General features: G+C 40.7%; 105 protein-coding genes (2 of these 105 only partly in view). 49 read left to right on the plus strand and 56 right to left on the minus strand.

Going from position 1 to position 115,343, the window contains the following annotated elements:
• The 6 genes from J3455_RS01255 to J3455_RS01280 form a co-directional block, all read right to left on the minus strand.
• On the minus strand, positions 1-3 hold the beginning of the coding sequence (locus J3455_RS01255; protein ID WP_205987947.1) for a DUF805 domain-containing protein. Its footprint begins 414 nt before the window's first position; the window shows 3 of its 417 coding nt (coding positions 1-3); its start codon is at positions 1-3; its stop codon lies beyond the left edge, outside the window.
• Between the two features lie 189 nt (positions 4-192).
• The gene (locus tag J3455_RS01260) at positions 193-720 is read right to left on the minus strand and encodes a DUF4240 domain-containing protein (RefSeq protein ID WP_054563820.1); all 528 of its coding nucleotides are present in this window, start codon (positions 718-720) and stop codon (positions 193-195) included.
• The gene (locus J3455_RS01265) at positions 717-911 is read right to left on the minus strand and encodes a YwbE family protein (protein WP_130052523.1); all 195 of its coding nucleotides are present in this window, start codon (positions 909-911) and stop codon (positions 717-719) included. The genes J3455_RS01260 and J3455_RS01265 overlap by 4 nt, the downstream gene beginning before the upstream one ends.
• Positions 912-970: 59 nt before the next feature.
• Complete coding sequence (locus tag J3455_RS01270; RefSeq protein ID WP_349560824.1) at positions 971-1,417, minus strand: hypothetical protein; 447 nt, start codon at positions 1,415-1,417, stop codon at positions 971-973.
• Between the two features lie 2 nt (positions 1,418-1,419).
• Positions 1,420-1,692: a hypothetical protein gene (locus J3455_RS01275; RefSeq protein ID WP_130052527.1), complete on the minus strand. Its 273-nt coding sequence runs from the start codon at positions 1,690-1,692 to the stop codon at positions 1,420-1,422.
• Positions 1,685-1,891 carry a hypothetical protein gene (locus J3455_RS01280; RefSeq protein ID WP_130052529.1) on the minus strand — a complete coding sequence of 69 codons (207 nt, stop codon included), beginning with the start codon at positions 1,889-1,891 and terminating at the stop codon, positions 1,685-1,687. The genes J3455_RS01275 and J3455_RS01280 overlap by 8 nt, the downstream gene beginning before the upstream one ends.
• 88 nt (positions 1,892-1,979) lie before the next feature.
• Here J3455_RS01280 and J3455_RS01285 point away from each other — a divergent pair, with 88 nt between their 5' ends.
• The gene (locus J3455_RS01285; RefSeq protein WP_175580486.1) at positions 1,980-2,786 is read left to right on the plus strand and encodes an ion transporter; all 807 of its coding nucleotides are present in this window, start codon (positions 1,980-1,982) and stop codon (positions 2,784-2,786) included.
• A 54-nt stretch (positions 2,787-2,840) separates the two neighbouring features.
• Here J3455_RS01285 and J3455_RS01290 read toward each other — a convergent pair whose 3' ends face one another.
• From J3455_RS01290 to J3455_RS01385, 20 genes are all read right to left on the minus strand, one after another.
• Positions 2,841-3,221, minus strand: a complete 381-nt coding sequence (locus J3455_RS01290; RefSeq protein ID WP_130052532.1) for a VOC family protein — start codon at positions 3,219-3,221, stop codon at positions 2,841-2,843.
• A 399-nt stretch (positions 3,222-3,620) separates the two neighbouring features.
• Positions 3,621-4,304, minus strand: a complete 684-nt coding sequence (locus J3455_RS01295) for a hypothetical protein (RefSeq protein WP_256853840.1) — start codon at positions 4,302-4,304, stop codon at positions 3,621-3,623.
• A 327-nt stretch (positions 4,305-4,631) separates the two neighbouring features.
• Positions 4,632-5,066, minus strand: a complete 435-nt coding sequence (locus tag J3455_RS01300) for a GNAT family N-acetyltransferase (protein ID WP_256853841.1) — start codon at positions 5,064-5,066, stop codon at positions 4,632-4,634.
• A 2-nt stretch (positions 5,067-5,068) separates the two neighbouring features.
• Positions 5,069-6,601: an EAL domain-containing protein gene (locus J3455_RS01305; protein WP_349560826.1), complete on the minus strand. Its 1,533-nt coding sequence runs from the start codon at positions 6,599-6,601 to the stop codon at positions 5,069-5,071.
• Between the two features lie 105 nt (positions 6,602-6,706).
• Positions 6,707-8,665, minus strand: coding sequence for a methyl-accepting chemotaxis protein (locus J3455_RS01310; RefSeq protein WP_349560828.1), 1,959 nt, complete (start codon positions 8,663-8,665; stop codon positions 6,707-6,709).
• 283 nt (positions 8,666-8,948) lie between these two features.
• The gene (locus tag J3455_RS01315) at positions 8,949-9,560 is read right to left on the minus strand and encodes an FMN-binding negative transcriptional regulator (RefSeq protein WP_167658887.1); all 612 of its coding nucleotides are present in this window, start codon (positions 9,558-9,560) and stop codon (positions 8,949-8,951) included.
• Between the two features lie 61 nt (positions 9,561-9,621).
• A complete protein-coding gene (asd, locus tag J3455_RS01320; RefSeq protein ID WP_130052545.1) occupies positions 9,622-10,764 on the minus strand; it encodes an aspartate-semialdehyde dehydrogenase in 1,143 nt (380 codons plus the stop codon).
• A gap of 378 nt (positions 10,765-11,142) precedes the next feature.
• Positions 11,143-12,054, minus strand: coding sequence for a lipid kinase YegS (gene yegS, locus J3455_RS01325; RefSeq protein ID WP_349560830.1), 912 nt, complete (start codon positions 12,052-12,054; stop codon positions 11,143-11,145).
• Between the two features lie 398 nt (positions 12,055-12,452).
• Positions 12,453-15,143, minus strand: coding sequence for a TonB-dependent receptor domain-containing protein (locus tag J3455_RS01330; RefSeq protein ID WP_130052549.1), 2,691 nt, complete (start codon positions 15,141-15,143; stop codon positions 12,453-12,455).
• A 65-nt stretch (positions 15,144-15,208) separates the two neighbouring features.
• Positions 15,209-19,309, minus strand: coding sequence for a beta-helix domain-containing protein (locus tag J3455_RS01335; RefSeq protein WP_349560831.1), 4,101 nt, complete (start codon positions 19,307-19,309; stop codon positions 15,209-15,211).
• A 290-nt stretch (positions 19,310-19,599) separates the two neighbouring features.
• Positions 19,600-20,907 (minus strand): tetratricopeptide repeat protein, encoded by a 1,308-nt coding sequence (locus J3455_RS01340; protein ID WP_130052553.1) that lies wholly within the window; start codon positions 20,905-20,907, stop codon positions 19,600-19,602.
• A gap of 17 nt (positions 20,908-20,924) precedes the next feature.
• Complete coding sequence (locus J3455_RS01345) at positions 20,925-21,530, minus strand: energy transducer TonB (RefSeq protein ID WP_054552071.1); 606 nt, start codon at positions 21,528-21,530, stop codon at positions 20,925-20,927.
• A gap of 12 nt (positions 21,531-21,542) precedes the next feature.
• Entirely contained in the window at positions 21,543-21,956 is a 414-nt protein-coding gene (locus J3455_RS01350; protein WP_063707380.1) for an ExbD/TolR family protein, read from the minus strand.
• A 45-nt stretch (positions 21,957-22,001) separates the two neighbouring features.
• Positions 22,002-22,529: a MotA/TolQ/ExbB proton channel family protein gene (locus J3455_RS01355; RefSeq protein WP_054552070.1), complete on the minus strand. Its 528-nt coding sequence runs from the start codon at positions 22,527-22,529 to the stop codon at positions 22,002-22,004.
• A gap of 3 nt (positions 22,530-22,532) precedes the next feature.
• The gene (locus J3455_RS01360; protein WP_167658883.1) at positions 22,533-23,900 is read right to left on the minus strand and encodes a MotA/TolQ/ExbB proton channel family protein; all 1,368 of its coding nucleotides are present in this window, start codon (positions 23,898-23,900) and stop codon (positions 22,533-22,535) included.
• 10 nt (positions 23,901-23,910) lie between these two features.
• Entirely contained in the window at positions 23,911-24,663 is a 753-nt protein-coding gene (locus J3455_RS01365; RefSeq protein WP_130052557.1) for a DUF3450 domain-containing protein, read from the minus strand.
• A 177-nt stretch (positions 24,664-24,840) separates the two neighbouring features.
• Positions 24,841-25,446 (minus strand): DsbA family protein, encoded by a 606-nt coding sequence (locus J3455_RS01370; protein WP_349560833.1) that lies wholly within the window; start codon positions 25,444-25,446, stop codon positions 24,841-24,843.
• Positions 25,447-26,526, minus strand: coding sequence for a diguanylate cyclase (locus J3455_RS01375; RefSeq protein ID WP_294090051.1), 1,080 nt, complete (start codon positions 26,524-26,526; stop codon positions 25,447-25,449). It lies immediately after the preceding gene.
• 18 nt (positions 26,527-26,544) lie between these two features.
• Positions 26,545-28,434, minus strand: coding sequence for a methyl-accepting chemotaxis protein (locus J3455_RS01380; RefSeq protein ID WP_130052559.1), 1,890 nt, complete (start codon positions 28,432-28,434; stop codon positions 26,545-26,547).
• A gap of 349 nt (positions 28,435-28,783) precedes the next feature.
• Positions 28,784-30,055 (minus strand): sugar MFS transporter, encoded by a 1,272-nt coding sequence (locus J3455_RS01385; RefSeq protein ID WP_167658881.1) that lies wholly within the window; start codon positions 30,053-30,055, stop codon positions 28,784-28,786.
• A 137-nt stretch (positions 30,056-30,192) separates the two neighbouring features.
• Here J3455_RS01385 and J3455_RS01390 point away from each other — a divergent pair, with 137 nt between their 5' ends.
• The 3 genes from J3455_RS01390 to J3455_RS01400 all read left to right on the plus strand — a co-directional run bounded on the left by J3455_RS01390 (position 30,193) and on the right by J3455_RS01400 (position 34,200).
• Complete coding sequence (locus J3455_RS01390; protein WP_349560834.1) at positions 30,193-31,410, plus strand: AGE family epimerase/isomerase; 1,218 nt, start codon at positions 30,193-30,195, stop codon at positions 31,408-31,410.
• Positions 31,410-32,363, plus strand: coding sequence for a carbohydrate kinase family protein (locus J3455_RS01395; protein ID WP_349560836.1), 954 nt, complete (start codon positions 31,410-31,412; stop codon positions 32,361-32,363). The genes J3455_RS01390 and J3455_RS01395 overlap by 1 nt, the downstream gene beginning before the upstream one ends.
• Positions 32,364-32,463: 100 nt before the next feature.
• Positions 32,464-34,200 (plus strand): hypothetical protein, encoded by a 1,737-nt coding sequence (locus J3455_RS01400; RefSeq protein WP_349560837.1) that lies wholly within the window; start codon positions 32,464-32,466, stop codon positions 34,198-34,200.
• Positions 34,201-34,226: 26 nt separating this feature from the next.
• On the opposite strand, the gene J3455_RS01405 is transcribed toward J3455_RS01400, so the two are convergent.
• The 3 genes from J3455_RS01405 to J3455_RS01415 form a co-directional block, all read right to left on the minus strand.
• The gene (locus tag J3455_RS01405) at positions 34,227-34,751 is read right to left on the minus strand and encodes an RNA methyltransferase (protein WP_256853854.1); all 525 of its coding nucleotides are present in this window, start codon (positions 34,749-34,751) and stop codon (positions 34,227-34,229) included.
• Positions 34,751-35,248, minus strand: coding sequence for a YcgN family cysteine cluster protein (locus J3455_RS01410; RefSeq protein ID WP_054552059.1), 498 nt, complete (start codon positions 35,246-35,248; stop codon positions 34,751-34,753). Before J3455_RS01410 ends, J3455_RS01405 begins: the two co-directional genes overlap by 1 nt.
• A 70-nt stretch (positions 35,249-35,318) precedes the next feature.
• Positions 35,319-37,142: a DUF885 domain-containing protein gene (locus tag J3455_RS01415; RefSeq protein WP_256853855.1), complete on the minus strand. Its 1,824-nt coding sequence runs from the start codon at positions 37,140-37,142 to the stop codon at positions 35,319-35,321.
• 147 nt (positions 37,143-37,289) lie between these two features.
• On the opposite strand from J3455_RS01415, the gene J3455_RS01420 reads away from it, so the two are divergent.
• A complete protein-coding gene (locus J3455_RS01420) occupies positions 37,290-38,558 on the plus strand; it encodes a Xaa-Pro dipeptidase (RefSeq protein ID WP_349560838.1) in 1,269 nt (422 codons plus the stop codon).
• 196 nt (positions 38,559-38,754) lie between these two features.
• Entirely contained in the window at positions 38,755-41,166 is a 2,412-nt protein-coding gene (locus J3455_RS01425) for a TonB-dependent receptor (protein WP_349560840.1), read from the plus strand.
• Positions 41,167-41,375: 209 nt separating this feature from the next.
• Here the strand turns inward: J3455_RS01425 and J3455_RS01430 are convergent, their stop codons facing one another.
• The 5 genes from J3455_RS01430 to adhP all read right to left on the minus strand — a co-directional run bounded on the left by J3455_RS01430 (position 41,376) and on the right by adhP (position 45,847).
• Positions 41,376-41,789, minus strand: a complete 414-nt coding sequence (locus J3455_RS01430; RefSeq protein ID WP_348709037.1) for a hypothetical protein — start codon at positions 41,787-41,789, stop codon at positions 41,376-41,378.
• A gap of 122 nt (positions 41,790-41,911) precedes the next feature.
• On the minus strand, positions 41,912-42,133 hold the full coding sequence (locus tag J3455_RS01435) for a hypothetical protein (RefSeq protein WP_349560841.1): 222 nt from the start codon (positions 42,131-42,133) through the stop codon (positions 41,912-41,914).
• A gap of 119 nt (positions 42,134-42,252) precedes the next feature.
• Positions 42,253-42,993 carry an abortive infection system antitoxin AbiGi family protein gene (locus J3455_RS01440; protein WP_349560842.1) on the minus strand — a complete coding sequence of 247 codons (741 nt, stop codon included), beginning with the start codon at positions 42,991-42,993 and terminating at the stop codon, positions 42,253-42,255.
• 524 nt (positions 42,994-43,517) lie between these two features.
• Positions 43,518-44,465, minus strand: a complete 948-nt coding sequence (locus J3455_RS01445; RefSeq protein WP_349560843.1) for an HNH endonuclease — start codon at positions 44,463-44,465, stop codon at positions 43,518-43,520.
• A 371-nt stretch (positions 44,466-44,836) separates the two neighbouring features.
• A complete protein-coding gene (adhP, locus tag J3455_RS01450) occupies positions 44,837-45,847 on the minus strand; it encodes an alcohol dehydrogenase AdhP (RefSeq protein WP_209327998.1) in 1,011 nt (336 codons plus the stop codon).
• 250 nt (positions 45,848-46,097) lie between these two features.
• Between adhP and J3455_RS01455 the strand changes: the two genes are divergently transcribed.
• Together J3455_RS01455 and J3455_RS01460 are read left to right on the plus strand one after the other, a co-directional pair.
• Positions 46,098-46,655, plus strand: coding sequence for a GbsR/MarR family transcriptional regulator (locus tag J3455_RS01455; RefSeq protein ID WP_055021667.1), 558 nt, complete (start codon positions 46,098-46,100; stop codon positions 46,653-46,655).
• A 370-nt stretch (positions 46,656-47,025) separates the two neighbouring features.
• On the plus strand, positions 47,026-47,439 hold the full coding sequence (locus tag J3455_RS01460; protein WP_349560845.1) for a hypothetical protein: 414 nt from the start codon (positions 47,026-47,028) through the stop codon (positions 47,437-47,439).
• A 123-nt stretch (positions 47,440-47,562) separates the two neighbouring features.
• Here the strand turns inward: J3455_RS01460 and J3455_RS01465 are convergent, their stop codons facing one another.
• Both J3455_RS01465 and J3455_RS01470 read right to left on the minus strand, forming a co-directional pair.
• Positions 47,563-48,588 (minus strand): lytic murein transglycosylase, encoded by a 1,026-nt coding sequence (locus J3455_RS01465; RefSeq protein ID WP_130052573.1) that lies wholly within the window; start codon positions 48,586-48,588, stop codon positions 47,563-47,565.
• The gene (locus J3455_RS01470; protein ID WP_349560846.1) at positions 48,581-48,862 is read right to left on the minus strand and encodes a YcgL domain-containing protein; all 282 of its coding nucleotides are present in this window, start codon (positions 48,860-48,862) and stop codon (positions 48,581-48,583) included. The genes J3455_RS01465 and J3455_RS01470 overlap by 8 nt, the downstream gene beginning before the upstream one ends.
• 156 nt (positions 48,863-49,018) lie before the next feature.
• On the opposite strand from J3455_RS01470, the gene minC reads away from it, so the two are divergent.
• Genes minC through minE form a run of 3 tightly spaced genes read left to right on the plus strand, consistent with a single transcriptional unit; the run spans position 49,019 to position 50,803 of the window.
• Entirely contained in the window at positions 49,019-49,723 is a 705-nt protein-coding gene (minC, locus tag J3455_RS01475; RefSeq protein WP_130052575.1) for a septum site-determining protein MinC, read from the plus strand.
• Between the two features lie 5 nt (positions 49,724-49,728).
• The gene (minD, locus tag J3455_RS01480) at positions 49,729-50,538 is read left to right on the plus strand and encodes a septum site-determining protein MinD (RefSeq protein ID WP_130052576.1); all 810 of its coding nucleotides are present in this window, start codon (positions 49,729-49,731) and stop codon (positions 50,536-50,538) included.
• A gap of 1 nt (position 50,539) precedes the next feature.
• Positions 50,540-50,803 carry a cell division topological specificity factor MinE gene (minE, locus tag J3455_RS01485; protein WP_054552047.1) on the plus strand — a complete coding sequence of 88 codons (264 nt, stop codon included), beginning with the start codon at positions 50,540-50,542 and terminating at the stop codon, positions 50,801-50,803.
• Positions 50,804-50,840: 37 nt separating this feature from the next.
• On the opposite strand, the gene J3455_RS01490 is transcribed toward minE, so the two are convergent.
• Together J3455_RS01490 and J3455_RS01495 are read right to left on the minus strand one after the other, a co-directional pair.
• Positions 50,841-51,257, minus strand: coding sequence for a GNAT family N-acetyltransferase (locus J3455_RS01490; RefSeq protein WP_239977573.1), 417 nt, complete (start codon positions 51,255-51,257; stop codon positions 50,841-50,843).
• A gap of 73 nt (positions 51,258-51,330) precedes the next feature.
• Positions 51,331-54,120, minus strand: a complete 2,790-nt coding sequence (locus tag J3455_RS01495; protein WP_349560847.1) for a TonB-dependent receptor — start codon at positions 54,118-54,120, stop codon at positions 51,331-51,333.
• Between the two features lie 553 nt (positions 54,121-54,673).
• On the opposite strand from J3455_RS01495, the gene J3455_RS01500 reads away from it, so the two are divergent.
• Complete coding sequence (locus tag J3455_RS01500) at positions 54,674-55,402, plus strand: copper homeostasis protein CutC (protein WP_349560848.1); 729 nt, start codon at positions 54,674-54,676, stop codon at positions 55,400-55,402.
• 2 nt (positions 55,403-55,404) lie between these two features.
• Positions 55,405-56,274 (plus strand): glucosamine kinase nucleotide-binding domain-containing protein, encoded by an 870-nt coding sequence (locus tag J3455_RS01505; protein ID WP_348709138.1) that lies wholly within the window; start codon positions 55,405-55,407, stop codon positions 56,272-56,274.
• On the opposite strand, the gene J3455_RS01510 is transcribed toward J3455_RS01505, so the two are convergent.
• Complete coding sequence (locus tag J3455_RS01510; RefSeq protein WP_062568064.1) at positions 56,271-56,996, minus strand: AraC family transcriptional regulator; 726 nt, start codon at positions 56,994-56,996, stop codon at positions 56,271-56,273. The two genes, J3455_RS01505 and J3455_RS01510, sit on opposite strands and share 4 nt — an antisense overlap.
• A 162-nt stretch (positions 56,997-57,158) precedes the next feature.
• Between J3455_RS01510 and J3455_RS01515 the strand changes: the two genes are divergently transcribed.
• The 7 genes from J3455_RS01515 to J3455_RS01545 all read left to right on the plus strand — a co-directional run bounded on the left by J3455_RS01515 (position 57,159) and on the right by J3455_RS01545 (position 64,688).
• Entirely contained in the window at positions 57,159-58,319 is a 1,161-nt protein-coding gene (locus J3455_RS01515) for a Gfo/Idh/MocA family protein (RefSeq protein WP_256853866.1), read from the plus strand.
• A 6-nt stretch (positions 58,320-58,325) separates the two neighbouring features.
• A complete protein-coding gene (locus J3455_RS01520) occupies positions 58,326-59,378 on the plus strand; it encodes a sugar phosphate isomerase/epimerase family protein (RefSeq protein ID WP_349560850.1) in 1,053 nt (350 codons plus the stop codon).
• 34 nt (positions 59,379-59,412) lie between these two features.
• Positions 59,413-60,633, plus strand: coding sequence for an MFS transporter (locus J3455_RS01525; protein WP_130052583.1), 1,221 nt, complete (start codon positions 59,413-59,415; stop codon positions 60,631-60,633).
• A gap of 24 nt (positions 60,634-60,657) precedes the next feature.
• Complete coding sequence (locus J3455_RS01530) at positions 60,658-61,350, plus strand: 3-keto-disaccharide hydrolase (protein WP_349560851.1); 693 nt, start codon at positions 60,658-60,660, stop codon at positions 61,348-61,350.
• A gap of 1 nt (position 61,351) precedes the next feature.
• The gene (locus J3455_RS01535) at positions 61,352-63,031 is read left to right on the plus strand and encodes a GMC family oxidoreductase (protein ID WP_130052585.1); all 1,680 of its coding nucleotides are present in this window, start codon (positions 61,352-61,354) and stop codon (positions 63,029-63,031) included.
• 2 nt (positions 63,032-63,033) lie between these two features.
• The gene (locus J3455_RS01540) at positions 63,034-63,789 is read left to right on the plus strand and encodes a gluconate 2-dehydrogenase subunit 3 family protein (RefSeq protein ID WP_349560852.1); all 756 of its coding nucleotides are present in this window, start codon (positions 63,034-63,036) and stop codon (positions 63,787-63,789) included.
• Positions 63,790-63,857: 68 nt separating this feature from the next.
• On the plus strand, positions 63,858-64,688 hold the full coding sequence (locus J3455_RS01545; RefSeq protein WP_349560853.1) for a sugar phosphate isomerase/epimerase family protein: 831 nt from the start codon (positions 63,858-63,860) through the stop codon (positions 64,686-64,688).
• Between the two features lie 104 nt (positions 64,689-64,792).
• Here the strand turns inward: J3455_RS01545 and J3455_RS01550 are convergent, their stop codons facing one another.
• The 4 genes from J3455_RS01550 to J3455_RS01565 form a co-directional block, all read right to left on the minus strand.
• The gene (locus tag J3455_RS01550; RefSeq protein ID WP_349560854.1) at positions 64,793-65,113 is read right to left on the minus strand and encodes a DUF2834 domain-containing protein; all 321 of its coding nucleotides are present in this window, start codon (positions 65,111-65,113) and stop codon (positions 64,793-64,795) included.
• 109 nt (positions 65,114-65,222) lie between these two features.
• Complete coding sequence (locus J3455_RS01555) at positions 65,223-65,609, minus strand: hypothetical protein (protein WP_349560855.1); 387 nt, start codon at positions 65,607-65,609, stop codon at positions 65,223-65,225.
• Positions 65,610-66,163: 554 nt separating this feature from the next.
• Positions 66,164-66,550: a YybH family protein gene (locus J3455_RS01560; protein WP_175580347.1), complete on the minus strand. Its 387-nt coding sequence runs from the start codon at positions 66,548-66,550 to the stop codon at positions 66,164-66,166.
• 282 nt (positions 66,551-66,832) lie between these two features.
• Positions 66,833-67,342 (minus strand): helix-turn-helix transcriptional regulator, encoded by a 510-nt coding sequence (locus J3455_RS01565; RefSeq protein ID WP_130052591.1) that lies wholly within the window; start codon positions 67,340-67,342, stop codon positions 66,833-66,835.
• 200 nt (positions 67,343-67,542) lie between these two features.
• On the opposite strand from J3455_RS01565, the gene J3455_RS01570 reads away from it, so the two are divergent.
• From J3455_RS01570 to J3455_RS01590, 5 genes are all read left to right on the plus strand, one after another.
• Positions 67,543-68,529, plus strand: a complete 987-nt coding sequence (locus J3455_RS01570; RefSeq protein WP_349560856.1) for a hypothetical protein — start codon at positions 67,543-67,545, stop codon at positions 68,527-68,529.
• A gap of 3 nt (positions 68,530-68,532) precedes the next feature.
• Complete coding sequence (locus J3455_RS01575) at positions 68,533-71,601, plus strand: efflux RND transporter permease subunit (protein WP_349560857.1); 3,069 nt, start codon at positions 68,533-68,535, stop codon at positions 71,599-71,601.
• Positions 71,594-71,899, plus strand: a complete 306-nt coding sequence (locus J3455_RS01580; protein WP_055022338.1) for a DUF3240 family protein — start codon at positions 71,594-71,596, stop codon at positions 71,897-71,899. The genes J3455_RS01575 and J3455_RS01580 overlap by 8 nt, the downstream gene beginning before the upstream one ends.
• A gap of 31 nt (positions 71,900-71,930) precedes the next feature.
• Entirely contained in the window at positions 71,931-72,653 is a 723-nt protein-coding gene (locus tag J3455_RS01585; RefSeq protein ID WP_349560858.1) for a cytochrome b/b6 domain-containing protein, read from the plus strand.
• A 403-nt stretch (positions 72,654-73,056) separates the two neighbouring features.
• On the plus strand, positions 73,057-73,503 hold the full coding sequence (locus tag J3455_RS01590) for a hypothetical protein (RefSeq protein WP_349560859.1): 447 nt from the start codon (positions 73,057-73,059) through the stop codon (positions 73,501-73,503).
• 34 nt (positions 73,504-73,537) lie between these two features.
• Here J3455_RS01590 and rnd read toward each other — a convergent pair whose 3' ends face one another.
• The 3 genes from rnd to J3455_RS01605 form a co-directional block, all read right to left on the minus strand.
• Positions 73,538-74,668, minus strand: coding sequence for a ribonuclease D (gene rnd, locus J3455_RS01595; protein ID WP_167657563.1), 1,131 nt, complete (start codon positions 74,666-74,668; stop codon positions 73,538-73,540).
• Positions 74,669-74,716: 48 nt separating this feature from the next.
• On the minus strand, positions 74,717-76,378 hold the full coding sequence (fadD, locus tag J3455_RS01600; protein WP_349560860.1) for a long-chain-fatty-acid--CoA ligase FadD: 1,662 nt from the start codon (positions 76,376-76,378) through the stop codon (positions 74,717-74,719).
• Positions 76,379-76,495: 117 nt separating this feature from the next.
• Entirely contained in the window at positions 76,496-77,347 is an 852-nt protein-coding gene (locus J3455_RS01605) for an alpha/beta fold hydrolase (RefSeq protein WP_130052598.1), read from the minus strand.
• 110 nt (positions 77,348-77,457) lie between these two features.
• On the opposite strand from J3455_RS01605, the gene J3455_RS01610 reads away from it, so the two are divergent.
• Positions 77,458-78,747: an alkaline phosphatase gene (locus tag J3455_RS01610; protein ID WP_256853874.1), complete on the plus strand. Its 1,290-nt coding sequence runs from the start codon at positions 77,458-77,460 to the stop codon at positions 78,745-78,747.
• Between the two features lie 86 nt (positions 78,748-78,833).
• Here the strand turns inward: J3455_RS01610 and J3455_RS01615 are convergent, their stop codons facing one another.
• The 5 genes from J3455_RS01615 to J3455_RS01635 form a co-directional block, all read right to left on the minus strand.
• Positions 78,834-79,157: a hypothetical protein gene (locus J3455_RS01615; protein WP_062565644.1), complete on the minus strand. Its 324-nt coding sequence runs from the start codon at positions 79,155-79,157 to the stop codon at positions 78,834-78,836.
• 76 nt (positions 79,158-79,233) lie between these two features.
• Positions 79,234-79,926 carry a tRNA (adenosine(37)-N6)-threonylcarbamoyltransferase complex dimerization subunit type 1 TsaB gene (tsaB, locus tag J3455_RS01620; RefSeq protein ID WP_130052599.1) on the minus strand — a complete coding sequence of 231 codons (693 nt, stop codon included), beginning with the start codon at positions 79,924-79,926 and terminating at the stop codon, positions 79,234-79,236.
• A gap of 10 nt (positions 79,927-79,936) precedes the next feature.
• Positions 79,937-81,853, minus strand: coding sequence for a DNA repair helicase YoaA (gene yoaA, locus J3455_RS01625; RefSeq protein ID WP_130052600.1), 1,917 nt, complete (start codon positions 81,851-81,853; stop codon positions 79,937-79,939).
• A 104-nt stretch (positions 81,854-81,957) separates the two neighbouring features.
• Positions 81,958-83,820, minus strand: coding sequence for a M28 family metallopeptidase (locus tag J3455_RS01630; RefSeq protein WP_349560862.1), 1,863 nt, complete (start codon positions 83,818-83,820; stop codon positions 81,958-81,960).
• A gap of 54 nt (positions 83,821-83,874) precedes the next feature.
• Entirely contained in the window at positions 83,875-86,070 is a 2,196-nt protein-coding gene (locus J3455_RS01635; protein ID WP_294089894.1) for a M4 family metallopeptidase, read from the minus strand.
• 379 nt (positions 86,071-86,449) lie between these two features.
• Between J3455_RS01635 and J3455_RS01640 the strand changes: the two genes are divergently transcribed.
• Positions 86,450-87,529 carry a mechanosensitive ion channel family protein gene (locus J3455_RS01640; RefSeq protein WP_205987949.1) on the plus strand — a complete coding sequence of 360 codons (1,080 nt, stop codon included), beginning with the start codon at positions 86,450-86,452 and terminating at the stop codon, positions 87,527-87,529.
• Positions 87,530-87,754: 225 nt separating this feature from the next.
• Complete coding sequence (locus J3455_RS01645; protein WP_130052603.1) at positions 87,755-89,038, plus strand: cation:proton antiporter; 1,284 nt, start codon at positions 87,755-87,757, stop codon at positions 89,036-89,038.
• A 27-nt stretch (positions 89,039-89,065) separates the two neighbouring features.
• Here J3455_RS01645 and J3455_RS01650 read toward each other — a convergent pair whose 3' ends face one another.
• Complete coding sequence (locus J3455_RS01650) at positions 89,066-90,031, minus strand: sensor domain-containing diguanylate cyclase (protein ID WP_297330157.1); 966 nt, start codon at positions 90,029-90,031, stop codon at positions 89,066-89,068.
• 90 nt (positions 90,032-90,121) lie between these two features.
• Entirely contained in the window at positions 90,122-90,355 is a 234-nt protein-coding gene (locus tag J3455_RS01655) for a hypothetical protein (protein WP_349560863.1), read from the minus strand.
• Positions 90,356-90,711: 356 nt separating this feature from the next.
• Here J3455_RS01655 and hisG point away from each other — a divergent pair, with 356 nt between their 5' ends.
• Genes hisG through hisIE form a run of 8 tightly spaced genes read left to right on the plus strand, consistent with a single transcriptional unit; the run spans position 90,712 to position 97,779 of the window.
• Complete coding sequence (hisG, locus tag J3455_RS01660; protein WP_130052606.1) at positions 90,712-91,611, plus strand: ATP phosphoribosyltransferase; 900 nt, start codon at positions 90,712-90,714, stop codon at positions 91,609-91,611.
• A gap of 6 nt (positions 91,612-91,617) precedes the next feature.
• A complete protein-coding gene (hisD, locus tag J3455_RS01665) occupies positions 91,618-92,919 on the plus strand; it encodes a histidinol dehydrogenase (protein WP_167657556.1) in 1,302 nt (433 codons plus the stop codon).
• Positions 92,909-94,006 (plus strand): histidinol-phosphate transaminase, encoded by a 1,098-nt coding sequence (hisC, locus tag J3455_RS01670; RefSeq protein WP_256853883.1) that lies wholly within the window; start codon positions 92,909-92,911, stop codon positions 94,004-94,006. The genes hisD and hisC overlap by 11 nt, the downstream gene beginning before the upstream one ends.
• Positions 94,003-95,064 (plus strand): bifunctional histidinol-phosphatase/imidazoleglycerol-phosphate dehydratase HisB, encoded by a 1,062-nt coding sequence (gene hisB / locus J3455_RS01675; RefSeq protein WP_294089870.1) that lies wholly within the window; start codon positions 94,003-94,005, stop codon positions 95,062-95,064. Before hisC ends, hisB begins: the two co-directional genes overlap by 4 nt.
• Positions 95,061-95,651 (plus strand): imidazole glycerol phosphate synthase subunit HisH, encoded by a 591-nt coding sequence (gene hisH, locus J3455_RS01680; protein ID WP_130052610.1) that lies wholly within the window; start codon positions 95,061-95,063, stop codon positions 95,649-95,651. Before hisB ends, hisH begins: the two co-directional genes overlap by 4 nt.
• Positions 95,652-95,678: 27 nt before the next feature.
• Complete coding sequence (locus tag J3455_RS01685; protein WP_167657554.1) at positions 95,679-96,413, plus strand: 1-(5-phosphoribosyl)-5-[(5-phosphoribosylamino)methylideneamino] imidazole-4-carboxamide isomerase; 735 nt, start codon at positions 95,679-95,681, stop codon at positions 96,411-96,413.
• A complete protein-coding gene (hisF, locus tag J3455_RS01690) occupies positions 96,395-97,174 on the plus strand; it encodes an imidazole glycerol phosphate synthase subunit HisF (protein WP_167657553.1) in 780 nt (259 codons plus the stop codon). The genes J3455_RS01685 and hisF overlap by 19 nt, the downstream gene beginning before the upstream one ends.
• Positions 97,165-97,779, plus strand: coding sequence for a bifunctional phosphoribosyl-AMP cyclohydrolase/phosphoribosyl-ATP diphosphatase HisIE (gene hisIE, locus J3455_RS01695; RefSeq protein ID WP_130052642.1), 615 nt, complete (start codon positions 97,165-97,167; stop codon positions 97,777-97,779). The genes hisF and hisIE overlap by 10 nt, the downstream gene beginning before the upstream one ends.
• Before the next feature lie 43 nt (positions 97,780-97,822).
• Here the strand turns inward: hisIE and J3455_RS01700 are convergent, their stop codons facing one another.
• Positions 97,823-99,202, minus strand: a complete 1,380-nt coding sequence (locus tag J3455_RS01700; RefSeq protein WP_349560864.1) for a serine hydrolase domain-containing protein — start codon at positions 99,200-99,202, stop codon at positions 97,823-97,825.
• 211 nt (positions 99,203-99,413) lie between these two features.
• On the opposite strand from J3455_RS01700, the gene J3455_RS01705 reads away from it, so the two are divergent.
• The 4 genes from J3455_RS01705 to J3455_RS01720 all read left to right on the plus strand — a co-directional run bounded on the left by J3455_RS01705 (position 99,414) and on the right by J3455_RS01720 (position 101,901).
• A complete protein-coding gene (locus J3455_RS01705) occupies positions 99,414-100,151 on the plus strand; it encodes a DUF4097 family beta strand repeat-containing protein (protein ID WP_349560866.1) in 738 nt (245 codons plus the stop codon).
• Between the two features lie 151 nt (positions 100,152-100,302).
• Positions 100,303-100,815 (plus strand): hypothetical protein, encoded by a 513-nt coding sequence (locus J3455_RS01710; protein ID WP_256853886.1) that lies wholly within the window; start codon positions 100,303-100,305, stop codon positions 100,813-100,815.
• A 41-nt stretch (positions 100,816-100,856) separates the two neighbouring features.
• Complete coding sequence (locus J3455_RS01715; RefSeq protein WP_167657549.1) at positions 100,857-101,042, plus strand: DUF1289 domain-containing protein; 186 nt, start codon at positions 100,857-100,859, stop codon at positions 101,040-101,042.
• A gap of 64 nt (positions 101,043-101,106) precedes the next feature.
• Positions 101,107-101,901: a glycosyltransferase family 25 protein gene (locus tag J3455_RS01720; RefSeq protein WP_256853887.1), complete on the plus strand. Its 795-nt coding sequence runs from the start codon at positions 101,107-101,109 to the stop codon at positions 101,899-101,901.
• A gap of 4 nt (positions 101,902-101,905) precedes the next feature.
• Here J3455_RS01720 and J3455_RS01725 read toward each other — a convergent pair whose 3' ends face one another.
• The gene (locus tag J3455_RS01725) at positions 101,906-103,687 is read right to left on the minus strand and encodes a M61 family metallopeptidase (RefSeq protein WP_349560867.1); all 1,782 of its coding nucleotides are present in this window, start codon (positions 103,685-103,687) and stop codon (positions 101,906-101,908) included.
• 203 nt (positions 103,688-103,890) lie between these two features.
• On the opposite strand from J3455_RS01725, the gene J3455_RS01730 reads away from it, so the two are divergent.
• The 9 genes from J3455_RS01730 to ilvN all read left to right on the plus strand — a co-directional run bounded on the left by J3455_RS01730 (position 103,891) and on the right by ilvN (position 115,169).
• The gene (locus tag J3455_RS01730) at positions 103,891-105,426 is read left to right on the plus strand and encodes a GGDEF domain-containing protein (RefSeq protein ID WP_349560869.1); all 1,536 of its coding nucleotides are present in this window, start codon (positions 103,891-103,893) and stop codon (positions 105,424-105,426) included.
• Positions 105,427-105,497: 71 nt separating this feature from the next.
• Entirely contained in the window at positions 105,498-106,841 is a 1,344-nt protein-coding gene (ppnN, locus tag J3455_RS01735) for a nucleotide 5'-monophosphate nucleosidase PpnN (RefSeq protein WP_130052651.1), read from the plus strand.
• Positions 106,842-106,852: 11 nt separating this feature from the next.
• On the plus strand, positions 106,853-107,626 hold the full coding sequence (gene xni / locus J3455_RS01740) for a flap endonuclease Xni (protein WP_130052652.1): 774 nt from the start codon (positions 106,853-106,855) through the stop codon (positions 107,624-107,626).
• Positions 107,627-107,697: 71 nt separating this feature from the next.
• Positions 107,698-108,081 (plus strand): DUF3192 domain-containing protein, encoded by a 384-nt coding sequence (locus tag J3455_RS01745; protein WP_054563904.1) that lies wholly within the window; start codon positions 107,698-107,700, stop codon positions 108,079-108,081.
• A gap of 18 nt (positions 108,082-108,099) precedes the next feature.
• On the plus strand, positions 108,100-109,785 hold the full coding sequence (locus J3455_RS01750) for a hypothetical protein (RefSeq protein ID WP_349560871.1): 1,686 nt from the start codon (positions 108,100-108,102) through the stop codon (positions 109,783-109,785).
• Positions 109,786-110,000: 215 nt separating this feature from the next.
• Positions 110,001-111,008 (plus strand): isocitrate dehydrogenase, encoded by a 1,008-nt coding sequence (locus tag J3455_RS01755; protein ID WP_130052654.1) that lies wholly within the window; start codon positions 110,001-110,003, stop codon positions 111,006-111,008.
• 212 nt (positions 111,009-111,220) lie between these two features.
• The gene (locus J3455_RS01760; RefSeq protein WP_167657544.1) at positions 111,221-112,195 is read left to right on the plus strand and encodes a transposase; all 975 of its coding nucleotides are present in this window, start codon (positions 111,221-111,223) and stop codon (positions 112,193-112,195) included.
• A gap of 752 nt (positions 112,196-112,947) precedes the next feature.
• The gene (locus J3455_RS01765; RefSeq protein ID WP_130052655.1) at positions 112,948-114,672 is read left to right on the plus strand and encodes an acetolactate synthase 3 large subunit; all 1,725 of its coding nucleotides are present in this window, start codon (positions 112,948-112,950) and stop codon (positions 114,670-114,672) included.
• Complete coding sequence (ilvN, locus tag J3455_RS01770) at positions 114,672-115,169, plus strand: acetolactate synthase small subunit (RefSeq protein WP_130052656.1); 498 nt, start codon at positions 114,672-114,674, stop codon at positions 115,167-115,169. Before J3455_RS01765 ends, ilvN begins: the two co-directional genes overlap by 1 nt.
• Positions 115,170-115,251: 82 nt before the next feature.
• Here ilvN and J3455_RS01775 read toward each other — a convergent pair whose 3' ends face one another.
• Positions 115,252-115,343 carry the 3' end of an HU family DNA-binding protein gene (locus J3455_RS01775; protein WP_036972004.1) on the minus strand. Its footprint extends 184 nt past the window's final position, so 92 of the gene's 276 nt are visible here — the last part of the coding sequence; its start codon lies off the right edge, out of view — the gene reads right to left on this strand; the stop codon is at positions 115,252-115,254.

Here is a 115,343-nt window from a genome sequence, read left to right on the forward strand (position 1 = left end):
CACTGTCATTTCCTTTGATATGTGTTGTAGCAAACCGATTTAATCTAGTCTGCTGATTTATATTGTAAATAGTGCTGAATTCAGCATTAATAAGATAACACAAAGTGAATGGATTTGGGTACTAAGAAATTACTTAAAAGCCATAGACAAGTAAGTATAAAGACATAAAAAAGCACCCTTAGGTGCTTTTATTTAACTCGGTTGTTGCCAATACTTGGCGTATAAATTTGGGTAGGTTTGTTTTAAAAACTTTGCTTTATCTTTAAAACGTTTACCTTTTGGTTGCTCAAGGCCTGATGGCACAAAGGGTAATTCGTCATCATTACGCTCTTCGTACAACATACCGGCAATCAAGTCGTACTCATCTAAATATGGGTAAGGTTGTTCGTTTAAATGATAAACTGGCGTACACTCAGCAATTGAGTCTGGGTTTTCAAGCGCCTTTAAAAAAGCCTGTTCACCACGTGAAATAAGCCAACATAAAAACTCAGAAAAGCCATAATCATCGTTACAACCGGCCATTACATAAGCTGCACCAAATAAGTCCCAGGTATAGGCTTTACGCATACGTAGGTTAAACTGCTTATCAAATTCCATCAGCTGTTCGTCAGATAAATCAGTCAGTTTTGCTTTTAATGCATTACAAACAGACTCAGGCTCGGCAGTTTTATCTTCGGCGGTCACGAGTTGCCAAAATTCACTTTCGCTTAAAACACTCATGATAAAATCTCTTTCACGCGCCCTACTTGACCATCATCAAGTTGAACTTTAATACCATGCGGGTGATTCGGTGACTTAGTTAAAATACGTGACACTATACCTTGAGTTAACTGACCAGTTCGTTGATCTTGTTTTAATACAATGTTGACTTCGCAGCCAATTGAAATTTGTGAACGCGTAGGCACTGCCATTGCTATATCTCTTTCAATAATTTTTGCCGATTATAGCCATTTGCAGCTGGCTTACCAAATTAAACCTGTTTGATTGGGCTGTTTTTAAGCAGCTCCTTTGGCAATATTTCATTTAAACGTTCAGTAATGGCTTGAGCTTTGCCTTTAATTTGAAAATCGAAGCCTTGGCCGTTGCCATCTAAAATGACAGCTAAATAGTTATCAGCAACTTTCAATTGTGTAATACGGCTCAACTCAAGAGTCTCTACTTGCTCGCCATAATTCACCTGCTTAACCGTGAGGCTTGTGTCTGTTGCTGTGAGTGTTTTACTAAGGGCTGTTTTGGCTACAAACTTTTCTGTATAGCGATAGGCCTGTGCCAAAAAACCGATAGCAAATATAAAACCAGTAAAACTTGAAATAGGTAATGAGTCTGATTGCAAGCTGTACACACCAATAATACAAAACAACACAGCAAGAGCTAGGTTTAACCTAACCATCTGTTTAGGGGTTAAATTTAAATTCATTTTTATTCCTTTAAAAACGCAATTGCTTTTGGATTGATCGCTAAATCTATTGCACTCAATTCTTTGATAATTAGACTGCTAATTAACTGGGTTTGCTCAGCTGTAATCGGCAGCTCTTTACAGTAACAACTTACTCTCAGCGATTGGGGTAGTTTTTTTAGATCAGCAGTATGAGTTAACCATGAAAATTCGTGTACTTGTTCTTTTGCTTGTTCGCACGCTTGCGTTAACGCAACTCGAATAGCCTTATCTTGGCGCTTTTCAGTTTTAGTCATGTTCTGCTTGTTGTTTTTTAAATTCTTCGTAGCCATCTTGCTGGCGCTTTACACACTCATGGTACTCTTTATCTGCCATATGATTGCATTCACTTAAACGCGCCGATTGAATTTCATGATAACGGGCGTCTGAGCTACAAGCTGACAAAAGCACTACAACAGTCGCGATGATGGCCAATTTTAAAGCATTAAAAAACATTAAATTTCCTTTATGTAGTTATACATTGGTGCTGTTTTTTCCTGTATATTGCGTGGGTTTAAATATTATTACCAAAGGGTTCTATATGATGTTGTCGCAGTTACAAGAGCTGTTTCAGCGTATCGATAAAAGTAAAATTTTTCAATCATTTGTTATCGCTGTCATTGTTATTTCAGCACTAACAGTGGGTGCACATACCTATTCATTACATCCTACAGCTGAGCTTGCTTTACATTGGATGGACGTAGGTATCACGGTATTCTTTTTAGTTGAACTAGTGATCCGCTTTATCGCAAGCCGTGGCTTTAAAGATTTTTTCAGCAAAGGTTGGAATATTTTTGATTTCATAATCGTGGTCGGTAGCCTTTATCCTGCAGCTGGATCAACAATTTTTATCGCTCGATTACTGCGTATTTTCCGCGTGCTGCGACTAGTATCTATGATCCCAGAGCTTAGACTGCTGGTTAACTCGCTTTTAAAAGCTATTCCGCAAATGGGCTATATTGCCCTACTTATGTTTGTGATTTTTTATATTTATGCCGCCATGGGTAGCATGCTGTTTGCTGATATAAACCCTGTATTATGGGGCGATGTATCAATTTCTATGCTCACCCTATTTAGGATTGCAACGTTCGAGGATTGGACTGATGTCATGTATGAGACCATGGCTGTGTATGAACTCAGCTGGATTTTCTACCTAACGTTTATCTTCTTAACTGCCTTTATATTTTTAAACATGATGGTGGGTGCAATTTTAGAAGTCATGTCTGAAGAGCATCGCAACGCTCGAGAAGAGCAAACATCTGATGCCGACATGCCTGCAACCAAAGGACAAATTGCTCAGCTACAAGCTGAAATGGCCGAACTAAAACAATTACTGAAAGAAAAGCAGTAACATTTTAAGAGGTTAGTTTTTAGATATTAGGCGCTAGGACCTAGCGCCTTTAATTTATCCTCTTTTTTCTACTTTCCATGGTGGGTTTAAGCGGTTCTCTCCGGCCCAATACAATTTAATTTTATTACCTGATGGGTCTTTTAAAATTGCTTCTTTCCATAAATAACGCTGGGCGGTTGGTGGCTGTTCAAAGTTAATGCCTTTTTCAACAAGGCTTGCGTAGAGCTCATCGAGCTGCTCATGTTCAAAATAAATGACCGCATGATTATTATAATTATCGGTTTCTAATGACAGCGAAAATGTGGCATCACCATCTGGGCATTGAAAGCGTGCGTAATGCGGGGTATCTACAATCTGAATCATTCCCAGTGTTAAGTAAAAAGCCACCGCTTCATCCATATCTTTTACAGGTAACGTCACCTGATTGAGCTTCATTTTCAATTCCAATGTAATTCAATATTCGTTATGTCAGCATATCGCGAACAGCAAATTAAGCAAATTAAGCAAATTAAGCAAATTAAGCAAATTAAGCAAATTAAGCAAATTAAGCAAATTAAGCAAAAGATAAGTTACAAGTTTCAAGGGGAAAGTTAGCAAGCTACAAGATGAAAGTTGCAGGAGGCGTTTTAACGCCGAACAAGTAGCATCGATTTTACATCGCGTCCTAGAGCCTGAATCCTAGCGCCTATTGTTTTCAATCGTAGGCGCGAAACTTGTTTCGCGCGTTTGTTTATAAGAGGCGTTTCAAAGCCAAACATTTATGGTTCACGGCAAAAGCCGTTCCTACATGAAAATGTTCAAGGTTTTGTCGCCATAAATAGCGACTTATAAAGACTAGCCATTGGTAAAAACTAATTGAGATGGGTTGTCTGTTTGAATAAACAAGACTCTTGTCACTGTTGAACCTGATTCATCTTTTGATGTGTTTGTGAAAAGGTAGTTTTCATCAAAAGTACTCAACTTATCAAGATCAAAATCAGAGTTAGCCTCATGGTGAAATGACATAGCACAGACTTTACCTCTACAAGCAAAGTCTTCAGCATAAACGTCGTTTGTGCGAATTTGACTCAACATCTCGAGCAGCTTAACTTCTCTTACTATTGAATTATCGGTTTCTTCTGCACCTCGTACATTATTCAAAAAGTCATGAAATTCAGGAATTGTGATTGTGCCAAATACGCTTTGCTGTTTAATTTGCCCATTATCAGTGATGAATGAATTGGTAACAGATTCTGATGATGAAAAATGTCTATCAGCTAAATTCGTTTGTTGACCTTGCTCTTCACTCACCTTATTACCTTCAAGCTCTGAACTGGCTAATTGTTTAACTTGAATAGTGCTTTGATGTATATCTTTGTTATTTGCCGAGATCACTTCTTTATTAGAATCACTATTAACTTGACTCTCTATTACGGTAGCCGTCACCTCACTATTGTTGCTCGATGAAGTAACCAAATAAGTTATTAGCGAACTGATAGCAATCAAAATTAAAACTGTGAATCCATTTAGTTTAACCATTACTAAAATCCTTTTATTTTTAAACCTTAATCCCCTGAAAATACAATAGATTATTTTGTATGACAAGTAATGATTTTTTAGTTTGTAAGATACGAGAGTAAAGTTTGTAGGAGGCGTTTCAACGCCGAACAAGTAGCAGCGATTTTACATCGCGTCCTAGAGCCTAAATCCTAGAGCCCAATATTTTAAATCGTAGGCGTGAAACTTGTTTCGCGCGTTGTAGGTCGTGCTTTAGCGCGTTAAAAGAGAAGTTAGCAAGCCACAAGGATAAAGTTTGTAGGAGGTATTTTAACGCCGAACATTTATGGTTCATGGCAAAATCCGTTCCTACGGGAGTTTCATGTGCAATATTGGAAATGGTTTGCCCATATCATCTAAAGGTGAGCGTGAGATAACTTTAAACCCCATATGTTGATAAAACCCAACTGCAAGTGGGTTTTGCTCATTGACATCAACTTTGCTTGCATCTAATTGTTCGACTGCATAGTTAAGTAGTGCTTTGCCAATCCCCTCACCTCTGGCAGCATCTAAAATGAACAACATTTCAATTTTGCTATCGTGAACACCAACAAAACCTAAAATTGCTTTCTGTTCATCCTTTATGCACTTCAAAGTAACATTTGGAAAAGCCTGCTCAATGATAATGGGCTTAAAAAAGGCTATGTCGTCTTCTGTTATAAAATCATGTGTCGCTCGAACTGAGTTTTCCCATACACTAAGTAGTTCTGGGAAATCTTCAGTGTTCACACTTTCTATTTTCATTGTCATCCTTGCTGGCCATCCAGTGCTTTATTTAGCTCGGTTAATGGTAAAGACTTATAAAAATACCAACCTTGAATTTGATGATTAGGATTAAAAGCTTTTATGAAGTTATATTCTTCAAACACCTCAACCCCTTCAAAAATGACCAAGCGATTAAGATTTGTAACCAGAGACATAATGGCTAATACCATATCCTGTTTAAATTCATCCGTTATTGATTGTGTTAATATTTTATCAATTTTAATGATGTCGAAGTTAATTTCAGTGAGCCACACAAGGTTAGATACTCCTGTTCCAAAATCATCAAGGGCAATAATAAAGCCATAGTGCTTTGCCCGTGTTGCAAAGTTAGATAACTCTTCAAGTGGCAAACCTATTCGCTCTGTAATTTCTATTTTTACTTGCTGCGGCTTTATTTTATAACCCATACAAAGTTCGTATAGGTTATCTAAATACTCTGAAGTTTTAATTTCGTACGCATTAACATTAATCGCAACTGTGAACTCGGGATCCCTATGTAAAATAGCTGAAAGCTCTGCAAATGCTCTTTTAACTAAGTCATATGCTAAGGTTGAGTACAAGCCTAACTGTTCTGCGATACTTAAGAAAAGTTCAGGTGATACATTTCCATGAACGGCGTCTTTCCATCTAACTAGGCTCTCCACACCAATTATTTTATTATTTTTTAGCTCAATTATTGGTTGGTACTCTAAATATAATTCACCGTTTTTTATAGCTTTACGCAACCTAAACTCGATTGAAGAGTTCTTATCAAAATATGAAATAACAGAATAAGCAATTAAAAAACTTATTAACCCGATTAAACATATAAGTGATGACGAGATAAAAATTGGTAAATAAAGTAGGCCTGGACGATTATTTAGCGTCTCTACGCAGTATTCGAATTTTGAACTGCAAATTTTTAATTCCTGAGAATTTAATAACGTATCCTTTTTGAACTGATACTCAGATTTGTAGTTATGGAAAGTATGGCTCTCATTTTTTGAAATAATTTTATAAGAAAACCCTTTTTCAAGATGGTCAAAACTCTTAAATGGTTCATTAATTGTGAAAGCAATCACGTTGTCTTTTTTTGTTATATCGTATCTAGCTGGAACTGGGAAAATATTCCCTACCTTCGAAGCGAATTGATACCCCGAGGAAGAACTATAAAACTCTCTTGCAAATAAAATTGGAGTTTCAAATTGTCCCCAGTTTGCTGAACAACCGACCTTACCATCAAAAATTAGACCTAAGTCATGAGTGTATTCATATTTTGAAAGAATTATACGTAATGTGTTGATGGAATCAGAGTCACATCTATTAGGAGATAGCGTTGCGACTTCTTGGATAGAAGCCACTATATCATTCGATATATTTTCTGCTTTAGTTAATAGAGATTCAGCAAACTGCTTTTGATGATTTACTTGAAGGTAGCTTATGAGGAGGTGGAGACTCAGCGTAAAAAATAGCATGATAAAAACTATATAAATAGTTTGTTTGTTATTGTTTAGCTGAAATATTTTTCCCTGCATGTTCTACTTTAGGTTTGATAATACCAACATAAAAACTAACCTTTAATCTCTATTTAATCAACAAAAAAGGGACAAGGTTAGTATCCAAGCATAATTTTAACTACTCTAAACTTTAAACTTACCTACTAAATCAGTAAGCGTGTTCGATAATAAGTTTAGTTTCTCTCCGTTGCCTCTTGCACTTTCAGCAATTTCGCTGACATCATCCGCCGCGTTTTTAATCTCTACCACATTACGATTAATGTCTTCAGCTACATGCTGTTGCTCTTCAGCTGCTGTCGCGATTTGTGTATTCAAATCGCTAATATTAACAATTGACGCGGTTATTTCACTAAATTGTTGCTGTGCTGAATGGGCTAACTCAACTGTTTTATTTGTGCGGTTTAAGCTGGTTGTCATTTCTTTTGACACTTGATCAGACATCTTTCGTAAGGAGTCTAATTGGCTTGCAATTTCTTCTGTTGATTCAGATGTTCTTTGTGATAATGCACGAACCTCATCTGCAACAACCGCAAAGCCTCGGCCATGGTCGCCCGCCCTCGCCGCTTCAATTGCCGCATTTAATGCTAATAAATTGGTTTGTTCTGCAATCCCTCTTATTACGCTCAATATCGACATGATGTTTTCACTTTCAGCATCAAGTTGGTTTATATCTTGAGTTGCTTTGGTGATCACTTCAGACAAAGATACAACGCTATCAACAGTCTGAGAAATAACACTTTGTCCAAGCTCTGAGGCTTGTTGAGTTTGCGATGCAAGCTCAGCTGCATTTGCACAACTGGCAGAGACCTCATTAGCAGTCGCTGCCATTTCATTAATCGCTGTGGCCGCCATTTCAAGAGCTTGTTGTTGCTGCGATGTTGAGCCTGACAGTTGTGCGGCCTGTGATGATGTTTGTGCGGAGGTATCACTCACATTTTGAGCGCAATCATTAATTTGCGTAACTAAATCCGATATCAGGTTCAAAAATAAATTAAAGCTGTTTACTAATTTGGCCGTTTCATCACGTGTTTTAATAACCAAACGTTTCGTTAAATCACCACCACCTTGCGATATTTCTGTCAGGCCATCACTTACTTCAACAATAGGTGCTGAAATTAATTTAGAAATGTAGCTAGCAACTAGAATGAATACAGCAATCAGAATTGCACTGATGACTAAAATAGTAATCGTCATTGCATTTGCGGCACTCATCACTTCAGATTTTTCAACTAAGCCTATAAATTTCCAGCCTAGTTTTTGTGAGGTATAAATATTCGCTAAGTAATCTTTACCATTAATGTCTATTTCAAATTGACCATGATTATTCTCAGCGAGCTGCTTGTATTTTCCGTTATTGACTTGTGCTAGCTGCTTAAACCTGTAATCAGCATTTTTAACGTCAACGAGTACATTGCCACTGTCTTCAATCAGCATTAAATAGCCAGTTTCACCAAGTTTAATGTTCGCAATAATATCGGTAAGCCCCTGCAAGGATACATCCATGCCTTGCACACCAATAAACTCGCCCTCTTCTTTAATTGCCTTAACAGTAGAAACAATTACCATGTCATCTACTGCCCAATAATAGGCATTGGTTCTTACTGTTTTACCATTTGCAGCTTTACCTGTTTCGTACCATGGCCTAACTCTTGGGTCATAATTTGCTGTTACTTCACCCTCTGGCCATTGAATATAACCACCTTGTTCATTACCCATGTAGATATAAGCAAGTCCCGGGTGCGTTACGCCAAAGTGATCAAACAAACTAAAAGCGTTTTTTTCGGTGCTACTGCCACTTAAATGATCAAGCATCTCTGCACTAGGTGATTGCATATGGGTTTTAACGCCTTGCTTGGCGTCTAAGATAGCGGTATGAGAAGCAAGGTAATCGACATTTTTCTCAATTTCTGCAAAAAACATACTGATACCATTATCGACTTGTCTGGCTTCTCTTTCACTAAGCTCGGCAAAATTGTCGAGAGCTTGCTGTCTTGTTTGTGTAATTACAAGCGCAGCAATGATGATCAGCGGCAGCGCGATGGCTGATGCAAAAGCGAGCTTTAATTTTTTTGAGATATTCATAGCATACTTCCAACTAGGTACTTAAGAAAATATAGTGAGGCCTTGGAAGTTCAGCAAATAAATAAGTGTTTATTTTTATGGGGCAAAATAGATTGGGCTAATAAAATCAATGTGCAGTTTATGGCTATTTTTATTGTCTATACCCAAAACTTACCTTCATATATATGTCATTTAGTTGACAGGAACATGGAATGTACTAACTTTAGCCTTAGTAATTAACATGCTTTTAACAAAACCATGCTAGGTACTTTCCAACCAATTGGCAGCATTTGCTGGATGCAAATTAGCTGCCTATTCCTACTTCGTGTTTTAGCATATAGCTAAGTAAAGCCTGACAATCAGGGTGTTTATCGGCCTTTAACCCAGCTACAACACCTTGCTGATCCGCCGCCGATTTATGCTGGCCTAACTTTTCTTTTGCCTGAATTGAGTCAAGTTCAATTTTAATGCCTACAATTCCCCGCAGTAACTTTGCTTGATAATCATCTGGTAGCAAACTGGTATCGTTTAAAATACTTGGCTCGTATTGCCTAATTAGCTCATCTAGGCAAGCTAAGGTGTTTTCATCATCAAGATATGCAACCTTACCCTTGGCATGAACCACAGCATAATTCCATGTCGATACAGCAGGCTTTTCTGCATACCATGTCGGAGATATATAACTATGAGGCCCATTAAAAACCACTAATACCCGAGTATTTTGCAAGCTTTTACCATGACCATTTGCCCGTGAAACATGACCATATAAGGTCCCAAACTCGCCCTCATCGGGTTTATAAACTAATGGTAAATGAGTTGCCTCAAACTCACTATCAACCATTAATGCAAAGCTGTAGGTTTTAATAAACTGCGACACTCTTTCGGGTGTCATTTTCCATTTACTAGGCGTGTGCATTACTTTCCTTTAGTGCTAAAAAAGGCCAGCAAGCTGCTAGCCTTAATGTTGAGTTGTGTGATTAATGTTGACCATCAACAATAATGCGTAACATGCGGCGAAGTGGCTCTGCAGCACCCCATAACAGTTGATCACCAACCGTAAACGCGCTGATATATTCAGGGCCCATCGCTAATTTACGAATACGACCAACAGGAATAGACAGTGTGCCAGTTACTTTTACAGGTGTTAAGTCTGTAGCAGAAATGTCACGGTCATTAGGGATCACTTTTACCCACTCATTGTGAGAAGCAAGAATTTCTTCAATTTTCTCAACGCTAATGTCTTTGCGAAGCTTAATTGTCATTGCTTGTGAGTGACAACGCATTGCACCAATGCGAACACATAAGCCATCAACAGGGATAGGTTGTTCGCTGCTGCCTAAAATTTTGTTCGCTTCAACTTGCGCTTTCCACTCTTCTTTACTTTGACCACTTGGCATTGGTACATCAATCCAAGGAATGAGGCTACCTGCTAAAGGCACACCAAACTGGTCTTGCGGTAAATCGCTTGAGGCAATTTTTTCGGTGACTAATTTGTCAATTTCAAGAATAGCAGCGTTAGGATCAGCAAGCTTATCAGCAACGGTTTCGTGAATTGCACCCATTTGTGCAATTAATTCTTTCATGTTGCGAGCACCTGCACCAGAAGCCGCTTGATATGTCATTGGGCTAACCCATTCAATCAAGTCTTGCTCAAATAAACCGCCAAGTGCTAATAACATAAGTGATACGGTACAGTTACCGCCAACATAAGTTTTAACGCCTTGTTCTAGGCCCGCTGTGATAACATCTTTATTTACCGGGTCAAGCACAATAATACTATCGTCACTCATGCGCAGTGCCGATGCAGCATCAATCCAGTAACCTTGCCAACCTGATTCGCGTAATTGCGGGTAAACGGCTTTGGTATAATCACCGCCTTGGCAAGTGACAATAATATCCATCTTTGCAAGCTCAGAAATATCATTGGCATCTAAAAGCGGTTTAGCTGGGCCAGCAAGATCAGGACCTAATTGACCGGTTTGAGAGGTGGTGAAAAAAGTCGTGTCGATATTAGAAAAATCATTTTCTTGCTGCATACGTTCTAATAACACAGAGCCAACCATGCCCCGCCAACCGACTAATCCTACTTTTTTCATTGTTTGTTCCACTGTTTGATTCATTCAAATTACCTAAACTGTTAAAAATTAAAGTCCATTGCGTGAGAATTTAATTTTTACAGAAGTAATCTAGCATTGCGGCCCAAGCAAAACCAGCGCAAACCGAGTAACATCAAAATTTTTCATCATCGTTTATTAGGGCGTGCTAACCTTTGTGGATTGAAATTTGTTCACTCTAGGGGCGATTTAATCGCGGCGCGAGATTTGTAACCTAGTGGGCTAAGTAAAAATCGAGCAACAAAGAGTTAATCGCCCCTAGGAAGAACCCGAAGGGCACCGCGTGTTTGGCATTGATGCTGCGTTATCGCCTATTTATGTGGAACAACCACACTACACAGGCTCTGCCTTGCCTAAATACCAAACACACTGCTGCAAAATCAATCATAAAAGGTCAGCACGCCCTAGCATCGGACAAGCGTCTGGCAATACCAAGTTCAGCGCCCCTGCATGTACTTTAAAACTTTGTTGTTTTGATGTTATTGGCTCGCCATCTAAGTTTATAGGCATTTCTGTTTGTGTTTGCCATTCAAGCCAAGGCACTTGAAAGCGTTTTACCCACTTTTGTGATGAATTAGGGTAGTTGCTTAGCTCTTCGATAACCGCCGGCACATCTGAAATTGCAAATGATGTAAACGCCACTAAATCAACCAAGCCATCATTTATGTATGCATGTGGCGCAAGTAGCTGACCACCACCCGCTTGGCGACCATTACACACGGCAGCAGCAATAATATCGCCCGAAGCACGCTCACCATCAGGCAGTGTTAACTCGCCACTGTAAGGTACAAAACTAAGCGCTTGTACAAGCCCTGCCAATGTATATGCGCCACCTCCTAGTATGTTCTTAAGTGCAGGCGGTGTTGTAGCGGTAATTTTAGCCCCAAAACCAGCACTGGCTACGTTCACAAAGTAACGCTCATCAACCTCTACCGTATCAATTGCATGCGGCTGACCATTGGCGGCAAGTTTAAGTGCTGGCAAGTACCCGTGAGGAATGTGGGCGGCTGTGGCAAAGTCATTCGCCGTGCCCATAGGTAAAATAGCAAGCTCTAAACGCTGTGATTTTTCTAACTTCATTAATGCATTAACTGCTTCATTAACGGTGCCATCGCCACCAGCCACAACAACACGTTTTACGCCTTCTGCTACGGCTTCATTAATAAAGCGTTCAATGTCACCTCCTTCATAGGTAACACGCACCGTAAGAGGCTCAATGGTTCGAAATTTACCGATGGCGTCACGAAGCTGCTCATCTGCCGCTTTTTTGCCATTTATAATTAACCGTAAGTCCATTTTAAATCCCTGTTTAAACACTTATAACTACCATAACACGCAATGGTTTAATATACCCAAACTACCTCAAGATGCGAGTTTCAGTTGGAATTAAAAGCGATTTAGGCAAGGCATTGATTGCAAGTAATAGTGGTTCTATTGTTAAAATCAATAACGCAGTATAAATCGCTTTTAAACCAACCCTTTGGGCGCTTCACAGGCACTTACTCTCATCGTTGTTACTTCTTAAAAGGGACTGCTTGCAAAGTAACGCCTTGATATTAAGCACCTGTGAAACGCTGAATTCTGCATCTTGAGGTGGTTTGGGTATAGACAATACAGAAACAAAAAAGCCCTGCTATTGCAGGGCTAAATCAACGTTAGGATTTATTATTGTATCCTTCCTTGGGGGAGTTTCATTAAAACTCGTAGCTGAAGCCTAAGCTAAACTTAGTGCCTTCTTCTTTCTTCCAAAGTGATAAACCTTCTTGTTCAATTTCTTTATCTTGACCAAGGATGTTTTCAATTTTGAACTTAACTTTTGTATTGAAGTTCGGGAAGTAAGAATAAACTAAATCAAGCGAATGGAATGGCTTCTCTTCTGCATCTTCGTTACCGCGAGTACCCGGTACAATAATACGCGGACCAAACACGTTATAAACAAGTGATGTTGAATGGAAACCATCAGCTGAGTCATAACCCATCTGCAAGTTTGCTACCCACTCAGAGTGACCCACTAAACGGCGCTCATCGTTAGTAACAATGTTAGACACTGTATCTGCATCAAGTGCATCTTTTAATTGCTGCTCAAACAACGAATCAACACCGTCAGAATCATCAATGCCTAGTTTCACACTTGAATCAGATAGCGTAACGTTACCCGACAAAAATACACTCGACCAGTCAGCACTGATAAAGCTAAAATCAGTTAAGAAATCAACCTCAATACCGGTTAACTCACCTGATTCAGCATTAGCAGTTAATAACTGTGGTGCCGCACCACCAACACCCGCAAGCTCTACCATTTCAATAGGGTTAGTAATGTCTTTGTAGAACAATGCAACTGATAGGTTATTACCTGATGCCATATACCATTCAAAACGGAAATCAGCATTTTTAAGTTTTGAACTTTGTAATGTCGGTGAACCACGAACAAGGAATTCCGTTAACGGGTCAACGAAGAAAGTAGAGCTAACATCACGCATATCTGGACGAATCGTTGTCTCGCTTAAATTTAAACGAAATTGCATTTCTTCATCCATGATATAAGTCACAGCTAAAGATGGATAAAAGTCATCTTCTTTGATAGCTACTTCAGCTAACTCATCAGTTGTCGCATCAAACAAATTACTATGCGCCTTAAATGGCACTGATACTTGCGCAAAATCTTCCCAACGAACACCACCAGTAATACGCCAAGTGTTGTCGATGAAGTAGTCAGCCATAAAGTAATAAGCATCTAGCTTATGTGCCGCACTGTATTTATCACCGTCAGTTGTTCTGTCGTCGAAAATACCTGAACCCGTTGAACTTGCATAGAAAGCATCATTATTGATGTTATCGTAAGCGAAAATTTCATCTAAGCGTGAGCCAAATGAATAATCATCTGAAATACCACGGTGTGTAATACCGAATGTCGTATTATTTGCGTTACGTGTTTTCTCAGAGAAGTCGCCACCCACTTTTAGCTCAAGCTCATAGCCTTCACCATAAAATGGCATACCCATGTTCCAACCCCAGGTATCAACTTCGTCATGAAGAACTTGGAATTCACGTGTCACGTTAGTTGCAGAAACGTCCTGTAATTGCTCAGATACAAACGCCCCATCGTCATAGTTACGTTGGAAAACAGCATCTACACCACCTGGTGCATCACGGTTTGCACGGCTTGTACCGGCATACCAATCAACAAACAAGTTGTTAAAATCAATAAAGTTGTGGGTGCCTTTTAATTGGCTAGAGAACATTTCACGCTCTTCATACACGACATCAACACGGCGAAGATCACGAACACCTTCTTCCGTTTCGTTGGCATCATAGAAATTACGATTACGAACACGGTCACGCATGTCATGCAGGGCAATATTAGTCAGTTCAATTTTATGGTTTGAATTAAACTCATAACCAATATTGAATGTCCCACTCCAACGCACATTTTGTTCAGTCGATGTACCATCGTAATACTGAGCAAAACACTTGTCTTCACACCCTAAGCTGCCAAGGTTGGTGCCACTTTTCTCTTGCGCTACTTCCCACTCATTTTCATAAGAAACAGCAGCAAGTACACCAAATGTGCCCATTTCACTTTCAAAGCGATCGCCTAGTGAAACTGAAAAGCTCATTTCAGGATCAACGTCTTTTTCAGTTGCTGAAATATTCCAGTCAAGAGCCGACATCAATGCTTGGCGCTCAGCCAATGTTGTATTGATATCACCCTCAAGGCCAGCACCATAAAAGGCATCGATGAACTCACTTGGTAACGCGCGAGTTCCATCGTCACGTCCCATCCAGTCATCATCACCACCTTCATAGAAGTAGCCTGTATCACTGTTATTGGTGTTATAAGAAGTACCAATATCGACTTTAAATAAAAAATCAGTCGGAATTGATTTGGTTCTAATATTTACGTTACCACCACCAAAATGCGCTGGCATATCGGGTGAAAACGATTTTTGAACACTAAGACTTTCAATAATATCTGATGGAAATAAGTCAAGCGGTACAACTGAGCGAGTTGGATCAGGGCTTGGTACATACATGCTATTAAGCTGAGTACTCGAATATCGCTCACCTAAACCACGAACATAAATGAACTTGCCATCAACAAGTGTCAAACCTGTTACACGACGAAGTGCCGATGCAGCATCGCCATCACCAGTACGAGAGATTTGCTCTGCACCCATGATATCAGCAACGAAAGCTTGATTTTGACGCTCTTGAAGAACCGCGCCAGCACTCCCTTTTAAACGCTGTCCTACAGCAACCACTTCTTCAATTTCTTGTGCTTCATCCGCTGCATAGGCAGTATTCACTGATAAGCCAACTAATGCTGCAAGCACTGCGTGGTTTATCTTTGAACGCACAAGTTTAGAGGGGGTAAAAGATTTCATTATTATACTCCGAAAACAAAACTAGAAGCTGGCCGGGGTCGCCCCCGACCATGGATTAGAAGGGCTTAGTTAAGACCTACTTTTACCCAACCTGCTGTCCAGTCTGTTTGCGCATCCATTGCACCGATGTAATCTACTTGGTCAAAGAAGCTATTTAGGCTTGAAGCATCGAAACCGCTACCAAGTAATGCTGATTCTGCACTTGGTTGATAACCGTTGTCGCTAAGACCTAACATCGCTGCGTCCATAATAGAGTTACCTTCTTGGCCTTCGAACCAAGATTGAACATTACCAGTACCAATTGCTTGGCTTGAGAAGTTGTTATCTGCTGCGCATGCAACCACTGAGTGACTGATAGTAAGTGAGCCATCTTCAGCGCGTGGAGCTGAATCTGCGCCAACTCGTAAGCAGTTTTTATAACCTTCACCACCTGTCACTACTACATTTTTAAGCATACCCGCAGTACCTGCACGTAAACGGATACCGTTTACACCATCTGCACCGATGATAGTTACGTTAGAGATAGTAGGTGTTGTTAAAGGTGATGCATCTGAATCAAACTCTGAGTTATCAGCTTCAATTGCATTATCACCTTCTGAAGAAGACTGTTTGATTAATACGTATTGTGCATTACCAGTCCAACCGAATGACCAATCAAGAGAATCATCACCAATGTTTGTCAGTACTAAGTGGCTAATGCTTGCAGTACCACCAAAGAACTCAACACCGTCGTCAAGGTTTTCGTGAACGTGGATATAATCAAGTTCAGTTTGGCTACCAACGCCAGCTAGTGAGATACCATTAAGCTCATCACCGTTACCTAGTGTTTTACCTGCTTGCTTTACAACAACATACTTAAGCGTACCTGAGTTATCTTCTGGTTGGTTACCACCGAATTGACCTGCATCACCTTCAGCTGCAACACCACAGTTTGCAAGTTCATCTGCTGTTGTTTCACCCACTTGGTCACCACAAGAGTTAGCTGGTGCGTTACCAAGAAGCACTACACCACCCCATTGACCAATACCTGTTTCAGCACCTGTCATATCTTGGATTGATGTCATAACGATTGGTTGAGTTGCTGTACCTACTGCCTCAATCTTAGAGTCACGACGCACAACTAAGAAGTCATCACCGTTTTCACCGATTAGTGTTGTACCAAATTGAACATAAAGAGTTGCACTATCAGTTCGGTCACCACCCACTGCTGTACGACCTTTTAATATCCAGTGAGCATCGTTAGTTAATGTCACGTCAGATGTGAACACAACATCTTGTGCTAACTGATACACTGGCTTATCGGTAATTTGTGGGAAGCTAGCAGAAACATCAGTCGCTAGACCTTGTTCCATTGCGTTAGTGATATCTTCAGGGAAGCTTGGGTTAACAGCAACTGTCCAACCTTCCATCCAGTTATTGTCACCGTCAAATGCACCAATGTAGCTTGTTTTAGTGAAGAATGGGTCAAGGTCTGACGCATCAACACCTGCACCTAATAGCGGAGAGTTTGATTTAGGCGTGAAACCATCTGTTGCTAAGTTTAATGTCGCTGCTGTAAGTGTTTGGTTACCTGTTTGACCTTCGAACCAAGACTGAACATTACCAGAACCAATTGCTTCAGAACCGAAGTTATTGTCTGCACTACATGCTACAACTGAGTTCTCGATAGAAAGCTCACCAGACTCAGCATTTGCTACAGAGTCAGAACCTACACGTAAACAGTTTTTGTAACCTTCAGGGCCTGTCACAACCATGTTACGGATAACACCAGCCGTACCTGCACGAAGACGAACACCGTTTTTACCGTCAGCACCAACAATCGTTACGTTTGAAAGTAGTGGCTTAGTTAATGGTGTAGCGTTTGAATCGAATTCTGAGTTATCTGCTTCGATTGCATTGTCACCTTCAACAGATGATTGTTGGATATAAACGTTTTGTGCACGACCTGTCCAACCAAATGACCAGTCAAACGCGTCATCACCAATATCAGTTAGCACAACGTTACGAACGTTGACAGTACCACCGAAGAACTCGATACCATCATCAAGGTTTTGGTGTACTTGGATGTATTCAACTTTTGTTTTAGAACCAACACCAGCGAATGAAATGCCATTTAGCTCATCGCCATTCCCCAATGTTTTACCTGCGTGTTTAACGACAACATAACGAACAACACCCGAGTTGTCTTCTGCATCGTCACCACCAAATTGACCTGCATCACCTTCAGCTGCAACACCACAGTTTGCTAGCTCTTCAGGTGTTGTTTCACCTTGTTGGTCACCACACGAGTTAGCCGGTGCATTACCAAGTAATACTAAACCACCCCATTGACCGATGCCTGTTTCTGCACCTGTCATATCTTGGATAGAAGTCATTGTGATTGGTGCTGTTGCATTACCATTAGCGTTAATTTGCGAACCACGGCGAACAACTAAGAAGTCATCACCTGTTTCACCGATTAATGTCGTACCCGCTTGAACATATAATGTTGCGCTATCAGTACGGTCACCACCGACTGCTGTACGACCGTTTAAGATCCAGTGAGCGTCATTTGTTAATGTTACATCTGCAGTGAAAGTTGTATCTTCAGCTAAACGATACACTGGCTTATCAGTGATTTGTGGGAATTCAGATGAAACGTCTGTCGCAAGACCTTGCGCCATTCCATTTTCAATATCAGTTGGGAAACCGCCATTGATAGCAACAGTCCAACCTTCCATCCAGTTATTTGTTGCGCTAAACGCACCGATTTGACCATTCGCTAATAATGGTGAGCCTGCTAAAGGCATATAACCATTATCATCTAGCATTAAATCTGCAGGTGTAAGAGTTTGGTTACCGTCTTGGCCTTCAAACCACGCTTGTACAGTACCACCATTAATTGTTTCGCTACCGAAATTATTCGCAGCTGTTTGACAAGCAACAATTGAGTTAGTGATAGTTAGTGAACCGTCTTCTGCACGAGGAACTGAATCAGAACCAACACGTAAACAGTTTTCGTACGTTGCAGGGCCTGTAACGAAAACGTTTTTCAGCATACCTGCAGTACCTGCACGTAGACGAATACCATTGTTACCTTCAGCACCCACGATTGTTACGTTTTCAATGGTAGGGTTAGTCAGTGGTGTAGCGTCTGAATCAAACTCAGAGTTGTCAGCTTCAATCGCGTTATCACCTAAGTTCGCAGCTTGTTGAATGTATACGTTTTTCGCCGTACCAGTCCAACCAAAAGACCAATCTAGTGAGTCATCACCAATACTTGTAAGTACCACGTTGCTTACGTTTACTGTACCACCAAAGAACTCAATACCATCATCTAAGTTTTCGTGTACTTGAATGTAGTCAACAGTTGTATCAGAACCAACACCGGCAAATGAAATACCGTTTAACTCATCACCATTACCCAGAGTTTTACCAGCATGTTTAACAACTAAGTATTTCAATGTACCTGAGTTATCATCTGCAACGTTACCACCGAATTGACCTGCATCACCTTCAGCTGCAACACCACAGTTTGCAAGTTCGTCTGCAGTTGCTTCGCCTTCTTGGTCACCACATGAGTTTGCAGGTGCATTACCAAGAAGAACTAAACCACCCCACTGACCGATAGACGTTTCAACATTAGTCACATCTTGAATAGAAGTCATTGTGATTGGTTGGCTTACAGTACCTACCGATTCGATTTGTGAACCGCGACGAACAACTAAGAAATCATCACCCGATTCGCCAATTAATGTAGTACCTTGTTGGATATAAAGAACAGTATTATCTGTACGGTCGTTTCCAACCGCTGTGCGACCATTTAAAATCCAATGAGCGTCATTTGTTAACGTTACATCTGCAGTGAATGTCGTATCTGCTTTTAAACGGTAAACTGGTTTATCTGTAATCGTTGGGAATTCTGAAGAAACATCTGTTGCTAAACCTTGTGTTAAGGCATTTTCGATGTCAGTTGGGAAACCAGTTGTCGCATTTTGAGAATCATCACGACCTGACTGATCGCCGCCGTTATCACCATTGTCACCACCATTATCGATGATATTAGTGATGTTATCGCCTTCATTTACAGTGGTGTCGCCTTCTTTAACGACTAAATCACCACCACAACCAGCTAAAGAAACTGCAGCAGCTACCAGACTAACTTTAAATAAGTCAGATAATTTCATTGTTCACTCCGTTAAGATAGATATTTAATTATTGTGTTAGCGCATAAACTCAAGTCACCGAAAAGCACTGAAACTTAATGCTTTTGGGACACTTGAGTTTTAAACTGCGACTACCTTACGGGAGCTGTATGACAAACTAGTTACACTTTAATAAACATAAAATGACAATATTAATTATTTTAAAAAGAGTAAGTTAGTAAATTTTAGGAACGGAAAAAAGCCGCCCGAAGGCAGCTTTGGTGTTGCGATTATAAATGAGTTCTTTTGTACGCTTACCTGTTGAATACGATCTAGAGTAAAGCGGTACGTAATGTTTCGGCGTGCACTTTTTCACGCTTCACATACTTGATCCATTGCTCAGCTAAACGCTGTGACTTTTTGTGTTTTTCCGCTTGCTCAAACGCTAAAATAGAGGCATCAAAGTTTTGTAAATTGTACTGCGCCATACCTAAGGCAACATACACATTCGATTCAAACTCTAAGCCGCCTTTATCTAGGGCTTTACGTGCTGCATCCGCTGCTTCTTCGTATTTTTCAAGGTTAATGCTTACCTCTGCAATACGTTGTTCGTATTGACCATGCGTTACTAAATCCGCGGCTTTTGCAAAGTAAGGAAGTGACTTTTCGCTTTCTTTTGCTTGTACCATCGCTTCTGCAACAAAGGCATAGTTTTTCGCTGACTTTTCAGCTATACCGTCTTGCATTGCTTTACTCATCACGTTCGCGGCTTTAAAAGCCAGGCCGTTGTATAAATACACTTGTGATAATTGACGTAAATCTGATTTAGATTTCATGAAACCTTGTTGGTATGCCGCTTCTAAAATCGCTAATTGCTTTTTCTCTGCGCCCGTTTCACCGTACATGCCACCTAACTGAACCCAGTACTCTGGCTTGTTATAAAGCTTAACTAAACGCTCAAGTACCTCGACTACTTTGTCAGACTGATTAAGTGAGTAGTACATAGCACGCTGTAAGATTAGCCAGTTTTCTTTTGGCATTTCGCCCTTGCTGTCGGCTTCTGCGATAGCAAGGTTAATGCTTTCAATGCCTTTTTGGTAATCTTTAAGCTGATAATAAGCTTGAGATTTCAAAACGTAATAAGCATCTGTTTTAGGCTTGTCGTTAATCACATCCCACTGCGCTAAGTATTTGATTACCTTTTCGTAATCGCTATTAGCCATCGCAAGTTGCGCTAAACTAAACATGGTGCTTACACGTAATGTTTCTGGGATCGCATCTTCGTTTACTACTTTTTCAAACGACGCAATTGCTTTATCTAGGTCATTTTCGTTGTAGTAAATAAAACCATAGAAATTATGCATCATGGCAATTTCATACGAGTTCATGCTTGAAGAGCGCTCTTGAATACTATCAAGTGCTTCCAGCCCTGCTTTAGCATCACCATCATCAGCCAGCTTTTGTGCACGAGCTAATTGGCTATAGACTTTTTCGCGCAGTGCAGGTACTCGTTTGGTTTTTTGCTCTTCAGCATAGGCGGTAGCAATTGTTACACCTGGTAACATGCTAACAACGCTTGGGATTACCAGGCTGCTTGTGAAAGCAGCCGCGCAAATCACGGCAACTTTTAAAGGTTTCATAATCGCATTCCTCTTTTCTAACCGTTAATTTGGAAAGAAATTTTGTTCTGTACGCCCGCTACTTCAACAGCTTCACCGTTAACAACGCGCGGTTTATATTTAAATTTAAGTGCTGCATCCATCGCAGCGCGGTCAAACAGTGATTCAGGCTCAGCTTTAATAACTTTCGGGTCACGTACTGTGCCTTGCTTGGTTACTGTAAACTCAACAATCACATAGCCTTCAATACCTCGCGATAAAGCTCGGCGCGGATAAACAGGCGCTACTTTTACAATCGGTAGGTATTCACCGTCGCTTGATTCAAGCGCTAAGCCACCCGCTAAGTTAACGTCTGCTTCAACGCTAGCACCAAAGTCAAAGTTGGCATTGCTCGCGTTAGGATCACTGTTTTGCATTTGCGGTGATTCCATTGGCGGAGGTGGCTCTTTTGGCGTTGGTGGCTTTTGCGGTTTACGTTCTTTCTTTTGCACTGTCTCTTCTTTTTTCAGACGAACAAAATCAAGTACGTTTCCTTTTACGGGCTCAGACATGGCCCCTTCACCACCGGTGATCAGTGCCTGCATGCCTAAAAACAGCATGACAGTCACGATACCAGCGATGATTAATGCAACTATATAACGCATCGCTCACATTCCTTATGATGCTTCTTGCGCAGCAATCGACACATCAAATGCGCCAGCAGCTCGCGATGCATCCATAACTTTGATAAGTACATCAGTTGTGGCTTTCTTATCAGCTTGAATAACCACGCTACCTTGTGGATTTTCAGCTTTTAAGCGCTCGATATTTGCTTGTACTGCACGGATATCTACTTGGCGTTTGTTGATCCAAATTTCACCTTTGTCAGAAATGGCAACTAAGATGTTGGCACGCTCTTTTTTAACTGCAGTTGCTGCTTCCGGACGGTTAACATCAATACCCGCTTCTTTGACAAATGATGCTGTTACGATGAAGAAGATAAGCATGATGAAAACAACGTCTAGCATTGGCGTCATGTTGATTTCTTCTGCGTCGTCTTCTTGAAATAAGTTACCTAGTGGCGCTCTCATTGTTAGTCTCCTAGTGGGTGATGCTCACATCACCCTAAAATTCGTTTAGTGGTCTAAGACCATGTTGTCTTCAAGTAATTGCACTTCACGCTTTGCTCGACGTTGTAAGAACGTTGATGCGAATACCCCTGAAAGTGCACCCACCATACCGGCCATGGTTGGAATAGTGGCTTTAGACACCCCTGACGCCATCGAACGAGCACTGCCTGTGCCTGTGATTGCCATTACATCAAATACTTCGATCATGCCGGTTACGGTACCTAACAGACCTAAAAGTGGACATAACGCAACCATTACGTTAATTAGCGCAAGGTTATTATTTAGTTGCATGCCAGCGCGTGAAATCATCGCTTGGCGAATTTGCTCTGCGTTCCAGCTGTTACGCTCTGCTCTATTGCTCCAAGTGCTCTTTACGTCTTTCTTGTAGCGTTTAAAGCCGCCAAAGAAATACATAAAACGCTCAAGTATCAATAACCACATCGCGAAGATGAGGACCCCGATGACCAAGAGAACTTGGCCACCTGTGTCGAGGAAATCACGTAGAGCATTGATTGCATCAATCAATAGCACCATGATTTATGCTCCTTTCTCGCTTCGCTCTGCAATGATACCTGCGCTTTGCTCTTGTAAAATTAACAGCATGTTTTTAGAGCGCGTGTTAAGAAGTGTGTATAAGAATACTGTTGGGATAGCCACAACCAGACCAAGTACAGTTGTTACAAGTGCCTGAGAAATACCACCCGCCATTAGTTTAGGGTCACCTGTACCGAACAAAGTAATTGCTTGGAAGGTGTTAATCATACCCGTTACCGTACCTAGTAGACCAAGTAGCGGGGCTACCACAGAGATAATCTTAATTAGCGTCAGGTTACGGGTTATTTTCGGCATTTCACGAATGATTGCTTCGCTTAATTTTAGCTCAAGTGTGTCGTACGCTACATCTGGGTACTGATCTTTCACTTTCATTACACGACCAAGTGGGTTGTCATCACGTGCAACTGTGTCTTTAAGCTGACGACGGATTTTGCTACCCATAATCATCAGTGATACAAAGCGCTCAAGTGCGATGAGTAGAGCAATTAGACCAACACCTAAGATGATATAACCTACAGTACCACCTTGGTGAACTTGCTCTTCAGTGTCAGGAGCTTGTACTAAAAGACCTAAGATAGAACCACCTGTTGGGTCAAGAGCGAACTGAACAACACCCGAATTTGCTTGTTGCAGATCAGTAGCAGTTGCTGTGTAACGGCTGCTTGGCTGACGTGTAAGCTGGCTGATTGTATTCGTAGCAGGTGTGTACTCTAGGTATTTACCGTCTGCGATTAAGTTAAATGCACCAACACGCACCACTTCTTTTTGTGCTTTGCTGCCACCTTCAACGATAACATCTGTTGTAAAGCGTGATACTTTACCTTGTTCGGTCATTTCACGTTGTAATTCAAACCATACTTTTTCGATATCATCGATTGAAGCAAGCTTTGACGTTGAACCCATTTTTTGTGCCAGCTCATCCATGAAGTTACTGCGTCCAGGTAGCTCTGCAGAAACAACTGACGTCATGAATTTGTTACTTGAATCACCCGCGACTTGTTGTAACACACCGAAAAGTTCCTTAAGTGAACCCATACGGTTTGAAAGCGTGTCAGTTAAATTAGCTAGCTTTACTTCATTTTCTTCAAACTGAGTTTCTAAACGCTCTGACTCATTTAACATTGCAGTACGCTTTGCTTGTGTATCTTTAAGCATTTGTACTTGTTCGTTTTGACGCGCCATGAACTCTTGTTCACGTTGTTTATTCTCAGCGCTTTGCTGTGCGTTACCTTGCTCTAATGTTTTTAGTAATGAATCTAAATCCATTGGCTCAGCCGCTAGGCTGCTACCAGCAAAACCAAGGCCAGCTGCAAATACGGCCATTTTTGTCATTTTCGTTAATAATTTCATCTCAAACCTCTTATTCAGCAGCGTGGACTGGCAGTGTTAACATATCTGGGGCAAGTTGCTTACGAGCAATGCGTAAACCTTTGTTGATTTGGCTGATTGCAGAATCTGGTAACTCAACAAACGATTTTGTTTCTTTATCCCAGCTACCTGCTTTTTTGCCGTCGCGTGTTAAATAAATAAGTTCTAAGCGACCAATGCGTAAGAAATCGACTTCGCGCTCTTGACCATCTACATTAAGTAATGATGTATACGCTTCGATAGTGCGACCGTAATCAACCTCTACTTGGTAAGCTTCAAGTAAACGGCGGAATTTTTCACTTGAAGTGATATCTGCGCGGTCCATCATTTCTTTTAATGATGCGATACGTTTGCTTCGTTCTTCAGTTAAGAAAGGTACGTCTAGTGCAACAAATTGTTCCAGGCCCGTGATCATGCGCATCATTAACGGCGTAATTTGACGCTCGATAACTGATACCTGATCCATTGACTCATTTAACGCGTCCATTTCAGCAATTTGGTTGTTTAACTGCTTGGTAAGTTGCGCGTTATAAACAGTTAAGCCTTCAATTTCTTTATTAAGAGCTTTGAATTGTTGTAAACGACCTTGCATTGAATCTGCAATCTTGTCGATTTTAGTTTGTGATTGCGCTGCAGATTTGTTTATCTCGCTGCTTTTATCAATTACTTTATCTAGATCGTTTGCATGTACCGCCGCAGATGCCGCTACAATACCTGCTAAAATCAGTGGTTTAACGCCTTTCATCGCATACACCTTTACTCGTTAAGTTAGCTTAATTTACTAGTGGGGGTTGTTTTAATGTGCGAAAGGATAACGATGAAAAATGACAAGCGTGTTGCGTAAAAAATACAAAATTATGACAGCTGTAACAATTAGTTTATATTGCGCAAAGATAAGGCAAAACTTGCAGGGTTTTGGGAACTAAATATGGGAAACGATCTGTTGATAAGTGCTTTCCCAGTCTAGATAGTTAACAGGGATAGCGTGGTAGTTCCCTTTATTTTCAATAACTAAAGACGGAAAGCCTTGGATAGGTAAGCTTCTAGCTTGGTTTATTTCGGCCATTAATAAAGAATGTATGTTTTCACTTTCAATTTCTTTTATAAATGTGCTTTTTTCTAAACCTATTTGCTCAGCAAGGAGCACAAGTGTGCTTATGTCTGACGGGTTTTGTGCATTTAAGTAATAGGCTTTTTGAATGGCATAAAGCATCTCTTGCTCTTTTTCGTGCTGCCTTGCAACAATCACAGCTCTACATGCTTGGTAAGTAGAGCGACGTGGTTTGGCAGTGTGCCAAAACTCATGATTAAATGGTGTACCAAGTTGCTGCTCAATTCGCAGCCATGTTTGCTGTAAAAACTGTTGCATATCTATAGGCATTGGCTCATCGGAATCAGGAGCAAGGCCGCCCACTCTATATTCAATAGCAAGTTTATCACCAAGGGCTGCTTGAAGCTTTAACCAAGTTTCTCTATAGCCCCAACACCAACTACACATAGGGTCGTAAACATAAATTAACCTTGCCATTTAGCTTATCTCGGTTAAATCAGAAACCACGACATTACGCCCTTTTGCTTTAGCTTTATAGAGGTTGTCGTCTGCTTGTTTAATCGCTTTACTAAATTGACTACCACGTTCTAGGCTGGCAATTCCGATACTACATGTGATTGTCACAGACTGCCCAACATCGAAGGGGATCTGTTTTTGAGCGACATAACTACGCAGTTTTTCAGCCACCGCATGGGCAATGTTAAGCCCGGCTTTTGGCAGCAAAATAATAAACTCTTCGCCGCCATAACGGGCTTTTATATCTGTGCCACGTAATTTATCGTGCAGCATAGAGGTAAAGGCTATTAATGCCTGATCGCCAAAGTCATGACCATAAGTATCGTTAAGTGATTTAAAGTTATCTAAATCAATTAATAATACCGACATAGGTAAATAATTAGCCGCTTCGGCTTCAAGACGCGGCTGAATATGCTCATAAATGTAACGACGATTCGCAAGGCCTGTTAGTGGGTCTGTTAATGCATCGCGTTTTTCTATTAAGGTAATATCAGCAATTTTTTGATGGCTTTTTTGCCTAAAGTATTCACTGATCCCAGAAAACAAAATTACCATAGTGAAAGAGGCTAAAAACCGTGAGGTTTCAACTTGCCCGTAATGCGCTTGCCCAAAGTTGGGGCTAAACAGCAGTGCAACTGCACTAGCGTACATAATACCAACCAACACACTGCCCACTTTTAACCCTAAAGTGACATAAGCCACAATAGGGTAAAACATCAGCCAATATAAAGCGGTATTCTCTTTGCCACCGGTATACACCAATGCCACACAGAGCAACAGAATAATAGACAATATAATGCAACTAACAGACACCAAAGCGCCACTGCGAAAGTAATAAAACATGCACAGCACAATAGTCACATCACTGACCACTAACATAATAGTTAACGGTAAGGCATAAATTTGATAGTTAGATAATACTAAAGATGTGATTAATACAATGGCAAAAAAAGCCATTGTAAACAGCGTGAAGGCACGGCGTTGTTTATCCGCCGTGTCGACACTATTTAAATTAATGGCATTAAGCCAGTTTTGATCCAAAATTGCAGTCTCTTAAAACTAAACTTTAAATTTAAGTACCAATTTTTCAAGCTCATAGAACTGGGCTTTTAATTTTGTACACTCATTCAAGGTGTTATTAAGATTACTCTTACCTTGATTAGAAAGCTCACTAATTGAGTGTATATCACTATCTAAACTTTGAATTACTTGGTTTTGCTCTGTGGTGGCATTCGCTACACTGTGGTTCACTTCATCGATTGATTCGATAGCACGCGTCACCTCAGCCATTTTATCACCCGCTACATGGGCTTGTTCAACACTCTTTTCGCTGTCACGAATACTTGCAGTCATTACTTCAACCGCAGACGCAGAGCCTTGTTGTAACTGAGAAATAGTGTCTTCTATTTCTTGCGTTGATTGCTGTGTTCGGTGTGCTAGTTGCCTAACTTCGTCAGCAACAACCGCAAAACCTCGACCAGCTTCACCTGCGCGGGCCGCTTCAATAGCAGCATTAAGCGCTAATAAGTTGGTTTGCTCACTTACACCTTTAATCACTTCAAGTACTTGACCAATGCTTACAGTGTGCGCATCTAAACTATTAATCGTTTTTTGTGCTTGCTCCATATTACGAGACAAGGCATTTATAGCAGTTAAGTTATCAGCTAACGCAGATTGGCTTTGTAGTGACTGGCTATTCGCACTCGTCGCAAGGCTAGACGCATTACTTGCACTATTTGAGATTTCTACCGCGCTAGAGGTAAGCTCGTTGATTGCGGTTGCAACGTTGTCAGTACGTTTTGTTTGGTCTGCATACATATCGAGCGTACCTTGAGTTTGGTTCACTAAACTCTCAACTAAACGCTCAAGCTCAACAGTGGTATTTTTAACTTGCTCAATTGATGTATGAATTTTTTCGATAAAAGCATTGAAGTAATGACTTAATTCACCAAATTCATCATTGTTTTCAACCTCAAGACGACGGGTTAAATCACCCTCACCTTGTGCGATATCTTTAATTGCATCGTTTAGGCGCTGCATTGGACGCATTAAATAACGAAGTAAGAACTGCATCATTAATACAATAGCAGCTATACCCATCAGCATATATATGGCCGCCATATTTCTAAATGACGCGACCGATGAATAGGCAATTTCTTCGTTGATCACCACACCAAGATACCAATCAACGTTTTGAATTCCTTTAATTTTGGTAAACGACACTAATTTATCTAAGCCACCAACTTGTACTTCTACAAACTCAGATTGTAACGATAGGCTTTTACCGAATAAATCGCGCATGTTTTTGTCGTTAAACTTAGTTTCTGGGTGACTTAAAATGCGGCCTTCACTATCAAGTAAGAAACCATAACCAAAACCTAAAAAGTCAATTTCGTTAACTATCTTAGTAATGGTTTTCATATCAATATCGGCACCTGCAACACCGCTAAACACACCATTTGCTTGCATAGGGGCTACAGCCGAAATAGTCAGCTCATTGGTTGTTACATCAATATAAGGGGCAGTAAAAGCAGTGTTAGTTTTGTTTTCAACAAGTTTGTACCACGGGCGTGTCGTAGCATCGTAGTCAGGCGGTAACACAACCGATTGGTCATTCAATACAAATGTGCCATCAGTGATACCTATATATGTGTTTTTAAAGTTACCAGCTTTGTCAGCTGTGTTGAGCTGTGTAAGTGTTAGCTCTTTGCTGTCACCAAGTTGATAGGTGTCTGCAACTGACGAAACAATCGCTAACTTGGCATTTAACCAGTTCGCTATATTTTGCGACACTGACTGAGAAATCTCTTGCAGCACAAGCGAAAGCTGCTCTTGCGTTTGGCTGCGCATAGAGATGAAGTTATTAATCGTGAATAAACCGAGCACAATCACTAAAACCAGTGATGCAGCCACAGTTACCTTGGTGGTAAATTTAAGAGTGCTTTGCATGACAAACCTGTTTGTTATTTTTTTCGTTGTTAGCGCTTTTATATTTAACAAATTTCAAGCTCTTTGTCTTATAAATTTAGGCTAAAACTAGAAAAACGTTCCTTTTAATTAAAGTACGCTTTATATAGAAATCAATTACTTTGTTAACGGCAGCAAATTTAACTTCTAAAGTCGTCACGATAAAAAACAACAAAACCCACTTTTGGAACGTTCCTAAAAAGATTTGATTTAATCGCCCTTGAATACGTATTCATTAAATCATTTTGTCATCTAAATTTGTTCCTGGTAGCAAATAAATGGCATAAAAAAACCCCGCAAATCTGTGCGGGGCTTTTATTAGAAAGTACTTTTAACCGATGCGCTGTTTCCAGCTATCAGCTAAACGCACAACGTTTAAGCCATACCAAGCGATAAATGCATAACAAATCACTGGTACAAAGAAGCTTTGTTGTATGTTAACTGTATCTGCAACCACACCTTGTACTAATGGTACTAATGCACCACCTACAATAGCTAAGCATAACCAACCCGAACCTTTACTGGTGAGTGAACCTAAACCTTCAATAGCTACAGAGAAAATAGTTGGGAACATAATTGAGTTAAATAAACCAATCGCAAGTACTGAGTAAAGTGCTAAGTCACCTTCAGTGAAAATAGTCACTAACAGCAGAGCAATAACCATCATGGCATTAAAGAATAACGCTTTTGATGGTGCAATCTTCTGAAGAGCTGCAGAACCAATAAAGCGACCAACCATTGCACCGCCCCAGTAGTAAGCAATTAAGCTTGCAGCTGCATGCTCTTCAAGGCCAGCAATATGCTCTTCTCCGAAGTAGTTTACCAAGAAACTACCAATAGAAACCTCAGCACCTACGTAACAAAAAATACCTACCACACCCATCATTAAATGTGGTGCTTCTTTCAGGCTGTGGCCTTTCGCTTTACAGTCTTGCTCTTCTGTGTGCTCTGCAATCACTGGTAGTTTAAAGAATGCAAATACAACAGCAATAGTTAATAGCGCTGCTGCTAACATAAGGTAAGGCACTTTTACTGATTCAGCAGTTGCCGCATTTGCAGCTAAAGTACCCGCTGTACCGAAGAATAAAATACCACCTACATATGGTCCAACCGTTGTACCTAGGGAGTTAAGTGCTTGAGCAAGATTTAAACGCGACGACGCTGTTTTTTCAGGGCCTAACGCCACAACATATGGATTAGCTGACACCTGTAATACGGTAACACCCGCTGCTAGTACAAATAATGCACCTAAGAACAGCCAGTACTCATGCACTACAACCGCAGGATAAAATAACATACAGCCAATTGATGCCACTACTAAGCCTGTTAGTACGCCATTTTTATAGCCAAGTTTTTTAACCAACATACCCGCTGGTAGCGAAACAATAAAGTAAGCACCAAAGAAACAAAACTGAACCAGCATTGCCTCTGTATAGGTTAAATCGAATACCCCTTTTAAGCGCGGGATCAACACATCATTTAAAACTGTAATGAAACCCCACAAAAAGAATAGGGTTGTCATTGCCGTCAGTGGTAGCAGGTAATTTTTATTTTGCTGCGAACCATCGGCGACAAACGATTGGTTTGTATTTATTTCACTCACGTGGTTTTCACTCCGTTAACAAGTTACCTTTGATTCTACACATTGAAGTAAAAATAGCACAAAGATTTACTAGGAACGTTCCAATATTTCTATTTCCTGCTATAGTTGCAAGATGAACACAGATTTATTGATAGACCATGGCCACAGTTAACTTTAAAAGCTCTGCTTTTCTTAAGCAGCATATCCAAGATACGCTTGCTTTTTATCACCCACACTGTGTTGATTATTCAGCTCATGGCTTAGCTGGTTTTTATCAGTTTTTTAAAAATAATGGCGCGATTTACGATAAACACACTCGCCATTTAGTATCGAGTACACGCTTTGTTTTTAACTACGCAATGGCGTACATCGAGTTCAAAGACCCTGAATATTTAAGCCTCACTAAACATGGTTTAGCCCACCTTGAACATGCCCATAAGCAAGCATCCGGTGGTTACGCTTGGCTTATAAAACAAGATAACAACGGCAAAGTGAGTGTTTTAGACGATACCAACCATTGTTATGGGCTTGCCTTTGTAATGCTTGCCAATGCAGTTGCTTTAAAAGCTGGTGTTAGCGACTGTAAAAATACTATCTCACAAGTATGGGATTTATTAGAGCAACACTATTTTGAACCAAAGTATAATGCCTATTTAGATGAACAAAATGCCGATTTTAGCTGTGCAGATGAGTATCGAGGGCAAAATGCCAATATGCATTTATGCGAAGCTCTTCTCATGTGTTTTGAAGCAACATATGAACAGCGTTATTTAGAGCGCGCGAAAGAGCTTGCCAAAACTTTCACAGTTAAACTAGCAGCATACAGCCAGCAGTTTGTGTGGGAGCACTACTCTAAAAACTGGCAAATTGATTTAGATTACAATAAAGATGATCCGCATCATTTATTTAGACCATGGGGCTTTCAACCTGGACATCAAACAGAGTGGGCAAAACTGTTACTTATTTTAAACCGCCACATTAATGAACCTTGGCTGGTGACTAGGGCGAAAAGCCTTTTTGATGAAACTCTAAGCATTGCGTGGGATCATCAACATGGTGGTATTTTTTATGGCTTTGCACCAGACAAACAAATTTGTGATAGCGATAAATACTTTTGGGTGCAGGCCGAATCACTAGCCGCAGCAGCCCTACTCGCTGATGCCACAAATGATGAAAGCTATTGGCAATGGTACGAAAAAATTTGGCAGTACAGTTGGCAACATATGGTAGATCACCGATATGGTGCTTGGTACCGTATTTTATCAGCAGAAAATCTGCCTTACAGTGACGAAAAATCGCCAGCAGGCAAAACCGACTATCATACTATGGGTGCCTGCTACGAAGTATTAAGAACCTTAACCTTGAGGAATGCATAATGAGTTTAGTGTGTTTTGGCGAAGCATTAATCGACTTTTTATCAGATGGTAAACAACCTGAATCATTTACTAAATACGCAGGTGGCGCACCTGCCAATGTGGCTGTTGCAGCTGCAAAACTAGGCCTAAACACCAGCTTTTGTGGCATGTTAGGCGATGATATGTTTGGTCACTTTATTAAACAAGAGCTTGACCAACATGCGGTCAACACTGATTACTGTACATTCACTGATGCTGCTAAAACAGCGCTGGCGTTTGTATCACTCGATGAAAGTGGCGAGCGCTCGTTTAGCTTTTATCGCCCACCAGCAGCTGACTTACTGTATCGCGTAGACGACTTTGACCATGCAATGTTCGCAAGTCACGCTATTATGCATGTATGCAGCAACAGTCTCACTGAGCACAACATCTATCAAACAACTATTTATGGCTTAACTCAGGCGAAAAAAGCCGGTGCAATTTGTAGTTTTGATATGAATCTACGCGAAAACCTATGGCCAAGCATGCGCCATACGCTAGATAGAATGTGGCATGTTATTTCACTGGCAGATATCGTCAAACTATCATTTGAAGAACTTGAGTTTTTAAATCAAAAGAGCCATCAAGCAATGCCACTGGAACATACCATTGATACCATTTTAAAGGCAGGTATAACTTGTTTGCTTGTTACCAATGGCGGTGAAGCAATCAGCTTTTATCATGCTGACTTTAAAGGGCAAGTAAGTCCACCTGCTACAAAAGTGGTTGATACCACTGCCGCAGGCGACGCTTTTATTGGCGGTATGCTGTCTAGAATTGGTCAGCACTGTGAAAACAAACAAAGCTTTAAAGAGTTTTGCCAAACCCAAGCTAATATTGAACAAACCATTGCTTACGCTGCTAAAGCCGGCGCTTTTGCTGTAAGCCGTTATGGTGCCTTTGCATCATTACCTAGCGGCGAAGATCTTCTATAACCACTCATAATTGCTTACAAATCTATTAAGCACTCTAGTGGAGAGTGCTTAAATTTCATGGTATGTTTTTCAACTAATTAAAGAAAAAGGAATTCATCCTATGAATAATAAGCTTCTAGCTGGGGGCGCGATTGCCATTGTTGCAGGTGCGTTGTTGTACTCACAAAACAAAGCCAGTGTTGATGTAGATTTACCTGAGCTTGCTTATGTACCAGCAGATACGGCGGTTTTTTATGGTCAACTTAAGCCGTTTCCGTACAGCAAGTATTTTGCGCTTATGCCAGATGCAATGAAAGGTACTAGCGATTTAACGCCCGTTATTGCTGAGCTTAAAACAGTTGATGATAAGAATGCCCTATTCCTTGCATCACTGATGGAAAAATACCAGCAATCACTGAGCTCTTACGATGCCTTTAAATCGATTTGGGGCTTTGGTGACGACTACAAAGGGATGATGTATGCGCAAGGTTTAATGCCTATTGTGCGCTTTCAGGTCGCAGATCAAAGCAGTATTATCAATAGTATTAAACAAGCTGCTGATGAAGCAGGTATTGCTTATACAACAGAAAGCCTTGAAGGCGTTAGCTACACGCGCTTTGCCATTGAACTTGAAGGGCTAGATAACTTCAACCTAATAGCATCAGCTCACAACAATTGGGCTACCTTAACGCTGACTACCTCGCTTTCTAACGATCAAGACTTACGTATTGCCCTTGGCGTAGAAAAACCAGCTCAATCACTGGCTGAGACTAAAAAACTACCTGAGCTTATTAAAACTTTCTCGCTTGATGGTAACTCGGTTGGCTTTGTCGATCATCAACGCATCGCCAATGCTGTAACAGGCAAAGAAGACTCTCGTTTACACCAGATGCTAAAAGAGCTTCTTGATAAAGCGCAGCAATCAAATGCCTTAGCAGCGATTTCAACACCACAGTGTCAAGATGATATTGCAGCTATTGCCGCTAAATGGCCCGCGACAGTATCAGGCACAACAAAAACACGTATTACAGCCGACTACGCCGACTTTGACGTAAAAGCAGTGCTGCAAAGCACTGATCAAGACTTACTTAAAACTCTACAAGCCGTGCGGGGTTTTGTACCAAAACACACCACACAGCTTGATGGCCAAATGATGAGCCTTGCTTATGGTATTGATGTAGCAAAAGTACTGCCACTGGCCAATACGCTAACCGGTGCAATTAAATCAGCTGAGTTTAACTGTGGCCCGATTGTCGCACTACAAAATGAAATGCAAGATGTGAGTACTGCTGGGCTTGCTATGCTGTCGGGTTTTGCAAATGGCGTACAAGGCATGAGTGTAAGCGTTCAAGATGCTGCATTTACCATTGATGACTACAACGGCCCACAAATTGATAAGCTTGATGCCATCGTTACTCTATCTGCAACCGATGCCCATGGCCTTTATTCTATTGCGCAAGGTTTTGTACCGCCACTTGCTAACATTAAACTGCCAGCCAATGGTGATGCTGTGTTGATCAATGAATACATTCCATCGCCAGTGCCACTTAACTTTGATATTAAAATGGCGCTGAAAGGCAATCATATTGTGGTTTTCACGGGCGATAAATCAGCACAAATTGCCGAGACTTTAGAGTCGCAAAGTGTCACTAAAAATGGCTTTGTGAACATGGCATTCGACGTGCAAAAAATCCTATTACCTTTGCTTGATACGATTGCTGCAACGGGTCAATTATCTGATGAAGAAATGGCTGAGCTTGATACGCTACGCGACCAACCTGTCGGTGTTTATTTTGCCACAGACATTACCGACAACGGTATTGGCCTTGAAAGTAACGTACAAATTACTAAAAAGTAGTTTTGAGTTTGAATCTAAAAAGAGTGTTATTTAGCGCTCTTTTTTTGTTGCCATTTAAGTGAGTTGTTGGTGTCTCGACTATTGCAAATGGTGTCGTTTGAACTCTCGATACCACCGAGCTTTGCAAGTCGGTCGTACAGCACAACATTGCAGGTTGCGGCTAGGTTCATACAGCCTATGGTTGGCACATACACTACTTCATCACACCATTTCAGCACGTCTTTACTAACCGAGCCATCTTCAGGGCCAAACACATAAAATGCGTTTTCAGGGTGCTTAAATTCAGGCAGCGGCGTTGCACCTTCAACAAGCTCAATCACCACCGTTGTGGCACCTTCAGGGGTTGCTTGTTCAAGGCTTTCAACTTGCGTTAGTGGAATATGCTCAAGCACATTTTTAGTATCGGTGTGATACTTATTAGCGCGTAAATAGCGGCTACCAGTAAAAAATACCTGCTTGGCATTGTAACAACCCGCGGCACGTAGCACCCCACCCACATTAGTTGGGCTTTTTGGATTTAACAGGCCAATGCTGGCTTTAAGGGCGCTCATTAATCAATGTCTCTAGTTGGCCACTCGGCCACGTAAAGGTCAAAGTCATCTAGGTCAACATCACAGTCTTTAACTGTTTTGTCACGCACCGAAATACCCAACTCATGCATCATGTCTTTACTGCCACCGTTCAGTAGCGGGTGCCAAGAAGCAAGACCTCGGCCTTCGTAAAGGCGGCGGTAGCTACAGCTTTGCGGCATAAAAAAGATGTCTTTGAGGTTTTCTTTAGTGAGTTTTACACATGAAGGCACCAAGGTTTGACGATTCGCATATTCGCTGCAACCACAGGTGTCGTTGTCTAGGTATTGGCAAACGATATTAGTGAAGATGAGTTCTTCACCCTCGCGAAGTTGATCCGTTGCGGTAAATTCATCTTCGTCTTCGCTGTCGATAAATGTGTTTAAACAACATTTACCACAGCCATCACAAATGGCTTCCCATTCGGGTTGTGACATTTGCTCAAGCGAGCGCTTAAGCCAAAATTGATCTTCTAACATGGTATTACTCAAAGCCCCTAAACAGCGCGCATTCTAGCGTAAAGCCAGCATGCGCGCAAAGTTTAGCGTGTTACTTTTGCTCGTTAACCCAGCGCTTAATTTTCTCTTCAAGAATTGGCATAGGTAATGCGCCATCAATCAGAACTTGCGTATGGAAAGCTTTAATGTCGAACTTATCACCAAGCTCTTTGCTCGCGTAGTCACGTAGTTCTTGAATTTTGAACTGACCTAACTTATACGATAGCGCTTGGCCCGGCCATGCAATATAACGCTCAACTTCGGCGATAATGTCACTTTCGGCCATTGATGAGTTTGCCAACATGTAATCAATACCTTGTTGACGTGTCCAACCTTTCGCATGGAAACCAGTATCAAGCACTAAGCGCATTGCACGTAATTGCTCATCTGATAAACGGCCGTACCACATGTAAGGGTCAGTGAATAAGCCAAGCTCTTTACCTAAGCTTTCTGCATACAATGCCCAACCTTCTGCAAATACCGTGTAACCACCGAATTTACGGAACAGCGGTAATCCTTCAATTTCTTGTTGCAAGGCAATTTGAAAGTGGTGACCCGGCGCTGCTTCGTGAATAGACAGTGTTTCAAGTAAAAACTTAGGCTGTGCTTTTAAGTTAAAGGTATTGATATAAAAAATACCTGGGCGTGAACCATCTGGTGCTGGCGACTGGTAAGATGCACCCGCAGCAGATTCAGCGCGGAAATCTTCAACTGCTTTTACAACGTATGGCGCTTTTGGCGCAATATCGAACATTTGCGGCAGCTTAGCATCAATTTTTTCTTTTACTGCTTCGTACGCAGCAATTAACTCTTCTGGCGTATCGTAGTAAAACTCATCTGAGGTTCTTAGGTGTTCAAAAAACGCTTTTAAATCGCCTTCGAAACCGACAGTCTCTTTGACTTTTTTCATCTCAGATAAAATACGCGATACTTCGCTTAAGCCAATGTCATGAATTTCATCGGCGTTTAAGCTCAGCGTTGTATGCTGTTTAATTTGATACTCATACCATGCTTTACCATTTGGTAGGTCGCTGTAACCAATGCTTTCACGGGCATTTGGAATATATTCATTAGCTAAAAAGTCAGCCATTTTTTGATACGCCGGCACTAAACGCTCGCTGATCATCGCAGAGTATGCGCTTGTTAGCTGTGCTTTTTGTTCGTCGCTGAAAGACTCAGGTAACTGAGCAATTGGCCCCCAGAATAATGACTCTTCTGGTTTTTCTACAATATGAGTTTGAAATTGTGGTAATAGTTTTTCAGCAAGCGGCTTAGGAAGAACGACTTTGTCTTTCATGCCTTGGCGCATTGATTGCTCAACACTGTCTAACCAAGCGATGAAACCATCAGCACGTTTTTCAAATGCTTGATAATCTTCAACGGTGTTAAAAGGCTGTGCACTTTGCCCAGAACCTAATGCAGCAAAGGTATTATGCGCCCCACCCATTTGGTTAATTGGCATTAAGTAACTTGGAAACTGAGCGCCTTCAATCGCAAGGTCTAAATCGCGGGCTAGGATTTCGTAGCTCAATAATGACTGACCCGTTAATTGCGCTTTGTCGATATTTGCTAGTTTGTTTTTGTATTCTTTAACAAAGTTAAGCTGCTCGTCGCGGTTTGCTTTACTAATAGGTGCAATAAATTGGTCGTTATATTCGCTACGGCCAATGTAAGTACCACCAATTGGATTAAACTTTAGGCCTGCTTCAAAGTAGTCTGCTAGTAATGTATCAAGTTGCTCTGTGGCTGACGTTGCGCTTGGTGCTTGTTTGCTCACCGAAGTGGTTGGTTTTTCGTTTGTTGGCGTTGATTCATTACAACCAAGTAATGCAAACATCACTGCCGAACTAAGTAGTGTTAGTTTTACGTTTTTCATTCTTTCCCTGCCCTTATATTAAGTACGCGTAAATTATGAGGGTTTAGTTCCCTATTTAGCAAGTATAGCCGTAACTTATCGCAGTTTATTTACACTTTGCAGGCTGATTGCTAGAGTGGCGACTCGACTTACCAATTTTGAATAAAAATGAAAAAGACAGTTCTTGCGATTAGCCTAGGCCTTACTTGCCTAACCTCTTTAAATACCTATGCAACAACCTACTTATCGGCAAAAGCCATGGTAGATGTAAATTCAGGTAAACTGATTAAATCACCACTCATTAGTATAGATAATGGTCAAATTACAGCTGTACAAAGCAATAAACAGCCGAATTTAAAAGACGGCGATAAGCATGTTCAATTACCAGAGCTGACTTTGGTGCCAGGTTTAATGGATATGCATGTGCATTTAACAAGCGATCCTACCGTGCCGCGCAGTGAGCGAATTGGTCAATCGATTCCGCGTAAAGCAATCAAAGCGGCGCACTTTGCCGAAAAAACACTGTATGCAGGTTTTACAACGCTGCGTAACTTAGGCGCAGAAGGCTACAGCGTTATTGCAGTTCGCGATGGCATTAACGCAGGCGACATTGTTGGCCCACGTATTTGGGCTGCAGGCCCGTCGTTAGGTGTTACTGGCGGTCACTGCGATAACAACCGTTTGCCACCAGAAATGAAATACACCGCCGAGGGCGTTGCTGATGGTCCATGGGCCGTGCGCGCTAAAGTACGTGAAAACATTAAGTACGGTGCTAATGCCATTAAGTTTTGTGCAACAGGCGGCGTTTTTTCAAAAGGCACAAAAGTCGGTATTCAACAATATAGCCAAGACGAAATGAGCGCCATTGTTGACGAGGCTCATTTACGTGGCCTTACTGTAGCAGCCCATGCGCATGGTACCAGTGGTATTAAAGCGGCCATTGTTGCCGGTGTAGACAGTGTTGAACACGTTAGTTTTGTTGATGACGAAGCCATTAAACTTGCTAAAAAGCACGGTACTTGGTTCTCAATGGATATTTACAACACTGAGTACACCCTAGCCTTTGGTGAACAAAATGGGGTTGCAGAAGAAAACCTCAACAAAGAACGCCAAGTATCTAAAAAGCAACGCGATAGCTTTAGCCGTGCAGTAAAAGCAGGTGTGAACATGGTATTTGGTACCGATGCGGCGATTTACCCACATGGCGATAACGCGAAGCAGTTTTCGCGTATGGTTGAATTTGGTATGACACCACTGCAAGCATTGCAATCTGCCACTATCAACACCGCTAAACTGCTTAAAGCTGATGATCAACTTGGGCAAATAAAAAGCGGTTTCTTAGCCGATATTATTGCCGTTAAAGGCAACCCGCTTGAAAACATTGCAGTACTTGAAGATGTGCAATTTGTTATGAAAGACGGCAAAGTTTTTAAATGAGCTAACATGCTGGCTTTGCATGAGTGAAGTCAGCAACCCTCACTTGTATCTATATCGTAAACAAAATTACCAACCATAAAACCAATTGTTAACAATTTATATATAAATTAAGAAATTACCTAAAACAGCCAAATAAAACTTGAAATGAAAATAACTCGCATTATCATTGCCGAAAAACTTCGACTAATTACCTATAATGACGACACACAAATATTCAATTTTAGCCCTAGCCTGCTTAAGCGCATTCAATGCAACCGCCAACGATTTAGACTCAGTTGAACGTATTACCGTTTACGATAAACAAAACCGTGTAGTACTTGAATCTGGCCTTGCCACTAAATCAAATATGACCCTAATGGAAACGCCAGCGCCAGTTGTGGTTGTTGATCAAGAGCTTATCAACTCGCAAGGCGCAACAAACTTACAAGACTTAGTGCGTAACATTAGTGGTGTAACCCAAGCCGGTAATAACTACGGTATTGGCGATAACTTAGTGATCCGCGGTTTAGGTGCTAACTATACTTACGATGGCATGTACGGCGGTGCAGGCCTAGGTAACACCTTTAACCCTACACGCTCAATGACCAATGTTGAATCTGTAGAAGTACTTAAAGGCCCAGCAACAGGCTTATATGGTATGGGTAGCGCAGGTGGGGTTATCAATCTGATTGAAAAGAAACCACAATTTACTGAACAGCACACCGTTAATGCTGAGCTTGGTCAATGGGATAGCTACTCATTAGGCTTTGATAGTACAGCAGCATTAACCGAAAACCTTGCTTATCGCGTTAACGCAAAAACAGCTCGCAGCGATGGCTACCGCGACTTAAAAGACGACCGTGATGAAATTTATGGCGCGTTAAAATACGTATTAAGCGACAAACAAGACATCATGATTTCTGCCGCTTATATCAAAGATGCCATTGCCGTTGATTCAATTGGCCACCCTATTCGTATTTTTAACAGCGACTCAGTAAATGGTAAAACCGCAGGTGAAGTAACCGCTGCTGATTTAATTAACGACGCAACGGCAAAAGGCCTGCAACTAACCGATCAGCAACGCCAGCAATTAGCAGATTCACTGGCAGCCAATGATGGCTTAACACCTTACACCTTTGGCCATAACGGTATTATCTCGCCAATGGCGAATGATAACGAAGGCGAAGAGCTTCGCTTTAAGTTAACCCATAACTACTTCATTACTGATAATTTATTTTTAAATCAGCAACTACAATACCGTAATTACGAATCAAGCTTTGCCCGCCAAACGGGTGCTTATAACTACGTTTATTGGAACCGTAATGGCGTGATCAATGCCGACCCGCGCGCTCCATTAGTAGTTGATGACGTACTATACCCATTTGCCGCGCGCCGCCAAGAATACCGCCAAGTAGAAGCTGACGAAAAATCATGGCAATACTTTGCTGACTTGCGTTATGACTTTAGCTTTGCTGGTATTGATAACGAACTACTTGTAAACGCCAACTACGAAGACCGCGATATTCGTTTTAAACAATACTCAATTTACGATGCCGACAAGGTCATTAAAAACAAAGATGGAGAGGTTATTTACCAAGGTCAATTACCTTACATTTTTGATATTCGTAACCCGAACTGGGGCGAAGGCAGCTTTTATGATTACGACCCGCTAAAAACCAGCGATTACAACAAAAAGGTTCAAGCTTGGGGTGTAGGTATTCAACATGTTGCTTATATACACGATACCTTCACAACCCGAGTAGGTGTTGCGTTTAACCGTATTAAACAAAGCTACGAACACTTTGGTGTAGATGCGCGCTACCGCGCTAGTGCCGCCGAGCCAACACCAGAAGCAGATACATCAGACAGCGGTATGACCTACAACCTAGGTGCAACTTACAAACTTAACGATGATATTTCGTTCTTTGTAAACCACTCTAAAGGCCGCACAGCCTACAGCGTGCTTGGTAGTGTGTCGGGTAACGAAGCTGACCGCGATGACGCAGAGTCAGTCAGTAACGACATTGGTATGCGTGTAAAAGCCTTTCACGATCAACTACTAGCATCACTTGTGGTATTTGATAGTGCCCGTACAAACCTTGAGTATGCCAACCCAGATTACGAAGCCGGTGTATCTGATTCATCAGTACCAAAAAGCTTCTACGATGGTGAAGAGCAAACCAAAGGTGTAGAGCTTGATTTAAATGCCGATTTAAACGAGCAGTGGAAACTTAACGTAAACGCGGTGTATCAAGACGCCCGCGATAAGAAAAACCCTAACTCATCATCTTTCGATACTCGCCAAAAAGGTGTGCCTTATGTAACAGCAAGCAGCTGGTTAAGCTATGACGCTAAATGGTTTGATTTAGCCGAGCCACTGACAATTAGCGCAGGCGTGCAATATGTTGATGACCGCAGCACAAACTCAACCTCGTTTGGTATTCCAGATGGCTACGTACCGAGCTACACGGTATACGACGCCGCAATTCAATATAAAACAGATGACTGGAAACTACAGTTAAACCTAAATAACTTGTTTAACAAAACCTATTACTCAAAAGCAATGTTCTTAGGCGGTATGCCAGGAGAAGAGCGTAATGCTAAATTAACCTTTAGCTACACACTTTAATTGTGAATAAAGAGTAGAAAGCGCGGCTTAAGTAAGCCGTGCTTTTTTATTTGTTTAGTGCGAGATTTTGATTAGTAACTTGTTTTTGGACAAAAACACGTTAGAGTATTTAATCAGTAACGCCCCACTAAGGTGCGAGTAGCAGTTGGCTAAAATGTGTAGCGAAGCGAAACCGAGCCAACTGTTACAAGTCACACTTTAGTGGCTTGTTATAAATCACTTAACTCCGAAAGCATAAACTCTTTATTTGATAAACAAAAGGTAAGTTCACCGTTTGGACCAATTGGTGGTTGATATGAAACTGTAACCTTTATTTTGTCTAAGTTAGCCTTAGGTGCACATAATTGACTGAGTGAATAACCTTTAGCCGTAAAATCACCTAAATCAGAAGCGTCGACATACATCGAAGGAATTGAAACTTCACCTTTAGCATCAAGAGTGTATGTAACTGCACTTAATTCAAGAGTATTCAATTTGCTGGGGATATAAACATAGAGGTCGTTGCAGCTAACATTTGGTTCTAAGCTCACTTTTATAAAAGGCTTAAACTCGCCATCACCATTACAAGCAAATGCGCCTGTAGAAAAAATTATCGAGATGAGTCCAAATATTTTAATTTTCACAAAACCTTCCGTGATTTATAACGTCTCGTTAAGAGGCAAAAAATTGTTGGCTAAAATTAGCGACGAAGGAGCAAAAGCCAACTGTTTTTTGTCCTTTTGAACGACTTGTTATATGCAAACACCTAAACCATGCTTACCATATACTCTAAATATGTATCAATGTTATTGCCAGCGCTTGTATGAGCTTTACTAAAGTGTCTTTCAAAAAAAGGATAGAACTGAGCCTTATCGTTGCCTTTTAGAAGGTAGTTAGAGAGTAAAGTCTCGGATACAGATTTTGCTTTATCGTAATTCACATTAAATTGCGACATCAGAGTTTGGGTAATAGTTTCGATATTAGACATGATATTTCCTTTTGCATATAACGCCCGATTAACGGGTAAAAATTTGTGGACTAAAATTGAGCGAAGCGAATAGCCCGCAAGTTTTTTGTCCCTGTTGAATTGCTTGTTAGCATGACTTGTTACAAATCACTGGATATACTTTCTAGCGACACAACCCTAGACATCAAGATTTTTAGTTCAACTCCTGAATAATTATCAAGCTTGGTTTGAATAAAGTTAATAATTTCAGGTATATCACTATCACTCTTTACAAAGATATATTTAATATCTGTTGGAGATATTTTTAGAGAGGATAATTCCTTTGTCTTATTATTATACTGCTCAAGTACTGTTGCATTATCATAAGACTGTTTATCCAACCAAGGTTTTACATCAGTTTGTTGGGGGACAAAGCGCCATTCACTTTCTTGGTAAAACTCTTTATCCACAGGAGCTCCAGAAAGTAACATTTTCCCTTCTAGTGGCTTTAAAAAGGAGAGCAATTGGTTTAAATCGTTTCCTGAGCCTTCATAATATCCATTTTGACCATTATTATAATCTACGTTTTTAAATAAGTTGTTAACTGAAGAGCAATACGTACTATTTTTTGCTACATATGACAATGGATTTAAATTATTAGCCAATGCCCATTTTTTAGTCACTCCTATCCCAAATTCACCATAAAAATCTACATGTTCGCCAATTCTAGATAGCGGAATATCGCAAAAACACACCATTGGAAAAGCTATATAATCATATTCAAAAATATACCAACTTAAATCCTCTAAGCAGTACCTAGGCCAAAAGCCATCAAGCAAAATATTTTTAACAAACTCGATATTTTTTGTGAAGTGAAATAATGTGTGTGATTTAGGTTTCATATTCTCTCGTCATGCTAACAATTTTATAGGGCGCCCGTCGCGCATCTATTAATAAATCTATTTTTAACAAATAACGTAATGCATTGCCAACTATAATATTTTTATTGACACTAAAGGTATTCAGAAAAAGAAAATGCGCTAGTCGCTCATTTTTTTGAATATGGGAGCACAACAACAAAACTGTATATTAATACTGTTATTTATGTCATCACCAACATAAAAGTTAGTGCAATATCAGATTATGGAGTAGAGCCAATATCATTAGGTGAATCACTGTATCTGATAGCTCAAAGGTGACCTTTAGAGTAATTACGTTAACTCATTTTGGGGCAAAACGAGTTATATATATAACCCGACTCTGGACAAAAACAATTTAGAGCCGACGGACGGCTCTGTGCCATCAACGGCTATTCGGTTACCAAACATCAATAATTCTTACCTTGTGAAAACAGCTGCTCGGTAACGCCTCAATAACCGGCGGCTGAAAGGCGCGTAGTTGATTGACTTGTTAGCTTTCGATTGCATCATAGCTCAACCTCGTTTGGATCTAGCTCTATCGCTTCATCGAAGCTGAAACTCATAGGGAGAACCTTTTCTTTAGTGACTACATGGCTTGTAAGATCTTCAACATCAAATACAACATCCCCATAAGGCCAACCAAACTCAAATGGTAATGGGAAACGAGTAAAAGTTATTTTTTGTTGCTTTAGCACAACATCAACATCTGAAGGAACAATGATTTGGTATGCCACATTACCAAAGCAAATCAATAATACACAATGTTGAGATGCTATAGATCCACATTTTCTGCGCAATACTAGAACAGTCAGAATGTTGTTTGGTTTGGGACCAGGGATGAAAGTTTTAAGAACAATTAACGGTTTGCAAAGGCTTTTTTCATGATTCTCGTCCATGATCCACGCAAGGGAATTCCTGAATAGTTCAAGTTCTTTGTTATCAATGACAGACAAAGCAATTTTTACAAGACACTTATATACAGCTGCTGGGATGTATGGTTCAAGGTGAAATTTCGTTCGTATTTCTTTGTTTTCTATATCTAAAGAAGCAAAGTCACTATCTTGGGGATCAATAATTCTTGCGCCATTGGATGGATCAAATTCATATCTAGATTTTTTATCTTTTGATCTATAGGTAGGAACCTTTTTCTTTCCCTTTATCTGAGCAGCTAACCGAAATGGCTTTGTGTATTTATCGAGGCTGTTTTCTAAATTGTTTGAAACAAAAGTATTACACTGATCACATTCGTTTTTTAAGATTAATTGCTTGTTTCCAAGAAATTCTGGAACCGCATGCGCTACTGTTCTGAAAGTCACTTCTGGTTCTGTTTTTTTACAAAATCTACATATTTTGCTGTCATCAACAATGTGTATCTTCTCACCTTTTCCTAGATGATATTCAGCAATTTTGTCGTAGTTATCTTCAAAATATTTCAGTCTTTCTTCCGGTGACACTTAACTCTCCTTAGTAACATGTTTATAGCGAGCTAATCGCGCGTTTTTCTACCACAGCGTAGCTCGTTTTTCTTATTAGATTATTTCTAACAAACTTGTTAACTAATTACCAGTGTTATTAAAATTCAGGAGTTCTCGCTTTTAGCTCAGGATAAAAACGAGCGATAGTGTCGCTTCCTGACTATGCATGCAATATACTTTGCCGAAATAGAAAAGCAATTATGAACGACCGAAGTTCGCTCTTTTGAGAAATTCGCCTAAACACGTATTAAGGTAATAACTAGTTACAGTCACTGCTTTTTAGCATATGAAAAACTGTCAGATTCAATTGAGCCGCTCAACCAAACCTGACAGCATTAACTGACTTAAGTTTAAAGCGTCATTACGATTCGGCCTGTGATATCACCTTTTAGCATGTCGTCAAAAATATCATTGATATCTTCGAGGCGTTTTTCTTCAATAATGGCTTTAACTTTACCTTTGGCTGCAAAGTCGAGGCATTCTTGTAAGTCTTTACGCGTACCAACGATAGAGCCTACAACAGACACACCATTTAACACGGTATCGAAAATTGGCAGTGGCATATCTTCGGGTGGTAAACCTACAAGTACGCACTTACCGCCACGGCGTACGCTTTTATAGGCTTGCTCAAAACCGGGTTTTGAAACAGCAGTACACACAACACCATGTGCCCCACCCACTTGCTCAAAAATGGTTTCTGAAGGCACTTGCTTCATAAAATCTATGGTGATGTCTGCGCCAAGCTCTTTGGCCAGTGCCAATTTGCTCTCGCCGGTATCAACGGCAATTACATTAAAGCCCATTGCTTTTGCGTATTGCACCGCTAAATGGCCTAGGCCGCCAACACCGACAATTGCCACCCAATCACCCGCTTTGGCATCGGTCACTTTAAGCGCTTTATAAGTTGTAACCCCCGCACAAAATAGTGGTGCGGCTTCTGCAAAACCTAATCCTTCAGGAATTTTAACCACGTAATCACCATGGGCAACACAGTATTCGGCGTAACCACCATCGACTGAATAACCTGTGTTGTGCTGATCAAGGCATAATGTTTCTTTGCCTTCTAAACAAAATTCGCAATGACCGCAGGCGCTATATAACCAAGGAACACCGACACGGTCGCCTACTGATAAGTGTTTAATGTTTGCACCTACTTTTTCGATAGTACCTACCCCTTCATGGCCCGGTACTAATGGCATTTTTGGTTTGACGGGCCAATCTCCATGACAAGCATGTAAATCTGTGTGGCACACTCCACACGCGGCAATTTTAACTAGCACATCGTTAATTCCCACCTCTGGGCATGGGATATCTTCGATTGTTAATTTACCCTTGTACTCTTTATTTACTGCAGCTTTCATAACGTTCCTCCATGGTATTATTGGATTTCAGCCTATACGATAAACTTATTAACTGTCACTATTATTGATCCACATCAAATAGCTAATTACTGCGGCATTTAATTAAACTACACTTTAAATTCAATAACTTAAATTTTAAATATGGCATATCTACACTTTAGTAGCAGAAGATTGCATAGTGGCTATTTCTTTTAGTTATACCCCGAGCGTGCTAGCATTTAATTTCTGAAATTTTTGAATACTAAAAATTATGAGCCTATCTGAAAAAAACTTAGCTTTTGTTATGCACTGCGGTGAAATGGGTAGCCGTTGGGGCTTTAACCGCACCATTGGTCAAATGTGTGGATTATTAACCATTACTAAAGAGCCAATGACGGCAAATGAAATTGCCGATACCTTAAGTATCTCGCGCGGAAACGTTAGTATGGGCATTAAAGAGCTACAGTCTTGGCGCTTAATTAAAGTGCATCATATTCCGGGTGACCGTAAAGAATACTACGGCCCTGCTGGCAGCATTTGGGATATGGCCAACCGCGTATTCGAAGAGCGTAAAAAGCGCGAGATAGACCCAACCCTAAGCCTGCTTCGCGATAACATTTTAGAAGAAGCCCACACTGATGATGAGCGCTTTGCTCAACAGCAAATGCAAGAAATTCACGATCTACTTGAAACCGTTACTAAGTGGTCAGCAGAGCTACAGCGCTTAAGCCCTGAACAGCTTCAAAGCCTAATGAAACTAGGTTCTGGCATTGGTAAGGTACTTGATTTTAAAGATAAGATTTTGAAAAAGCCGGGGAAAGGGGAATAAGTTAGCGAGTTGCTAGGGGCGAGAGTAAAGTTTGTAGGAGGCGTTTTAACGCCGAATATTTAAAGATTCACGGCTGAAGCCGTTCCTACGGGATTCACGCGCTCTCTTGTAGGTCATGCTTTAGCGCGATTGAGGGGAAAGTTACAAGTTACGAGAGTAAAGTTTGTAGGAGGCGTTTTAACGCCGAATATTTAAGGTTCACGGCTGAAGCCGTTCCTACGGGATTCATCGTAGGCGTGAAACTTGTTTCGCGCGCTCTCTTGTAGGTCTTGCTTAAGGCGTTTGTAGGAGATAATCGTAACTTTGTTTCCATTTGCTATACTAATAATTAAGCGTCTATTTACGTTCTGACATACAAGGATATTAGGCTATGTATAAACAAACGGAAATTAATTACACGTTAATTATTATTTTATTAATGATTAGTGCCTTTATAATTTTCTCTCCTGAACTGGCTAACCTCAAACTGATTATAATATCGATAAACCTGCTTATCGCTGTGTTGTTTTTTTCACTGACAATAGTAATCGATGAACAAAAACTTCGTTGGTATTTTGGGTTTGGGATCATTAGCAAACAGGTTGAATTATCTCAGATTGCCGATACTTCTGAATACCAAACAAAATGGTATCAAGGAATTGGTATACGTATGCTAAGTGATGGCTGGTTATATAACGCGTCTGTTGGAAAAGCCGTTAAAATAACTTTAACTGACGGAAAAAACATATACCTTGGCTGTAAAGACGTTGAAGCACTGCAACAATCACTCAAGATAAACGTTTAAAAATTGTATCGAGTGGAAAGTTAGCGAGTTTGTAGGAGGCGTTTTAACGCCGAATAAGTTAGCAAGTTGCTCGGGTAAAACTTATTGCTTTACCCTTGGTACTTGCTAACTTTTATTACTCAATTACTTAATCGCTGGGTAACCGATGCGATCTGATAAGTAACCGACACTGGTTGCAAAGTAATACGAGCGATTCCAGTGCATAAGTGCTTTGTAGTTATCGTAGGCTAGATACATACGGCCGTTTACGTCATCTGGCATTACCATTGCGGCGGTTACGTCAACGTTTGGTAAGTCACTGCCATCCATTTTACGAACACCGATTGCTTGCCAATCTGCAAGGCTGCGCTCTGAATCTTTCCAATACTCTAACCATTGGCTGCGTGTTTTCGTGCCACGTTTAAGAATATATGAATTATCAAACCCTTCAGGTAATTTAACTTGGCGACCCCAGGTTAAATCATCGTTCCAACCAGCTTGCTTGAGATAATTTGCGATTGAAGCAAATGCATCTTCTTCTGTGGTCCAAATATCTTTGCGGCCATCACCATTGTAATCAACAGCATAGGCGTTAAATGAGGTTGGCATAAACTGCGTTTGCCCCATTGCACCAGCCCAAGAGCCTTTGAATTTATCAAGGGTAATGTGACCCTCTTTTAAGATATCAAGTGCTGCCCAAAGTTGGTTTTTATACATGGCTTCGCGGCGACCATCAAACGCAAGTGTCACCAATGATGCAATCACACTGTGACCACCTTGGATTTTACCAAAGTTACTTTCAAGGCCCCAAAGTGCAACAATAAAACGCGCTTGAACGCCGTATTCTTTGGCTACTTTTTCAAGAACGTCTTGGTTTTCTTTGTATAATTTACGCGCGCGGTCAATTTTCCATTGCGGCACACGTTTTGGTAAATAAGTTTCGAGGGTTTCTTTTACTTCTGGCTGATTTTTATCTGCTGAAATAACTTTCTTTTTGAATTTAGCTGTTGCAAGTGCTTGATCAACTAAGGCTTCATCATAGCCTTTTTCAATTGCTTCTTTTTTTAATGCTGCAACGTAAACGTCAAAATCAGCTTGTGTCTTTTGTTCTGCCAATACTGAAGTACTTAGTGAAGCACTGAGTAAAATGACGGCAAGTTTTTTAATCACTCTCAACTCCCTTGTCTTTTTTAAATTGGGTTAACAGGTTTTCTTCTGGCGGAGGTAATTGCAAGTAGAACCCTTGATCAATTAACGCTTGCTTAACCGCGCTTAAGTCTGCCACACCTAACTTTTCACGGCTTGCTAGATTAATAATCATCACGTACTTAGGTTGACCAAACGTTTCTAGTAAAGGTTCAGGTACGCGTGAGAAATCATCTCTTTTTTCTACAAAAAGGTATGTATCCGCTTTTTTAATACTTTTATACACCGCAGTTAGCATTATGGCCCTATAATATCTTGCTTAACGAAGGCGCACACTATAACATGAGTCAAATAATAAGTTAGAAAAAATAGATTAGATTTTTACTGTATATGCCTTGTTCAGCCTGTGTTTATACTTAAATTATGCTAATCCAGACAATTCAATTGAGCGTGTATGTCGGAACAAATTTTTGAATTAAAAGGGAACCTTTTTACGTTATCTGTTTTACATTTATTTTCAGCAGATACAGCCCTCTTAAGTAAGCAGTTAGATGAGAAAATCGCCCAAGCACCTAAGTTCTTTGCCGGTGCGCCTATCGTAATCAACTTAAGCGACGTACAAGATGAAGCGCTTGATTTCTCTTTCTTAAAATCAATGTTAAGCGGTCTTTCGCTAAACCCTGTTGGGGTTTGTAATGGCTCTCAAGAGCAAAACGAAAGCGCAAAAGCTGCAGGCTTGTCGGTGTTAAATTATTCACAAGACGTTAAGGCTGCAACCGCTAAACAACAAACAAATACATCTATCGTTGAAAAAACCGTTCACCTGCCTGCGCAAGTTATTCATGGCACTGTTCGTTCGGGCCAGCAAGTGTATGCAAAAGATCGCGACCTAATTGTGATTGGTGCTGTAAGCCATGGTGCCGAAGTGATTAGCGATGGCAACGTGCACATTTATGGTACCCTTCGCGGCCGTGCAATTGCAGGGGCAAAAGGTTACAACGAAGCAAATATATTTTGCCAAAAATTAGAAGCAGAACTTGTTTCGATTAATGGTAGTTATTGGATCAGCGACTCTCTACAAGGTGAACACTGGGGCAGCGCAGTACAAATCCAACAAAAAAATGATTCATTAGAAATTTCAGCTTTGGTTAAAGGATAAATCTCATGGCAAAAGTGATTGTCGTTACTTCTGGTAAAGGTGGTGTTGGTAAAACCACATCGAGTGCTGCGATTGGCACAGGTTTAGCGCTTAAAGGCTTTAAAACCGTTATTATCGACTTTGATATTGGTCTACGTAATCTTGACCTTATCATGGGTTGTGAACGCCGTGTTGTTTATGATTTCGTAAACGTAATCAATGGCGAAGCAAACCTAAATCAAGCACTTATTAAAGATAAGCGCGTTGATAAGCTACATATTTTACCTGCCTCACAAACCCGTGATAAAGACGCACTAACCCGTGATGGTGTTGAGCGCGTACTTAACGAGCTGAAAAAAGATTTTGATTACATTGTGTGTGACTCACCAGCGGGTATTGAAGCCGGTGCAATGATGGCAATGTACTTCGCTGATGAAGCGATTGTAACAACGAACCCAGAAGTATCATCAGTACGTGACTCTGACCGTATTCTTGGCATTTTACACAGCAAATCAAAACGTGCTGAAGAAGGTCTTGAAAGCGTAAAAGAACATCTACTATTAACACGCTATAATCCTGAGCGTGTTGAAAAAGGTGAAATGCTTTCGGTAGAAGACGTACAAGAAATCTTAGCGATTAAACTACTGGGCGTTATTCCTGAATCACAAGCTGTTCTTAGTGCATCGAACTCTGGTCAACCGGTTATTCTAGATGCTGAATCTGATGCTGGCCAAGCGTATACAGATGCAATCAATCGTTTATTAGGCGAAACTGTTGATTTTCGTTTCTTAGACGTTGAGAAGAAAGGCTTATTTAAACGGATTTTTGGAGGTTAATGTGTCTTTACTTGACTACTTCCGCTCAGAAAAGAAAAGCAGTGCGTCATTAGCAAAAGAGCGATTGCAGATCATTGTCGCACACGAACGTTCACAGCGTGGTACACCTGATTATTTACCACAGCTAAAACAAGACATCCTAGATGTTATTCGTAAATACGTGAATGTAAACACTGATGCAGTTCAGGTTCAGTTTGACCAAAACGAAGATGACTTAGCAGTACTTGAGCTAAACGTCACTTTACCTGACGAAGAAAAGAAATAGTCAAAATTGGGCGCTTAGTTTTTAACAGCGCCCTTTTTTATTTCTGCCACTGCATGTGAAACTCATAGTCGTCTTCGCCTAGAGTTTTAAACCCTGCCCGTTGATATAATCCATACGCTGGATTAGCTTTTAACACCGTTAAATTTATCTTTGCTGTTTGCGCTTTTAGTGCATCTAACACCTTAGTGCCTAACCCTTTGCCTTGCTCTTTAGGTGCAATTTGTAGCTGTAATAAACTAATTGCTTGATCACTAACGATGAACTTGGCAGCGCCTACACATTGCCCATCATTTAACACTAAATGACTATGCTCAAAGTGCTCAGCCACTCTTGCTTGATGCTGCTCAAGTGATAAAAATAACCCCTGATTTTCTAAATGCTCAACCATAGTATTTAACCTTAGGTCTAGTAAATAGGCTTTGTCTTGCTCAGTTGTTTTTACAAACTTAATCATTATTGTCTTAAAAAAGAAAAAGGTACTTTAATAAAAGTACCTTTTTAGGTTGCAACAAACAACATGTCTTCGGTTAGAAATTATAATTTGCGCCTAAGTAAAAACGGCGGCCCGAATATTGGTTATAAGTAAAGCGATTGCTTTGTTTCCAGTAACCTTCTTCAACTTCTTCTGTTAGGTTCACAACTGATGCGGTAAACGAAAGATCCTCTGTTAAGTTGTACGAGGCATTCACATCAAGCTGACCATAGTCTTTGGTATATAAGTTATAGCCTTGGTGAATACCGTTAGCACGGTCATCTTTCCAGTTATACGACGCACGAACACTAAAGTCGTCATTCTCAAAGTACACCGACACATTATATTGGTGCTTAGCCGTGCCTGGAATTTCGGCTTCTGTTTTTTGCCCGTCGGTAGATACTTCGCTGGTGCTGGTATCTGTGTAGGTATAGTTAGTTAAAATACCAAAACCATTATCAAACGAATGCTGGAAGAACAGCTCTAAACCTTCTGATTTTGCATCACCGCCACCGACTTTGGTGTTCATTTCGACTTCGATTGGGCCATTACAACAATCGTGTTCACGCTCTACTATTTCTACTGTCGAAATTGGTAAGTTAGAAATATCTTTAGAGAATAACGTCGCACCCAGTGCTGAACCATCGCCGTAATACCATTCAATACCTAAATCGAATTGGTCAGATAACATAGGCTCAAGCCCTGTATTTACTGAGGTACCATTACCACGGCCAGTCCATGAATCAGGTGAGTTAATGTTAACTGGAGGACCATATGACTCGGCCTGGCTTAAGTCTGAATAGCTCACTCTTGCCATGGTGCGTGCTGCGGCAAAACGAACAACAAGGTCTTCGGTTGCATCCCATGCAAGGTTAAAGCTTGGTAGTACTTCACTGCCATCGCTACTGCGCTCATTCGGATCGGTATCGTCATCGTCTTGACCAATTACATCATCGTAAGTCAAAGTGCTAAGCTCTGTATTCACATAACGCACACCGACATTACCGCGAAAATCTTGCCATTCAAAATCAGCTTGTGTGTACACAGACCAAATTTTCTCTTCAAGGGCATAAGTACCCGAAAGCGTAGGTACAATTGTTTGGCTAAAGTTTTCTTTTAAGTAGTTATCAAGCGCTCCAAAATCGAATGCTAAAAAGTTAAATGCACCTGTATCACCGGCGCTGTTATCAACCACGTGGTCGCTCACTAATGTTGGTGCATCCGGATGAAAATCTGGATTATGGAACCACTCAGTACCAGGTAAATAACCTCGGTAACCACCGTTATCAGCGATGCCGTCATCCCAACGAAAGTCGTTACGAATGCCTTTAATTTCATGATCGCGATATTTAGCACCTACATAGACACGGGTGAAAAAGTTGCCATCAAGGTCAAATTTTACATCTGTTTGAATGTAATCTTCAGAGTCTTCATTTTCAGATGAGTAAGAGTCAAACCAATCGTAATATTGGTACGCTTCTTTATCAGTGGCTAAATCAGTCGACACTTCATAGCTTGGTTTTCCGTTTTCAATTGACCATAACCAGCTATTTACAGAGCCTAAACGCGCATCAATATTGGCGTAGGTTTCTTTTGAGGTTCCGCCTTCAGCTTCAGTATGCCCCAGCTTTAATGTAACGCTGTAAGTATCGCCATAATAGGTGCCTTCAAAATCGTAGGTGTTTGATTTTGACTCACCAAAACGCTCACGCCCTGTAAGTTGAGGAGACAACAAGCCGCGACGCACAGGCACACCGCCGTTTACATCAGCATCACCCCAGTTATTGTCATTCAGTAAACCATTATCACCGTTACCGTAAGCAACTACGGTATCGCCATCAAGTACAATACCGTAATACGGGTTATGATTATCATTCCACTCAGCAAAGGTAATGCTTTGTCCTGTTTGGTCATAACCTAGCTTGGCACCAAAATAATTAAAGTTTAAGTCAAGTCTGTCACTTGGGGCCCATTGAACGGCCACTTGATAACCATCACGGGTACGGTCTTGGTTTGAGTTATTTACACTCATAGCCCGCGGTGCCCATACATTGTTGTACACTTCGCCAGTTGCTTGGTCGACAAGCGCAGGGCGCTCTGCCCCTTCAACTGTATCTGAGTGAAAACGCCAATGTGACGCGTTGTTAGTGATGGTTGTTACGGTGCGATCTTGACGAGTAAAGCCGGCAAGTACGCCAAAGTTTTCGTCGTCATTTTTCCATGAGTAAAGCACATTGACTTGCGGCTTAGTATCTTCAGACACATCATCGTAAGTTACCTCAGCACTTAACGCACCTGAGTTTGCTTCCATCTCTAGTGGTTTACGGGTATGTAAAATAACCGTACCACCAATACCGCCCTCATCTATGCGTGCTTCAGCACTTTTATACACTTCTACACTTTTGATCATGCTTGAAGGCAATAACGTGTAATTAAAACTACGGGTAGGAGTACCTGAACCTGATGAAGCAATATAGTTACCGTTTAATTGGGTTAGAGTCCAATCTGGTGAAGTACCACGAATACTTACGCGGCTACCTTCGCCACCATCGCGGTCAATTAGAACACCTGATACACGTTGCAATGAATCAGCGACATTTTTATCAGGAAACTTACCTATATCCTCAGCAGTGATTGCATCAACAGTGGCAGCTGATAGTCGTTTTATTGCTAAGTTTTCTGCTGTTGAAGAACGAATTCCTCGTACTTCAATCACTTCTACATCGTCATTTGCTTGCTCTGCTGCGTAACTTGTATTAATAGCAGCCAATAGCGAAATTAAAATTGCATTACGTTTGAAATGCCGTCCCTGCCCTTTTGTTTTTATTACAGTTTGCTTGCCCATGCCTATCTCCAGTTGTGTGTTCTGTTTTTGTTTATGAGGCTTTAATACCAACCCGCAATAATAATTAGTCATTTTGAGGGATTAAACCTGTCGCTAACTGCGTTAAAAATTTCTGATTTAGAACAGCTAAATAACGAAATTTCTGCTTTGTTATCAACAAGGTTTTCTTGCCTCAAAATAGACCATTTAATTAAGCGAATTGGTATAACCTCCACAAAAACGATTTATTGTTATCGGTTTTAAAACGTATTATCGGTAGTTAATAGCTTGTTAAACTCCAATTCAGAATAGGGTGAGTGGTCAAAAAGTGATAATAAAAATTCGGTGAGAGATATGACAAAATCGGCGTGTGGAATATTTTATATTCATTTTTATCTTTTCTACTTTATAGTTAACCTTATGTTTTTTGTATTTAAACCTAAATACTAAAAAACACACACAAACATATAATCCATTGATAAATATAAATTAAAAAACGAAAGGCACTTTCTGATAATGCAAGTTAAATAAGTGACTAGAAACTAGGTGTAATAGATATGGTAAAAAAACGACGATGATCAATGGTAAAATTCTCGAAGTCTGCCTAAACGAAGGCGACTTAAAGCAACTTGCGAACAACGTTTTTACGTCTAGCAACTTAGGCGTAAAACGATTTGAGTTATGCAGTAATTTGCACCTAGGAGGCTTAACACCCAGTATTTCTGCAATTGAATGCGCATTGAAAAGCCTGACCAGAAATACCGAGCTATTAGTAATGATACGACCAGAAGCTGGCAATTTTACTGTAAGTACTGAGTGTCATAAATTAATGGAAAAACAGATAAAACTCGCAGCTAATGTAGGCGCACATGGGGTAGTATTTGGTGCAGTCAAACAAGGAAAACTTGATATAGAGGTAACTCGTTCTTTACTCGCCACTGCAAAACATTATGGGCTTATGGTTACCTTTCATCGTGCATTCGATAGCCTGACAAATCCGTTATGCGCACTTGAAAAACTAATTAGCTTAGGAGTTGACCGCATATTAACAGCAGGCACGCCGTGGCAAAGCGGCCAAAGTGCTGTTGATGGTCTAAATCAGCTCAACACATACTTAGCACACAGCGCTAATCAAATAGAAATTGTTATAGGTGGTGGCGTTACCCTAGAAAACGCGGAAGCTTTTTGGCAATTAATAAGAAACCATTCAGCAAATGCATCTGTACATGTACACTCTTGCGTGCATAACGCACAAGGTGCAATTAGCGCTGAGGCTATCAATAAGCTACTTTCAAAGGATTAAGCATGGCAAGCAAAGCAATTTATTTTTTAGGTATTGATGGCGGTGGCAGTAAATGTAAGGTGCGTTTAGAAAACGAAAATGGCACCCTACTTAGCGAAGCTATCAGTGGCTCAGCAAACGTGGCTACCAGCTGCCAACAAAGTCAAAGCTCAATACTCCATGCTACAGAACTTGCTTTTCATGATGCTGGGCTTGCCTTAAGCGAGCTGAAAAACACCTATGTGCATGCCGGGCTTGCTGGTGCCAATATCGAATCTGCCTATCAATCTATGCTCATGTGGCAACATCCATTTGCCAACTTTACCCTGTCAACAGATATGCTGATTGCGTGTAAAGGCGCACACCAACACCATGATGGCGCTGTGATTATTCTTGGTACGGGCTTTTGTGCAGGCTACCAGCAGCAAAACCAATTTAACGAATTGGGTGGATATGGTTTATTACTGAGCGATGGTGCCAGTGGTGGTTGGTTAGGCTTACAACTTTGCCGTAAAGCATTTGAAGTACTTGATGGTGTTGCAAAAAGTTCAACGGCCATAGATACCCTACTCACCCAGCTTAACTGCCACTCCAGCCAAGCGTTAAGTCAGCTTTTAATATCGGCGCGCCCTGCTGAGCTCGCTAAATTTGCGCCCCTCGTTTTTAGCCATTCTGACGACGCTTTTTGTAAGCAATTAATCAATGAAGCTTGTGCATACATAGCCCGCTATATCTCATACTTTGAAAAGCAAGGCATTAAAAAAATTACCTTGATGGGCGGTATTGCCAGTGCCATTACCCCTTACTTAACTTATGCTAGTAAAGCGCGTTTAACCCCTGCCCTTGCCAGTGCTGAGCAAGGGGCTATTTTAATGGCGAGAGCGGCAATTTAATCACCGAGTTGTGAGCGCATTTGTGATGGAATTTCACCAAACAAACGCCGAAATTGTTTGCTGAAGTAACTTGGTTCGGAAAATCCGCATTGATAAGCAACCTGTGAAATGGGTAGCTGTGTTTCAATCAGTAGCTTGCGGGCATTTTCGAGACGGACTTCGTTGATAAACTGATTAGGTGTTTTTGCCAAATGCTTTTTAAAGCGACGTTCTAAGGCACTTACTGACAAATGTGCAAGCTCTGCCAATTCATCAATACTGATCTGACGATGATAGTGCTCGCGAATAAATTTTACAGGCTCTTCAATCGCACGAACATGAGAAAGCGCTTTTGAGGTTTTTTGTAAGTGCCGAGTCACACCATAAGTGCCAATCACATTGCCATCGTGATCTTTTAAAGCATGCTTTGATGTTGAAAACCAACCAAGCTCACCTTGTTGGGTTTGATTAAGCTCTAAACGGTCAGTCACTATGAAGCCTTCCATCACTCGCTTATCATCATTGACGTATTGAAACGCCAAGTGTTTTGGGGAAAAGTCAAAGTCTGTTTTTAACAATATTTGCTCAAGTGTTTTATAACCCTGATGCTCAATAAAATGTTGATTACAATGCAAGATTCTACTATCAGTGTCTTTTACCCAAAAGAGAATATCTGGCAATAAGTCAAATGCAGCAATCAACTGATTTACACCAGCTTTTTTTATTATTTCTTGTATATCCATCGCTCAATTTTGTCTCTTTCCCGAATAATGCTATATATTTTAAACGCCGATTTTGTTGCATTGTCAACCGAATTTTTATTATCACTTATTGCTCAAGCTTTCCTATTATCAATAACATGAGATTAACAGTAGCTAACGCTATTTAAATTAGGAGCGCTTAAGATGAGCAAAGCTAAGATCCGCATGGCGATGGTTGGCGGTGGCGAAGGTGCTTTCATTGGCGCTATTCATCGTATTGCAGCACGATTAGACGGGATGATAGAGCTTGTTGCAGGCGCATTTAGTTCAGATGCTAATAAGTGTAAAGCAACTGGCGAGTTACTAGGGCTAGATAACAGTCGTTGCTACGACAGTTACCAAAGCTTATTTACCGAAGAAGCAAAATTACCCGCTGATGAGCGTATCGACTTTGTAGCTATTGTAACACCCAACCATTTACATTTTCCCGTCGCCAAAATGGCACTTGAACATGGTTTTCATGTGTTATCAGACAAACCGGCAACGCTAACACTTGCAGAAGCAGAGCAATTACAAGCCATCATTGCAAAGCAGCACGTTTTGTACGGTTTAACCCACACTTACACGGGTTACCCTATGGTAAAAGAAGCCAAACATCGCGTTAAATCCGGTGAGCTTGGCACGATTCGCAAGGTGATTGTTGAGTACACCCAAGGCTGGTTATCTCACAGTGAAGACGAAGCATCAAAACAAGCAAGTTGGCGCTTAGATACCAGTAAGTCAGGCATTAGCTGTTGTATGGGCGATATTGGCGTGCATGCAGCTAACTTAGCCGAGTATGTATCTGACCTTGAAATCACCGAGCTTTGTGCTGATTTAAATCATGTCGTTGATGGTCGAGTTCTCGATGATGATGGCACCGTGCTACTTAGATTCAATAATGGTTGTAAAGGCGTTTTACTGGCAAGCCAAATCGCTATTGGCGATGAAAACAACTTACGGCTACGTATTTACGGCGACAAGGCAAGCCTTGAATGGTCACAGCTTGAGCCTAATAGTTTATGGCTGCGTGGTCACAACCAACCCTCTATTTTACTGCGAGCGGGTGTGGGTGAATTACACCCTGACACACAAAACGCACTGCGAGCCCCTGCAGGTCACCCTGAAGGCTACCTAGAAGCATTTGCTAATATCTACAGCAATTTTGCAGCACAAATTCACGCATTTAAACAAGGCGACCATGCAACAAACTCAGCATTTGATGTGCCTGGCATCAATGAAGCTATACGTGGTATGGCATTTATTGAGCACGTAGTTGCTTCATCAAAGCAAGACATTAAGTGGCACAAATTACAGATTGGATAATAAAGAATGAATAAAATCAAAGGGCCAGCAATTTTTTTGGCGCAGTTTATTTCTAAAGAAGCCCCCTTTAACAGCCTTCGTGGCTTATGTAAGTGGGCAAGCGGTTTAGGTTACAAAGCGATTCAAGTACCTACCTCTAACCCTGAAATTTTCGATTTAGAAAAAGCCGCCCAAAGTCAGCAATACTGCGATGAAGTCACTGGTATTGCCACAGAGTATGGACTTACAATTTCAGAGTTATCAACCCATTTGCAAGGTCAGTTAATTGCTGTGCACCCTGCGTACGATGAAATGTTCGATAACTTTGCCGCAGAGCATGTAAAAGGTAACCCTGCAGCACGTACAGAATGGGCAACAGATCAACTGATGCTAGCTGCTAAAGCCAGTAAGAACCTGGGGTTAACAACACATGCGACTTTTTCGGGTTCTTTTTTATGGCATACCTTTTACCCGTGGCCACAACGCCCACAAGGACTCGTTGAGCAAGGTTTTAATGAGCTTGCTAAGCGTTGGTTACCTATTTTAGATTGCTTTGACGAGCATGGTGTCGATGTCTGTTATGAATTACATCCGGGTGAAGACTTACATGATGGCGTGACATTTGAGCGCTTTTTAGCGGCAACTGATAATCATCCGCGCGTTAATATTCTTTATGATCCGAGCCACTTCGTATTGCAACAGCTCGACTATTTAGCGTTTATCGATATCTATCATTCGCGCATTAAAGCGTTTCATGTCAAAGATGCCGAGTTTATTGCGAATGGCCGCTCTGGGGTATATGGCGGTTTTCAAAACTGGCAGGACCGACCGGGTCGTTTTCGTTCTTTAGGAGATGGCCAAGTAGATTTTAAGCAAATCTTTAGCAAGTTAACTCAATATGGGTTTGATGGTTGGGCTGTACTTGAATGGGAGTGCTGCTTAAAGCACCCTGAAGATGGAGCAAGAGAAGGTGCTGAGTTTATTAAAGCTCATTTAATAAACCCAACAGACAAAGCCTTTGACGATTTTGCCAGTGGCGCAACAAACACCGAGCGTAATAATCGAATTTTAGGTTTATAAAACCGACAACAATAGAACACACAGGACACACAATATGGACAACAATAATTATAACCGCATAGTCTTTCGGCTTTGCTGTATAGCACTGATTGTGACCTCTATGACCTTTGCCATCCGTGCTGGTATTTTAGGTCAACTTGGCAGTGAATTTGGTTTAACAGACACCGAACTTGGTTGGGTGAATGCCATGGCATTTTTGGGCTTTCCGGTTGCGACTATGGTCGGCGGTATTATTTATAATGCCATTGGCGCTAAGAAATTAGTCGCTTTAGCGTTTATCTGTCATTTACTTGGTCTGGTTTTGACTATTACTGCCGATGGCTTTTGGGGATTGTTAGTTTCTACCTTTTTGATTGGTTTTGCTAACGGCTCTGTTGAAGCCGGCTGTAATCCGCTGATTGCAGAAATGTATCCTAAAAATACCACTACCATGCTAAACCGTTTTCATGTTTGGTTCCCAGGTGGCATTGTGATTGGCGCACTTGCTTCTAACTTTATGTCTGGAGCGGGCCTAAATTGGCAGTGGCAAGTAGCATTAATTTTAGTTCCAACCGTTATTTATGGCGCGATGCTAATTAAAGCTCAGTTTCCTAGCTTTGATACCCGAGCTCACTCAACCACCAGCAATATTCGCCACTTATTCACGCCGTTATACATCTTTTTAATTGCGTGTATGACGTTCACTGCAACCACTGAGTTTGGAACGCAGCAATGGATTGAGCGAATTTTAGGTTCTTCTGGGGCTTCTCCTATGGTGGTATTAGCTTTAATCACCGGCTTAATGGCTGTTGGTCGCTTCTTTGCGGGTCCAATTGTTCATAAGCTTAATCCTACTGGTGTGTTACTTGGTTCTGCCATTTGTGCAAGCTTAGGGATCTTTATGATGAGTCAAGCCGAGGGCAGCATGATTTATCTGGCAGCGATGCTATTTGCACTTGGCGTTACCTACTTTTGGCCAACCATGCTTGGCTGCGTTGCTGAATACATTCCCAAATCTGGCGCGTTGGGTATGTCGTTAATGGGCGGTGCAGGCATGTTTGCTATGAGCATCTGGAACCCAGTAATTGGTAGTTGGATAGACACTGCCCGTTCATCGGCAGAGGCAAGTGGTGCAAGTGCTGAACAAATTGAAATTTTAGCCGGACAGGCTGTATTACAAAACCTACTGATCTTCCCAATTATTTTAATCGTCGCATTCATTGGGTTGCATTTAGTAGTTAATAACAACAAACGCACCGAAAAATGTGCGTCTTAAGCAAGTAAATCGTCGAGGAACACTATGTTTAAATCTCTTAAAGCACTGACTTTAATGCTTACCGTTAGTAGCTGTGCACTCGCTAATGCGGCTGACAATCAGCTTACACAACAAGAAAAGCAAGCTGGCTGGCAGTTATTGTTTAATGGCAAAGATATGTCGCAGTGGCGCAATTTTAAAAGCGAATCTTTAAATCCTGCGTGGGTTGTTGAAGATGGCGCAATGACATTAACCAAAGGTGGCGGTGATGTGCTTACCAAAAAGCAGTACCAAAATTTTGAATTACTGATTGATTGGAAAATCTCTACCAAGGGTAATAGTGGCATTTTCGTACTGGCTGATGAAACTGGGCAGATGATTTACTCACATGCTCCTGAAATTCAAATTATCGATAACGAAGAACACCCAGATACTGAAATTGATTCGCACTTAGCGGGTTCAATTTACGATTTATTTGCAGCGCCAACTGCGGCACACAAACCTGCAAATAGCTGGAACCATGTACGCATTAAGATGCAAGACAACCACTTACAAGTTTGGCAAAACGGTATCAGCACCACCAGCATTGTGATTGGTAGTACAACCTGGAATACCCTTGTTAAAGGCAGTAAGTTTGCAACCTGGAAAAACTTTGCAACAGCATCGCAAGGTCATATTGGGCTTCAAGACCACGGTGACAAAGTGTGGTTTAAAAATATAAAAATTAAGGAGCTATAAGATGTCTGATTTTAAACATAAGGTATTAGTAGTTGGCTCTGGTGCTGGCGGTGCCATGGCTGCTTATACGCTGACCAAACTTGGCCACAAAGTCTTATTACTTGAAGCCGGTCGTAATTATGACCCGAAAACAGAAAGCCCGATGTTTCGCCGTAACAACGAAGCCCCACTTATGGGGGCTGGTAATAAAGACAAAAACTTTGGCTTTTACGATGCAACCGTTGATGGCGGCTGGCAAGTGCCGGACGAACCTTATACTAGCGCTAAAGGCAGTGACTTTTACTGGTGGCGTGCACGTATGCTAGGTGGTCGAACTAACCACTGGGGCCGCTATTCATTACGCTTTAGTGAGCACGATTTTAAAGGTAAAAGCCGTGATGGTCACGGTGCTGATTGGCCTTTTGAATACGCTGATTTAGCACCTTGGTACGATAAAACAGAAGAGCTTGTTGGTGTATGTGGTACCAATACTGGCCATGAAGATATGCCAGATTCATCGCCAGGTATTTTACAGCCACCACCGAAGCCGCGTGTTCCTGAGCTTTTAATTGCCGCCTCTGCAAAGAAAATGGGCATTCAAGCAGTGCCTATGCACCGCGCGGTACTAACCCGCCCGAAAGATGACCGCATGGCCTGTTTTTATGCAACACCTTGTGGTTCTGGTTGCTCGATTGGCGCCGCTTTCCAAACCACAACATCGCTTCTACCTATGGCAAAAGCTACGGGTAACTTAAAAGTAATTACCGATGCCATGGTTAAATCAGTCAAGGTTGATGAGCAAGGTAAAGTAACTGGCGTAACCTATGTTGATAAACATACGGTCACTGAGCATGCCATTGATGCAGATGTGGTTATCTTAGCAGCCAGTGCCTGTGAATCAGCGCGTATCTTATTAAACTCAAAAAATAAAAAGCACCCTAAAGGCCTTGCTAATTCAAGTGGCCAAGTAGGTCGAAACTTAATGGATTCGACAGGTGCATGGTTAGGTGCACAAATTCCTGCACTTAAAGGCCGTCCACGTTATAACGAAGATGGCCATACCGCTAATCACTTATTTATTCCTTGGTGGGGTCATCAAGCACAAGCTAACAATGAGCTAGACTTTCCACGAGGTTATCACTTTGAAATTGGCGGTGGCTTTAGACAACCAGGCTCGGGAGTATCGGGTGATAAACAAGGCTATGGTCCTGCCCTCAAACAACAAATTCGTGATGCATATGGCTCTTACGTTGGCTTTGCTCTGCGTGGCGAGATGTTACCGAACAAAGATACCTATATGGAAATTGACGAAAAGGTTAAAGACAAATGGGGTATTCCGGTATCAAAGTTCCACTTTAAGTGGTCTGATAGAGAGTTAAAGCAAATTGAACATGGTTTAAAAACTGCGAAGCAAATTTTAGAAAACATGGGTGCGACCGTTGGCGATCTCCCTCCTGCTGAAAAAGCAATTTCAAAAGGCGGCGAAATCATCCACGAAGTGGGAACCACACGAATGGGTAGCTCAAAGAAAGATTCGGTCACCAATCAATGGGGACAAACGTGGGATTGCAATAACCTATTTGTAATGGATGCCGGTGTATTTGCTTCAAACCCTCATAAAAACTGTACGCTCACCATCATGACACTGGCAATGCGTAATTCAACTTGGCTTGCTCAACAAATTGATAACGGGGTACTTTAATTATGCATCATCGTAACGAACACGACTCATATAACTATGTTTCTAACATGAGCCGCCGTGAGTCTTTAAAATGGCTTGGCTTATTAGCTGCAGGCTCGGCAGTGGGTTTAACCGCTGGTTGCACAAAAGCACTTGAAGATGACGGTGCTGTCTCTGCAAAAGAGCATTGGCCTGATTTAGATATTAAGCCTGTCACCGCGAAAGGCTATGGCCAAGATCCTAATTTGGTGATGCCACCAGAATCACCTTGGCCACTGACCTTAACGGCTGAAGAGCTTACGTTAGTAGCGCTATTATCTGATTACATTGTACCGCGCGAAGGTGATATTCCTTCAGCCAGTGAGCTACAAGTACCAGCGGTCATTAATGAGTGGGTGAGTGCGCCTTATGAAGGCCAACAACGCGATAGAATTAAAATTTTAAATTCATTAGCTTGGCTTAACGATGAAGCACAGCTTCGTTTTAAAAAGCAATTTGTTGCGCTGAACGAAAAGCAACATCGTGCCATTCTAGACGATATTGCGTTTTTAAACGAGCAAACACCTGCGCAGTTTAAGCGTATTGGTAAAGCCTTTTTACGCTTTAAAGAATTAGTGCTCGCAGCCTTTTTCTGTACACCTGAAGGCTGTAAAGACATTGGTTACCTCGGCAATGTACCAATTGCGGGTGATTACCCTGGCCCTTCAGATGAAGCAAAAGCTCATTTAGATCAGGTCTTAGCAGAGCTTGGTCTGAGCGAGTACGCCTATACCGATTAACTTTCCCCCTTGTGTTATTTTTAACACAGTGCAGGGGGTCACTCCCCTGCTTTTTTTAGGATTTAAGTATGTTTAAAACCCGCATTTTATTGCTCATTCTTAGCCTTGTATTTAGTGGTCAATTATTTGCAAAACTGCCAGTAAGTGTGCAGCTATGGTCAGTCAAAGACACCTTAAAAAATGACTTTCATGGTACGCTTGAGTCTCTTGCCGAAATGGGGTTTGACGGCGTTGAATTTGCCGGAGATTTTGGCCCTTACTCAAATAACCCAGCAGCCTTAAAAGCAAAGCTCACTGAATTAGGCTTAGTTGCCAGTAGTGCCCACATCGGCTTTGATGCACTCAGCGAAAGCACTATTGATAGCACCCTACTGTTTTACAAAACCCTTGGCGTTACCACTCTTTATGTACCGTGGGATGAGCGAGCATGGCACCCAGAAGGGGTTAAATCACTGGTTAAAGAGCTCACTAAAGTCAGTGATTATGCAATCCGCTTTGATATGAAGATCGGTTTTCACAATCATAATAAAGAGTTTAATGCATTTAATAACGCGACATTTTGGGATTATATTGCCAGTCATACCCCCAAAACCATGCCACTGCAGCTAGATATCGGCTGGGTTAATTACGCAGCTAAAGATCCAATTTACTTCATTAAAAAGTACCCTAACCGCACTCTCGCTACGCACATCAAAGTACGTACGATTGAGGGTAGCAACATGAGCCCGATTATCGGCGAAAACAACATTGATTGGCCTGCCATCATCGACACTTTAGAAACCCACGGCAACACCAAGTGGTTAGTACTTGAGCAAGAAGAATACCCACGTGGATTAACGCCGCTACAAAGCGTTGCTAAATCAAAACAAAACTTAGATAAGATTTTACTAGGTTTGTAAGGTTATTGTAGAAATGAGCTCGCTTTAAACAAGTGAGCTCATGACTGAGATTTAGATTGGATGAGTAAGAAAAGCATTACCTTGTTTTTGGACAGAAGCGTTTGTTAGGGCTGCGGTTGGAGCGACTGCTTTTCTCTCAAGTAAAGATACAGTGGCAACCCAAACGATACACCAACTGACAAAGTTCCCAACACTGCAAAATATCGATACTTCACTTTATGTCTTTTGCCATCCACCACGATAAAACCTAATAGAGCAATCGCCGCAACCAAGACATCAAGCCAAGCAAAAATACTAATTGGGGTTGCCACCGCTTCACTGAACAAAAGACCAATATCTAAGCCATTGCTAACTAGCCAAGGAACAAACGCCCCGTATGGTAGCAATATTCCCAACAAAGTAAGAACCAGATAGAACCTTATCATTTCGCCACCCTTGCAAATTTTTCGTAGTAAGCCCTAACGCCGCCAGCACGCGCGGCTTTGCAATGAAGGCTAAGCCGCAACGGAAAAGCCGTCGCCGTGCCTGACCTTATTAGGGCTGCCAGACGATATCGAGTGATCCATCTACGAAGCCCACCCCTATCCCTCGAGTTGATTTAAGCACAGAGGACAATCGATGTTCCGATAGCAGTAACTGCAAGAGAAGCTCCTTTAATCGATCCTGACATTTTGCCCAATCAGTTCCGGAAAACTCGATAGGAATAAATAACTGCCTTTCCTGCGGCTCCCATACTTCCTCACAAGCCCAATCTTCATCCTCTGGGTCGAACTCTGAGGTACCGACAACTTCCACTCCGAATTTGACTCCATCCCGTAGAGCCGGCTTGTACAAATTAAACGAGAAAGCGACCACACCTTCTGGTACTTTCTCTGGCAGCGCATCCACAAGCCACCCTTGGAATTCTTGTTCGAAGCTCATAGGTCCTTCGCCCTAACAATTTTATCGTGCGCGCTTCGCGCATCTTTCTGCCGATGTCACGCTCATGTATTAATAAATCTATTCTTAACAAATAACATAATGTATTGCCAACTATAATTTTTTATTGAAGCTAAAGAGATTCAGTAAAAAGAAAGTGCGCTCGTCGCTCATTTTCTTGAATATGGGAGCACAAAAACTGAACGGTATATTAAAACAGTCATTTGTATTGGTGATGACATAAAGTTAGTGGAATATCAGTTTTATGGAGTAGAGCCAATGGCATTAAATGAATAACACTGTACCTGATCGCTCAAAGACACCCTTAGAGTATTTGCGTTAACGCGAAATGGGCAAAGACTTGTTTGATTATGACTTGCACTTTTATCCATGACTCCAAATAGGTTACCTAAATTAATCTATTTAGAGTTATGGGTTAAAAATACACAAAAAATCATCTATCGCCGTAAGGCGGTTAACTAATTAGCCAGCTCATTTTGGGGATGGAATCGTATTTGCCATACACAATTACAGATATAAAAGTGATTCCATAGTTGTTATTCACACTTTACAATGATTTCATGACCATACGAATTATCGATTGAACACAACCAAACACCCTCTGAGCTTTTGGTAAAAACATATGTCGCTTTTCGAATTACTTCTGGGTAATTAGGTGCTGACACAACTGTATTTGCTAAAACTAAAGCAGTATCTTCGGTTTCAAGAACTTCTAAACCTTGTTGTTTTACTTGCAACCCATTTTTGAAATATACAGAAATTGCTTCAAAAGCCTTACGTATAGCAGCTTTACCCTTTGCATTTTTACCAGGCTCAATAACTAAAATGGCGTCATCTGTATAGATATTAAGAAGTGTATCGAAGTCTTCGGCAACAATTGCATTATCGGCTTTTCTGATTTGTTCAACTATCGGATGAGCCATGATTTCTCCAAAATTAATAATGTAACAGTTGAGTGTGATATTTATTGAAATGTCATAATTTACCATTAAAAAATCTAGGTCAATGACTGTTTACGTAAAAAATTATCAATGCAAACTCTGACTTGAAATTGGAAAATTATGCGTTACTGCCGAAAGTGCGCTCTGTGTTAATAGCAGACCATCATTTATTTACAGTAAAGACCATGCTTTTTTAAAGTATTCACCCTTACATACACTTTAAAGAGCTAACCTCCTAGTGATAGTAGGCAAGATAAAGGATGACTACTCTATTGTACTGTCTGGCTCCATGAAGTCTTCTAAAAACCAAGCTGAAAACTCATGCCGACCCTCTACATCCGCTTTGACATATATACTAGAAGCCTGCTGACGAACTGTTTTTTCTTTAGTATCTCTTACACCACTAATTTCTCTAAAACTCAATCCCTTCAGCATCAACATAGCAACTTCTTGTTCACTTTTTGTCAGTCCCCACTGATTAAACTGTTCATTTATGACTTCACTGTATTTTATACGAGCAAGCTTCATTTCTTCCGAAATATTTTTTAGTTGAATGCCCGATTTATCTAATTCACTTTTCAACTGATTAATACGCTTTGTGCGGTTTGAAATATCTCGAACCAAAAAAACAAAACCAATCGCTGAAGCTAAAACAATCAAACTTTCTTCGACAATATGCCAAGTCGGAACACCTAAAGAAATATCAGTAATTACATCAAAAAAATTGAGTACCATTATTATAGCTAGAAGCACTGCTATCGCTTTATCTTTCATCTAAAAATCAACCAGTTAAAAAGTTTATGGGACATTTGTCTTATGAATTTACAACACATGCCTGACGTAAAAACTACACATTATTTGTAGGATAAGTTCACTTAAAAACAAAACAAGGCAACTATCGCGGTTAGCCTAACAAGAGTCAGTAACAAATGATAGCAACCTCATATCGATTATTCTCATTAATAGCGTCAATATTGTTAACCGTTTTAAGCATGCAAACTCAAGCTGAACAAGTCACCAATTCAGTGATCGCCATTTCACAATTGGGAAGCTTTAAACATCAGTTCAAAACCGTACATCAGGTTGACAGTATGGAGATAGAGCAAGTGCTTGGAGAAGTATCCTTTAAACCTAAATCCAGTTTCAAAGTACAACTGCCTTTTACACCGCAACAAATATCTTTTTTATACAATCCGGGTGTTAAGGTAAGTAAAGGACAAAAAGTAGCTAGAATAGAAGGGCCAGAAGTACATCACTTTTTAGAAGAAATAGATGCCAGTAAATCAATATTTTTAAAAAGTAAGAAGCATCTTGAGTCTGTTAAAAATTATGCAAATTCGAAAACGATAAAAAGTGCTGAATGGTTAGACATCAACAAAACCTATCTTCAAGCAAAGTTAAGTTTTGAACACTTAAGCCATGCACTACAACAATTGGCCATCGATAAAAACGGCGATATTTTTATAATCAGTCCTTCTAATGGGCAACTTAAGTATACGAACGAACAATCACCGTACCTTTTTGAAATAATTCCTTCAAATAATGTTTTTGTAAAATCTTCGCTATTAGCAAGCACTGCAAAAAATGTTAACTCATTTAAAACTGAAGATAATTGCATACTAAAAGTAGAAAATCTTGACGAAACAATCAGCCGTTATAAGCAAACAGTCTGGAGTAGTTTCGACTCATCGTGTGAGCTTAAACTCGGACAACAACTGTTACTAACACCTATCGTTTTAATTGAAGGTATTAAAGTCCCTCACCAGTCATTATTCGAACTCAATAACAAAAGCTATGTTGCAGTAAAACGAGGACAAGAAATAAACTTAGTTAAGGTCATTATTATTGGCAATGAGAATGATAGCTACATTGTTCAATCTGACAATCTAACACCTCAAGCCGAATTACTCAGCTCCTTCGTTAGCATTGCCCAAGGTCTATTTCTCGGGCTGGGAGAATAAACGATGATAAGTGCGGTGATCAGGTTTTCTCTTATTCAACGAATTTTTATTACTATTTTGACTTTGCTCGTGACTGCTGCAGGAGTCAACGCTTGGTTTAATTTGCCAATTGATGCTTTTCCCGACATTTCTCCTACCCAAGTAAAAATCGTCTTAAAAGCACCGGGAATGACAACTTCGGAAATAGAAACTCAAATTACACGTATTGTCGAAACAGAGTTACTTGGTATTCCATCCCAAAAGATTCTTCGTTCAACTACAAAATATTCTATTACTGATATTACACTTGATTTTGAAGAAGGCACTGATATTTATTGGGCGAGACAACAAGTAAATGAAAGGCTGATGAATATTTGGGCTGAACTCCCAGAGGGTATTTCTGGTGGTCTTGCTCCTATGAGTACGCCTCTAAGTGAAATTTTTATGTTTACAGTTGATAATCCAAACTTAAGCCTTCAACAGCGACGTGATATTTTGGACTGGCAGATCAGACCGATTCTTCGAACAGTTGAAGGCGTCGCAGATGTAAACAGTTTAGGCGGCTATGTAAAAACATATGAAATAACACCAACTACTTTGAAAATGAAATCACTAGACGTTTCTTTTAGTGATATTGAACAAGCCGTAATAGCTAACAATTTAAATGGAGGACTTGGCCGAATAAACAAAGGTAACGACAATTTTGTTGTTCGAACACAAGGACAATTTGAAAAAATTGATGATATACGTCAGTTAGTTATAAAAAACAACCAACAAGGAATAATCAGGTTAGCCGATGTTGCAGCAATCAACGAAGGAAGTTTAATACGTTATGGTGCAGTGACACATAATGGTGAAGAGGCCGTACAAGGCTTAGTTATTGCGCTAAAAAACAGTAATACCGACCAAGTAGTAAGTTCAGTTAAAGAAAAACTTTTAGAACTAGAGCGCTCACTACCTAGTGGCACTACTATCAATGTCTTTTATGACAGATCTAATTTGATTAGTACTGCTATTGAAACCATCACAAATGCATTAGTTCAAGCTGTAGTGCTCGTTATCATATTGCTAGCCTTATTTCTTGGCAACTTTAGAGCGGCACTAATTGTCTCTATATCCTTGCCGGTGGCAGCTCTTGCCACTTTTATATTAATGAGCCATTTTTCCATATCAGCAAATTTAATGAGTTTAGGAGGCTTAGTTATTGCTATTGGTATGCTTGTTGATTCATCTGTTGTCGTTGTTGAAAATACTGTAAATAGGCTTTCAGAAAACAGCAAACTTCCTAAGCTGCATGTTATTTATAGAGCATGTAAAGAAGTTTCTGTGCCAACTGTATCAGGAACATTAATTGTCGTTATTGTTTTTTCCCCTCTATTAACTCTTTCAGGGTTAGAAGGGAAACTGTTTACGCCTGTTGCATTGACGATTGTTTTTGCGATGTTATCTGCGCTAGTTTTAGCGTTTACTTGCATCCCAGTGCTAGCTTCAATGATACTGAAATCAAATGAAGCGAGTGAGCCTAGCTTCATCAAATCATTACAAATACAGTACAAAAAGTCGCTGTTAAGCATTATTAATTCACCTAAATCAGCATCATCGATAGCTTTTTTGGTGTTGATCACAAGCATTTTTGCCTTTGTAAGTTTGGGGAAAAGTTTTATGCCTACGTTGGATGAAGGAGACATCATTGTTCAACTAGAAAAGTCGCCATCTATTACCCTGCAATCCTCTCTAAATATTGATACCCAAGTAGAGAAAGCACTACTAAAACAAGTACCTGAAATACTTCAAATTGTAGCCAGAACTGGATCAGATGAGCTTGGTCTAGATCCTATGAGCTTAAATGAAACGGATATATTCATGGAGTTGAAGCCTCAAAATGAGTGGCGCTTTGATACCAAGCAACAGCTAATCGAAGATATACGCAACGTATTATCAAATTACCCCGGTATGAACACGAATTTTACTCAACCTATTCAAATGCGGGTAACTGAAATGCTAACTGGCACTACAGGCGATGTATCAATAAAAGTTTTTGGGGATAAAGTCCAAGAATTAGCAAATATCGCTGAAAAAATGAAAGAGTTAGTAAGCCAAGTATCTGGTAGTCAAGACATACAAACAGCATTGATAGAGGGTGGAAAATACATTCGCATTTCATTAAAACCTGAAATAGCTCATCAATTTGGTTTAACCACTAAAGCATTAACTGATTTTCTAAAGCCACAACTTGAAGGCTCACAAATATCTAAACTAGTTACCGTTAATAAATTTACGCCTATTGTTTTCGGTGCTTCGTCGAAGCACAAAGCAAGTCAGATTGGCTCAATAAATGATTTGAAACAAGTATCTGTTTTAATGCCTGATAATACCATTTTACCTCTAGAGAGCGTCGCTGACATTAAGGTAGAACAAGAACCTTTACTGATCGAAAGAGAACGAGGTAAACGTTTTGTCTCAATTACAACCAATGTTGAAAACAGAGATGTGGTAAGTTTTGTTGAAGACTTACAAGCTAAAGTTCACTCTGAGTTGTCGCTTCCTAGCGGCTATTACGTAACTTTTGGTGGTGAGTTCGAAAATCAACAACGAGCAATGAAGAACTTAATAATCGTTGTTCCTCTAGCTTTAATCTTAATTTTTGTGATTTTATTTACAACTTTTCGCTCTGTATTCTTAGCAAGTTTGATTCTTTGTAACATCCCATTCGCCTTAATGGGAGGGGTTTTTGCGTTACTAATATCTGAACAATATTTATCAATTCCTGCATCAGTTGGCTTTATTGCATTACTTGGTGTTGCAGTGCTCAATGGTATTGTTATGGTTAGTTATTTCGAACAGAGCAAAACCACTATATCTAATATCACTGAACGTGTAGTAGATGGCTCTCGAAGAAGGCTGCGTCCAGTACTTATGACCGCGACCACTGCAATGTTTGGCCTAATGCCTTTAGCGTTTGCTTCAGGTCCGGGAGCTGAGATACAAAAACCGCTTGCTATAGTTGTTATAGGAGGCTTACTGACTTCAACGGCAACAACTCTCTATTTATTACCAATCTGGTATCGTTTATTGGAGCAGCGCAATGTTTAGTTCATCATTAGTTTTTACCTTCATAGTCCCTAAGAAGCACAAGGATGATGTTATCGACCAATTAATGCTGAGTGATATAGCATCCGGCTTCAACATTTTCCCGATCATGGGCTACAGCAAGAAACATAGTGCTTTTAGCTTAGAGGAACAAGTTAGAGGCTACAAAGATATGCTGAAGTTTGAAGTAGTTATTGAGCAATGTGAATTAGAAAAGCTTAAAGAAGAACTAAAGTTACTATTCACAACCATAAAAATTAGGTATTGGACAACAACTATCACCGAAACAGGCCATTTATAAGTTACGCAATCTCTGGAAAAGGAGAAATGTTATGAACAAAACTAGAACACTTACTTATGTATGGCCTAAAAGCATCAGGCTTTTTCACTGGATAAACGTCATCACAATTAGCTTACTAATTGTGATCGGCTTAATCATCTTTAATGGAAAAACACTTGGTGTAACGGTGGACGCCAAAATAATGCTTAAAACCATACATGTTACTATCGGTTACATTTTTGCCATAAACCTTATCATTCGGCTGGTTATGGGTTTTATTGGTTCGTCGAATGACATGTGGTCACAAACTCTGCCATTTATGAAAGGGTATAAGAAGGAACTAACTAAATTCAGACGTTCTCCCAAACAAGTATACAAAGGCCATAATCCAATAGGAAAGCTCATGGTATTAGCTTTGCTGATAGCAATGACAATTCAAATGGCAACGGGCTTAATACTGGCAGGGACTGATATTTACTACCCACCGTTAGGACAGCACTTTGCTAAAAGCATTGCGGTTGACGAGACTCAACTTGACGTAATCAAGCCTTATTCAAAAGTTAATGTTGACGATGAACGTTATAAGCAGCTTAGAGAGTTTCGCTCCCCCATCATCACTGCTCATGTATACGCATTTTATGCCCTAGTAATACTTATACCATTGCATATACTAGGTGTTATCGTTGCTGAACGAAGAGAAAAATCAGAACTGGTTTCAGCAATGATCAATGGTTATAAATTTCTACCCGAAAAATCGAATAATCACAAAACTTAATTTAAATCTATTAGTTTATTTAGGCTATAAATACAAAAGGCAAACTGAGGTATTCCTCTTTGGAATTAAAATCTTTGGGTGATTGCTTACAAGTGAGAATTGGCAATTAATGCTAGATAAGTTATGCCGAATGGCAACTAGTCACTCAAGGCAGACCTTCCGACATATATCACTATAGACTTTGGTTTATTCGACTACTTGCTTTTCCTGACAACCAGACGCCTTTTATTTAGACTTAGAGAATAACAATTAATTATTTTATTTAAATTCAACAAGCTAAAAAAACCAAAGCTCAAAGCATAATAATAAACCATTAAAAATAGCATTTATTTTCATTTTTTTGGCAGATTGTTTTATCTAAGTAGCAAAGTACTATATTAGAAAAACCTCTCAAGGACTGAGAATGAAAGTATTGAATTTAAGGAAGAGTTCAGAGAAAAGCACACTTGCTATCCTCGTAACTTTAGCCGTTTTAACATTGTCTATACTGAAAGTGACATCACAAAAGCATCCACTTCATGACCTACTTTTAATGGCTTTTATGCTTACATCGTTTGTAATTATATTTTTGATATTGAACAGTAAAAATGAGCTGACGATATGTCGCCACGGTATTTTTTATAGCTCTGCGTTTGGTAATGTTCATATTGAGCCAAACAAAACTAAACTAATTAAACAATATACTAAATATGGTTTTAACTGCGTGGTAATTATTGGTCATGGCTACTTTATATTTGCGCCATTTTATTATTTAACGTCAAAACAAAAACAACGATTAAAACGATATGATAATAACTTGCTGCATTGGTTACAGGTAACGCGTAAACGCAGCAAGTTTCAGGGCTATTAGTGACGAGTACAAAGCCCTTTTAATAGGCTGTTGCTCAGTTTTGCCACTCTTTAAGTACGTCTTTTACAAGCTCATAGCGCCATGAGTTAAACAGGTCTGGTTTTGATGCAGTTTTACGCTCATCGGCATCGAGCTTCCAATTCCAGCTGATCAGTTGGTTAATCTGTTTTTTAGAGGCCAATACATCTTCAGGAATACCCTGCTCTTTTGCAGCTTTAGTAACTTTTTGCTTAATATCTTTAGCGGCTTTTTTGTATGCCGGAAAATCAATTAAACGTTTTAATTGTGCTGGTTGTTCGCTTACAGGAACAGCTTTACCACGCTCAATACATTTTAAAATTTCAACGCCCGAACGGTTAACTTCCATAGGCTCAACACCTGGCACTCGGCGTAACGCATTTAAACTTGTAGGCTTACGCTTAGCAATTTCAACCATGTTGTGCTCTTTTACCACAAAGTTAAGTGCGAGATTTTTGCGCTCTGCCTTTTCACGGCGCCATGCAGCAAGTTCGCGCAATACCGCTAAGTCGTGCGGTCGTAATTGCCATGCATTTTTAATGTCTTTGTAAAGCTGCTCTGCAGGTGTTTGATAAGCACGTTTTTGCGCAACTAACTCGCTTTCGCTGATCACGATGTCAAAAAAGCCAGCTTCATCAATTTGTTTTTTAATAATTTCAAAACAAGGCAGTAAGTGATACGTATCGGCAGCGGCATAATCTAGCTGCTTCTCAGTGAGTGGGCGCTGTAACCAATTAGTGCGCGATTCACTTTTATCAATTTCAATATCAAGTAATTCTTTAACCATGTGCGCAAAGCCCATGCAGTTACCATGGCCTAGTATTTGTAGAGCAAATTGGGTATCAAACAATGGTGTTGGTACAAAACCAGCATATTTTTGAAACACTTCAATATCTTCTGACGGTGAGTGCAGTACTTTTAACACCTCAGGGTTTTTAAGTACTTGCCAAAAATCAAAAAGCGACAACTCAGCCAGTGGGTCGATTAACGCTAAATGCTCACCATCATATACTTGAATAAGTGCAACTTCAGGGTAAAGCGTACGACGACGCATAAACTCAGTATCAATTGCTAGTACCGGTTTACCTGTTATTTTTTCTACAAAATCATTTAATTGATTTTGTGTTTCGATCAGTTGATATTGCACTTATACCCCTTTCTTTACCATAAAAAAGCCGGCTAATGCCGGCTTTAATTATTTTTCTTCGTCCTTTAAGGCTCTTCTGAGAATCTTACCAACGTTTGTTTTTGGTAGTTCATCTCTAAACTCAACGAGTTTAGGCACCTTATAGTTCGTTAAATTATCACGACAGTGCTTTATTATATCTTTTTCAGTTAAAGATTGATCTTTTTTCACGACAAAAACTTTAACTTGTTCGCCACTTACCTCATGAGGGATACCGATAGCAGCTACTTCAAGCACGCCATCGTGCATTGCGACTACTTCTTCGATCTCATTTGGGAACACGTTGAAGCCTGATACGATAATCATGTCTTTCTTACGATCAACAATATAGAAGAAACCTTCATCATCGTAAGTTGCAATATCACCTGTTGCAAACCAACCGTCTTTTAAACATTCAGCTGTTGCATCAGGGCGATTATAGTAACCTTGCATTACTTGTGGGCCTTTAACCCAAAGCTCTCCAGGTTCACCCTTAGCTGCTTCTTCACCATTTTCAAGCATTAGCTTGATATCAGTACTTGGTGCAGGTAATCCAATTGAACCGTTATAACCGTCAAGGTCATATGGGCTTAGTGTTACAAGTGGTGCACATTCAGTTAAACCATACCCTTCCATTAGCTTGGTTTTTGTTACAGCTTGCCATTTTTCAGCTACAGGACGTTGTACCGCCATACCACCACCAAGCGACATTTTTAAGCTCGAGAAATCAAGCTCAGCAAAACCCGGGGTATTTAATAAACCATTAAATAGGGTGTTTACTCCCGTTATCGCAGTGAATTTGTGTTGTGTTAACTCTTTTACAAAGCCCGGCATATCACGTGGATTAGTGATAAGTACGTTTAAACCACCATATTTCATAAATGTTAGGCAGTTCGCAGTTAATGCAAAGATGTGATAAAGCGGCAGTGCCGTAATAACCACTTCTTTACCTCGCTCTAGTACATTATCTAAACAACCAGATACTTGCTCAAGGTTACCAACCATGTTGCCATGAGATAGCATTGCACCTTTAGATACACCCGTTGTACCACCTGTGTATTGTAAGAATGCTAAGTCGTTTAAATCAACTTCAGGCTTTTTGTAACTCGCTTCATTACCAGCTAGTGCATCTGCAAATTTAATTGCATTTGGTAATGTGTAGCTAGGCACCATTTTCTTAACGTGTTTAACCACAAGGTTAACAATGTGCTTTTTAAGACCGCCCACCATATCACCCACTTGGGTAACCACAATGTGCTTAACGTTAGTTTTTGGTAATGCTTTTTCTAGGGTATCGGCAAAGTTAGCAAGAATGAAAATTGCTGATGACTCTGAGTCATTTAACTGGTGCTCTAATTCACGCACAGTGTAAAGTGGATTTACGTTAACCACCACACAACCAGCACGAAGAATACCTAAAATAGTCACAGGCGTTTGCAGTAGATTCGGCATCATCACCGCTGCTTTATCGCCTTTTTTTAGACCAAGATCATTTTGAATGTACGACGCAACACGTTTTGTAGCACTGTCTAACTCACTATAGGTCAACACTTTACCCATGTTGGTAAAGGCTGGAAGGTCACTATAGTCAGCAAAACTTTTTTCAAACAAGTCGAGTAGCGAGTGATAATGCTCAGGGTCGATTGTTTCAGGCATACCTTCTGGGTAGCGTTTAAGCCAGATTTTTTCCACTCTTAGCTCCTGTTTATAATTATATTTTTTAATAACCTTAATCTAACTAAGGCAGTTTCTCAATGGAGTAAATACTCTAATGGTGCAGATAATCCCACATTTGGTGCAATTATACAATTAACTTGCTTTATACTGCCCAATAAATGCATGAATGTGCTCTAAGGTTAATGCAGGACTTTGCATATGGCAATGGTGACCTCCTGGTATCTCATGAATTTTTAACTCCTTGTAATATTTACCATATGCCTCTAGGTTATCTTTAACAAAAGGGTAACCCTTCGCCCCTAAGATAAGCTGACATGGTGCGTTAATTTGTTTGATGGTTGCAATGCATTGTGCCTCATCAAAGCGAAACCCTGAGTGATTTTTAAGTTTTGGATCGGTTGTCAAATACCACTTACCTGCTTTTTCGTAACAATTTCGTGTCATCAGTAGCTCTGCTTGTGGGTATTCAAGGTCACCACTTGCGAGCCTTGCACTAATAATGTGCGCTTTTGAGTCAAAAGCGCGAGGGCCTTTACTGTTTACCCGCGCTCTATTTAAAATCGCTTTACGGAGTTGGCTGCTCACGTCATTGCTGTCGGTTGTAACGCAACCAATGCCCTCAATGAAGTTTACCGATGCTACCTTTTCAGGAAAGCAGCTGGCAAAAACTCCAGCAACCATAGCCCCCATTGAATGACCAACTAAATGCACTTTAGTCACATCAAGTGACTCAACAAATTTATAAACGTCATCAATGTAGTCAATAAAGTAATAGTGTGCGTCACTACTTCGCCAATCTGATAAACCATGACCAGGAAAATCGAGACAATACCAACGCTGGTTAAGCTGCACATTTTGTAACATAGGTATGTAACTATGTGCGTTATCAAGCCAACCATGTAAGGCAATCACGACCTCATCGCCATGACCAAAGGTTAGGCCATGCATTGCCTGAGTGCCAGTTTGAAAAGAAAATGGTTGCACAATTACTCCTATTTATTAAGCGTTTCAACTTAAAGGCGTTTATTTATCCTCTGGCTAGTATACAATAATCCTCGCAGTATAAATAAGGGCACAATAATAAGGTTACATCAATGAAATTAAAATTAAGTCTTTTAGCATTATTATGCTCAGCAGGCTCAGTAATGGCTGAATCAGCACCAAAAAACATTATTTATATGATTGGTGATGGTATGGGCCCAGCGTACACAACTGCATATCGTTACTTTAAAGATGATCCAAATACTAAAGTTGTTGACCCAACTGTTTTCGATACTATTTTACGTGGTATGGCGCATACTTACCCAGATGATCATACTTATGTAACAGACAGTGCAGCGGGTGCAACAGCTCTTAGTAGTGGTCATAAAAGTTATAATGGCGCAATTGCTGTTGATACTGATAAAAAACCAGTAAAAACCATGCTAGAAGTTGCCAAAGAACGCGGTATGACCACAGCATTAGTGGCGACATCACAAATTAACCACGCAACCCCTGCAAGCTTTGCTTCACATAACGAATCTCGCCGTAATTATGACGAGATTGCCAACGACTATATCGATAACAAAATCGCAGGCAAATTACCGGTTGATTTAATGTTAGGTGGCGGCACGAAATATTACGTTCGTGAAGATCGCAACCTAGTTGAAGAATTTAAAGCGGCTGGCTATCAGTACAGCGATGACTTTGCAGCAATGAATGACTTAAAGCAAGTTCCAGCGCTTGGTTTATTCGCTGAAGTCGGTTTACCGTTTGCGCTTGACGAAAATCCAACGCGCCTTACGCAAATGACAACGAAAGCACTCGATTTACTTGATGGTCAAAACGACAAAGGTTTCTTTGTGATGATCGAAGGTAGCCAAATTGACTGGTGTGGTCATGCAAACGACATTGCATGTGCGATGGGCGAAATGGATGACTTTGCTAAATCGATTGAACAAGCAAAAGCGTATGTAGATAAAAACCCTGATACCCTGCTTGTTATCACTGCCGATCACTCAACAGGTGGCTTAACACTCGGTGCTCATGGTCAATATAAGTGGGAAACGGACGTTGTTAAAGGTGTTAAAGCAACTGCTGGCACTATCACTAAAGCTCTACTTGAAAGCGATGACTTAAAAGCAGTATGGCAAAAGTATTCTGATATCGAATTCACTGATGCAAACAGCATTAAGCTTAGCCAAGCTAAGAAAATGGGTGATAAAGCACTACTACTTGCAGTAAAAGATATCATCAATCATGCCAGCTTCACAGGTTGGACTACTGGCGGCCACACCGCTATTGATGTACAAGTATTTGCCTATGGTAAACGTGCTGAAGATTTCTACGGTTCGCAAAACAATACTGCGATTGCCGACAAACTGATTGATTATATAAAACAGTAATTTATATTGAATACTGTCTAATCATAAAAAAGCCTAAACATTTGTTTAGGCTTTTTTCATTTTAATTCAGTTGCTTGCTTTATTAATTAAGCGTATACATCAACGCCAATTAAGCTTTGCACTTCGGCACGGCGCTCTAAGTTAGCAAACTCAGTGTAGGTTGAAATAGCACGACTTGTTTTTGGGTTGCTTGGTTTATCATAAATTGTTTGCTGGTAGCTTTGCGACTCAGCTTTAAATTCATCGGCAATAGCAACTGCTTGAGGGCTTGATTTAACATACTCTGTTGACGACTTTTGCTCAGCCGTTTGATCTGATATCGCTTTAGGCTTATCAGTAACGGTATTTTTACGGCTATATTGACCGGGAATGTCACCGGTATAAAAGCCTGAGCCAATAGGTAAAGTCAAACTAGTAATTCCACATCAAACATGACTAAATTATGTGCCATAACTTACAAGCACGCAAGTGTCGTTAATCGTCTCTTTATTCTCGGCCAGGTAGTTTTTTCCAAGTCACTGTATCACGAACATATTTAGGCTGCGCATTCGCTGCAGTTACTGTATCACCGCTAGCGAAGGCAGTTGCAACCCAGGCTAGCATGTACTTCGCATCAGGCAGTAAAATGTTTTCATTTAGACTTACATTTGCAAGTTCAGTGACAAGCGCAGGATAGGTTTTCCAACCAGTGCCCACCGCAGTTGCTGCTGTTTCAGGTAACGTTAGCAACTCAGGTTTAATTACTTGCTCTTCATCAACAAGCGTCATTAAGCCATTTTCATCAGCCTTGTAGTGGGCATAATATATTTCACCCATACGCGCATCAATCGCTGAAAACACATCACTAACTTTGTCTTGTTCAAATGCTTGTTGCGCCATCATCTGTAATGTTGATACACCAACCAAAGGCAAGCGTGCGGCATATGCTAAGCCTTGCGCAATCGCGACACTGATACGCACTCCTGTAAAGCTGCCCGGTCCTTGACCAAACCCAATAACATCTAAGTCTGCTAATTTACATTGCGCCTTAGCGAGTAACTCATCAATTAAAGGCAAGATTTTTTGGCTGTGCTGCTGTGGGCACTCTTCAAAATGATGAAATGTTTGCCCTTGATAATGTAGCACCAGCGATAAAGCTTCAGTTGATGCATCTAAGGCAAGAATATTGTGTTTAATCATCTAAGTTACTCTAATTGATCTGTTCTAAAAACGCGTTTGCCATTGCTAAATCGCGCGTGCGGCGCATTGGTGGCAAACTTTTTAAAAATACTTGGCCGTAATGGCGTGTTACTAAGCGGTTATCGCAAATAACCAGCACACCTTTATCTTTACTATCGCGAATAAGTCGCCCTACCCCTTGCTTTAATGCAATGACCGCTTGGGGTAATTGAATATGTGCAAATGGGTCCTTGCCTTGTAATTGGCAATCTTGCATTTTTGCTTGCAATAATGGGTCATCTGGTGCGGCAAACGGCAATTTGTCAATGATAACACAACTTAATGTACTGCCTCTAACATCTACACCTTCCCAAAATGAAGCTGTGCCGAGTAAAACGGCATTACCATGACGGGTAAACTTCTCAAGTATAATGCGTTTTGACATTTGCCCTTGCATATAAACCGGATAATCCATTTGTGTCGTTAAACCTTCAGCCACTAAATGCATCATACGATAGCTAGTAAACAGCACAAAGCAGCGACCTTTTGCTGATTTAATCAACTCAAGGGTCAGCTTGATAATAGCATGGGGCATATTGTTCGCATGAGACTCAGGTAAATAGCGCGGTAAACAAAGCATTGCTTGTTGTTGATAATCAAATGGACTTTCAACAATCATACTTTGTGTTGGTTTTAGACCAAGGCTGGCATTAAAATGTGCCAAGTCGTTATCGACCGATAAAGTGGCCGATGTAAACACAAAACCAGCCCCAGTGTCTTTCATCATTTGTGCGAATTTAGCCGACACATTGAGTGGCGTAATGTTCACCGTTAGGTATCGGCGGGTTGTCTCGTACCAATAACTATAGCCCGTTTGTGCAGTATCAAATACCCGCTCTAACTGACCTTTAAAGGCTAATGTACGCTCAAACGGATGCTCGATTTTTTCACTACGATCTAAGCATAATTTCAACACCTGGTATAAAAAGTCAAGATCACTGATCACCCTGTGTAGTGCAGCACAAATATCTTTATCGGCTAGCTTTTCGCGCCAATCACCACGACTCCCATCTAGCCCAAACTGCAAGCGTAAATCTGCGACACTAGTTTCTAACTTGTTGAGAGTTTTACCTAATTGCAGCATATCGGGAATATCGGCACGGTAAATCGCTCGTAAATCATTAATTAAATCCACCAGCTTTTTGGTACTTACACTTTCACCAAAATAGTCACTGGCAATTTCACTCAGCTGATGAGCCTCATCAAAGATGTAGGCATCGGCGGTTGGCATAAGTTCAGCAAAGCCAGTGTCTTTTACTGCCATATCTGCAAAGAATAAATGATGGTTGATCACTACGACATCGGCTTCCATTGCATTTAATCGTGCTTTACGAATATAACAATCTTGGAAATCTGGGCACTCTTTACCCAAACAGTTATCAGCGGTTGAGCTAACATAAGGCAGTACCTTGGCGTCTTCTTCTATGCCAATACAATCTGCTAAATCGCCTGAACGGGTTTCACTTGCAAACTTTGCCACCATCGCAAGTTGATGCATTACATCTGGATCATCTGTTGGCACATGCGCAACATGCTGACTTAAACGATACGTACACAAATAATTCGCGCGGCCTTTTAAAAGGGCGACTTTTTTGGTGGCGCTCAGTGCTTTGACTAAATTGGGTAAATCACGGTGAAACAACTGCTCTTGCAGTGCTTTTGAACCCGTTGAGATGATGGTTTTGCCTTTTGATTTTAATGCAGGCGCTAAGTAAGCATAAGTTTTACCCGTGCCTGTGCCCGCCTCAACCACTAATTGGTGACGTTTTTTTAAGGCATCGTCAACTGCAACAGCCATGTCAATTTGTGGCTGCCGAGGAGTATATCCATCAAGAGAAAGTGCAAGGGGGCCAGTGGCACTGAAAAGTTGTTTGATAAACTTCGCCAATAGATTAAAAGTGATGAGCAGATTTTACGTAACTGACTTGCCAAGGGCAAGACTAAATGAGGAAGCAAGGCTTCCTCATGGTTAAAAGTATGATTGCTCTTAAATCATTGTCCTTGAATCGTTAATGTCACGCCCGAAGCGGCTCGGTAACCTTGCAAATCTATATACCAAGTACCACTTTGCGGGTTATCAAATTGACAACTTTCTTCGTTACCATTTTTGTAGGGTCGACACAGATAATTTGAACTTGTCGACGCTGAGCCATAGTTAACATACAAATCAGCATCGCCACTACCGCCGGAAATAGTCACTGTAAAATGACTAAGGCCTTCTGGTATTTGTTGAGTAAAGCGCTGCCAACTCCCTGTTGCGACACTAATATTTGTCTCAGTTCTGTCAATGTTTTCGCTGCCACCAGAAGTGCTGAAACTTCCCGTAAGTGACACATTCGAAATCTGATTCCACGCTTCAACCATGACATGATAAGTGCCCGTTTGAACAGACGACATCACACAGCTTTCATTACTTGTAGAGGTAGTACTTTTACAATCAAAGTCTTGTAATGTCGGTTTACTGCCAAACTTCACGTATAAATCGGCATCACCTGAGCCGCCCTCAGTTACAAACTCAAGGTTACTACTCATTGCGGGTACGTCTAGCGTAAAGAAAAGTTGCTCTTTTGCTGAGCCCGCCAAACCCGTTTTAGTTACACCATTTGCAAGCTGATTAGTTGGCTCAGTCACTACATCACCAGCATTCTTTGCCATTTCAGCAACATAGCTCACGGCCAATTTTGCAAATTTACTCGCGTGAGCCGCATCAAACTGGGCATCATTTGATGTATGGATCATTGGGTTAATATCACTCATTGTAGATTCAAATGGCATTGAGGCGGCAAACCCTTGCTGATACCAAGAGGCATGATCTGAGCAGCCATAACCACATTGATCAAAGCCATAGCTCACTGTGGGTTGATAAGCATCGAGCAATTGCGATAGATACTGGTTTTGCGATGAATTAGTGTAATCCGTCATCATCACAATATCGGTGCTGCTGCCGTTATTACCGGTCATATCAAATTGCACCATGCCAACAACATTCTTACCCTGTGATTTATAGCTTTGTGCAATATCTTTCGAGCCTCTAAGACCCACTTCTTCAGCGGCAAATCCCATTATTTGAATCGTTCGCTGAGGTTGGTAGTTATTTTCCACAATCGCTTTCAAGGTTTGTGTGAGCACCGCAATGCCAGAGGCATTATCGTCTGCACCGGGAGCACGTCCATTACTCGGGTTTGACTGATTGATTGAATCTAAATGACCACCAATAACGACGATTTCATCTGCTTTTTCTGCACCAGGTATGGTTACAATAACTGATGACTGCGAAAAACTATGGTTAAAGTACTCAACACTGATATCACTACGACTACTGGCAATTTGTTGCCAATGACTCTTTAACCAGTCAGCCGCATCAACACCACTTTGAACTGAATAATAACGGTTATGAAAGTTCATCATGCTATTAACCGTATCGCTCAGTTCACTACTATTAATCGATGATAATAGCGCATTGACTGTCGCGGCATTATCAATATTGTAATTTACCAAGCTTGCATTCATCGCAGTCTGCGACAGCGTATTTAATTGCTGAGTATATAGCTCTGCATCTGCTAATGAGTCATGGGCTACAAAACCACCACAGCGATGATAATTATCGTGCATAAATTCACTTAAACCAGCTATATCCTGTTTGTTAACGCGCATAAAATTAACTTGATTCAACACTGATTTTTGCATCGCAAAATTACTGTTTAGTTTATGCTTACTCACTGTATCTTGTTGAAAATGCTCTGCAGCAAGGGCATCAATGGTCACCCAAATTGTTTCGTCTTGTTCTGCATAACTTAATTGGCTCAGTGACAGAGTGGCAAAGCCCACTAGGCACTGCTTTAGGCGGGTTGTCATAATCGCTCCTTATTAAAAATAAAAAAAGGGAGCCGGAGCTCCCTAAAAGGGTGGCTAGTTAGCCGAAATGGTGAGTGTTACACCACTTGCAGCGCGATAGCCGCGAAGGTCGATATACCAAGTACCCGCTTGAGGATTTGTAAATGTACAGGTTTCGCTATTGCCATTTTTATAAGGGCGGCAGTCATAGCTAGATGTAGTCGATTGCGAACCAAAATTCACATACAAGTCAGCATCACCTGAACCACCAGAAATAGTCACATCAAGTGACGAATACCCAGCATCTAGGTCTTGCGTGAAACGAGTCCAACTATTTGTAGCAACACTTAAGTTAGACTCAGTGCGGTTAATAGGTGTTACACCACCACCGCTGCCCGAATCAAAGCTACCAGTTAGTGATACACCTGAAATTTCATTCCAAGCTTCCACCATTACGTAGTAAGTACCTGCTTGCACATTACTAATTGCGCAACTTTCAGTACTGGTAGATGAAGTGCTTTTACAATCAAAGTTGCTCAGTGTTGGTTTTGCACCATACATTACATAGAGATCTGCATCCCCACTTCCACCGGTTGTATTGAATTGTAAATTTGTTGCACCTGCTGGTACTTCGAGGGTAAAGAACATTTGATCTTTAGCACCGCCACTGATCCCTGTGCGTGCAACGCCATTAGTTAGTTCTTCATCACCGCTTGGAGGTGGCTCAGTCGTACCACAACTGCTACCTGCGCTTAAGCTTGAAGTCACACCGACTGCCGCAAGCGCCGCCTGTACATCTGCTGGGTCATAACTTAAATCACAGGCCGCATCCATCACGCCATTACCTGCTAAATCCCAGTTTGTGCTGGCAGTCCAGTAAAGTTGGTTAGCACGAGCCATGACCACGAACGCCTTTTGCGTATCCCAACCAGGTGTGGTTGCAAGGTTATAAAATGCCTTATTGAATACACCTGAGCTGTAGTGCACATCCATGCCAGAGTAATAATTGTTTTGATGATCAATTGAGCTACCATCTTGGGTTGGATTATTCATGTAACGTAATGCACCGTTACCTTTAAAAATTTCCTGACCCACTAACCAGTCGTTTGAGCCTTTCATATAAAACTCAGCCGCTTCACCTGCCATATCAGAGAAGGCTTCGTTCAAACCACCTGATTTACCAGAATAAACAAGGCCAGAGTTTTGTTCAGTAAAACCATGGCTTACTTCATGAGCTGATACATCAAGGCTTACTAGTGGATAGAAGGTATTTTGACCATCACCAAAAGTCATGGCACTACCATCCCAAAACGCATTTTCGTAGTTGTTGCCATAATGAACGCGCATTTTCAGCTGGAAAGTTAATGGCGCAGTACCGACCCAATCGTTATACATATTAAAAATAACGTTACCGAAATAATGTGCATCATTTAAAGGCGAGTACGCACCGTTAATTTCTTTAAAAGTATTTTCAGGGCAAGTGAACGAATACGCTGTCGAACCACTCGTACCACCATTTAAGTTAATGGTTTTTACGTTAGCGTTATTCATCGTACAGGTACTACCCGACTGAGCAACATCTAGGTTATCAAAGTCAGTGCCGTAGATGTATTTGCCTGTTTTTAAGTTACCACCAGGGCCTGTTGCACTGGCATGTTGAAGGTTATCGAAGCTAAATAATACTTCACCACTGTTTGCATCGATAATTTGGTACGGACGAGATGGGTTTTCGCCATAAGTTACGTACGTAACTTCATACACCAGATGAGCAACACTATCTTCATCTAGCCAAATAGCTAAACGTGATTGTTCATTATGTTTTTTTAACCCGACTGACTTAATTGCAGCGGGTGAATTAGCGAGCCCTTTCGCGACTGCTTTTTTCTTGTTAAGTGCCGGAGACACAGAATCGATGTCTGCGGCAATATCATACACAGCTGCACCATGTGCACGTTTTAACTGACCATTACTATCAAATGTAAGGCTAACCGTATCGCCGATGACAGGCAGACCTTGATACATTTGTTGGTAACGGCGCGTCGTATTGCCGTTACTGGTTTTGATTTCTTTTAATACCACTAAATCATTCCCTGCACCTAAACCAACTAACTGATTTGGATTTGCACTCAAAACCGATGACGCATTGGTTTGCAAAGCTTGGTTAATCCCTGTTTGTTCGTTTAGGTATTTCTTATTCGCAGCTACTGCACTTGTTGCTTGAGTCAAAGCAAAAGCAGCAAGAGTTGCTAGTGTGATTTTAGATAAATTCACGTTTTACGCTCCGTTAGATTGTTATGTATTTAATGTTTTCCTTGTAATCGGACTGCACTGTTCCCGATTAATGACCAGCCTAGATTGAATGGAGCGAAATTGAAAATGAAACAAAAAATTTACAAGTAAAGTATTAGCTCTAAAACATTATTCCTTAAATAACAATATGATAATGGATTTCATATGTACAAAATGTTAACAAACGGAGTTGAGGTGTAAAATTAATGATACAAATTTATAACATTTATTAAACATTTGTACCTTTTATTTTTATCATCTCATCTTTTCTATTTGATAGTTAGAAGACATAACTCATTGCAGAAAAGCCTAGGTATATAAATTGCAATAACACCAAGTAACTAAGGTTTAAGGATTAAGCATGATTACTGAACTGATACAAAGCGATTGGCTAAATAAGCCTTGGTTAGTCGTTATTGGTGGCACAACTTTAGCTGCCATAGCATTGTTTTTATTAAAGTTTGTGATTATTTATTGCTTAAAAAAGTGGACCCAGCGAACCGACTTTGTGTTCGACTCTTTATTGGTTGACTCACTTGCTACGCCATTGACCTTATGCACAATGATGGTGCTTGTGATCATCTTTGGTCAATTATTGAACACAACTGGCTTTATGGCTGAGCACCCCTTACCGATTTCAGCCACCGCCAAAGCTATTTGTATTTTTGCCTTAGTGTTATTTTTAGACCATTTCTTATTTGGCACCGTTGATTATTACAGTGCCCGTTCGGTTGTGGTTTCAAATAGCCATAGCATAATTAAAGGCTTGATCCGCTGTGCAATAGTATGTGTTGGCTTACTGGTGTTATTGGGCACGTTAGGGATTTCTATCACCCCTATTATTGCCTCTTTAGGCATTACATCTCTTGCTGTTGCTTTGGCTTTACAACCTACACTCGAAAACTTCTTTTCTGGGGTTCAGTTGGTGGTTGATAAACCTATTCGGGTTGGCGACTTTATAGAGCTTGAAAGTGGCGATCAAGGTTTTGTTGAGAAAATTGGTTGGCGCTCAACCTGGGTAAAAATGTTGCCTAATAATATGATAGTGATCCCAAATAGTCAGTTGTCTAAATCACGCATCATTAACTATTTTTATCCAGAAAAAGAGCTTAGCGTACCTGTTGAGGTTGGTGTTCACTACGGCTCAGATCTTGATAAGGTTGAGCAAGTTACGTTGGATGTTGCTAGACAGATTTTAAAAAGCCACAAATGGGGTGTAGATGATTACGATACATTTGTTGTATTTCACACCTTTGATCAATCCAGTATCAATTTTACAGTGATGTTAAGAGCAAAAGAGTATTTTAACCGTTTTTGGGTGAAATCTGCGTTTATTAAAGCATTACATCAACGTTACGCAGAAGAGGGAATCGTTATTCCTTATCCAATTAGGGCTATTAATACCAGCCAAGAGTCTGCGCAATTTAAACCTGCTGATTGAGCTAACAGAGCTTATCATAATTGCATATTTGTATGGTTTTTTATGTCTCTTTTTAGACATTTTTAACACCTATTATACATATGCAATCGGAGCCTTGAATTTTTACTCTAAAATACAATAAAAATCGCATAAACACTGTGACATACCTATATTAGAGGCGTACTATATGCCGCCAGAAAGTGACTGCTTTCTGCGTCTTGTTATACAAATATTTAAGGTCAAACAATGAATGCTTGGTACCTCATTTGTTTTCTTTCAGCATTAGCTATTTTTATTGCTTTTGCTAACCAATTTATCCTCAAAATGCAAACCACTATTGCTATAACAACAGGCTCTGTTGTTATTTCTTTACTACTTATTCTTGCTGTTAAAATGCTTGGTGATACCACCGCCCTCGAAATAACTCAAATAGTCTCTAGTATCAACTTTAATCAGTTGCTATTAAAAGGCATGTTGGGTTTTTTACTGTTCGCTGGCGCATTAGAAATAAACTTAGCAGCCCTTCGTAAACAGCGTTGGGAAATAACCGCATTAGTATTATTTTCAACGATTACCTCCACAGTCATCGTTGGTTACTTAAGCTATTACTTATTTGCTTTTGTTGGCTGGCCAGTGCCGTTTATTTACTGCTTGTTGTTTGGAGCATTAATCAGCCCAACCGACCCAATTGCAGTATTAGCCATTATTAAACAAATGCGAGCCCCAGAAGGTATTTCTGTGCAAGTTGAAGGTGAGTCTTTGTTTAATGATGGCATCGGTTTAGTGATCTTCACTACGATATTTTCAGTGGCCTTTTATGGTACCGAAGCCACGTTTACTGACGTTGCTGAATTATTCTTAGTGGATGCTATTGGCGGTATCGTGTTTGGCCTAGTAATTGCGTTAGTTGGGCATTTTTTAATTATTAATAGTCGCGATGTGAACATTCGTTTGCTATTAACACTGACAATACCAACCGCTGGCTTTGCCGCAGCAAATATTTGGGAAATTTCAGGTGCTCTTGCCATGGTTACAAGTGGTATTTTACTTGGCAATATTACTCGCTCTAAGGCAACCGAGCGCACAGGACCAGAAGATACCCGCTATGTAAAAGATTTTTGGCATGCCACCGATAGCTTTTTAAATGCCTTGCTGTTTTTGATCATCGGTATGCTGATTGTCACTATGCCAATTACCCTTGCAGAAGTTGGCCTAGGTTTACTGATAGTACCTGTAGTATTGCTAGCTCGCTTTATAAGTGTAGGTGCGCCATTTGTGTTCTTTAAAAAATATCGAAAATACGATAAGCACTCAGTGAAGATACTCACTTGGGGTGGCTTACGAGGTGGTTTAGCGCTAGCCATGGCTGCTGCGATCCCACGAGATCAAGTAATGATTGCAGGCTCTGACCTACACGATTTAATCGTTATTGTAACCTACGTGGTAGTCATTTTTTCAATCATCGTACAAGGTTTAACAATATCACCGCTGATCCATAGTAGTATTCAATCGGCAGAAGCGAAAAATTAAGCACCGCTTTTTACTTTAAAGGCTCGATTATCGAGCCTTTTTTTGTGCTTTATTGGCATACATTCGACCATCTGCAACTGCAAGTAACTTAGTCAACGAACAAGGCTGCTGGTCTGAAAAATCAGCAATACCATAAGAAAAGCCAAGTTCAACTTGGTTATTAAAACTATTGGGTGAGTGATTAAATGACAGCAACAAACGTTGCATGATTGCTTCGCATTCGCTGGTATTTAAATCTGTAAATAAAATAACAAACTCATCACCACTCAAACGCGCATATAAATCAGCTTTACGACAACAACTTTCTAGCAACCCAGCAAAATCTTTCAGTACTCTATCGCCTGCGGCGTGGCCAAATTTGTCGTTAATTGCTTTAAAGTTATCTAAATCAATAAATACTAATTTTGCCTTTAAATGATGGCGAATACATAAATCAAGATAATGCTCTGCGGTGCTATTGAAACCTCGACGATTAGGCAATAAGGTAAGCTCATCGGTAGTCGCTAACTGCATGATTGCAAACTCTCGTTCAACAATTGCGGCAAAGTCTGTTAACGCTTTAATTTCTTGTTTATTAAAACTGCGCGGTTGATGATCGATAAGGCACAAAGTGCCAATTCTATTTCCTGATTTGAGTGTAATTGGGCAGCCCGCATAAAAGCGAATATTTGGGTCACCCATTACCAAGGGGTTGTCTGCAAAGCGCTTATCATTTAAAGCATTTTCAACCACTAGTGGGTCTTTATATAAAATTGCATGGGCGCAAATAGAAATATCTCGCGCTGTTTCTGTGACGTCTAACCCCACACATGACTTAAACCACTGTCGCTGCTCGTCGATTAAGCTAATAACACAAATAGGCACAGAGAAAAACTGTTGGGCAAGGCGAGTGATTCGGTCAAAGGCAGGTTCACTTTGAGAGTCTAAAACATCCAACGAGCGAAGCTCTTCCAGCCTAGCTTGCTCGTTTAAAGGTACTGAAGGTTTTTCCATTGAATTGCCTTGTAAGGAACAACACAAGTGTTTATTTACGTTAGCAGAAAAAACGACCTGTTGCATAAAAACAAATTCTTATATTGAGTATCAAGCCCATGTATCTAGGTGTTTATTACCCTCTTCATCTTCCTCTATGGCATTTTTGTTGCTTTTATCATCTTTTTTAGCAGTTTTTTTACGGCGCTCTATTTCACGCTTTTGGCGTTTTTCGAGTTCAATTCGCTGCACGTTCGCGTCTTTTACGCCCGCAATATGAAACGCACCTTTACTCTCCAACTGTAAGCGCGTTATTCGACCTAAAAAGGGGATCATGATATCCATTTGTACCTCCTATTGTACCTCCTACCTATCCAATATATATCGACAGTTATAAGATATACTTTAATTTCGCAAAAAAATGCTTGCCAAAGATTGGCAAAGCATGTTTATCTATATACGTAACTTATTTAAACAGATTTACGCACTGGTTTATACAAACGAGTGCAATACAGGAAAAATTATGCGCTTCAATCTGACAACTATCCATCATCACCATCATTCACCGGAATAGCCTGTCAGGTTTTTCGCTGAGAGGTTATTCCTAAAAGGAACCTCTGGCGAGCAATCAACCAAATTATTTATTTTCGCCCTGAGGTTCCCTCGGGGTTTTTAGTTTTTGAATTAAAGGAAAATGAATAATGAGCAATACCAACCGTTTACGAATCGCCATCCAAAAAGGCGGCCGCTTATCAAAAGACTGCCAAGAGTTACTTAAGCAACTTGGTGTTAAATTAAATCTTCGTGAACAACGTTTAATCGCACACTCTACCAACATGCCAATTGATGTACTTCGTGTACGCGATGACGATATTCCGGGTCTTGTAATGGACGGTGTTTGTGACCTAGGTATCGTCGGTGAAAACGTACTCGTTGAAGTACAAGCTGAACGCGAACGCCAAGGTGTGGCATTCGAAGTAAATAAGCTTTCTAAACTTGATTTTGGTTACTGCCGTTTAGCACTTGCATGGCCACAAGAACTTGGCCCACAAGATAAAAGCTGGTTCGAAGGTAAACGCATTGCAACTACATACCCTGAAATTTTAAGCCAATATCTAAAACGTGAAGGCATCAACGCAAGCACGGTAATGTTAACAGGCTCTGTTGAAGTGGCACCGCGTGCTGGTCTGGCTGATGCGATTTGTGACTTAGTGTCTACCGGTGCAACGTTAGAAGCCAATGGCTTAATGCAAGGCGACACAATCTTAGAATCAAATGCATGTTTAATTCAAAACAAAGACCTAGCAGATCAAAGTAAACTTGATTTAATCAATACGCTAATGCCGCGTCTACGTGGTGTTCGTCAAGCTAAGGAAAGTAAATACATCATGTTACACGCTCCTAAAGCAAAGCTTGATGAAGTGTGCGACTTGCTACCAGGTACTGGCCAACCAACTTTACTATCGCTTGCAGGTAGCGACGATTATGTAGCACTGCACATGGTTAGTAGCGAAACCCTATTCTGGGAAACGATGGAACAGTTAAAAGCATTGGGTGCCAACTCAATTCTCGTTATGCCTATTGAAAAAATGATGGAGTAATTATCCATGTTTCGCTGGAATGAGGAAAATCAACAAGCACAGCAGGCGGTACTCACCCGCCCTGCTGTTACTGCAAGTAAAGAGGTCGAAGCAATTTGTATCGACATCTTAAATGCAGTTAAAACAGAAGGTGATGCAGCGTTATTAAAGATGGCAAAAGAGTTTGATAAGCGCGAAACACCTCGCTTATTAGTACCGGTTGAAGAAATTAATCAAGCTGAGCAGTTACTATCAAGCGAGTTAAAAGCCGCCATCGAAACGGCCTATGCCAATGTAAAACGCTTTCACCAAGCACAATTACCTAAAGACATTAAGTTAACAACGCAACCTGGCGTACTGTGTGAACTTAAATATCAAGCCATTGAAGCGGTAGGTATTTACGTGCCAGGTGGTAGTGCGCCATTGCCATCGTCAGTGATTATGCAAGGAGTGCTTGCACAGTTAAGTGGTGCACAAACTGTTGTGCTTACTACACCTGTAAAAGCCGATGAAACTATCAACCCTGCCATTTTATATGCGGCAAAACTATGTGGTATTAAAACCATTGTAGAAAGTGGCGGCGCCGGAGCGATTGCAGCAATGGCATACGGCACAGAGTCAGTGCCTAAAGTGAACAAAATTTTTGGCCCAGGAAATAGCTTTGTCACCATGGCAAAACAACTTGTTGCGCAAACTATTCCGGGCATGGCGATTGATATGCCAGCAGGCCCTTCTGAAGTGTTAGTGATTGCTGATGAGCGTGCAAACCCTGAGTTTATTGCCGCTGATTTATTGTCGCAAGCAGAGCACGGCGCTGATTCGCAAGTTATTTTACTATGTAACAGCGAACGTATTATTGAAAAAACACAGCAAGCATTAACAGAGCAGCTAGCAAAATTAAGTCGTAAAGACACTGCCGAACAAGCCCTTGCTAACTCAAGCTTGATATTAGTGGACTCGGTTGAGCAAGCCTTTGCGGTGTCTGCTGAATATGGTCCTGAGCACCTTATTTTACAACTTGCTGATGCGCAGCCTTATCTAAGCTTAGTGAAAAATGCCGGTTCAGTATTTGTGGGTGATTACACCCCTGAGTCTGCCGGTGACTATGCGTCCGGTACTAACCACGTACTACCAACGTATGGTTACAGTGCGACCTATTCGAGCTTAAACTTATTGGACTTCTTTAGAACTTACACAGTGCAAACCATCAGTAAAAATGGCTTACGTGAATTATCTAAAGCAATTCTACCGTTAGCTGCAGCAGAGGGACTAGATGCTCACGCTAATGCTGTTTCAATTCGTCTTGAGGCTATGAACAATGAGCGATAATGCAAAAATAACAACGCTGTTGCCAGATAACATTGCTGCACTTACAGCCTATAGTTCAGCGAAAAGTGAAAAGCTCACAGGCACTACTTGGTTAAATGCCAACGAAAGTCCATATTCACGTACTCCAAATATCAATTTAGCTGATTTAAATCGCTACCCAGATCCGCAGCCTCAGCAAGTGATTAATCGTTATGCTTGCTATGCTAATTTAGAGCCGGAGCAAGTGCTAATGACTCGCGGAGCTGATGAAGGTATTGAGCTATTAGTACGTACGTTTTGTCGTCCAGCTAAAGATAGCATTGCACTCTTTTTGCCAACTTACGGCATGTACAAAGTAACCGCTGACACTCACAACATTGCGATTAACGGTTTAACTCAAGAACTGTTATTAAAAGGTACGGTTGATGAGATTGTAACCGCAGTTGCTGACTCAAAACTGGTGTTTATTTGTAATCCAAATAACCCAACTGGCAGCATGACTAGCCTAGACAAAATCAGAAAAATCACCCAGCAACTTGCAGGTAAAGCGATTGTCGTGGTTGATGAGGCTTATATAGAATTTTGCCCAGAGCAAACAGCTGCAAGTCTCATTAATGAGTTTAGTAACCTTGTGGTACTGAGAACCTTATCTAAAGCGTTTGCACTTGCGGGTCTTAGAACAGGCTTCACACTCGCTAACAATGAGCTACTTGCTCCTATTCGTAAAGTGATTGCGCCTTACCCTGTATCAACCGTTGTTGCGAGCATTGCAGCAGACGCATTAAGTAGTGACAATATCGCTTCAATGCGACGTCAGGTGACAATTCTCAATAGCTTAAAAGCCAAACTAAAAAACTGGCTTGAGCAATCACCTGCCGTTATCAAAGTACTGAGCGGTGAAGGTAACTTTGTCACCTTAAAATTAAGAGACAAACAATCATTTAATATCGCGCTTGAACAGGGCCTTGTGATGCGTGCCTTCACATTGTATGGCGAAAATGATTGGCTACGAATTTCTATCGGTAATGAACAAGAATTAGAACAAGTAAAAGTTTGGTTAGATGGCTTATCACTGACCAGCAAAACAGTAGAACAGGAATTATCATGAGCAACCCGTATTTATTTATTGACCGCGATGGCACGATTATCGAAGAGCCTATCACCGACAAACAGGTTGATAGCCTTGAAAAATTGGTGTTTTTGCCGAATGTGATCCCTGCTCTATTACAACTTCAAGCGGCAGGTTACCGCCTTGTGATGGTTTCGAACCAAGATGGTTTAGGAACTGATAGCTTCCCAACAGCTGATTTTGATATTGCTCAAGACAAAATGATGAATATCTTAAACAGCCAAGGAATCAAATTTGATGAGGTTCTGATCTGCCCTCACTTTGATGAACAAAATTGTGACTGCCGTAAGCCAAAAACCGGATTACTTACTGAGCTAATGCGTTCAGGTAAAGTCGATTTAGCACGCTCATTTGTGATTGGCGATCGCCAAACAGATATCGGACTTGCCAAGAACTTATGTTGCGAAGGCATTTTGTATGATGGCAGCTGGGATACAATTGTCACAAAGTTGACAACAGCGAACCGTGAAGGCCGTGTCACTCGCAATACCAAAGAAACACAAATCGATGTGCAAGTTAATTTAGACCAAACAAAAAATGGTGAAATTAGCACAGGCCTTGGCTTTTTCGATCACATGCTTGACCAAATTCGCACCCATGCCAATATCGGTCTTAATATTCAAGCAACTGGCGATTTACACATTGATGAGCACCACCTAGTTGAAGATATCGGCATTGCACTTGGTCTTGCTCTTAAACAAGCATTAGGTACAAAAACGCAAATTGGTCGTTATGGTTTCGCATTGCCTATGGATGAATGTAAAGCTGAAGCACAAATCGACTTATCAGGCCGTGCATCATTTGTATTAAATGCCGATTTTAGCCGTGAAAAAGTAGGCGACTTAGACGTACAAATGGTTGAACATTTCTTTAAAAGCTTAAGTGATAATGCCGCGATGAGCCTTATTCTGTCGGTTAGCGATGGTAACTGCCATCACCAAGTTGAAGGTCTATTTAAAGCGTTTGCTAGAGCACTTCGCGCTGCGATTGCTAAAGATGCTTCGCAACAAACTGCTAGCTCTAAGGGGTGTTTATGATTGCTATAATTAATACCGGTTGTGCCAACATTAACTCTGTTCGTTTTGCCTTTGAACGCTTAGGTAAAACACCAGAGGTGATCACTTCACCTGAGCAATTAAAAGGTTTTGAACGTGCGATTTTACCTGGCGTAGGCCATGCCTCTGTTGCAATGAAACGCTTAAAAGACGGTGGCTGGCAGCAAGCAATTGATGAATATCAGCGCCCGTTGATGGGAATTTGTTTAGGTATGCAATTACTTTGTGACAAAACTGAAGAAGGCAATGTTGATTGTCTTGGCAAAATCCCAGGTATTGTTAAGCAACTTGATGTAGGTGAATTAACTTCACCGCACATGGGCTGGAACGACCTAAGCGTCTTAAAAGAGCATGCCCTCACTAAAGGTTTATCAGCGCAAGATCAAGTGTACTTTGTGCATAGCTTTGCTCACACAGTGAACGATGCCACCTTAGTTAGCGGTGAATACGGACAAGCTTTTTCAGCGATTGTTGCCAAAGATAACTACGCAGGTATGCAGTTCCACCCTGAGCGAAGTGCCAAAGTAGGCACCCGACTTTTACAAAACTTTTTAGATTGGCAGCTGTAAGCGCAGCAAAAAATAAGAGAAATAAACGTGATAATTCCAGCACTCGATGTATTACAAAACCAAATTGTGCGCTTATATCAAGGTAAGTATGATACAGCACAATTTTACCCTTACGAACTTAGCGCACGCTTACAAGAGTATGCAAATAGCGGCGCAGGTAAACTACACCTCGTTGATTTAGAAGGTGCGCGCGATCCAAATAAAAAACAGTGGCAGCATATTCAAGCGGCAACCAAAGCGCTTAATGTGCCTTATCAAGTAGGTGGCGGTATTCGCTCTGAGCAAGATGTTGCCGACTGGCTTGAAGCCGGTGCTAACCAAGTCGTGATTGGCTCAATGGCCGTTGAAAAGCGCGAGCAAGTACAAGCTTGGATTGAAAAATTTGGTGCAAAGCACTTCGTTATAGCACTTGATGTAAATAAAACGGAAAACGGCTGGGCACCAGCGACACATGGGTGGCTAAGTGAATCTAAGTTTGGTTTGTTCGAACTTGTTGATTTTTACGTAGCTCTCGGTGTAATTGATTTTCTGTGTACAGACATCAGTAAAGACGGCACGATGACAGGCCCTTCATTTGCACTTTATGAAGATCTAACTAACCACAATAGCGAGATTAAAGTTCAAGCATCAGGCGGTGTAAGCTCACTTGATGATATTGCAAAGCTGAAAAAACTTGGCGTTGGCGGTGTTATATTAGGTAAATCATTACTCGATGGTGCCTTTAATGTTGAGGAGGCGTTAGCATGTTATCAAAACGCATAATTCCTTGTTTAGATGTTAAAGACGGTCAAGTCGTTAAAGGTGTTAAATTTAAAGGTCATGAAGTAGTTGGTGATATTTTAAAGCTTGCAAAAGCATACAGCGATGCGGGTGCTGATGAACTAGTTTTTTATGAAATCAGTGCCAGCGTCGAAAAGCGTCTACTTGATGTAAATTGGGTAGAGAACATTGCGCGCCATATTGATATTCCATTTTGTGTGGCTGGTGGCATTAAATCTGTTGCTGATGCGGCACGTGTTTTAGAACGTGGCGCAGATAAAATCAGTATTAATAGCCCAGCTATCGCTCGCCCAGAGCTAATTAAAGAATTACACGATGAGTTCGGTAAACAATGCGTAGTTGTTGGTATTGATAGTTTTTATGATGAAAAAACTGATGAGTATTTGGTGTACCAGTTAACGGGTGATCCAAATGCATCAAGCCGTACTCGCTACAAAACCGAAGAATGGGTTAAGCGCGTGCAAGACCTAGGTGCTGGCGAAATCGTCCTTAATTGCATGAACCAAGATGGCGTGCGTAAAGGCTACGACAATGTTCAGCTATCAAAAATGCGTGCACTGTGCGATATTCCACTAATTGCTTCGGGTGGCGCAGGGACAATGCAAGACTTTGTTGATGTATTTCAGCAAAGCCAAGTTGATGGTGCTCTCGCTGCCAGCGTATTTCACAAGAACGTCATTGATATTGGCGAACTAAAACAATTTTTAATCGATAATAATGTAGCGGCAAGACTATGCAATTAACCAAAGACACTCTTACTCAAGTCGATTTTGCCAAAAGCGAATTGATCCCAGCTATTGTGCAAGACGCACGCACTGGGGTTATTTTAATGCAAGGCTTTATGAATCAAGACGCATTAGCTGCCACTTTCGACAAACAAAAAGTAACCTTTTTCTCACGTTCTAAAGAGCGCTTATGGACTAAAGGCGAAACATCAGAAAACTACCTTGAAGTTGTCTCGGTGCACACCGACTGTGATTACGACTCTATATTAGTACTCGCAAACCCACTTGGCCCAACCTGTCACTTGGGTACACAAAGCTGTTTTGGCGATGATGCAAAACCTAGCTTATCGTTTTTGGCCGAGCTTGAACAAGTTATTGTCTCGCGTAAAAATGATGACCCAAGCAAAAGCTACACTGCGTCTTTATTTGCAAAAGACTTAAGCCGTAGTTGCCAAAAAGTGGGGGAAGAAGGTGTCGAAGTTGCCCTTGCAGCTATGAAACATGATAACGATGAATTAACCAATGAATCGGCAGACTTACTGTATCACTTAACCGTGTTATTACAGCGCCAAGGCTTATCATTGGCCGATGTGGTGAGTTGCTTACAAGGCCGCCATAAGTAAATGAAGTACATTAAGATGCACCTTTTCAGGTGCATCTTAAATCTTATTGCCTAAGTGCTTTTAAAACATCACGAGTAAAGTCATGTTCACTAAAGCCTTTAAGACCCGCAAGATCATACCCTCGCCTAACAATAACTAGCTGCTCGCTTGGAATAATCACCAAATATTGACCTCGGTTGCCTCGCGCTGCGATAGTATCGTTTGGTAATTCTGGGAAGCGTTCGTTATAAAGCCACCACTGCGCACCGTATCCAGGTGCAGCTTCTGGGGGCTGCGCAGGTGCTGGTTTACTAATATAACTTAACCAATCTTTTGGTAATATTTGCTCACCTTGCCAGCGACCATTATTTAGGTGTAACAGTCCTAAACGAGCAAGATCTCGTGAGGTAGTCCACACTTGCGATGACAAAATAAAGTCACTTTGCCAGTCAGATTCTAAAAAAGTATGTTGCATGCCAATTTTATCGAGCAAGTTTTCATACGGATAACGTAAGTAACTCGCTTCATCTTTGAAAGTTTCTCTTAGAGTGCGAAGCGCTAACATGGTGTCGTTATTGGCATATTTCCAGCGGCTGCCAGGCTTTACTTCTAACGAAGTATGCGTTGCAGTATCAGACACTAAACCGCCCCCCATATAAACCCGATCTGTCCGGTTGCCCGCTTTATTACTATCTAAGCCTGATGCCATATGAAGTAAGTTTTCAAGAGTTATTTCACCACGCGGATCAAGCGAATGAGACCAACTTTCAAGCCCCGCTGGTTTAGTTACATCAAGTCGCTTTTGCTCTACTGCCACACCAATGATGCTAGCGCCAATACTTTTTGCAACAGACCAAGTTCGCTGTGCGGTTTCTGGGGTAAAGCCTGCTTTATATTGCTCTGCTAAAATCGCCTGAGGGCTTGCTATTAAAATAGCTGAAGTACGTGCGCCTTCGCCATAATGACGAGTAAAAGCCTGAGCAATGACCTCATCAAGCGCCTTATTGCCCGTTGTTTTATTAACACCATTTAGCGTTTGCCATGGCTTACCATCATCCTTTAGATCAGCTAGGTTTTCTTTAAACGGAGATTGCACAAGTGATGCAGATTCTAGGCTAGCTCCAACAGGCAAATCAACACAACCTAAACGCGGACGCCACACTGATATACGCTGCTTATCTTTATCATAATCGACAGTGACTCGCCTATGCTTGGTATCAATATTTGCTTGCAGTGTTTTTACCGTGTCTGCGATTAAAGGATAAATCCCCGTGAGTTCATCTGTAACGATTTGCTCAGTCATTTTGTCAGCATTAAACGTGGCACTACAAGTAAAGTTGGCGACATACCCTGCAGCATAAGCGTTTAAGGTTACTTCAGTTTCCTCACTACAAGCACAAAAGCTGATCCACAATAAACTACTTAGGAAGATTATTTTTTTCATTATTATTCCTTGGGGGCAAATACTATAAGTTAGCAAAAGGAAAAAATAATGATATGTTTTTACGGCAGAGTTAACGCTTTTAACGGTAAAAAAGCTGGATATTAAATAACTAAGAAGCATTATTTTTTTAAAAGTTTATAAACTGTTTAAACCTTTTGTACCAGCACCTGCGACTAAGCTAAAAACATCTCAAATATGAAAGGGAAGAACCATGTTAAGTAAAGTAAAAACACTCTCGCTTATTGCCGCAGGCCTATTATCAGCCCAAACATTTGCTTGGGGTGAAATGCCTCTGCAAGAAACCAAAAACCTTAAGCTAGATGCAGCATCATTAAGTGCTTTGAAAGTCGAAGCTGGCTCTGGTTTTTTGCACATTACAGGCACTGACAGTGATGAAGTAACCGTTAAAGCTGAAATTTATCAAGAACAGCCGCACGATGAATACTGCTTAACGCTTGAAGCTAAAGGCAATAATGCCGCACTTGGTGCAGGACAATGTGAACACCATACCAACAAGCAAACTCGCATTGATTTAACTGTTGCGATCCCGCATTCATTTAATGTCGATGTGCACGATGGTTCTGGTGAGATTATTATTAGCCATGTAGCTGATACAGTAATCAACGATGGTTCTGGTTCAATTACAGCTAATGACATTACAGGCACTTTAGAAATCAATGACGGCTCTGGCAGCATAGATGTTCGTAATGTCAGCCGTAATATTAAAATTCATGACGGCTCTGGCAATATTAATGTGGCAAAAGCACAGGGCAATATTGAAGTACACGACGGCTCTGGCGGTATCGATTTAAATGATATTTCCGGTGATGTTGTCGTTTCAGATGGCTCTGGAAGCATTCGTGTTGATTCTGCGGCAAACTTTGAACTATTAAGTGATGGTTCTGGCTCTGTAAAAGTAACTAATATTGCCGGTAAAACTAAGATGTAAGCTCACGAATATACAACAAGATATAACCAAATGCCCTCCTTTGTGAGGGCATTTTGCATTGTAATTGCCAATCTTTATTAGCATTTTTACAAGGGCTTAGGTATCCTCTAGAAAACGTTTAAGGAACTGCTATTTAAAAGGATAGCCTGATATGAAAAAGCCACTCGTCGCCTTACTAACTGGCCTTGTTTTAACAGGTTGTACAGGACTAACAACTGAACAACAAGTTGCCATTGATAACTTAACCCCTTGCGAGAAAATCAACGCCCTATTAGGTGCTTACGACAACCGCTTTGAAGGCTTAAAACGTAGCCGTGTAAATACTAAATACATGGAAACATGGACAGCAAAATACAACCTTATTGCTGATAACTGTCAAATCACGGCGCTTGATAAAGACAATGTCACCTACCGTTGTGTAGGCAACTATGAGCAACAGCAGCAAGCTGTGGCCGATCACACCCGTGCGGTTAATTTTACCCAAGCTTGTTTAGCAGGTAATAATTGGCATCAAACACAAAAAGAGTCTGCAGAATCGTTACGCACCACGTTTGTGCTTGACGAAAACAACCCTGTTATCTCGATTCATTCGGGTAAAACCTTATCGCGTAAACAGCCTTGGTCTACCACTCTTGAAATTGGTAAACCCGTTGAAGGCAAATAAAATACCCTTGAAGGCTAATAGACAATAGCCTTCTCATCACTATGACAAATTCAAAAAAACCAACCAGCCAATTCAAAACAGATTGCATCGGCCAATGTCATCGCTTAAATGGCTTTTGCACTGGCTGTGGCCGCAGTAATGATGAAATTTTTGATTGGATCATTTTATCCGAGCAAGAAAAAAAAGTGATTTTAAATACCCCTCGCCCTGACATAAAAGCGAAATAGTTCTGACACCCAAGCGTCATTAAAGCTTGTTAGCCTGATTCAAACTGACCATCAGGTAACGATAATGACCGCTATTTTTGTAATCAACTTAGCAAGCTCTACTGAACGATTAAACCGTGTAAGCCATGAGCTCAACGCACAGAATTTGGCATTTGAACGCCTTGATGCAATTGATGGAAGAGAGCTGTCTGATAAAGAGATAGCCAAGCACTATAGTGCTGATTTAAACCTAAAAAAATATCATAAGCCATTGAGCAAAGGTGAAATTGGCTGTTACTTAAGTCACAGAAAAGCATGGCAAACCATTGTCGATAGGCAATTAGATTACGCCATTATTTTAGAAGATGACTTTGTTCTCGACCGCTCTATTCACAGTGCAATTGACAACATTAATACATTAAAACAGCCTTGGCAGCTAATAAAATTGGCTGCTTACAAAGACCGCAATCGCGACATTGCTTTCACAAAACAACTCGCTGATGAGCAGCATTTAGTCATTCATAAAAAGCTTATGTCTGGCTGCTGTGCAACTGCTGTTAGTTTGGAAGGTGCAAAATCACTTTTAAAGGCCACAGCCACATTTGGCCGCCCCGTTGATTGTGATTTACAGCATGTTTGGGAAACCGGCGTATATGGATACTCATTGCTGCCCTACCCAGTATCACAACCCGATAATCCACAAAGCGATATTCGAGACCGAACAGACAAAGTTAAAAAATCGTTTTGGCGACGAAAAAAGCAGCAACTCCAAAGCACTCTACAAAATGCAAAATACACTAAGCAGTTTATAAAAGCGCAACAAACACCAAACAAAAAGAAAGGAGCCGCAGCTCCTCTCTTACCAATCAAAAACCATTAACGAGTTATTTTGCTAGGTTTGGGTGATCAACGCCCATCCATGCTTTAAACAATGCCATTTGAGCTGGTGTTGCATCTTTTAATGCTTGTACCTTTTTCTCTTTATCAAAGTCTTCACTAAGTGTCAGTGTCGTACTTTGCAATGCATCACGTCTAATGAAATCAACAGTCACTGTGTCGCCTGCTTTAAACGTTTCAAGGCTGGCTGTTAAATCTTTACCAACATGCTTTTTGTTAAACGCGACGATTTTATCATCTGTAGTTAAGCCCGCTTGCCATGCAGCGCCGCCACGGCGAACATGAGTTAAGGTTAATAACTCACCGCTGTTTTTAGCGAACGAGTCAATACTAGGTACTGATTTTGCACCTTCTGGGCGAATTAAACCTAACCCCACTTTTGCAAGTAGTGAATCAAAATCGATAGCTGCTGGCTCATCCACATTCGCTTGCCACCATGCGCTGTAATCACGACCCGTTAGCTCTTTTAAAATCGCTTTAACATCATCAGGCGTAAAACCATCTGGTAAACGGTGTTTGTTGTAAAGTGCACGGTGAACATCGCGGTAACTAATTTTGCCGTCGCTCTTTTCTAGTAAATCAATATCAAGCGCCATTGAGATCAATGAACCTTCTAAATAGATATTGGTGCTGTAGTTGCGTGCATGATCGCCGCCTTGGTTAATCCACTTATCAAAACTAGTTTCAGTTGCGCTTTGTACTTCGCGACCCGGTGTTTGTAAGTGACGATTAACTGTTTTGGTTAATGTACCTAAGAACTCATCCGTTGTTTCAATACCTGCACGAACCATTAAGTGATCCTCAAAGTAGCTGGTTGAGCCCTCTGCAATCCATAATGTTTTCGCGTAGTTAATATTCGTGTAGTCGTACGGTGCAATCCCTTTAGGGCGGTACGCTTTTACGTTCCAAGTGTGAATAAATTCGTGTGCTGCGGTGCTGATAAACGCAAGATAATCTTTACGAGAACCAAAACGATCACGAGGACGTTGTATAATTGTTGAGTTTAAATGCTCTGTTGCACCGCCGGCACCTGACGTTGCATGTACCATAAATACGTAACGCTCATATGGGTAGCTATCCCAAATTACATTGCCAGTTGTAACGAGCTTTTTAAGGTCGGTTAGCATTTGATCTACGTCGTAGTTACCTTCACCCCAGATAACTAGTTCGTATTCACGACCATCAACGCTAAACTTATGTAACTCATTGATACCACTCTCGATTGGTGAATCAACTAAAATGTCGTAATCTGCAGCTTTAAAGCTATGTTTAGAACCCGCATTTTCCATCCCCGACACTGAACGCCATTCTTTTGGTACGTTTAGTTTTACAGTCACAGGGTCTTGACGGAATGATTCACTAAACATAAAAAAGCCAGATGCATCAATAAATGCATGACTGTCATCAATATGACGAGCGCGTTTACCTAGCTCGTTAGCGTATACTTGGTAATCTACATTTACTTGAGTTGGCTCGTTTAGATGAACACGCCAAGTGCTGTGGTCAATTTTTTCCCACTCTAATGCTTTACCGTCATCATCTTTTGCTTCGAAAAAGCGTACTCCATTGGCAAGATTTAAAATTTCATAACGGCCAGTACGCCAAGCTGGAAGTTTAATATCTAAATGTGCTTGTGCGGTTTGGGGAAACTCAACACTTACATTACCTAGATGGTGCTCTGGCTGAGTGATAGACAGTGAGTAGTTTACATCTGCAAACACACTGTTAGAACAGGCCGCCAAGATAGACATTGCCAAAAACTTTTTCATAACAACTCTTTTTATTACTATCAAAATTGCAAAACAGACTAACAATTGCGAGAAAAAATGTGAATTAAAAACCGATAAACAACCATTGCAACAAGTTTGATAGACAAAATAGCTAAGTTTTTGACTTGGAAACTACATTTCGTATTAATTTGTTGTAAACTTATCGTATAGCAATTTTTGAAATTTGATGGCGGTATTACTTGGTGCAGCAACAGCATGATGTTCTTAATAAAAAGCTAAAGCAAGCGATCGACGCTCGTGCAGTGGTCGAAGATGCGCGCAAACATCAAGTTGAAGTCCTTTCTCAATTTGCAGCGAAACTATCACTCAGCTGTAAGGGACTAGACATTGAACTAGACAATCGATTGGCTAAATTTAGAAATGCTTTAAAAAAAGGTGTAAATTTCGATTTACTTTCACCGCTAATAGATGATGTGCTTGGCCTGTTAAAACACCAGGAAACTAAGCAAATGGCACTTCAACGCGAACTGAATGATAGTGTCACTGACGCTGGTAAGCAGCTACAAAAAGTGAGAGGTCTGCCTGATGATGCCCGTCGTTCGCTGCGATATTTACTCGACCACGAATTAAATAATATTCAGTCTAATCATGACTTTGTTCCGTTACTCTCAAAGTTAGTGGTTATCTATCATCAAGCTCTACAAGCCAAACTTGCAACGACAAGCAAAGCTGAAGCACAAATCAAACCTGAACTTGCCACGCAACTTTTATCTCTTGCTAATGACTTAGTGCTCGAGGAAGAAAGTGCCGAGCAAATAAATAGCATCAAAAGCAAAATCACCCATAATGACAGTGTTGACGACCTACTTGATTCTGCGTTGAATATAATTAGCATCGTTACACGCAATATGAGTAAAGAGCGGCAATCAGCTCAGAGCTTTTTGATTTCTTTAAATCAGACCATTGAAGATTTACATCATTCAATTGTTTCTACTAGTAAACACTCAGAATCTCTCAGCGCCGAATATGATACGCTGAACAAACAAATCGAAAACAAGATTAAAAACTTGCATACGCAAACACAGCAGGCTACATCTATTTCTTCGCTTAAAGAGCTAGTAGAAGAAGAGTTAAAATCATTAAGTGATGATTTAATCGCTAAAGAAAAGCTAGAACAAACGGAGCGCGAGAACTTACTTGCCAGCTTCAACGATATTAACAACCGTATTAGTCATTTAGAAAGCAAGCTTTCGACCTACAAGCAGCGCCTTAATGAACAACGCTTTAAGAGTTTACTGGATGGTCTAACGAAGTTACCAAATCGTTCTGCGTTCGATGAGCGGTTCAATCATGAGTTCAACTTATTTAATGTGCAGGAATCAGACATCACATTTGTAGTGATTGATGTTGACCACTTTAAATCAATCAATGACCAATATGGCCACAGTGCTGGTGATAAAACACTGCAAGTGATTGCCAAAGCATTACAAAAATCAATTCGTAAATCCGACTTCATTGCCCGTTACGGGGGCGAAGAGTTTGTATTACTAATGAGTGGAATGGCGATTGAAAAAGCGACAGTGCCGCTAGAAAAGCTGCGCAAGACTATTCAAAGTATTCCGTTTAAATTCAAAGATAAGCAAGTAGAAATCACTATTTCTGCTGGTGCAACCCAGTTGAAAAAAGGTGATACCCCGCTAATTGCCTTTGACCGTGCCGACGAAGCATTATACAAAGCCAAGAACGAGGGACGAAATAAAGTTTGCATTAGCAAATAAAGGCCTCATCTAGTATGTGAGGTCTTTGACACATAATGATAAAGGCTCATTGACGAGCCGGGAGAGTGCTTATGTTAAAACAACTGAATCCTACAGGTGTACTGGATTTACTATCGCAACTAGAAGTTGATCTACTCGAACAATCATCCACCAGCGAGCGCTATAAATTATTTAGGAACTGTGTGCTTGCGGTTCTCAATGTGGGCAGCCACACCGATTCAAGCTTAGAAATTTACAATAAATACGAAGACTTTGATATTCGCTTATTAAGCCGAGAGCGTGGTATTAAAATTGAACTTGAAAACCCACCCGAATCCGCTTTTGTTGATGGCGAAATTATTACCGGTATTCATGAACATATTTTCTCGGTTATTCGCGATATTCTGTTTATTTGTCAAAAATATGAAAAAGACCTAACAGAACAAAAAGCCATCACTCATATGGTCTTTGATATGCTCAGAAACGCAGGCGCACTTAGAGTTAATAGTGACCCGAGTATGATCGTATGCTGGGGCGGTCATTCAATTAACGAGGTTGAATACAAATACACCAAACAGGTTGGCTATGAGCTTGGCCTCCGTGGATTAAATATTTGTACCGGCTGTGGCCCTGGTGCAATGAAAGGCCCAATGAAAGGTGCCACCATTGGCCACGCTAAACAGCGTATTACTAACAACCGTTACCTAGGTTTAACTGAACCAAGCATTATTGCCGCTGAACCACCTAACCCAATAGTAAATGAGTTGGTTATTTTGCCTGATATCGAAAAGCGTTTAGAGGCATTTATTCGCACCGCTCATGGCATTATTATCTTTCCAGGTGGTGCAGGTACCGCTGAAGAGTTGCTATACCTTTTAGGTATTCTGCTGCACCCAGATAACGAAAAACAATGTTTACCAGTAATCCTTACAGGCCCTAAAGAAAGTGAAAACTACTTTATTGAGCTGTGTAAATTCATCGAGAAAACATTAGGTAAAGCGGCACTTGATAAGTTTGAAGTGATAATCGACGATCCAGAGCGTGTTGGTAAAACATTAAAAGATAAAATGGTCGAGGTACGTGACTATCGTAAAAGCCAAGGTGATGCATATTACTTTAACTGGACGCTAAAAATCGATCATGATTTCCAACAACCGTTTGCACCGACTCATGCTAATATGTCGAGCTTAGATCTACATTTAGATCAACCAACTCAGCAATTAGCTGCTAATTTACGCCGTGCGTTTTCAGGCATCGTGGCTGGTAACGTTAAAGACGAAGGCTTACAAGCCATCAAACAGCATGGCCGCTTTGTGTTAAGTGGTGAGCCTGCACTTATGGCTGATATGGATAAACTACTGGCAGCATTTGTTGAGCAAGGCCGCATGAAGTTACCAGGCAGTAGATATATTCCTTGCTATGAGATCAAAGCTTAATAGGAGCCTATGTGACAACCCAATTACTTTTAATAGATGCGCTTAATCTTATTAGACGCATCTATGCTGTTGATAGTAATCAGAGTCATCACAGTGAAGAACATATGATAAAAGCAAGCTGTGCCCGCGTGGCACATGCTTGCAAAAAACTACGCCAGCAAACGAATGCTACTCACGCGATTGCAGTGTTTGATGGTGAAAAAAGCTGGCGTTATCACTATTTTGAAGCATATAAAAGCACTCGTTCACCGATGCCCGATACCCTCAAACAAAACTTATCACGCTTTAAACAAGCAATTGAAGAAACGGGCATTGTGATTTTCTCACCAGATAATGACGAAGCAGACGATATAATTGCTACCCTTGCTCATAAAGCTGCGACTAATAATGTACCTTCTACTATCGTCTCTACAGATAAAGGGTTTTTACCGTTTTTATCTGAGCAAATAGCTATATATGATTACTTTAAAAAGCAATATCTTGACGTTGAAGATATAAAGCAGCGTTTTAATGTACCCAAGCATCGGCTCGCTGATTTTTGGGCCTTAGCAGGTGATAAAACCAATGATATACCTGGGGTCAAAGGCATTGGTAACAAATCAGCGCAGCAACTTATAAATGATTATGAGTCGATTGAAGCAGCTATTAATGACGATGATTTAAACCCAACACTAAAACGTAAGCTTAGTGCTGGTATGGACATGTTTGTGATATCAAAAAACCTTGTCATGCTGCGTACCGATATTAACTTAGGCTTTAGTTTAAAGCAGTTAAGGCTCAATTAGTCGCAATCTCGTAGCACAGTTTGCTAACTGGGCGTATACTGAAAATTCGCGTTAGTTTTATAGAGTTACACATGTTTAAAAAGGTTTTCCAATATCTGGTACTTGGGTTAGGTGTTTATGCACTGATAGCAACCCTAGTGATCACTTTTTATAAAGATGATCCGCAAGCTATGATTTGGCAAGACCGTGAAGCTTTTAATAAACGCTATATCGCGAAACTATCTATTGATAAGCCCGAAAACCTCAATGCTGTACTTGATTATTTAGGTAGCCCCGATCTAACCTATGCTAAACGAGTTGAGGACAATGTTTGGCAAATTATTTTTTATCGCACTCAGCATGTTAAATCTGATGGGATAACCACTATAGATGAATGCACAGGCCTACTTTTTAAAAATGGTCAGCTGGTATTATGGGGACCAAGTGCCTATGAAAGCTATCAACAAGAAACCTAACAGCTTATGATGGAAAACGTGACGCCACGAGAATTGGCACGCTTATTTGATAGTACGCACCAGTTACTCAAGCTTTATCATCAAAAGCAAAAATGGTCACAAATTTTCCCTATACTAAGTAATCTTGCCGAGCGGTATTATCTACTATATCAAGCCTGCCCAAAAGGCATGCAAGCGCAATTAAGTTTGTATGTTGCGAACCACGGCTACACGACCAATTTAGTCGTAAACCAATGTGTTATTGCCTGTACTTTATGCCACAGCCTTAACTACAACCAAGCAATTAGTGAACAGATAATTAGCTGTTGTTTAGCCAATTACCTATGTGTGCAATCACAAAGCAATAAATTAGCCGCAGGCCAAACACTCACAGCTCAAGATAAAAAGCTTTGGCAGTGTCGTCATCAATTAGCCGCAAAACTACTCAAAGACTCAGGCCCACATACGCTTTCTATTCAGCATTTATTAGCTCGTTTAAACAAATATAAACAAGCACTATTAAGCGCACCAAAAATTATGATTTACGATGGTGCAACAACCCTAGTAGCTCTAGCTAATATTATTGCTATGAATACGACTTATCGCGATTCGGGTGGTCATATTAGTATGCACAAAGCTATGGCTGATATCTACTTGCGCACTCCGAACGAGTTTGCTCAAAGTGCTATAAAAGCATTGATTGCTCATATTGGTCCTTATATTCCAGCAAGTGAAGTAAAGTACGCAGAGCAGGTGCTTATCTATTTAGCCACAGATGAACATGGCCGCCATATTTTAGTTGATGCCAGTTGCCCAGATAAAATTCGCTGGCACCGCTTTAAAGCAAACTTAACTATTTTTGACAAACAAAGACTTTGTAAAGATACTCGTTTGCTATACACCGTATGGTTTAGTGAAAACATTAATTTTGCCGAGCCACAGCCTTTAAATCAGCAACGTAGACAGCAATATTTAGAGCTAATTAGCACATTAAAAGTATCAAAAGAATACAGCTACCGTAGCTTAGATAAGCTTTTAAGCCCCTACCCTGAATTGATTACGCAGCTTACTGTTGCCGTTAAGCCCTATAATAAAGAGCAGCAAAGAGCTAAAGACTTACGCCATTGTTTATCTATGGTCGGATACGATAACGCCCCTGCGATTATTCAAAAAGTCTTATTTCAACGCTTAGTTGCAACCACCTCTCATCCGCTTTTTCAGCATATATCTAAGCGCCTTGAGAATATGGTGCGAATTATCCAGGCGCTATTTAAACACATCGACTCAATTCAATTTGAACAGGTTGCTTTGCCGTTATATGCCTATGTTTTGTTCCTTTGCGAGCATCAAGCAACTAGCCTTTCACGTAAAACCATTTTTGAACAAGCCGAAGAACAGATAATAAGCCCGCCACTGGCTTGTTTATTTGGTGTTAGTCAATTAAACCCAGAACCTCTGACGATGTATTTAAATCAGCTGATTGGCGACAATAGCTGGACTCAGCATTTACTAGGTAGTGAGCAACATAAAAAACAGCAACTTGATATCAACGAAAAGCATTGGGTCGCAATTAAGCTTTTTACTTATTATGTTTTCCAACCAAAAGCCCTGTTTAGTAGTTGGCAAGAGCAAATTATTTCCGATAGTTTATTGGCTGCTGGTTGGCAATCAAAAGCAGATTTTTATGCATATCTCAAAAACTGTGAATTTGCAGACAATTTTTAGAGTGTGTTGTTAAAAAGTGCGAAAACGTTAAATAAATATGAACTTTAGTCTGTTTATAGTCAGTATTCACAGGATAAACTGGCAAAAAGCTGAATAAATTGCTATAAAAGCCGCTTAAATTTTCAAACACATTCACGTAAACCTTCTAACAAGTAAATCGCATGCTATTTCGCGACGAGTTTACGTGTTTATCTACTCATAAATAGGAAAAGTAAATGGCTAAACAAACCATCACAGTGATCAAAGGCGACGGCATTGGTCCTAGCATTATTGATTCAGCACTTGAGATCCTTGAAGCTGCAGGTTGCGATTTTGATTATGAATTCGTTGATGCTGGCCTTGCTGCCCTAGAAAAAACTGGTGAGTTACTGCCGCAAGAAACAATCGACACAATCGCGCGTAACAAGATCACTTTAAAAGGCCCATTAACTACACCAGTTGGTGAAGGTTTCACTTCAATCAACGTAACTTTGCGTAAAAAGTTTGGCCTATATGCTAATGTTCGTCCTGTTAAATCATTCGCAGGTACACAAGCTCGTTACGACGATATCGACATCATCACTGTTCGTGAGAACACACAAGGTATGTATTCTGGCCTTGGTCAAGTAGTATCTGAAGATGGTAACGAAGCAGAAGCAATGTCTAAAATCACCCGTGAAGGTGCAGAAAAGATCGTAACTTTTGCATACGAGTTAGCGGTACGTGAAGGCCGTAAAAAAGTAACGGCTGTGCACAAAGCTAACATCCTTAAATCAACATCTGGTTTATTCTTAAAAGTTGCACGTGAAGTAGCTGAGCGTTACCCGCAAATCGAATCAACAGAAATGATTGTTGATGCAACATGTATGAAACTAGTTATGACTCCTGATGAGTTTGATGTAATTGTTACTACAAACTTATTTGGTGATATCTTATCTGACTTATGTGCAGGTCTTGTTGGTGGTCTTGGTATGGCCCCTGGTGCAAACATTGGTGAAGATGCAGCTATCTTCGAAGCCGTACACGGTAGTGCTCCAGACATCGCAGGTAAAAACCTTGCTAACCCAACTTCAGTGATCTTAGCATCTATCCAAATGCTTGAGCACTTAGGTATGGCTGACACTGCAGAGCGCATCCGCAGCGCAGTTGCTGATGTAATCAAAACAGGCGACCGCACAACGCGTGACCTAGGCGGCAGCCACGGCACTACAGACTTCACTCAAGCTGTAATTGAGCGACTATAAGAGAACAATTGTTTAGGGCTTATGACAACATAACCCTTAAACCCCCTACCAAAAGCCAGTCTCAGACTGGCTTTTTTATTACCTCTAATTAATCAGACACCCACTTTTATTTATCAAGATAAGAAAAGCAAAACAAGACACCCAACTTAATATTTCACATTCCTAAAAATTGTGCCTAAACTTAGATTGTTCAACTCATGGAGGAGAAGAGCATGGCAACCCCTCGTAGAAACTTAATTAGCGTTTCAAACACACCTTACTACCACTGTATTTCACGCTGCGTTCGTCGTGCTTATTTGTGTGGTCAAGACCCACTAACCGGTCGTTCTTATGAACACCGGCGCGAATGGGTAGAAAAAAAATTACTCAAACTCGGTCGAATATTTTGTATTGATGTTTGTGCCTATGCAGTTATGAGTAATCATACTCATTTGGTTCTACACATTGATATAGCAAAAGCTAAGCGTCTAAATAATAAAGCTATTCTGATTAGGTGGCACAAGTTATTTAAAAGCACTTTTCTTTGTCAACGATTCTTAAATGGCGAATTACTAACACAAGCAGAGCTTTCAGCGGTGAATATCAGAGTAAATATATATCGAGAAAGGCTCAGCAGTATTAGTTGGTTTATGCGTGTGCTTAATGAGAGCATTGCACGAAAGGCCAATCAAGAAGATGAGTGCAAAGGGCGATTTTGGGAAGGTCGCTTTAAATCGCAAGCCTTGCTAGATGAAGCCGCACTTGCAGCTTGCCTTGCTTACGTTGACTTAAACCCAGTAAGAGTAAAAGTGGCTGATTTACCAGAGCGATCTGATTATACAAGTATAAAAACACGCATTAAATCAGCTCAAAAAGACAAACAACCCAAATCATTGATGCGTTTTGCTAGTAAGCCACATAATCATATGTCTAAAGGCTTACCATTTGAGCTTAAAACATATTTGCAGCTCGTTGATTGGACTGGCCGCTCAATACAAAAGGGTAAACCCGGTGCAATACCTAAAGACGCACTACCTATCTTAGAACGATTAAATATCTGTGCTGACAACTGGCTTATACTCACCACCTCATTTACAAAATCATTCAAAAATGCAGCGGGTAAAGAGAGAGCTATCAATGCATATACAAATCGCATGAAGCGACAGCGAAGAAGCTCGATTACAAATAGTTTAGCTTTATTTGCTTAGTTGCATGTTAGGCATTGAGTTTCTATTTTATAAACTAAGCTTCCTTGCAAACTGGAGGCGAACCCTTCTTTACAAATAGAGTTACCCTGTACGCACAATTTAAAAAATAAAGCCATCATATTGGATTGCTTTTTTTAAGAGTCCCCATCAAATAGTACAAAACCTCTTAGTCTATATAATTTATTGACCTCGACTTACATCTTACTAAATGACCGCTTGCTGTTAGAAATTAATTTGGGTGTCATGTTTTGAGATAATTTAAAGAAGCTTTTTATTAAAATGGGTGTCTAAATAAATATCTCTTATAAAGTGACTAAGTTATGCATTTCAGACATGAAAATGCATTATCTATTGGTAGAGTTATTAATTAACTACACGAACGATTCAATGCATAGTTACACCATCAAAATCAGGATAAACAAAATACAGATGCAAAAAAAACCAACATAAAAATCAAATATGGAAAAATTAATGCAAAAACACTCTTTTGCGGTTGACATCAGTTTCTAAAACACTTAAAAATACTACTAACATTTTTTAAACAGCAAACATTTAGTCTGCTGTCTGTTTTTAGAAGAAATTAAAAATAATGAATATTCGCCGCCACCTTTTAGTCGTCAACGTTCTCGTACTGGTCTTAGTTACAAGCCCAGCGGGAGGCTATTAAAAGGTGAAAGCACGCTTTTTAAAAAACCCCCGCCTTATGCGGGGGTTTTTTTATGCATTTATGCTGCACAGATAGAGGAATGAGGATGAGTACAACTGAATATAATGGATCCGAACTAGTTGTTCGGGCACTTAAAGAATTGAATGTAAAGTATATTTTCGGCTATCCTGGCGGGTCTGTCCTTGATTTATATGATGCGTTATTTCAACAAGAAGATATTGAGCATATATTAGTACGCCACGAACAAGCTGCTACTCATATGGCTGATGGTTATGCCCGTGCGACTGGTGAAGTTGGTGTTGTACTTGCAACCTCAGGCCCAGGTGCAACAAACTGTGTTACAGGTATTGCTACTGCTTACATGGACTCTATTCCTATGGTGGTACTTTCAGGCCAAGTTCCTACAGGTTTAATCGGTGATGATGCATTCCAAGAGACTGATATCGTTGGTTGCTCTCGCCCTATCGTAAAGCACAGTTATAACTGTCGTAGCGCAAAAGATATTCCAACAATCTTAGCCAAAGCATTTTATTTAGCCAGTACAGGCCGCCCTGGCCCGGTTGTGGTTGAACTACCAAAAGATATGCTTAACCCTGAATTAAAGTTTCCGTTTGAGTTTCCAAAAACGACTGAGCTTAGAACTTATAACCCGAATACCAAGGGTCATTCAAAACAAATTCGTAAAGCTGTTAGCGCTATATTAGAAGCTAAAAAGCTGGTTATTTATTCAGGTGGCGGCATCATACTTTCAAACACCTCTGAGCAACTAACTCACTTGGTTGAATCATTAAACGCACCGATCACTAATACCTTGATGGGTCTGGGTGGCATCAGCGGTACGCACCCTAACTTTATTGGCATGTTAGGTATGCACGGTAGCCTTGAAGCAAATAAAGCCATGGCAAATGCTGATGTTATTTTAGCCTTAGGTGCTCGATTCGATGATCGGGTAACAAATAATGTTAAGAAATTCTGCCCAAATGCCACCATCGTTCATGTTGATGTTGACCCAACCTCAATATCTAAAACAATCAAAGCGCACATCCCAGTTGTTGGCTGCTTACAAACTGTACTTGAACAGTTACAAACGGCGATTGATAAAAGCTCTATTTCAATTGATCGTTCTGCACAAGAAGATTGGTGGCGTCAGATCATTAGCTGGCGTGAACAAAAATGCCTTAGCTACAGCACCGATGGCGATAAAATCAAACCACAAGCGGTTATCGAAGCAATCTACAAGGCAACCAATGGTGATGCTTACATCAGCTCTGATGTAGGTCAGCATCAAATGTTTGCAGCTCAGTATTATCCGTTTAAACACCCACGCCAATGGATTAACTCTGGTGGCTTAGGCACTATGGGCTTTGGTTTACCTGCGGCAATGGGCGTGAAGCTTGCTTTCCCTGAAAAAGAGTCAATCTGTGTGACTGGAGATGGTTCAATTCAAATGAACATCCAAGAACTATCAACCTGCTTACAATACAATTTAGCAGTAAAAGTTGTGTCGTTGAATAACCGCTCTCTGGGCATGGTGCGTCAATGGCAAGATATGATGTATTCAGGTCGACACTCATCTTCTTACATGGAATCACTTCCTGATTTCGTAAAATTAGTTGAAAGCTATGGTCATATAGGTATTCGCGTTGATCATATTGATGAGCTACAACCTGCTATTGAAAAAGCCATGTCTATAAATGACAGGTTAGTATTTTTAGATATCTGTGTAGATGAGAAAGAACATGTTTACCCTATGCAAATAAAGCTAGGGGCAGTCGATGATATGTGGTTACGTAAAGGAGTAAAAGCATAATGCGCCGTATTTTATCAATCTTATTAGAAAACGAACCTGGCTCGTTATCGCGCATTGTTGGCTTATTTTCACAGCGCGCTTACAACATCGATAGCCTTACTGTTGGCACGACTGACGATCATTCTCTGTCGCGTATTACCATTACCACTATGGGTGATGATCGTATCGTTGAACAAATCACCAAGCAAGTGAACAAGTTAGTAGATGTCCTCAAGATTATTGATCTAACCGAAATGGCGCATATTGAACGTGAGCTGTTGCTAGTTAAAGTATTTGCCCAAGATGAGACAACTCGTGCAGCAGTAACTCGTGTTGCAGATGTATTTCAAGGTGCTATTTTAGATATGGGTCGCCACAGCTACACTCTGCAGCTTGTAGCGAGTACTGAAAAGATCGAATCTTTCCTTGATACCCTGCGTCATGAAACCGATATTATTGAGGTAGTGCGTTCAGGTGCAGTTGGCATTGGTCGTGGTGATAAAGCGTTAAAGGCGTAAGTCTTTTTCGCAGTAGCGATTAAATTACAGACACAAAAAAAGGGCTATAAGCCCTTTTTTCAATAAATAGTAAGTTACCCTATTAAGGATTAACTTGGTCTTTAAGACCTTTACCCGCTTTAAAGCTTGGGATAGTTGCTGCCGCAATTTGAATTTCTGCACCAGTTTGTGGGT

It is taken from the genome of Pseudoalteromonas sp. NFXS39, assembly GCF_040148775.1.
GTDB lineage: Bacteria > Pseudomonadota > Gammaproteobacteria > Enterobacterales > Alteromonadaceae > Pseudoalteromonas > Pseudoalteromonas apostichopi.

Excerpts from the sequence above, each read along its gene's own strand:
- J3455_RS01260 (WP_054563820.1), bottom strand. The coding sequence starts at position 720 with ATGAGTGTTTTAAGCGAAAGTGAATTTTGGCAACTCGTGACCGCCGAA.
- J3455_RS01265 (WP_130052523.1), bottom strand. The coding sequence starts at position 911 with ATGGCAGTGCCTACGCGTTCACAAATTTCAATTGGCTGCGAAGTCAAC.
- J3455_RS01270 (WP_349560824.1), bottom strand. The coding sequence starts at position 1,417 with ATGAATTTAAATTTAACCCCTAAACAGATGGTTAGGTTAAACCTAGCT.
- J3455_RS01275 (WP_130052527.1), bottom strand. The coding sequence starts at position 1,692 with ATGACTAAAACTGAAAAGCGCCAAGATAAGGCTATTCGAGTTGCGTTA.
- J3455_RS01280 (WP_130052529.1), bottom strand. The coding sequence starts at position 1,891 with ATGTTTTTTAATGCTTTAAAATTGGCCATCATCGCGACTGTTGTAGTG.
- J3455_RS01285 (WP_175580486.1), top strand. The coding sequence starts at position 1,980 with ATGTTGTCGCAGTTACAAGAGCTGTTTCAGCGTATCGATAAAAGTAAA.
- J3455_RS01290 (WP_130052532.1), bottom strand. The coding sequence starts at position 3,221 with ATGAAGCTCAATCAGGTGACGTTACCTGTAAAAGATATGGATGAAGCG.
- J3455_RS01295 (WP_256853840.1), bottom strand. The coding sequence starts at position 4,304 with ATGGTTAAACTAAATGGATTCACAGTTTTAATTTTGATTGCTATCAGT.
- J3455_RS01300 (WP_256853841.1), bottom strand. The coding sequence starts at position 5,066 with ATGAAAATAGAAAGTGTGAACACTGAAGATTTCCCAGAACTACTTAGT.
- J3455_RS01305 (WP_349560826.1), bottom strand. The coding sequence starts at position 6,601 with ATGCAGGGAAAAATATTTCAGCTAAACAATAACAAACAAACTATTTAT.
- J3455_RS01310 (WP_349560828.1), bottom strand. The coding sequence starts at position 8,665 with ATGAATATCTCAAAAAAATTAAAGCTCGCTTTTGCATCAGCCATCGCG.
- J3455_RS01315 (WP_167658887.1), bottom strand. The coding sequence starts at position 9,560 with ATGCACACGCCTAGTAAATGGAAAATGACACCCGAAAGAGTGTCGCAG.
- asd (WP_130052545.1), bottom strand. The coding sequence starts at position 10,764 with ATGAATCAAACAGTGGAACAAACAATGAAAAAAGTAGGATTAGTCGGT.
- yegS (WP_349560830.1), bottom strand. The coding sequence starts at position 12,054 with ATGGACTTACGGTTAATTATAAATGGCAAAAAAGCGGCAGATGAGCAG.
- J3455_RS01330 (WP_130052549.1), bottom strand. The coding sequence starts at position 15,143 with ATGAAATCTTTTACCCCCTCTAAACTTGTGCGTTCAAAGATAAACCAC.
- J3455_RS01335 (WP_349560831.1), bottom strand. The coding sequence starts at position 19,309 with ATGAAATTATCTGACTTATTTAAAGTTAGTCTGGTAGCTGCTGCAGTT.
- J3455_RS01340 (WP_130052553.1), bottom strand. The coding sequence starts at position 20,907 with ATGAAACCTTTAAAAGTTGCCGTGATTTGCGCGGCTGCTTTCACAAGC.
- J3455_RS01345 (WP_054552071.1), bottom strand. The coding sequence starts at position 21,530 with ATGCGTTATATAGTTGCATTAATCATCGCTGGTATCGTGACTGTCATG.
- J3455_RS01350 (WP_063707380.1), bottom strand. The coding sequence starts at position 21,956 with ATGAGAGCGCCACTAGGTAACTTATTTCAAGAAGACGACGCAGAAGAA.
- J3455_RS01355 (WP_054552070.1), bottom strand. The coding sequence starts at position 22,529 with ATGGTGCTATTGATTGATGCAATCAATGCTCTACGTGATTTCCTCGAC.
- J3455_RS01360 (WP_167658883.1), bottom strand. The coding sequence starts at position 23,900 with ATGAAATTATTAACGAAAATGACAAAAATGGCCGTATTTGCAGCTGGC.
- J3455_RS01365 (WP_130052557.1), bottom strand. The coding sequence starts at position 24,663 with ATGAAAGGCGTTAAACCACTGATTTTAGCAGGTATTGTAGCGGCATCT.
- J3455_RS01370 (WP_349560833.1), bottom strand. The coding sequence starts at position 25,446 with ATGGCAAGGTTAATTTATGTTTACGACCCTATGTGTAGTTGGTGTTGG.
- J3455_RS01380 (WP_130052559.1), bottom strand. The coding sequence starts at position 28,434 with ATGCAAAGCACTCTTAAATTTACCACCAAGGTAACTGTGGCTGCATCA.
- J3455_RS01390 (WP_349560834.1), top strand. The coding sequence starts at position 30,193 with ATGGCCACAGTTAACTTTAAAAGCTCTGCTTTTCTTAAGCAGCATATC.
- J3455_RS01395 (WP_349560836.1), top strand. The coding sequence starts at position 31,410 with ATGAGTTTAGTGTGTTTTGGCGAAGCATTAATCGACTTTTTATCAGAT.
- J3455_RS01400 (WP_349560837.1), top strand. The coding sequence starts at position 32,464 with ATGAATAATAAGCTTCTAGCTGGGGGCGCGATTGCCATTGTTGCAGGT.
- J3455_RS01405 (WP_256853854.1), bottom strand. The coding sequence starts at position 34,751 with ATGAGCGCCCTTAAAGCCAGCATTGGCCTGTTAAATCCAAAAAGCCCA.
- J3455_RS01410 (WP_054552059.1), bottom strand. The coding sequence starts at position 35,248 with ATGTTAGAAGATCAATTTTGGCTTAAGCGCTCGCTTGAGCAAATGTCA.
- J3455_RS01415 (WP_256853855.1), bottom strand. The coding sequence starts at position 37,142 with ATGAAAAACGTAAAACTAACACTACTTAGTTCGGCAGTGATGTTTGCA.
- J3455_RS01420 (WP_349560838.1), top strand. The coding sequence starts at position 37,290 with ATGAAAAAGACAGTTCTTGCGATTAGCCTAGGCCTTACTTGCCTAACC.
- J3455_RS01425 (WP_349560840.1), top strand. The coding sequence starts at position 38,755 with ATGACGACACACAAATATTCAATTTTAGCCCTAGCCTGCTTAAGCGCA.
- J3455_RS01435 (WP_349560841.1), bottom strand. The coding sequence starts at position 42,133 with ATGTCTAATATCGAAACTATTACCCAAACTCTGATGTCGCAATTTAAT.
- J3455_RS01440 (WP_349560842.1), bottom strand. The coding sequence starts at position 42,993 with ATGAAACCTAAATCACACACATTATTTCACTTCACAAAAAATATCGAG.
- adhP (WP_209327998.1), bottom strand. The coding sequence starts at position 45,847 with ATGAAAGCTGCAGTAAATAAAGAGTACAAGGGTAAATTAACAATCGAA.
- J3455_RS01455 (WP_055021667.1), top strand. The coding sequence starts at position 46,098 with ATGAGCCTATCTGAAAAAAACTTAGCTTTTGTTATGCACTGCGGTGAA.
- J3455_RS01460 (WP_349560845.1), top strand. The coding sequence starts at position 47,026 with ATGTATAAACAAACGGAAATTAATTACACGTTAATTATTATTTTATTA.
- J3455_RS01470 (WP_349560846.1), bottom strand. The coding sequence starts at position 48,862 with ATGCTAACTGCGGTGTATAAAAGTATTAAAAAAGCGGATACATACCTT.
- minC (WP_130052575.1), top strand. The coding sequence starts at position 49,019 with ATGTCGGAACAAATTTTTGAATTAAAAGGGAACCTTTTTACGTTATCT.
- minD (WP_130052576.1), top strand. The coding sequence starts at position 49,729 with ATGGCAAAAGTGATTGTCGTTACTTCTGGTAAAGGTGGTGTTGGTAAA.
- J3455_RS01490 (WP_239977573.1), bottom strand. The coding sequence starts at position 51,257 with ATGATTAAGTTTGTAAAAACAACTGAGCAAGACAAAGCCTATTTACTA.
- J3455_RS01495 (WP_349560847.1), bottom strand. The coding sequence starts at position 54,120 with ATGGGCAAGCAAACTGTAATAAAAACAAAAGGGCAGGGACGGCATTTC.
- J3455_RS01500 (WP_349560848.1), top strand. The coding sequence starts at position 54,674 with ATGATCAATGGTAAAATTCTCGAAGTCTGCCTAAACGAAGGCGACTTA.
- J3455_RS01505 (WP_348709138.1), top strand. The coding sequence starts at position 55,405 with ATGGCAAGCAAAGCAATTTATTTTTTAGGTATTGATGGCGGTGGCAGT.
- J3455_RS01510 (WP_062568064.1), bottom strand. The coding sequence starts at position 56,996 with ATGGATATACAAGAAATAATAAAAAAAGCTGGTGTAAATCAGTTGATT.
- J3455_RS01515 (WP_256853866.1), top strand. The coding sequence starts at position 57,159 with ATGAGCAAAGCTAAGATCCGCATGGCGATGGTTGGCGGTGGCGAAGGT.
- J3455_RS01520 (WP_349560850.1), top strand. The coding sequence starts at position 58,326 with ATGAATAAAATCAAAGGGCCAGCAATTTTTTTGGCGCAGTTTATTTCT.
- J3455_RS01525 (WP_130052583.1), top strand. The coding sequence starts at position 59,413 with ATGGACAACAATAATTATAACCGCATAGTCTTTCGGCTTTGCTGTATA.
- J3455_RS01530 (WP_349560851.1), top strand. The coding sequence starts at position 60,658 with ATGTTTAAATCTCTTAAAGCACTGACTTTAATGCTTACCGTTAGTAGC.
- J3455_RS01535 (WP_130052585.1), top strand. The coding sequence starts at position 61,352 with ATGTCTGATTTTAAACATAAGGTATTAGTAGTTGGCTCTGGTGCTGGC.
- J3455_RS01540 (WP_349560852.1), top strand. The coding sequence starts at position 63,034 with ATGCATCATCGTAACGAACACGACTCATATAACTATGTTTCTAACATG.
- J3455_RS01545 (WP_349560853.1), top strand. The coding sequence starts at position 63,858 with ATGTTTAAAACCCGCATTTTATTGCTCATTCTTAGCCTTGTATTTAGT.
- J3455_RS01550 (WP_349560854.1), bottom strand. The coding sequence starts at position 65,113 with ATGATAAGGTTCTATCTGGTTCTTACTTTGTTGGGAATATTGCTACCA.
- J3455_RS01555 (WP_349560855.1), bottom strand. The coding sequence starts at position 65,609 with ATGAGCTTCGAACAAGAATTCCAAGGGTGGCTTGTGGATGCGCTGCCA.
- J3455_RS01560 (WP_175580347.1), bottom strand. The coding sequence starts at position 66,550 with ATGGCTCATCCGATAGTTGAACAAATCAGAAAAGCCGATAATGCAATT.
- J3455_RS01565 (WP_130052591.1), bottom strand. The coding sequence starts at position 67,342 with ATGAAAGATAAAGCGATAGCAGTGCTTCTAGCTATAATAATGGTACTC.
- J3455_RS01575 (WP_349560857.1), top strand. The coding sequence starts at position 68,533 with ATGATAAGTGCGGTGATCAGGTTTTCTCTTATTCAACGAATTTTTATT.
- J3455_RS01580 (WP_055022338.1), top strand. The coding sequence starts at position 71,594 with ATGTTTAGTTCATCATTAGTTTTTACCTTCATAGTCCCTAAGAAGCAC.
- J3455_RS01585 (WP_349560858.1), top strand. The coding sequence starts at position 71,931 with ATGAACAAAACTAGAACACTTACTTATGTATGGCCTAAAAGCATCAGG.
- J3455_RS01590 (WP_349560859.1), top strand. The coding sequence starts at position 73,057 with ATGAAAGTATTGAATTTAAGGAAGAGTTCAGAGAAAAGCACACTTGCT.
- J3455_RS01610 (WP_256853874.1), top strand. The coding sequence starts at position 77,458 with ATGAAATTAAAATTAAGTCTTTTAGCATTATTATGCTCAGCAGGCTCA.
- tsaB (WP_130052599.1), bottom strand. The coding sequence starts at position 79,926 with ATGATTAAACACAATATTCTTGCCTTAGATGCATCAACTGAAGCTTTA.
- J3455_RS01630 (WP_349560862.1), bottom strand. The coding sequence starts at position 83,820 with ATGACAACCCGCCTAAAGCAGTGCCTAGTGGGCTTTGCCACTCTGTCA.
- J3455_RS01640 (WP_205987949.1), top strand. The coding sequence starts at position 86,450 with ATGATTACTGAACTGATACAAAGCGATTGGCTAAATAAGCCTTGGTTA.
- J3455_RS01645 (WP_130052603.1), top strand. The coding sequence starts at position 87,755 with ATGAATGCTTGGTACCTCATTTGTTTTCTTTCAGCATTAGCTATTTTT.
- J3455_RS01650 (WP_297330157.1), bottom strand. The coding sequence starts at position 90,031 with ATGGAAAAACCTTCAGTACCTTTAAACGAGCAAGCTAGGCTGGAAGAG.
- J3455_RS01655 (WP_349560863.1), bottom strand. The coding sequence starts at position 90,355 with ATGGATATCATGATCCCCTTTTTAGGTCGAATAACGCGCTTACAGTTG.
- hisG (WP_130052606.1), top strand. The coding sequence starts at position 90,712 with ATGAGCAATACCAACCGTTTACGAATCGCCATCCAAAAAGGCGGCCGC.
- hisD (WP_167657556.1), top strand. The coding sequence starts at position 91,618 with ATGTTTCGCTGGAATGAGGAAAATCAACAAGCACAGCAGGCGGTACTC.
- hisC (WP_256853883.1), top strand. The coding sequence starts at position 92,909 with ATGAGCGATAATGCAAAAATAACAACGCTGTTGCCAGATAACATTGCT.
- hisB (WP_294089870.1), top strand. The coding sequence starts at position 94,003 with ATGAGCAACCCGTATTTATTTATTGACCGCGATGGCACGATTATCGAA.
- hisH (WP_130052610.1), top strand. The coding sequence starts at position 95,061 with ATGATTGCTATAATTAATACCGGTTGTGCCAACATTAACTCTGTTCGT.
- hisF (WP_167657553.1), top strand. The coding sequence starts at position 96,395 with ATGTTATCAAAACGCATAATTCCTTGTTTAGATGTTAAAGACGGTCAA.
- hisIE (WP_130052642.1), top strand. The coding sequence starts at position 97,165 with ATGCAATTAACCAAAGACACTCTTACTCAAGTCGATTTTGCCAAAAGC.
- J3455_RS01700 (WP_349560864.1), bottom strand. The coding sequence starts at position 99,202 with ATGAAAAAAATAATCTTCCTAAGTAGTTTATTGTGGATCAGCTTTTGT.
- J3455_RS01705 (WP_349560866.1), top strand. The coding sequence starts at position 99,414 with ATGTTAAGTAAAGTAAAAACACTCTCGCTTATTGCCGCAGGCCTATTA.
- J3455_RS01710 (WP_256853886.1), top strand. The coding sequence starts at position 100,303 with ATGAAAAAGCCACTCGTCGCCTTACTAACTGGCCTTGTTTTAACAGGT.
- J3455_RS01715 (WP_167657549.1), top strand. The coding sequence starts at position 100,857 with ATGACAAATTCAAAAAAACCAACCAGCCAATTCAAAACAGATTGCATC.
- J3455_RS01720 (WP_256853887.1), top strand. The coding sequence starts at position 101,107 with ATGACCGCTATTTTTGTAATCAACTTAGCAAGCTCTACTGAACGATTA.
- J3455_RS01725 (WP_349560867.1), bottom strand. The coding sequence starts at position 103,687 with ATGAAAAAGTTTTTGGCAATGTCTATCTTGGCGGCCTGTTCTAACAGT.
- ppnN (WP_130052651.1), top strand. The coding sequence starts at position 105,498 with ATGTTAAAACAACTGAATCCTACAGGTGTACTGGATTTACTATCGCAA.
- J3455_RS01745 (WP_054563904.1), top strand. The coding sequence starts at position 107,698 with ATGTTTAAAAAGGTTTTCCAATATCTGGTACTTGGGTTAGGTGTTTAT.
- J3455_RS01755 (WP_130052654.1), top strand. The coding sequence starts at position 110,001 with ATGGCTAAACAAACCATCACAGTGATCAAAGGCGACGGCATTGGTCCT.
- J3455_RS01760 (WP_167657544.1), top strand. The coding sequence starts at position 111,221 with ATGGCAACCCCTCGTAGAAACTTAATTAGCGTTTCAAACACACCTTAC.
- J3455_RS01765 (WP_130052655.1), top strand. The coding sequence starts at position 112,948 with ATGAGTACAACTGAATATAATGGATCCGAACTAGTTGTTCGGGCACTT.
- ilvN (WP_130052656.1), top strand. The coding sequence starts at position 114,672 with ATGCGCCGTATTTTATCAATCTTATTAGAAAACGAACCTGGCTCGTTA.